96 protein-coding genes, 1 tRNA gene, 1 other RNA gene and 3 pseudogenes are annotated in these 113391 nt (G+C 69.5%); 44 read left to right on the forward strand and 57 right to left on the reverse strand.

The window, feature by feature from the left end; all coding sequences use genetic code 11:
* Positions 1 to 273: transposase (locus BLR05_RS12155; protein WP_143015907.1), on the reverse strand; the 273-nt coding region annotated here is incomplete at its 3' end.
* 261 nt (positions 274 to 534) lie between these two features.
* Here BLR05_RS12155 and BLR05_RS12160 point away from each other — a divergent pair.
* Positions 535 to 1425, forward strand: a complete 891-nt coding sequence (locus tag BLR05_RS12160) for a helix-turn-helix domain-containing protein (RefSeq protein ID WP_092834742.1) — start codon at positions 535 to 537, stop codon at positions 1423 to 1425.
* 19 nt (positions 1426 to 1444) lie between these two features.
* Here the strand turns inward: BLR05_RS12160 and BLR05_RS12165 are convergent, their stop codons facing one another.
* The 5 genes from BLR05_RS12165 to BLR05_RS12185 are packed head-to-tail and all read right to left on the reverse strand — an operon-like array spanning position 1445 to position 7763.
* Positions 1445 to 2401 carry a D-aminoacyl-tRNA deacylase gene (locus BLR05_RS12165; protein ID WP_092834853.1) on the reverse strand — a complete coding sequence of 319 codons (957 nt, stop codon included), beginning with the start codon at positions 2399 to 2401 and terminating at the stop codon, positions 1445 to 1447.
* Between the two features lie 58 nt (positions 2402 to 2459).
* On the reverse strand, positions 2460 to 3275 hold the full coding sequence (locus BLR05_RS12170; RefSeq protein ID WP_167361253.1) for a formyl transferase: 816 nt from the start codon (positions 3273 to 3275) through the stop codon (positions 2460 to 2462).
* The gene (locus tag BLR05_RS12175) at positions 3275 to 5848 is read right to left on the reverse strand and encodes a lyase family protein (RefSeq protein ID WP_092834744.1); all 2574 of its coding nucleotides are present in this window, start codon (positions 5846 to 5848) and stop codon (positions 3275 to 3277) included. Before BLR05_RS12175 ends, BLR05_RS12170 begins: the two co-directional genes overlap by 1 nt.
* A gap of 3 nt (positions 5849 to 5851) precedes the next feature.
* Complete coding sequence (locus BLR05_RS12180; protein ID WP_230681127.1) at positions 5852 to 6826, reverse strand: pyridoxal-phosphate dependent enzyme; 975 nt, start codon at positions 6824 to 6826, stop codon at positions 5852 to 5854.
* Between the two features lie 37 nt (positions 6827 to 6863).
* Positions 6864 to 7763: a GHMP family kinase ATP-binding protein gene (locus BLR05_RS12185; RefSeq protein WP_092834746.1), complete on the reverse strand. Its 900-nt coding sequence runs from the start codon at positions 7761 to 7763 to the stop codon at positions 6864 to 6866.
* A 277-nt stretch (positions 7764 to 8040) separates the two neighbouring features.
* Here BLR05_RS12185 and BLR05_RS12190 point away from each other — a divergent pair, with 277 nt between their 5' ends.
* Both BLR05_RS12190 and BLR05_RS12195 read left to right on the forward strand, forming a co-directional pair.
* Complete coding sequence (locus BLR05_RS12190) at positions 8041 to 10128, forward strand: sodium-translocating pyrophosphatase (protein WP_092834747.1); 2088 nt, start codon at positions 8041 to 8043, stop codon at positions 10126 to 10128.
* Between the two features lie 142 nt (positions 10129 to 10270).
* The gene (locus BLR05_RS12195; protein ID WP_092834748.1) at positions 10271 to 11656 is read left to right on the forward strand and encodes a M20/M25/M40 family metallo-hydrolase; all 1386 of its coding nucleotides are present in this window, start codon (positions 10271 to 10273) and stop codon (positions 11654 to 11656) included.
* Between the two features lie 15 nt (positions 11657 to 11671).
* Here BLR05_RS12195 and BLR05_RS12200 read toward each other — a convergent pair whose 3' ends face one another.
* The gene (locus BLR05_RS12200; protein WP_092834749.1) at positions 11672 to 12208 is read right to left on the reverse strand and encodes an Mpo1 family 2-hydroxy fatty acid dioxygenase; all 537 of its coding nucleotides are present in this window, start codon (positions 12206 to 12208) and stop codon (positions 11672 to 11674) included.
* Positions 12209 to 12338: 130 nt separating this feature from the next.
* On the opposite strand from BLR05_RS12200, the gene BLR05_RS12205 reads away from it, so the two are divergent.
* Positions 12339 to 13058, forward strand: a complete 720-nt coding sequence (locus tag BLR05_RS12205) for a Crp/Fnr family transcriptional regulator (RefSeq protein ID WP_092834750.1) — start codon at positions 12339 to 12341, stop codon at positions 13056 to 13058.
* A gap of 34 nt (positions 13059 to 13092) precedes the next feature.
* The gene (locus tag BLR05_RS12210; RefSeq protein ID WP_092834854.1) at positions 13093 to 14526 is read left to right on the forward strand and encodes an aldehyde dehydrogenase family protein; all 1434 of its coding nucleotides are present in this window, start codon (positions 13093 to 13095) and stop codon (positions 14524 to 14526) included.
* 4 nt (positions 14527 to 14530) lie between these two features.
* Here BLR05_RS12210 and BLR05_RS12215 read toward each other — a convergent pair whose 3' ends face one another.
* The 3 genes from BLR05_RS12215 to BLR05_RS12225 all read right to left on the reverse strand — a co-directional run bounded on the left by BLR05_RS12215 (position 14531) and on the right by BLR05_RS12225 (position 17773).
* The gene (locus tag BLR05_RS12215) at positions 14531 to 15433 is read right to left on the reverse strand and encodes a ZIP family metal transporter (RefSeq protein ID WP_092834751.1); all 903 of its coding nucleotides are present in this window, start codon (positions 15431 to 15433) and stop codon (positions 14531 to 14533) included.
* A 75-nt stretch (positions 15434 to 15508) separates the two neighbouring features.
* Positions 15509 to 16141, reverse strand: a complete 633-nt coding sequence (locus BLR05_RS12220; RefSeq protein ID WP_092834752.1) for a superoxide dismutase — start codon at positions 16139 to 16141, stop codon at positions 15509 to 15511.
* Between the two features lie 222 nt (positions 16142 to 16363).
* Positions 16364 to 17773 (reverse strand): GntP family permease, encoded by a 1410-nt coding sequence (locus tag BLR05_RS12225; RefSeq protein WP_092834855.1) that lies wholly within the window; start codon positions 17771 to 17773, stop codon positions 16364 to 16366.
* A gap of 200 nt (positions 17774 to 17973) precedes the next feature.
* On the opposite strand from BLR05_RS12225, the pseudogene BLR05_RS12230 reads away from it, so the two are divergent.
* A pseudogene (locus BLR05_RS12230) lies at positions 17974 to 19043 on the forward strand (LodA/GoxA family CTQ-dependent oxidase); the annotation flags it as partial.
* A 213-nt stretch (positions 19044 to 19256) separates the two neighbouring features.
* Positions 19257 to 20024 carry an SDR family oxidoreductase gene (locus BLR05_RS12235; RefSeq protein ID WP_092834856.1) on the forward strand — a complete coding sequence of 256 codons (768 nt, stop codon included), beginning with the start codon at positions 19257 to 19259 and terminating at the stop codon, positions 20022 to 20024.
* Positions 20025 to 20029: 5 nt separating this feature from the next.
* Here BLR05_RS12235 and BLR05_RS12240 read toward each other — a convergent pair whose 3' ends face one another.
* Positions 20030 to 20359, reverse strand: coding sequence for a hypothetical protein (locus BLR05_RS12240; protein ID WP_092834753.1), 330 nt, complete (start codon positions 20357 to 20359; stop codon positions 20030 to 20032).
* Between the two features lie 177 nt (positions 20360 to 20536).
* On the opposite strand from BLR05_RS12240, the gene moaA reads away from it, so the two are divergent.
* The 4 genes from moaA to BLR05_RS12260 are packed head-to-tail and all read left to right on the forward strand — an operon-like array spanning position 20537 to position 24110.
* Complete coding sequence (gene moaA / locus BLR05_RS12245) at positions 20537 to 21679, forward strand: GTP 3',8-cyclase MoaA (protein ID WP_167361254.1); 1143 nt, start codon at positions 20537 to 20539, stop codon at positions 21677 to 21679.
* Between the two features lie 17 nt (positions 21680 to 21696).
* A complete protein-coding gene (gene mobA / locus BLR05_RS12250) occupies positions 21697 to 22347 on the forward strand; it encodes a molybdenum cofactor guanylyltransferase MobA (RefSeq protein WP_244160091.1) in 651 nt (216 codons plus the stop codon).
* A complete protein-coding gene (gene moeA, locus BLR05_RS12255; RefSeq protein WP_092834756.1) occupies positions 22344 to 23696 on the forward strand; it encodes a molybdopterin molybdotransferase MoeA in 1353 nt (450 codons plus the stop codon). The genes mobA and moeA overlap by 4 nt, the downstream gene beginning before the upstream one ends.
* Positions 23697 to 23756: 60 nt before the next feature.
* The gene (locus tag BLR05_RS12260) at positions 23757 to 24110 is read left to right on the forward strand and encodes a thioredoxin family protein (protein WP_092834757.1); all 354 of its coding nucleotides are present in this window, start codon (positions 23757 to 23759) and stop codon (positions 24108 to 24110) included.
* Between the two features lie 27 nt (positions 24111 to 24137).
* Here the strand turns inward: BLR05_RS12260 and rnhA are convergent, their stop codons facing one another.
* Complete coding sequence (gene rnhA / locus BLR05_RS12265) at positions 24138 to 24587, reverse strand: ribonuclease HI (RefSeq protein WP_092834758.1); 450 nt, start codon at positions 24585 to 24587, stop codon at positions 24138 to 24140.
* 40 nt (positions 24588 to 24627) lie between these two features.
* Entirely contained in the window at positions 24628 to 25473 is an 846-nt protein-coding gene (locus BLR05_RS12270) for a class I SAM-dependent methyltransferase (protein WP_092834759.1), read from the reverse strand.
* Here BLR05_RS12270 and gloB point away from each other — a divergent pair.
* Together gloB and BLR05_RS12280 are read left to right on the forward strand one after the other, a co-directional pair.
* On the forward strand, positions 25472 to 26254 hold the full coding sequence (gene gloB / locus BLR05_RS12275) for a hydroxyacylglutathione hydrolase (RefSeq protein ID WP_167361255.1): 783 nt from the start codon (positions 25472 to 25474) through the stop codon (positions 26252 to 26254). The genes BLR05_RS12270 and gloB overlap by 2 nt on opposite strands.
* A gap of 4 nt (positions 26255 to 26258) precedes the next feature.
* On the forward strand, positions 26259 to 27800 hold the full coding sequence (locus BLR05_RS12280) for a transglycosylase SLT domain-containing protein (RefSeq protein WP_092834760.1): 1542 nt from the start codon (positions 26259 to 26261) through the stop codon (positions 27798 to 27800).
* 34 nt (positions 27801 to 27834) lie between these two features.
* Here the strand turns inward: BLR05_RS12280 and BLR05_RS12285 are convergent, their stop codons facing one another.
* The 6 genes from BLR05_RS12285 to dnaX all read right to left on the reverse strand — a co-directional run bounded on the left by BLR05_RS12285 (position 27835) and on the right by dnaX (position 32900).
* Complete coding sequence (locus tag BLR05_RS12285; protein WP_013594967.1) at positions 27835 to 27987, reverse strand: DUF3096 domain-containing protein; 153 nt, start codon at positions 27985 to 27987, stop codon at positions 27835 to 27837.
* Positions 27988 to 28150: 163 nt separating this feature from the next.
* The gene (locus BLR05_RS12290; protein ID WP_092834761.1) at positions 28151 to 29212 is read right to left on the reverse strand and encodes an ABC transporter substrate-binding protein; all 1062 of its coding nucleotides are present in this window, start codon (positions 29210 to 29212) and stop codon (positions 28151 to 28153) included.
* Between the two features lie 156 nt (positions 29213 to 29368).
* Positions 29369 to 29773: an MAPEG family protein gene (locus BLR05_RS12295; protein ID WP_092834762.1), complete on the reverse strand. Its 405-nt coding sequence runs from the start codon at positions 29771 to 29773 to the stop codon at positions 29369 to 29371.
* 33 nt (positions 29774 to 29806) lie between these two features.
* The gene (gene recR / locus BLR05_RS12300) at positions 29807 to 30406 is read right to left on the reverse strand and encodes a recombination mediator RecR (protein ID WP_092834858.1); all 600 of its coding nucleotides are present in this window, start codon (positions 30404 to 30406) and stop codon (positions 29807 to 29809) included.
* A gap of 14 nt (positions 30407 to 30420) precedes the next feature.
* On the reverse strand, positions 30421 to 30753 hold the full coding sequence (locus BLR05_RS12305) for a YbaB/EbfC family nucleoid-associated protein (protein WP_092834763.1): 333 nt from the start codon (positions 30751 to 30753) through the stop codon (positions 30421 to 30423).
* A 125-nt stretch (positions 30754 to 30878) separates the two neighbouring features.
* Positions 30879 to 32900: a DNA polymerase III subunit gamma/tau gene (gene dnaX / locus BLR05_RS12310; protein WP_092834764.1), complete on the reverse strand. Its 2022-nt coding sequence runs from the start codon at positions 32898 to 32900 to the stop codon at positions 30879 to 30881.
* Between the two features lie 118 nt (positions 32901 to 33018).
* Here dnaX and BLR05_RS12315 point away from each other — a divergent pair, with 118 nt between their 5' ends.
* Positions 33019 to 34644, forward strand: coding sequence for a methyl-accepting chemotaxis protein (locus BLR05_RS12315; protein WP_092834859.1), 1626 nt, complete (start codon positions 33019 to 33021; stop codon positions 34642 to 34644).
* An RNA gene (gene ffs / locus BLR05_RS12320) (signal recognition particle sRNA small type) lies at positions 34643 to 34739 on the forward strand. The genes BLR05_RS12315 and ffs overlap by 2 nt, the downstream gene beginning before the upstream one ends.
* Before the next feature lies 1 nt (position 34740).
* Here the strand turns inward: ffs and BLR05_RS12325 are convergent.
* The 3 genes from BLR05_RS12325 to BLR05_RS12335 all read right to left on the reverse strand — a co-directional run bounded on the left by BLR05_RS12325 (position 34741) and on the right by BLR05_RS12335 (position 42497).
* Positions 34741 to 36120 carry a TIGR03862 family flavoprotein gene (locus BLR05_RS12325; protein WP_092834765.1) on the reverse strand — a complete coding sequence of 460 codons (1380 nt, stop codon included), beginning with the start codon at positions 36118 to 36120 and terminating at the stop codon, positions 34741 to 34743.
* A 45-nt stretch (positions 36121 to 36165) separates the two neighbouring features.
* Positions 36166 to 39702, reverse strand: coding sequence for a UvrD-helicase domain-containing protein (locus BLR05_RS12330; RefSeq protein ID WP_092834766.1), 3537 nt, complete (start codon positions 39700 to 39702; stop codon positions 36166 to 36168).
* Between the two features lie 173 nt (positions 39703 to 39875).
* Positions 39876 to 42497 carry a PD-(D/E)XK nuclease family protein gene (locus BLR05_RS12335; RefSeq protein ID WP_092834767.1) on the reverse strand — a complete coding sequence of 874 codons (2622 nt, stop codon included), beginning with the start codon at positions 42495 to 42497 and terminating at the stop codon, positions 39876 to 39878.
* Positions 42498 to 42614: 117 nt separating this feature from the next.
* Here BLR05_RS12335 and trxA point away from each other — a divergent pair, with 117 nt between their 5' ends.
* Both trxA and rho read left to right on the forward strand, forming a co-directional pair.
* Positions 42615 to 42947, forward strand: a complete 333-nt coding sequence (gene trxA / locus BLR05_RS12340) for a thioredoxin TrxA (RefSeq protein WP_013594976.1) — start codon at positions 42615 to 42617, stop codon at positions 42945 to 42947.
* Between the two features lie 261 nt (positions 42948 to 43208).
* Positions 43209 to 44471 carry a transcription termination factor Rho gene (rho, locus tag BLR05_RS12345; RefSeq protein WP_013594977.1) on the forward strand — a complete coding sequence of 421 codons (1263 nt, stop codon included), beginning with the start codon at positions 43209 to 43211 and terminating at the stop codon, positions 44469 to 44471.
* A gap of 86 nt (positions 44472 to 44557) precedes the next feature.
* Here the strand turns inward: rho and BLR05_RS12350 are convergent, their stop codons facing one another.
* Complete coding sequence (locus BLR05_RS12350; protein ID WP_092834768.1) at positions 44558 to 48067, reverse strand: AAA family ATPase; 3510 nt, start codon at positions 48065 to 48067, stop codon at positions 44558 to 44560.
* The gene (gene sbcD / locus BLR05_RS12355) at positions 48064 to 49284 is read right to left on the reverse strand and encodes an exonuclease subunit SbcD (RefSeq protein ID WP_092834769.1); all 1221 of its coding nucleotides are present in this window, start codon (positions 49282 to 49284) and stop codon (positions 48064 to 48066) included. Before sbcD ends, BLR05_RS12350 begins: the two co-directional genes overlap by 4 nt.
* Before the next feature lie 149 nt (positions 49285 to 49433).
* On the opposite strand from sbcD, the gene BLR05_RS12360 reads away from it, so the two are divergent.
* The 3 genes from BLR05_RS12360 to BLR05_RS12370 all read left to right on the forward strand — a co-directional run bounded on the left by BLR05_RS12360 (position 49434) and on the right by BLR05_RS12370 (position 52990).
* Complete coding sequence (locus BLR05_RS12360) at positions 49434 to 49694, forward strand: type B 50S ribosomal protein L31 (RefSeq protein ID WP_013594980.1); 261 nt, start codon at positions 49434 to 49436, stop codon at positions 49692 to 49694.
* Between the two features lie 174 nt (positions 49695 to 49868).
* Positions 49869 to 51614, forward strand: a complete 1746-nt coding sequence (locus BLR05_RS12365; RefSeq protein ID WP_167361256.1) for a hypothetical protein — start codon at positions 49869 to 49871, stop codon at positions 51612 to 51614.
* Positions 51614 to 52990: an MATE family efflux transporter gene (locus BLR05_RS12370; RefSeq protein ID WP_192883772.1), complete on the forward strand. Its 1377-nt coding sequence runs from the start codon at positions 51614 to 51616 to the stop codon at positions 52988 to 52990. Before BLR05_RS12365 ends, BLR05_RS12370 begins: the two co-directional genes overlap by 1 nt.
* On the opposite strand, the gene phoR is transcribed toward BLR05_RS12370, so the two are convergent.
* The 7 genes from phoR to pstS form a co-directional block, all read right to left on the reverse strand.
* Positions 52914 to 54341 (reverse strand): phosphate regulon sensor histidine kinase PhoR, encoded by a 1428-nt coding sequence (gene phoR, locus BLR05_RS12375; RefSeq protein ID WP_092834771.1) that lies wholly within the window; start codon positions 54339 to 54341, stop codon positions 52914 to 52916. The two genes, BLR05_RS12370 and phoR, sit on opposite strands and share 77 nt — an antisense overlap.
* A gap of 105 nt (positions 54342 to 54446) precedes the next feature.
* A complete protein-coding gene (phoB, locus tag BLR05_RS12380) occupies positions 54447 to 55154 on the reverse strand; it encodes a phosphate regulon transcriptional regulator PhoB (protein WP_013594984.1) in 708 nt (235 codons plus the stop codon).
* Positions 55155 to 55169: 15 nt separating this feature from the next.
* On the reverse strand, positions 55170 to 55871 hold the full coding sequence (gene phoU, locus BLR05_RS12385) for a phosphate signaling complex protein PhoU (RefSeq protein ID WP_092834772.1): 702 nt from the start codon (positions 55869 to 55871) through the stop codon (positions 55170 to 55172).
* Between the two features lie 19 nt (positions 55872 to 55890).
* Positions 55891 to 56673: a phosphate ABC transporter ATP-binding protein PstB gene (gene pstB / locus BLR05_RS12390; RefSeq protein ID WP_092834773.1), complete on the reverse strand. Its 783-nt coding sequence runs from the start codon at positions 56671 to 56673 to the stop codon at positions 55891 to 55893.
* A 34-nt stretch (positions 56674 to 56707) separates the two neighbouring features.
* Positions 56708 to 57592 (reverse strand): phosphate ABC transporter permease PstA, encoded by an 885-nt coding sequence (pstA, locus tag BLR05_RS12395; protein WP_092834774.1) that lies wholly within the window; start codon positions 57590 to 57592, stop codon positions 56708 to 56710.
* Entirely contained in the window at positions 57589 to 58602 is a 1014-nt protein-coding gene (gene pstC, locus BLR05_RS12400) for a phosphate ABC transporter permease PstC (protein WP_092834775.1), read from the reverse strand. The genes pstA and pstC overlap by 4 nt, the downstream gene beginning before the upstream one ends.
* A gap of 78 nt (positions 58603 to 58680) precedes the next feature.
* A complete protein-coding gene (gene pstS, locus BLR05_RS12405) occupies positions 58681 to 59721 on the reverse strand; it encodes a phosphate ABC transporter substrate-binding protein PstS (RefSeq protein ID WP_092834776.1) in 1041 nt (346 codons plus the stop codon).
* Between the two features lie 350 nt (positions 59722 to 60071).
* Here pstS and BLR05_RS12410 point away from each other — a divergent pair, with 350 nt between their 5' ends.
* Both BLR05_RS12410 and BLR05_RS12415 read left to right on the forward strand, forming a co-directional pair.
* Positions 60072 to 61550: a Ppx/GppA phosphatase family protein gene (locus tag BLR05_RS12410; protein WP_092834861.1), complete on the forward strand. Its 1479-nt coding sequence runs from the start codon at positions 60072 to 60074 to the stop codon at positions 61548 to 61550.
* Between the two features lie 88 nt (positions 61551 to 61638).
* Positions 61639 to 62154, forward strand: coding sequence for a hypothetical protein (locus BLR05_RS12415; RefSeq protein ID WP_092834777.1), 516 nt, complete (start codon positions 61639 to 61641; stop codon positions 62152 to 62154).
* A gap of 50 nt (positions 62155 to 62204) precedes the next feature.
* On the opposite strand, the gene BLR05_RS12420 is transcribed toward BLR05_RS12415, so the two are convergent.
* The 3 genes from BLR05_RS12420 to BLR05_RS12430 form a co-directional block, all read right to left on the reverse strand.
* Entirely contained in the window at positions 62205 to 62669 is a 465-nt protein-coding gene (locus BLR05_RS12420; RefSeq protein ID WP_092834778.1) for a SixA phosphatase family protein, read from the reverse strand.
* On the reverse strand, positions 62666 to 64819 hold the full coding sequence (gene ppk1, locus BLR05_RS12425; RefSeq protein ID WP_092834779.1) for a polyphosphate kinase 1: 2154 nt from the start codon (positions 64817 to 64819) through the stop codon (positions 62666 to 62668). The genes BLR05_RS12420 and ppk1 overlap by 4 nt, the downstream gene beginning before the upstream one ends.
* A 122-nt stretch (positions 64820 to 64941) precedes the next feature.
* Positions 64942 to 65781, reverse strand: a complete 840-nt coding sequence (locus BLR05_RS12430; RefSeq protein ID WP_092834780.1) for a GNAT family N-acetyltransferase — start codon at positions 65779 to 65781, stop codon at positions 64942 to 64944.
* Between the two features lie 270 nt (positions 65782 to 66051).
* Between BLR05_RS12430 and BLR05_RS12435 the strand changes: the two genes are divergently transcribed.
* Positions 66052 to 68316, forward strand: coding sequence for a bifunctional diguanylate cyclase/phosphodiesterase (locus BLR05_RS12435; RefSeq protein WP_092834781.1), 2265 nt, complete (start codon positions 66052 to 66054; stop codon positions 68314 to 68316).
* A 59-nt stretch (positions 68317 to 68375) separates the two neighbouring features.
* Positions 68376 to 68475, forward strand: a tRNA-OTHER gene (locus tag BLR05_RS26550).
* Here the strand turns inward: BLR05_RS26550 and glmM are convergent.
* The 4 genes and pseudogenes from glmM to BLR05_RS12455 form a co-directional block, all read right to left on the reverse strand.
* Positions 68435 to 69703: pseudogene (gene glmM, locus BLR05_RS27610) on the reverse strand (phosphoglucosamine mutase); the annotation flags it as partial. The gene BLR05_RS26550 and the pseudogene glmM sit on opposite strands and share 41 nt — an antisense overlap.
* A 71-nt stretch (positions 69704 to 69774) precedes the next feature.
* Positions 69775 to 70653 (reverse strand): dihydropteroate synthase, encoded by an 879-nt coding sequence (folP, locus tag BLR05_RS12445; protein WP_092834782.1) that lies wholly within the window; start codon positions 70651 to 70653, stop codon positions 69775 to 69777.
* Between the two features lie 119 nt (positions 70654 to 70772).
* Positions 70773 to 72698 (reverse strand): ATP-dependent zinc metalloprotease FtsH, encoded by a 1926-nt coding sequence (ftsH, locus tag BLR05_RS12450; protein ID WP_092834783.1) that lies wholly within the window; start codon positions 72696 to 72698, stop codon positions 70773 to 70775.
* A gap of 207 nt (positions 72699 to 72905) precedes the next feature.
* Positions 72906 to 73562, reverse strand: a complete 657-nt coding sequence (locus BLR05_RS12455) for an RlmE family RNA methyltransferase (protein ID WP_092834784.1) — start codon at positions 73560 to 73562, stop codon at positions 72906 to 72908.
* Positions 73563 to 73583: 21 nt separating this feature from the next.
* On the opposite strand from BLR05_RS12455, the gene BLR05_RS12460 reads away from it, so the two are divergent.
* Together BLR05_RS12460 and BLR05_RS12465 are read left to right on the forward strand one after the other, a co-directional pair.
* On the forward strand, positions 73584 to 74060 hold the full coding sequence (locus BLR05_RS12460) for a YhbY family RNA-binding protein (protein ID WP_092834785.1): 477 nt from the start codon (positions 73584 to 73586) through the stop codon (positions 74058 to 74060).
* 18 nt (positions 74061 to 74078) lie between these two features.
* The gene (locus BLR05_RS12465) at positions 74079 to 74846 is read left to right on the forward strand and encodes a glycosyltransferase (RefSeq protein WP_092834786.1); all 768 of its coding nucleotides are present in this window, start codon (positions 74079 to 74081) and stop codon (positions 74844 to 74846) included.
* A 91-nt stretch (positions 74847 to 74937) separates the two neighbouring features.
* On the opposite strand, the gene BLR05_RS12470 is transcribed toward BLR05_RS12465, so the two are convergent.
* The 8 genes from BLR05_RS12470 to BLR05_RS12505 form a co-directional block, all read right to left on the reverse strand.
* Positions 74938 to 75348 (reverse strand): DUF4149 domain-containing protein, encoded by a 411-nt coding sequence (locus BLR05_RS12470; RefSeq protein ID WP_092834787.1) that lies wholly within the window; start codon positions 75346 to 75348, stop codon positions 74938 to 74940.
* 35 nt (positions 75349 to 75383) lie between these two features.
* The gene (gene greA / locus BLR05_RS12475; protein ID WP_013595003.1) at positions 75384 to 75860 is read right to left on the reverse strand and encodes a transcription elongation factor GreA; all 477 of its coding nucleotides are present in this window, start codon (positions 75858 to 75860) and stop codon (positions 75384 to 75386) included.
* A gap of 219 nt (positions 75861 to 76079) precedes the next feature.
* The gene (gene carB, locus BLR05_RS12480) at positions 76080 to 79340 is read right to left on the reverse strand and encodes a carbamoyl-phosphate synthase large subunit (RefSeq protein ID WP_092834788.1); all 3261 of its coding nucleotides are present in this window, start codon (positions 79338 to 79340) and stop codon (positions 76080 to 76082) included.
* Positions 79333 to 80517, reverse strand: a complete 1185-nt coding sequence (gene carA / locus BLR05_RS12485) for a glutamine-hydrolyzing carbamoyl-phosphate synthase small subunit (protein ID WP_092834789.1) — start codon at positions 80515 to 80517, stop codon at positions 79333 to 79335. Before carA ends, carB begins: the two co-directional genes overlap by 8 nt.
* Positions 80518 to 80687: 170 nt before the next feature.
* Positions 80688 to 81263, reverse strand: a complete 576-nt coding sequence (locus BLR05_RS12490) for an EF-hand domain-containing protein (protein ID WP_092834790.1) — start codon at positions 81261 to 81263, stop codon at positions 80688 to 80690.
* A 202-nt stretch (positions 81264 to 81465) separates the two neighbouring features.
* Positions 81466 to 82929 (reverse strand): D-serine/D-alanine/glycine transporter, encoded by a 1464-nt coding sequence (cycA, locus tag BLR05_RS12495; protein WP_092834791.1) that lies wholly within the window; start codon positions 82927 to 82929, stop codon positions 81466 to 81468.
* Between the two features lie 196 nt (positions 82930 to 83125).
* Entirely contained in the window at positions 83126 to 84439 is a 1314-nt protein-coding gene (locus BLR05_RS12500) for an ATP-grasp domain-containing protein (protein ID WP_092834792.1), read from the reverse strand.
* Between the two features lie 343 nt (positions 84440 to 84782).
* On the reverse strand, positions 84783 to 85670 hold the full coding sequence (locus tag BLR05_RS12505; RefSeq protein ID WP_092834793.1) for a LysR family transcriptional regulator: 888 nt from the start codon (positions 85668 to 85670) through the stop codon (positions 84783 to 84785).
* A 163-nt stretch (positions 85671 to 85833) separates the two neighbouring features.
* On the opposite strand from BLR05_RS12505, the gene BLR05_RS12510 reads away from it, so the two are divergent.
* From BLR05_RS12510 to BLR05_RS12545, 8 genes are all read left to right on the forward strand, one after another.
* Entirely contained in the window at positions 85834 to 87357 is a 1524-nt protein-coding gene (locus tag BLR05_RS12510) for a CoA-acylating methylmalonate-semialdehyde dehydrogenase (protein ID WP_092834794.1), read from the forward strand.
* A 147-nt stretch (positions 87358 to 87504) separates the two neighbouring features.
* Complete coding sequence (locus BLR05_RS12515) at positions 87505 to 87927, forward strand: lysozyme inhibitor LprI family protein (protein ID WP_092834795.1); 423 nt, start codon at positions 87505 to 87507, stop codon at positions 87925 to 87927.
* Positions 87928 to 88002: 75 nt separating this feature from the next.
* Complete coding sequence (locus BLR05_RS12520; protein ID WP_092834796.1) at positions 88003 to 89169, forward strand: acyl-CoA dehydrogenase family protein; 1167 nt, start codon at positions 88003 to 88005, stop codon at positions 89167 to 89169.
* Positions 89170 to 89204: 35 nt separating this feature from the next.
* Positions 89205 to 89777, forward strand: coding sequence for an MOSC domain-containing protein (locus tag BLR05_RS12525; RefSeq protein ID WP_092834797.1), 573 nt, complete (start codon positions 89205 to 89207; stop codon positions 89775 to 89777).
* Positions 89778 to 90236 carry a TfoX/Sxy family protein gene (locus BLR05_RS12530; RefSeq protein WP_092834798.1) on the forward strand — a complete coding sequence of 153 codons (459 nt, stop codon included), beginning with the start codon at positions 89778 to 89780 and terminating at the stop codon, positions 90234 to 90236.
* Positions 90237 to 90294: 58 nt separating this feature from the next.
* The gene (mmsB, locus tag BLR05_RS12535; RefSeq protein ID WP_092834799.1) at positions 90295 to 91194 is read left to right on the forward strand and encodes a 3-hydroxyisobutyrate dehydrogenase; all 900 of its coding nucleotides are present in this window, start codon (positions 90295 to 90297) and stop codon (positions 91192 to 91194) included.
* Between the two features lie 158 nt (positions 91195 to 91352).
* Positions 91353 to 92066: a superoxide dismutase family protein gene (locus BLR05_RS12540; protein ID WP_092834800.1), complete on the forward strand. Its 714-nt coding sequence runs from the start codon at positions 91353 to 91355 to the stop codon at positions 92064 to 92066.
* A gap of 5 nt (positions 92067 to 92071) precedes the next feature.
* A complete protein-coding gene (locus BLR05_RS12545; RefSeq protein ID WP_225978873.1) occupies positions 92072 to 94240 on the forward strand; it encodes a TonB-dependent receptor family protein in 2169 nt (722 codons plus the stop codon).
* A gap of 50 nt (positions 94241 to 94290) precedes the next feature.
* Here BLR05_RS12545 and BLR05_RS12550 read toward each other — a convergent pair whose 3' ends face one another.
* From BLR05_RS12550 to BLR05_RS12585, 8 genes and pseudogenes are all read right to left on the reverse strand, one after another.
* Positions 94291 to 95286 (reverse strand): Bug family tripartite tricarboxylate transporter substrate binding protein, encoded by a 996-nt coding sequence (locus BLR05_RS12550; protein ID WP_092834802.1) that lies wholly within the window; start codon positions 95284 to 95286, stop codon positions 94291 to 94293.
* A gap of 43 nt (positions 95287 to 95329) precedes the next feature.
* Positions 95330 to 96401, reverse strand: a pseudogene (locus tag BLR05_RS12555) (SMP-30/gluconolactonase/LRE family protein).
* A 56-nt stretch (positions 96402 to 96457) separates the two neighbouring features.
* On the reverse strand, positions 96458 to 98014 hold the full coding sequence (garD, locus tag BLR05_RS12560; RefSeq protein WP_092834803.1) for a galactarate dehydratase: 1557 nt from the start codon (positions 98012 to 98014) through the stop codon (positions 96458 to 96460).
* Between the two features lie 14 nt (positions 98015 to 98028).
* Positions 98029 to 99324 (reverse strand): TRAP transporter large permease, encoded by a 1296-nt coding sequence (locus tag BLR05_RS12565; RefSeq protein ID WP_092834804.1) that lies wholly within the window; start codon positions 99322 to 99324, stop codon positions 98029 to 98031.
* Positions 99325 to 99327: 3 nt separating this feature from the next.
* The gene (locus BLR05_RS12570; RefSeq protein WP_092834805.1) at positions 99328 to 99816 is read right to left on the reverse strand and encodes a TRAP transporter small permease; all 489 of its coding nucleotides are present in this window, start codon (positions 99814 to 99816) and stop codon (positions 99328 to 99330) included.
* A 60-nt stretch (positions 99817 to 99876) separates the two neighbouring features.
* Positions 99877 to 100845: a TRAP transporter substrate-binding protein gene (locus BLR05_RS12575; RefSeq protein WP_092834806.1), complete on the reverse strand. Its 969-nt coding sequence runs from the start codon at positions 100843 to 100845 to the stop codon at positions 99877 to 99879.
* A 41-nt stretch (positions 100846 to 100886) separates the two neighbouring features.
* Positions 100887 to 101825 carry an SMP-30/gluconolactonase/LRE family protein gene (locus tag BLR05_RS12580; RefSeq protein WP_092834863.1) on the reverse strand — a complete coding sequence of 313 codons (939 nt, stop codon included), beginning with the start codon at positions 101823 to 101825 and terminating at the stop codon, positions 100887 to 100889.
* 5 nt (positions 101826 to 101830) lie between these two features.
* On the reverse strand, positions 101831 to 102643 hold the full coding sequence (locus BLR05_RS12585) for an NAD-dependent epimerase/dehydratase family protein (protein ID WP_092834864.1): 813 nt from the start codon (positions 102641 to 102643) through the stop codon (positions 101831 to 101833).
* A gap of 65 nt (positions 102644 to 102708) precedes the next feature.
* Here BLR05_RS12585 and BLR05_RS12590 point away from each other — a divergent pair, with 65 nt between their 5' ends.
* The 9 genes from BLR05_RS12590 (at position 102709) to BLR05_RS12630 (ending at position 110405) form a co-directional block, all read left to right on the forward strand.
* Positions 102709 to 103521: a FadR/GntR family transcriptional regulator gene (locus BLR05_RS12590; protein WP_092834865.1), complete on the forward strand. Its 813-nt coding sequence runs from the start codon at positions 102709 to 102711 to the stop codon at positions 103519 to 103521.
* Between the two features lie 87 nt (positions 103522 to 103608).
* Positions 103609 to 104583, forward strand: coding sequence for a Bug family tripartite tricarboxylate transporter substrate binding protein (locus BLR05_RS12595; protein WP_092834807.1), 975 nt, complete (start codon positions 103609 to 103611; stop codon positions 104581 to 104583).
* 74 nt (positions 104584 to 104657) lie between these two features.
* A complete protein-coding gene (gene kdgD, locus BLR05_RS12600) occupies positions 104658 to 105569 on the forward strand; it encodes a 5-dehydro-4-deoxyglucarate dehydratase (RefSeq protein WP_092834808.1) in 912 nt (303 codons plus the stop codon).
* 57 nt (positions 105570 to 105626) lie between these two features.
* Positions 105627 to 106343: a TorF family putative porin gene (locus BLR05_RS12605; RefSeq protein WP_092834809.1), complete on the forward strand. Its 717-nt coding sequence runs from the start codon at positions 105627 to 105629 to the stop codon at positions 106341 to 106343.
* A 78-nt stretch (positions 106344 to 106421) separates the two neighbouring features.
* Positions 106422 to 107015 carry a sigma-70 family RNA polymerase sigma factor gene (locus tag BLR05_RS12610; protein ID WP_092834810.1) on the forward strand — a complete coding sequence of 198 codons (594 nt, stop codon included), beginning with the start codon at positions 106422 to 106424 and terminating at the stop codon, positions 107013 to 107015.
* Entirely contained in the window at positions 107012 to 107692 is a 681-nt protein-coding gene (locus tag BLR05_RS12615; RefSeq protein WP_092834811.1) for a hypothetical protein, read from the forward strand. Before BLR05_RS12610 ends, BLR05_RS12615 begins: the two co-directional genes overlap by 4 nt.
* Positions 107689 to 109059 carry a S8 family peptidase gene (locus BLR05_RS12620; protein ID WP_092834812.1) on the forward strand — a complete coding sequence of 457 codons (1371 nt, stop codon included), beginning with the start codon at positions 107689 to 107691 and terminating at the stop codon, positions 109057 to 109059. Before BLR05_RS12615 ends, BLR05_RS12620 begins: the two co-directional genes overlap by 4 nt.
* A gap of 308 nt (positions 109060 to 109367) precedes the next feature.
* Positions 109368 to 109625, forward strand: coding sequence for a hypothetical protein (locus BLR05_RS27165; RefSeq protein WP_225978874.1), 258 nt, complete (start codon positions 109368 to 109370; stop codon positions 109623 to 109625).
* Between the two features lie 63 nt (positions 109626 to 109688).
* Positions 109689 to 110405 carry a hypothetical protein gene (locus BLR05_RS12630; protein ID WP_092834813.1) on the forward strand — a complete coding sequence of 239 codons (717 nt, stop codon included), beginning with the start codon at positions 109689 to 109691 and terminating at the stop codon, positions 110403 to 110405.
* A gap of 174 nt (positions 110406 to 110579) precedes the next feature.
* Here the strand turns inward: BLR05_RS12630 and BLR05_RS26555 are convergent, their stop codons facing one another.
* The 3 genes from BLR05_RS26555 to BLR05_RS12645 form a co-directional block, all read right to left on the reverse strand.
* A complete protein-coding gene (locus tag BLR05_RS26555) occupies positions 110580 to 110732 on the reverse strand; it encodes a hypothetical protein (RefSeq protein ID WP_167361257.1) in 153 nt (50 codons plus the stop codon).
* A gap of 243 nt (positions 110733 to 110975) precedes the next feature.
* A complete protein-coding gene (locus BLR05_RS12640; RefSeq protein WP_092834814.1) occupies positions 110976 to 111176 on the reverse strand; it encodes a hypothetical protein in 201 nt (66 codons plus the stop codon).
* Between the two features lie 9 nt (positions 111177 to 111185).
* The gene (locus BLR05_RS12645; RefSeq protein ID WP_092834815.1) at positions 111186 to 112196 is read right to left on the reverse strand and encodes a zinc-dependent alcohol dehydrogenase family protein; all 1011 of its coding nucleotides are present in this window, start codon (positions 112194 to 112196) and stop codon (positions 111186 to 111188) included.
* 100 nt (positions 112197 to 112296) lie between these two features.
* Between BLR05_RS12645 and BLR05_RS12650 the strand changes: the two genes are divergently transcribed.
* Complete coding sequence (locus BLR05_RS12650) at positions 112297 to 113259, forward strand: LysR family transcriptional regulator (RefSeq protein ID WP_092834816.1); 963 nt, start codon at positions 112297 to 112299, stop codon at positions 113257 to 113259.
* The last annotated feature ends 132 nt before the right edge of the window (positions 113260 to 113391 follow it).

The raw sequence follows: 113391 nt of genomic DNA on the forward strand, positions 1-113391 counted from the left end.
CCGGATGATGGAGCGCAGGTCCGAGACCATTGCCTCGAAGCAACCCGCATCCAGCCAGCGACGGCTCTGCTGGTAGACCGCCTCCCAAGGCGGCAAATCGTTGGGCAGCATCCGCCAGGGCGCTCCCGCGCGCACCAGCCAGCGCAGGGCATTGAAGACCTCTCGCAGATCGTGTCCACGCTGAGGTGCGTGCGGGTCCATCAGGGTCAGGTATGGCGCAGCGAAGCTCCATTCTTCGTCGCTGACGTCTGTCGGGTAGGGCTTGCGGGGCATTTGCAAACTCTACCTCCCGCATCGCACTCATGAAGCAAAGTTCATAACACGCTCTAGGGCGAGTCGCCCGCCGCTCCCGTGGCGGCCGGCCGCGGACCGCCCGCCAAGGCCTCGGAACGGGATGCGTGAAACGGGCGGTTTCAATGCCCCGGAGAAACCCGCTTATGCTGGCGCGGCCTCCGAGATAATCCCCATGGCCATGGAACTTCGGCCCGGGAGGCGCTGTATAAAAAATTATTTCTGCGTCAGAAGATTATTTTCATGTTTGACTCGACCTTGAAACTTGCGGATCCGGAGGATGTCCCCGGCGCGCTGAAATCGGCGGGCGCCGAAATCATCCGTTCCGTCGCCCTTCCCTCGGGCATCGTGCTGTCCGAGTGGAGCTGCCACAACACCCTGACCGACTACAAGAGCGCTTCCGAGAACGTCCTCAGCATTTACCTCTCCGGCGGGGAAAACTGCAGCCAGATGCGCCAGCAGCAGATCGTGCGCAGCGGGTTCGAAAATGCCACCTGCCTTTTCCCCAAAGGCGGCGGTGAATCGCGGTGGCGGATCACGGGGCGGCTCAATTTCCTGCATATCTATTTCGATCCGGAAAGGTTCGGCCCCGCGATGCAGCAATCGCTGCGGCAGCCCCCCGAGGCCTGCCGGTTCCGCGAGGTCTTCCAGGAGGCCTCGCCCGTGATCGGCTCGGCGGCGCGCAGCATTGCGCTCACCGACTGGAACGACACCGGGCTGTCCACGGGCATCGAGGGGCTCACGAGCTGGATCATCCTGCATGCGATCCGCGACTACGCCGTGCCCGGCCTGGAGAAGACGGAGACCCGCGGCAGGTTCTCGGCGCGCCATGCCCGCCTGCTGCGGGATTACCTGGACGCGCACCTCGGCGCATCGGTGCAGCTCGACGACCTGGCCGGGCTGGTCAACCTGAGCCGCTACCACTTCCTGCGCAAGTTCAAGAGCACCTTCGGGCAATCGCCGCACGCCTTCCCGACCGAACTGCGCATGGCGCGCGCCCACGACATGCTGCAGAACACCACGCAGAAGATCGCGTCGGTGGCCTTTGAGTGCGGCTACAGCCAGCAAAGCCACTTCACCGCCGCCTTCCGGCGCTGCTATGGCTACCCACCCAGCGCGGTCCGGCGGCGTTGACGATCAGGGCCTGCTGGCGTTATGCCGCCGCCCGGATCGCCTCGGCAACGCCCGGCGCCCTGAGCTTGCGGTGCGACAGCGCCGGCACGCCGAGCTCGGAGGCGAGTGCGCGCACTTGTGCCTTGAAGCCGGCCTTGAGGTTGTCGTGGAAGACCACCGCATCCACCCCTCCGGCGATCGAGCGGGCGCAGGCCAGCATGTCCGGCAGGCGGCCGTCCGTGTCGTAGCCATGTGCCACCAGCCAGTGGTTGGGCAGCACGTGGGACAGCGCCAGGCCTTCCGTGGCCCCGAATTCACGCAGCGGCTGGGTGAATCCCGGCTCGAAATGCACGCCCCCCACGCACAGCAACGACACCGCGGCGGCCTCCCATCCGGATGCGCAGAGCGCCACCAGGGCGCGCGCGAGCACATCGGCCGCGGCAGGATCGGACCATGCCTCGGGCGTGCTGCCGATCTCCAGGTCGATGACCGAGGGCCTCAGCTCCGAGAGCAGCCTGCCCGGCTGGCCGCGGTAGAGCGGCCCGGACCAGTGCGTGGCCTCCATCCAGGTGGCATAGGCGTCCAGCCCGGCGCGCTGCCGTTCCGCCTCCACGCACAGGAACAGGGCCCGCGTGAGGGCGGGATCGACCGGGCTGAAGCACCCGCTGTCCATGTCCCCGGTCGTCTGCACGGTGAAGATGCGATCGGGCGCGTTCCGTCCCTCGTGCCAGTTGACCACGACCACCGCATCGGCGTCGCCGAACCGTTCGTTGACGAGGGGTGCATACCGCACGTAGTCGTGGCTCAACACCTCTTCGAGCTGCAGCAGGTGGCACCGCGTCTCTCCGATGGCGGCCGACAGCACGGGATGCCCATCGACGTGCCCTGCCCCGTCGTCCTGCCAGGGAATGCCGGACGACAGCAGGCGGCCGAGGACATGCGACGCGACCGGATCCTTGAGGGGATCGGTACAGAAGGCCAGCACGAGGTGTCTCATGCGTTTGCCTCCCATGCGGCCGCGGCCCATGGCATGGAGAGGATCCGGAAGCCTTTCCTCATCGGACGGGCTCCTTGCCGGCGCCACGCACCACCGGCCGGCGGCGCCATCCACGGCCCAGGCGGTGGGCCAGCTCGACGATCGGGCCGCGGTCCCGCATCCGGTAGAGCCGGCCCCGGGCCTCCTGTGGCGTGCTGTCCCAGGCGGACACATCGGGTGTGCGGCGCAGGCGGGCGACGAGGTGATCGATGGCCGCCTTCTCCGCCCGGGAGTACAGCGTCTCGGAGTTGTCGCCTTCGGCGGGCTGGACGCAGTGCCGGCTGACGATGTCACCGGCATCGAGGCCGGCGGAGACGCGGTGGATGGTGGTGCCGAGCCGGTCGTGCCGCCCTTCGTGGAGCGCGAAGAAGAAGCAGTGGTTGCCCTTGTAGTCCGGCAGGTAGCCGCCGTGGATGTTGAGGATGCGGCCTGCGGGAATGGCGGAGAGCACGGCATCCCCGATCTTCTTCGTGCCCATGACGATATAGGCGTCCGACACCCCGCCGCGCAGGATCTGCCCCACGAGGGGATCGTTGATGGACGGGGTGTCGTGGAACTCCGCGTCCGGCTCCTGGCTCAGCGCTGTCCAGCTGCGCGGCCCCTGCGTGCGGGCGAAAAACCGCTTCCGGTAGGCCTCATAGCCGAACAGCCTGCGGCGCAGGCCGTGGTAGAGCGTCCAGAGATAGGAGCGGTAGTGGCCGTTGCGGCGCAGCGAGGCGGCTTGGTCGTGTCCAGACTCCACAATGACCCGCAGGCTGCCGAACGCCTTCAGCAATTCGGCGGCCAGATAGAGGTGGTGCGGACCATCGGAACAGAGCAATGTGACGCGGGGCATCATCGGATCCTCCTGAAACGGGTGTCGAGTTCGCGGCGGGACGCTTCGAAGCGCGCTGCCGCGGCGAGTTGGCGAAGACCGCAGCGGCGCAGCCGGCCGTGCAGTCCGGCGATGGCCTCGCGCGTGGACGAGGCCGCGGGACCGCCGCCGGAGCCCAGGCGGTCGAACGGCTGCCCGTGCTCCAGTTCGATCCGCAGTTGCGCCAGCAGCCCGGAAGCCCGTGCCGCCAATGGGCCGGAGTCCTCCGCGGGAGCCTGCGCGAGAAGGTGGCCCACAGCCGTGTGTGCCTCCCGGAAGGAAGCACGCCCTTCCTGGACCAGGGCCTCGGCGGCGAGCGTGGCATGCGCGTCCCCGGCGCCGAGCGCGCGGCGTATGGCGGGTTCGTCGAAACGCATGCCGGCAATGGCATACGTGGCCACGGTGCACATGTCGCCCAGGCTTCCCGCGAGGTCCGCAATGGACTCCACGGCGCAGCGGCTGGCCTGGTAGGAATTGCCGGTGGGCAGGTGCGACAGCGAGGACAGCATGCCGGCGAACTGCCCGGCATGGCGGTCATGGTGCAGCCGCAGCCATTCCAGCAGGTAGGGGTTGCGCTTCTGCGGCATGTTCGACGAACCGCCGTACATGGCTTCCGGCAGCCGGACGAATCCCGTTTCCCGCATCGTCCAGAGCTGCAGGTCGATGGCGAGCCGGTTCAGGTGGCCGCTCAGTTCGATGAACAGGTAGGCGCAGCGCAATGCCGGCGTCTTGTCGCTGATCGCGGCCAGGGAATTGGACGGCCCGCGCACGCAACCCAGCAGGCGGGCCGTTTCATGGGTGATCGTGCGGAAGGTCGTGCCTGCGCCCGCGCATGCGCCGAGCGGCGAGGTGTCCAGGCCGTCCTGCAGCGACGACAGCGTCTCCATCGTTCCCAGCACGGCGGTGGCCTGGGCCGAGAGATAGTGTCCCGCTGTGCCGGGCATCGCCACCTGGTACTGGCTATGGATGGGCAATATGGTTTCCACCGTGGCTTCGGCGCGCTCCAGCAACGCCTTGCCGAGCCGCAGGGAACGGTCCAGGGTGCCCGCGATGGCCCGCCGGAGCGTCAGCAGCAGGTGCGTCGCATTGATGTCATTGCGCGAACGCGCGGCCTGGACCATACCGCCCGTGGCCTCCCCGCACCGGTCGATGACGTAGTGCTCGTAGTCGAAGTAGTCGCCGCGGCCGGAGGCATGGGCACGCAGGAGCTCCGGCTCCGCCTCCGCCGCCAGCACCGCATCCCGAAGCTGGCGGAATTGCCCGGCAGACAGGATGCCCTGGCTGCGCAGCATCAGCAGGTGGGCTTTCTCGATCAGGAAAAGGCTGCCCGCCAGGCTGCCGGGCCGGAATGCGCTGCGCTCGCCCAGCGCGATGCTGCGGACCGTGGCCGCGTCCGGCGGGGGAACCTCCGGTGGCGCGTAGAGCACCTGCGAACGGTTGCGCAGCATCAGCGCTGCGCGCAACGCCGACAACGCCGTGCGGCCGCCGGCGATCACGTAGCCGGCACGGTCCGAGAAATCGAAACGGCCCTGGTTGGTGCCGCCGTCCTGGAACGCGCCGGCATCGGCGGCGCCTTCCGGAAAATCGATGCCCAGGTAGCGGCGCCCGACATCGGGGACGATGAAGGCGACGGCGGCATGCAGGGCGGGCTCGGGCACGGCGAACTGGCTGCGCCCGGCCAGGTGACTGCGCACATACAGGTCGGCGACGGACCAGCCGAAGGCGTATTCCAGCAGCCGCGGGATCATGCCGCCCGCGAGCCGGGCATTGATCTCGATGACCGTGGCTGCATCGCCCTGGAGCTTCACCTCGGTGTGCGCGGGCCCGAAGGCGTAGCCGACCGCGTCGAGGGCACGGGTGACGGTCTCCACGATCCTGCGGTTCGCGTCCGGCCCGATGTCCGCCGGGAGCACGTGCGCAAGTTCGAGGAAGTACGGGGGCCGCGTCACGTATTTGCGCGTGACCGCCAGCACGTGGTGCCCGGCGCCATCGCTGAAGGTTTCCACCGAGAACTCGGTGCCTTCCACGAAGCGCTGGGCAATCCAGGGCCCATCCTGCGCATCGGGCATGCCACGGGCGTCGGTCACGAGCCGCACGCCGATGCTCCCCGTGCCCTGCCTCGGCTTGACGATCGCGGGAAACCCGATGCCCATGTCCATGTCCGCGGCGCGGCGGACCTCGCGTGTCGCCGGATACGGCACGCCGCGGGCCTGCAGCACCTCCCCGAGCCGCAGCTTGTCACGGCACAGCGCAATCGCGGCGGAAGGGTTGCAGGGCAGGCCCAGCCGCTCCGACAGGTGCGCGGCGATCTCGATGAAGCCGTCGCTCGTGGAGGCGACATAGCGGATGGCGCCGATGCCGGACACGGCCTGCGCCAGCGCATCGAGCGACCGCGTATCGCAGGCGATGGTGGCCAGCCCGGCCGGCAGCCGGCCGGCGAACCCATAGCGGGACGGGTCCCGGACCAGCCAGTAGACCGCGTCGTACCGGCATGAGGCTTCCAGCAGCCGGTGGCCGAAGCCGGTGGTGTTGGACTCGATATAGACGATCGCCATGGCTCAGCCGAACGCGTGGATCTCGGAACGGTTCCATGCCATGCAGGCCCAGTCGCTGCCCGCCTTTTCCGACCGGGGATGCCGGACCTGGACCGGCCGGACCCCGAAGCAGTCCGAACGCGGGGAATCGCCGGCATAGGTGGTGTCCACGTAGCGGGACCCGTCGTCCGGGCTCACGAAGACGATGGGCGTGGATGGGTACTGCGCCTGCAGGCTTCCGGCGACGGCATAGGCCGCCCCCGTGGTGGGCCCCCGGAAATGGCCCGTGGTCTGGTAGAGGTGGCGGGTGTAATGGTCGGCCAGGGGAGCGCTGATCCAGTGGACGTGGTCGAACATCGCGTGCTTCAGGTTGCCCGGCATCACGGTGTTGCCCAGCCCCCGCAGCGGGCGCGGGCCGTCGGGCTGGCCGAACAGGATGCTGTTGAACGTGTCCACCCCGACCAGCGTGCAGTCGGCACCGGCCGCGCGCAGCGCACCGGCGATGCCGCAGCTCGAGCCTCCGGAGCCCACCGGCGCCACGAGGACGACCGAGCTGCCGACCAGATCGCGCAGCTGGTGTCCGATGTCCTGGTAGGCGAGCGAGTTGTCCTCGTTGTCGTACTGCCGGCACCAGAACGACCCGGGTTCGGACTCCAGGATCTCGTGGAGCCTGTCCAGCCGGGCCTTCTGGTAGCCCTGGCAGCCTTTCTTGTCGGTGACGATCTCCACGCGCCCGCCCAGCATCTCGAGCTGGCGCCGGTAGCTGTCGTCGATCGCCGGGTCGCTGATCGCGATGAAGCGCGACTTCATGCGGTTGCAGACCATGGCCATGCCGAATGCGAAATTTCCGCTGGAGGTCTCGATGACGCTTCCGCCAGGCTTCAGGTCGCCTCGGGCGATCGCCTTGTGGATGATGAAGTGCGCGGGCACGATCTTCATCGCCTTGAACGCCAGCATGTGCATTCCCTCGTCCAGGGGAAAGACGACGGCGTCGCGCATGGCATCGAGGGGGGATTCGTAACGGAGCATCGGCGATCTAGGCGGTGGTGTAGAGGTGGGTGGAGATGTCGAGGGCCTGCAGCCGCTTCTGGGCGTGGAAGGCTTTCGCGGCGCACTCGGGATCGCGCGCGCCGTAGAGCAGGCCGATGTAGGTGCCCGAATGCGCGGCCACCATGCCCAGGGCATCGGTCTCTTCGCGCAGGGCGCGGAGCTGGCCGGTGTGCGGGTGGGGGTTGAAGGCCTGCGAGATCTCGCAGCTGCGCGTCGCGACCTCTCCGATCCTGCGCAGATCCGAGGAGCGGGCGGCGGCCTTCATGTCGTCGAGCAGCGCGTGGTACTCGGAGCACAGGGCGCTGGACACAGCGCATCGCGTCCGGTTGAATTCGATCGTGTCGCATTCGCCGCCGCGGTCGGTCCCCACGATCATGAGTTCGGGCGTCTCGCCCAGTTGCTCGTCGAGCTTCACCTCCCGGTGGTAGAAGGAGACGATGCCGTCGTACATCACCCCGTCGGTGGGCTCGATGCCACGGAGGATGGACTCGATGGTTTCGGTCCCCGGTTCGTGCCCGTGCGCGCGCGCCGTCGCCCGGATGACGGCCACCATGTCGGCGGAAGAGCTCGCGAGCCCCTTGCCTGCCGGAAAGACCGACTGGAAATGCAGACGGCCACCCGGCGGCAGGCCGTGCAGGCGCAGATAGTCCTGCGCGGCACGGCAGGCCTTGGTGCGGCAGGCGATGTTGCAGACCACCGCCGGCCCGTCCGTCACCTGGAACTCGACGATGGACATGAGATTGACCGGCAGGGTCACCAGGAAGTGCCGGCCGCCCGGCAACACCCCCTGCATGAGCTCGCCGAACGTGCCCCGGCACTGGCCGGTGGCCCGCAGCGGCGGCCATGCAGTGGACTGAAGCGCTTCTCCTCGTTCTTCCCGAACCATGTTGATCCTTGTCGTGCGGGCTCCCGGTCCCCTTGGCCAACAAGGCTAAACGCCGGGTGATGGTATTTTTTTCCAAAGATTGCTCAGTCATGTCGAGAAATTGCTGCGCTCCGGCGCTCTTGCGGCAGGCCCCCGCCCGGCGTACATTGGGGCCGTTGGCCAATCGTCTCCACCCGCCTTCGCGGGCCGATGGGCACGAGGAAGCAACGCAGCGGAAACACCCGCGATGCGTTGCGTGTTTCCTTTTCGTGCATCCCTTGGACAGGAGACGACGAGCATGGCTGCTTCCCCCCTCTTACCCCCCGCCCTCTGGCTGGCGTTCCTCTGCGGCGCGGCCGCCGTGGCCTACGGACTCTGGGCACGCCGCTGGATCCTCGCCCAGGACGCCGGCAGCGGGCGCATGCAGGCCATCGCCGCCGCGATCCAGGCCGGCGCGGCCGCCTACCTCGCACGGCAGTACCGCACCATCGCCGTGGCGGGCGCCGTGCTGGCCGTGCTCATCGGCTTCTTCCTGGACCTGCGCACGGCCGCCGGCTTCGTGCTGGGCGCGGCGCTCTCGGGCGCCTGCGGCTTCATCGGCATGAACATCTCGGTGCGCGCCAACGTACGCACCGCACAGGCGGCAGCACGGGGCATCGGTCCGGCACTCCAGGTGGCGTTCCGCGGCGGCGCCATCACGGGCATGCTGGTGGTGGGCCTCGGGCTGCTGGGCGTGGCCGGCTTCGGCGCCTTCCTGCTGCATGCGGGACCGGCGGCGCCGGCATCCGGCGCGGGCATGGCGGCGCACTTGCATCCGCTCATCGGCTTCGCCTTCGGCGCGTCGCTGATTTCCATCTTCGCCCGGCTGGGCGGCGGCATCTTCACCAAGGGTGCGGACGTGGGGGCGGACCTCGTCGGCAAGGTGGAGGCCGGCATTCCCGAGGACGATCCGCGCAACCCGGCCGTGATCGCCGACAACGTGGGCGACAACGTCGGCGACTGCGCCGGCATGGCGGCCGACCTGTTCGAGACCTACGCGGTGACCCTGATCGCCGCCATGGTGCTGGGCACGCTGCTGGGCCTGCCGCCGGCTCTGGCCGTGGCCTATCCGCTGGCGCTGGGCGGCGTGTCGATCCTGGCCTCGATCGCGGGCTGCGCCTTCGTCAAGGCGTCGCCGGGCATGGCCAACGTGATGCCCGCGCTCTACCGGGGCCTGGCGGTGGCCGGAGGGCTGTCGCTGGCGGCCTTCGCGCTGGTCACGTTCTGGCTGTTCCCCGATGCCGCGCTCTTTCCGCAGGCCAGCGCCTCGCGGCTCTTCGGCGCCTGCGCCACGGGCCTGGCACTCACCGCCGCGCTGGTCTGGATCACCGAGTACTACACGGGCACGCAGTACGCGCCCGTGCGCCACATCGCGCAGGCTTCCACCACGGGGCACGGCACGAACATCATCGCGGGACTGGGCGTGTCGATGCGCTCCACCGCCTGGCCGGTGGTGTTCGTGTGCGTGGCGATCCTGGTCTCCTACACCCTCGCAGGCATCTACGGCGTGGCGGTGGCCGCCACGTCGATGCTCAGCATGGCCGGCATCGTGGTGGCGCTGGACGCCTACGGCCCCATCACCGACAACGCCGGCGGCATCGCCGAGATGGCCGAGCTGCCGGCCGGCGTGCGCTCCGTGACCGATCCACTCGACGCCGTGGGCAACACCACCAAGGCCGTCACCAAGGGCTACGCCATCGGCTCGGCCGGCCTGGCCGCGCTGGTGCTGTTCGCCGACTACACGCACCAGCTCGGCGTGCAGGGGCAGGCGCTGCGCTTCGACCTGTCGGACCCGCTGGTGATCGTGGGCCTGTTCATCGGCGGCATGGTGCCCTATCTGTTCGGCGCCATGGCCATGGAAGCCGTGGGCCGCGCGGCGGGCGCCGTGGTGGTGGAAGTGCGGCGGCAGTTCTCCACCATCGCCGGCATCATGGAAGGCCGCGCCCAGCCCGAATACGGCCGCGCGGTGGACATGCTCACGGCCGCTGCGATCCGCGAGATGGTGGTGCCCAGCCTGCTGCCGGTGGCCGTGCCCGTCGCGGTGGGCCTGCTGCTCGGGCCGCGCGCGCTGGGCGGCCTGCTCATGGGCACCATCGTCACCGGCCTGTTCGTGGCCATCAGCATGTGCACCGGCGGGGGCGCATGGGACAACGCCAAGAAGTACATCGAGGACGGCCACCACGGCGGCAAGGGCAGCGAGGCGCACAAGGCCGCCGTCACCGGCGACACGGTGGGGGATCCCTACAAGGACACGGCCGGGCCGGCCGTGAACCCGCTCATCAAGATCATCAACATCGTGGCGCTGCTCATCGTGCCCCTGGTGGCCCGGCTGCACGGCGGAGGCTGAGCCGGCGGGCACGCCCGCCATGCACCGCGCGCCGATAGCAGCCGGCCGACCATAGGGATGGGCCACCCGCAGGCGACAAGCGGGCGGCCTGGCCTGGGGTAAGGTGGCAAGTTCCCGCTGTCCTCCCCGAAAAGGCTGTCCGATGCCGCTGCATGCATCCGCGCGATCCCTCCCCGTTTTCCGTCAGCCACCTTCCGGCTGGAAACCCGCCCTGGCGGCCGTGCTGGCGCTTGGCGCGCTGGCCGCCGGTCCGGCCTCCGCACAGGCCGCTGCACCGCAACCCGGCGCCGGCCCGGCCGTGCAAAGCACGCTGCAGGCCGTGCGCTCGGCCCCGGCCGTGCGGCAGGTGCTGGACGACCTGCGCACCGACCATGCCCGCGCCATCGAAGAGCTGCGCCATCTGGTGCAGATACCGGCGCCGCCCTTCAAGGAGCAGCGCCGCGCCGAATACGTGGTGAAGCGCTTCAGGGAACTGGGCCTGGCGGACGCTTCCGTCGACCAGGAGGGCAACGCCGTGGGCATCCGCAAGGGCACCGGCAACGGCCCCCGGCTGGTGGTGTCGGCCCACCTCGACACCGTGTTTCCCGAGGGCACCGACCTCACCGTCCGCGAGGAAGGCGGCCGGCTGTACGCCCCCGGCATCTCGGACGACACGCGCGGCGTCACGGTGCTGCTCTCCTGGCTCAAGGCGCTCAATGAACGCCAGCTGCAGACGGTGGGCGACATCGTCTTCGTGGCGAACGTGGGCGAGGAGGAACTGGGCAACCTGCGCGGCATGAAGGCGCTGTTCCGCGAGCATGCGGACATCGACGGCATGGTCGGCCTGGAGCCGGGGGATGGCGACGGCATCCTGAACCAGGGCACGGGCAGCCACCGCTACGAAGTGGCCTTCAAGGGACCGGGCGGCCACAGCTTCGCGGCCTTCGGGCAGGTGCCCAGCGCCATCCACGCGATGGGCCGCGCGATCGCGCACATCGGCGATGTGCAGGTGCCGTCCGATCCCAAGACCACCTTCACCGTGGGCAAGGTGGGCGGCGGCACCTCCGTGAATACCATCGCGGGCGATGCCACGATGGCCGTGGATATCCGCTCCAACGCCCTGCCCGCGCTGCTGCAGGCCGAGAAGGACATCATGGCCGCCATCCAGCGCGGCGTTCAGGAAGAGAACCGCCGCTGGAACACCGCCGCGAAGATCACGGCCGAGCCGAAGATGATCGGCGACCGACCGGCCGGCGCCACCGCCGCCGGCGAGCCCATCGTGCAGGCGGCCGTGGCCTCGGTCATCGCCTCGGGCGGCAAGCCCACGCTGCGCGCGGCCAGCACCGACGCCAACGTGCCCATGGGGCTGGGCATCCCCGCCATCATCCTGGGCAGCGGCGGCAGGACCGGCGGCTTCCACGCACTGGGCGAATGGTTCGAGCCCGCCGATGCCTGGAAGGGTGCGCAGACCGGGCTCGCCACGGTGCTCACGCTGGTGGGCGTCCAGGGCGTGAGCGAGCCGGCACTGGCCCGCCGCCCGCGCCGCTGAAGGAAAGGGCCCGGGTCAGGCGCGTGCCGGGCGGCCCGGCCGCGCGTTCAGGCGCACCGGGCCCGAGCGGGCCTCGACCGCCGCCTGCACCTCGCGACGCAGCCCGAGCGCGAAGCCGATCTCGGCTGCCACGAAAAGCGGCCCGACGATCAGGCCCACGAGGTCGTCCACGAAGGCGGGCTTGCGGCCCTCGTAGTAGTGGCCCACGAACTGGATCACCCATCCGACCACGAACAGGCCCACGCCCACGCCCAGCCACAGCGCAGTGCCCTGCGCCGCGAGCCACTGGCCCACGGCCAGCATGGCGGCCAGCACCGCGGCCATCGCGAGCCCGTAGCGTGCATCGAGCCGGAAATAGAACAGGCTGGCAGCCAGCGCCGCGGCCAGGGCGGGCGATACCGGCAGCAGGCCGCCGGCCAGCCACGCCGGACGCGACAGCAGCACCGTGACGGCCAGCATGATCATCGGCACGCCGACGAAATGGGTCTGGATATTACGCGGATCGCGGTGATAGTCCGCGTACTGCGACAGGTGGTCGATCAGGGTTTTCATGGAGCGTCTCCTGCGTGGCGGCCCTCTCGGTCGGGGTGCCTGGAGCGAATAATCCGCAGTGGACGCCGCGCCGTCTGTCGGCCAGCCGACACAACCAGGCAGGTGCCGGCCGCCACCCTTTCCCCCTCGCATGCCCGACACACTGACCTCCGCCGCGGACCATCTCGCCACGCTCGCCTCGGGCCGTTGGTTCGCCGCCCTGCCCCCCGAGCTGGCCGGCGCGCTCGCCGGCATGGCGCGCATGCGCGCGCTGCAGCCCGGGCAGGCGCTCTTCCTGCGGGGCGACCCGCCGTGCGGGCTGTATGCGGTCGTGCGCGGCGCGATCGACATCTCCGGCATGGGGGGCAGCGATCCGCAGACGCGCGCCGCCCTGCTCACGCGGCTGGAGCCACCCGCCTGGTTCGGCGAGATCGCCGTCTTCGACCGGGCCGCGCGCACGCACGACGCGCATGCAGCCGAGCCCGGAACACTGCTGCTGCATGTGCCGCAGGCGCCCCTGCTGGCCTGGCTGGCGCAGCATCCGGAGCACTGGCGCGCCCTGGGCATGCTGCTGGCCGACAAGCTGCGCACCGCCTTCGTCGCGCTGGAGGAACTCGCGCTGCTGCCTGCGCCCCGGCGCCTTGCCCGGCGGCTGGTGCTCATGGCCGAGGGCTACGGGCAGTGGGCCGGCGAGGGGCGCTCGCGCCGCTTGCTCTCGCTGTCGCAGGAGCAGCTGGCGCTGATGCTCGCGCTCTCGCGCCAGACCACCAACCAGATCCTGCGCGACCTGCAGGCCCGCGGCCTGCTGCGCATGCACCGCGGCGGCATCGAGATCCTGGACCTGGCCGGCCTGCGCTCGGCCTGCGGCTGACTGCCCGGGGCGTGCGTATCGCACAATGGCCCGCATGCAGTACCACCACATCGCCAACGCCGCCGTGCCCTCCACCGGCGGCCGCACCCTGCCGGTGATCGATCCCTCCGACGGCCAGCCCTACGACGAGATCCAGCGCGGCACGGCCGAGGACATCGACGCGGCCGTGCGCGCGGCGCGGCACTGCCACGACACCGTGTGGCGCACGCTCGCGCCGGCCGAACGGGGACGGCTGCTGATGCGTTTGTCGCAGGCCGTGGCGGCCCATGCGGAGGAGCTGGCGGACATCGAACGGCGCGACTGCGGCAAGCCCACCCGGCAGGCGCGCGCCGACGCCATCGCGCTGGCGCGCTATTTCGAGTTTTATGCCGGGGCCTGCGACAAGCTCCATGGCGACACCATCCCCTACACGGACGGCTACAGCGTGCTCACCTGGCGCGAGCCGCACGGCGTGACGGGGCACATCGTGCCCTGGAACTATCCCATGCAGATCTTCGGGCGCTGCGTGGGCGGCGCGCTGGCCGCCGGCAACGTGTGCGTGGTCAAGCCCTCGGAGGACGCCTGCCTCTCGCTGCTGCGGGTCGCGCAGCTGGCAGCCGAGGCGGGGTTTCCTCCGGGCGCGGTCAACATCGTGACGGGCTACGGGCACGAGGTGGGCGAGGCGCTGGCACGCCACCCCGGCATCGACCACATCAGCTTCACCGGCAGCCCGCGCATCGGCACGCTGATCCAGCAGGCCGCGGCCGAGCGGCACTGCCCGGTCACGCTGGAGCTGGGCGGCAAGAGTCCGCAGATCCTGTTCGCGGATGCCGACCTGGACGCCGCCCTGCCCGCGATCGTCAACGCCATCGTGCAGAACGCGGGCCAGACCTGCTCGGCCGGTTCGCGCGTGCTCATCGATGCGCTCATCTACGAGCGGGTGCTGGAGCGGCTGGCCGGCCTGTTCGAGGCACTGCGCGTCGGGCCCGCGGCCATGGACCTCGACCTGGGGCCGCTGATCCGCCAGAGCCAGCAGCAGCGCGTGTGGGATTTCCTCTCCGACGCGCAGGTGGCGGGCATCCCCGTCATGGCGCAGGGTACCGTGGTGGACGGCGCGCCGCAGACGGGCTTCTACCAGGCGCCCACGCTGCTGCGCGACGTACCGCCGGACCATCGCCTCGCGCAGGAGGAAATCTTCGGCCCCGTGCTCTCGGCCATGCCCTTCGAAGATGAGGACCATGCCGCGCGACTCGCCAACGCCACGCGTTTCGGCCTCGTGGCCGGCGTGTGGACGCGCGACGGCGGCCGCCAGTTCCGCATGGCCCGGCGCATCGCCAGCGGCCAGGTGTTCATCAACAACTACGGCGCCGCCGGCGGCGTGGAGCTGCCTTTCGGCGGGGTGAAATCCAGCGGCCATGGCCGCGAGAAGGGCCTCGAGGCGCTGCACGGTTTCACCACGCTCAAGACCGTGGCCATACGGCACGGGTGAATCGTCAACCCAGCGCGGTATCGAGCAGCATCATCAGCACGAAGCCGATCATGAGCCCCCCGGTGGCCCAGGCCTCGTGCCCCTTGCGGTGCGACTCGGGAATGATCTCGTGGCTGATGACGAACAGCATCGCCCCCGCGGCAAAGCCCAGCCCCCAGGGCAGCAGCCCGGCCGACAGCCCGATGACCGATGCGCCGAGCACCGCACCCAGCGGCTCCACCAGGCCCGAGGCCATGCCCAGCAGCACGGCCAGCCAGCGCCGGTAGCCTGCCGCGAGCAGCGCCACCGCCACCACCAGGCCTTCGGGCACGTCCTGGATGGCGATGCCGGCCGTGAGCGTGCCGGCCTGCAGCGGGCTGGTGCCGCCGTAGGCCACGCCGATCGCCAGCCCCTCGGGCAGGTTGTGCAGCGCGATCGCGAAGACGAACAGCCAGGTGCGCCGCAGCGTGCGCGGCGATGGGCCGCCCTCCACCCCCTTGATGAAATGCTCGTGCGGCAGCACGCGCTCCATGGCGAGCAGCGCCAGGCCGCCCAGCAGGATGGACGTGCCGATGATGCCGCCGGCCGCCCAGCCCCCCGCACCATTGGCTTTCGCGGCTTCCAGGCCCGGGATGATGAGCGAGAAGGAACTGGCTGCCAGCATCACGCCGGCCCCGAAGCCGAAGAGCGTGTCCTGCACGCGCTCCGACAGGCGCTGCGAAAACACCACCGGCAACGTGCCCAGCGCCGTCGCCAGCGCCGCGACGAGGCCGCCCTGCCAGGCCTGGGCCACGCGTGGATTCGCCTGGAGGAACTGCATGAACTGCAGCGCCAGGACCACGGTGCCCGCCACGGCGATGGCCAGGCCCAGCCAGCGGCGGAGGCTCCAGGCGGGACGGCGCAGGGAAAGCGTGTTCTGGGCGGGCATGGACGAAGGCTCCGGCTGGGTTTTCACGATGAAGATCCCGGGGGGTGTTGGGATAGGCGGCGCCGGGATGGGGGATCAGCCGCGTGCCTGCGCGTACCGGCGCGCGACCTCGTTCCAGCGGATCACACGATAGAACGCGGCGATGTATTCGGGGCGCCGGTTCTGGTACTGCAGGTAGTAGGCGTGCTCCCACACATCGAGTCCGAGGATCGGCGTGTGGCCGGACAGCAGCCCGGCCATGAGCGGGCTGTCCTGGTTGCCGCTGCTCTCCACCGCCAGCCGGCCGGCGCCATCGACCACGAGCCAGGCCCAGCCGCTGCCGAAGCGGGTGAGTGCCGCCTTGGTGAAGGCTTCCTTGAACGCGTCGAAACCGCCGAGGTCCCGGTCGATCGCCTCGCCGAGCGTGCCGCCCGGCTGCCCGCCCCCGCCCTGGCCCTCCGGCGCCATCACGGTCCAGAACAGGCTGTGGTTGGCATGGCCTCCGCCGTTGTTGCGCACCGCCGTCTGCAGCGATTCCGGCAGCGACTGCAGGGCCGCCACGAGCGCGTCCACCGGGGTGTCGGCATGCGGCGTGCCTTCCAGCGCCGCATTCAGGTTGTTGATGTAGGTCTGGTGGTGCCTGGTGTGGTGGATCTCCATGGTGCGCGCATCGATGTGCGGCTCCAGGGCGTCATAGGCATAGGGCAAGGCGGGCAGCGTGTGCGGCATGTGGCTCACTTTCGGGCAGGACGAATGGAAGAAGAAGGATCAATCACATTTGAATGATAATTATTCCCATTCTCACTGTTGTCAAGTAGGGCATTGCCCTGCCGTGACAGTTCTTCCACGGCCCCGTAGACCTTCGGCGGTGCGGGGCACGCCGGCCCGCGCCGCCCGTCACTGTCCTGCCGCCGGCACCGCAGACCGGCAGCAGCCCTCCTCCCCGCTGCGTCAGGCCAGGGGCGGCAGCAGGTTCATGAGCATCACCATGGCCAGCCCCACCAGGGCCACGATGGACTGCACCACCGAAATCGTCTTGGTGGCCTCGCCCATGTCCATGCCGAACGATTCCTTCACCAGCCAGAAGCCGGCATGGTTGGCATAGTTGAAGAAGAGCGATCCGCAGCCGATGGACAGTGCCAGCAGCGGCTGGTTCACCGCCGTGCCGGACGCGGCCAGCGGCGCCAGCAGGCCTGCCGCGCCCACGATGCCCACGGTCGCCGAGCCGGTGGAGACCGACAGCAGCATGGAAATCAGCCAGCCCAGCAGCAGCGGGGATACGGGCCACTGGTGGCTCAGGTGGACGATGGCGTCGCCCACGTGCGCGTCGGTCAGCACCTGCTGGAAGGCGCCCCCGCCCGCGATGATGAGCAGCACGTTGGCGATCGGCTTGATGCTGTCGCCCAGGGCCTTGCGCACCGCCTCGGGCCGGCCGGGCCGCAGCGCCAGCACGGCGAAGAGAGCGCCCAGCAGCATGGCGACGATCGGGTGGCCCACGAAGGCGGCGAAATGCAGCAGGGCGGAACCCTTGGGCAGCAGCACCTCGCCCAGCGCATGCAGCAGCATCAGCAGGGCGGGCGCCAGGGCGACCAGCACGCCCAGGCCGATGCCGGGCGGGTTCTGGCGCGCGGGCTGCGCCACAGGGCCGCCAGCGTCGGGTGCTTCGGCAGCATCCGGTGCGTACTGCGCGACCAGGGCATCGTCAGGGCGCACCTTCAGGCGCCGGGCGATGAAGGTGCCGTACACCGGGCCGGCCAGCACGATGGCCGGAATGGCGGCGATGAAGCCGTAGATCATGGTGGCGCCGACGCTGGTCTTCAGCGTGGCGATGGCCGTGAGCGGGCCGGGATGGGGCGGCACCATGCCATGCATGGCCGCCAGCGCGGCGATCACCGGTACCCCGACATACACGTAGGCCGAACCGCTGCCCTGGCGTTCGGCCTCCAGCTTGCGCGCCACACCGAAGATCAGCGGCAGCAGCACGACCAGCCCGACCTCGAAGAACATCGGGATGCCGATGACGAAGGCCACGCCGGCCATGGCCCACGGCAGCATCTTCGTGGAGGCGCGCTCCAGGATGGCGCTCGCCAGGCGGTCGGTGACGCCCGAGTCCGCCAGGATCTTGCCCAGCATGGCCCCCAGTGCCACGACCAGCCCGACCGCGCCCAGCGTCTTGCCTGCTCCTCCGGAGATGGCCGCCACCAGCTTGTCCAGCGGCATGCCCGTGAACAGGCCGGCGGCCACCGAAACGATCAGCAGCGCCAGCAGCGGGTGCAGCCGGGCCCGGGACACGATGAGTGCGACCAGCCCGAGCACGCTGGCCAGCGCCGTGACCAGCAGTTGAATGTCCTGAGAGTTCATGGTGCGCATCCTACCGGCCACGCCCATCCATCCGGCCTCGTGGATGGCGGCCCCGGTGGTGTCCGGTGAAACCCTGAGACTTCCGGCCAAGCACATCCGCACAACGGAACGGCCGCGCCCCGTCCATTCCGGCGGGTGCGCAGGCAACGACAGACCAACGACCGGCCGGCAGCCGGCACGGCCAGCAAGAGAGGGTTCCCATGAAAGACAGCACGTCTCCCGCCGTCGGCGCGGGCACGGATACGCGCGTCGTGCGCGCAGCCATCCACCCCGCCCTCGGCATCGCCCGCGTGGGCAACAGCCGTGAGGACTTCCACATCGGCCCGCAGGTCACCCACCCCGCCCCCAGGGAGCCCGGCTTCTACCGCGACGCGGCCGGTGCGCTCAAGCGCGAGGCGGCCTGCTACCAGTGGCAGATCGCCATGGACATCCCGGAGGCAGCCACGACCGTCCTGCCCCGCCGCAATGCCAAGGTCACGGTCGCCGCGCGGGACACGCTGGCCATCGATGCCGGCGCGCAGCGCATCCAGGGTCCGCATGCCGCCGCCGTCGCGTGCACGGGCCACTTCACCGGCATGGCGGTGCAGATCGGGGAACTGCGCACCGACGGGCAGGGCGGCTGCTGTTCCTGCCCGGCCACGGCGTCTCCGCATCGCCCAGGGGCAGCCCGATCTTCATCGAGGGGGATGGTGATTCCTTCATCAGTGCCGATGGCTGGTACGACGATACCTGCGACGGCCCCGTCTCCGCCATCGTGCGCATTGATGGGCAGCCGGTTCCGGTGGAGGGCGCCTGGGTGGTCAGCGCCCCGCCCAACCAGGCCCCTCCAGGTCAAGGCAGAACGCACGCTGTACGACCTGTTGCACAGTCTCTGCGTGCAGGCGTGCAGGTGGGCTGGCTGCCCTTCCCGAAGGAAATTTCGTTCACGCGCGACGTGTATCCCATCCCGCAGCGGCTCTCGGGACTGCAGTGGGTCAACCAGGGGTTCGCTACGCAGTTCGGCCACAACGGGGTGTTCGATTTCGAGAACCCGGCGTTGATCGAACGCCCCGCCGCCCTTCCCCCTGGCGGCGCCTACGACCCGAACGCGATGCGCCACCTCACCCTCTACAGCGCACCGTTCCGCATCCGGCGCCGGCCGGCCGGCGGGGTGGAGCAGGACTACGGCAGCACGCTCGATCAGGCGACCGCGCTCTCGGCGAACTACCCGCTGTATGCGCAAGGCCCCGGCGACCTCCATCGCTGGATGGGCCTGCCCTGGCAGGCCGACACGGCCTTTTGCCGCGCGGGCTACGACACGCATTACGACCCGTTCGCCCCCGCGTTCTGGCCCGCCCGCGTGACCAACCAGGTGCTCGCCGAGCAGGACTACGCCATCGTGGTGGATTCCGGCCGGCGCGGCTCCCCATCCGTTCACGGCCGCTACACTGGCCTGAGCGCGGTGCCGCCCCCCGGCTTTCCGCGTCCACAGGAGTCATCCGCCATGCGCGTTCCAGGCAAATCCATCATCGTCACCGGCGCCGGCGGCGGCATCGGCGAAGGCATCGCCCGGCGGCTCGCGGCCGAAGGCGGCCTCGTCACCGTGAACGACGTCCGGCCGGACGCCGCCGAACGCGTGGCGGCCGCCATCCGGGCCGACGGGGGCACGGCCCACGCCTTCGCGGCGGACGTCACGCGGTCGGACGAGGTGCGCGCCCTGGTGGCCGAGGCTGTCTCCCGCCACGGCGCGCTGGACGTGGTGGTCAACAACGCCGGCTGGACGCACCGCAACCGCCCCATGCTCGAAGTGACCGAGGAAGAATTCGACCGCGTGTACGCGGTCAACGTGAAAAGCATCTACCTCTCGGCGATGCATGCGGTGCCCGCGATGCGCGGCAACCCGCAACGGGGCGGCAGCATCATCAACATCGCATCCACCGCCGGGCTGCGGCCGCGGCCCGGGCTGACCTGGTACAACGGATCGAAGGGCGCGGTGATCGTGACCAGCAAGTCCATGGCGGCCGAGCTCGGCCCGGACAACATCCGGGTGAACTGCATCAACCCGGTGTTCAATCCCGATACCGGCCTGGCGGCAGAGTTCGCGGGTGGCGAACTCGACGACGCCCGGCGGGCGAAGTTCCTGGCCACGATTCCGCTCGGCCGCTTTTCCACGGCGCTGGACGTGGCGAACGCGGCGCTCTATTTGGCGAGCGACGAGGCCGCCTTCGTGAGCGGTACATGCATCGAAGTGGACGGAGCCCGCTGCGTCTGACGCAGTCAGGCGAAGGTGTTGAGGCGCGTGCCCAGCGTGCCGAACGTCTGCAGGGCCGGTTCAACGAACGGCAGCGATTGCAGCATGGTGGCCTCCAGCGTGCCCGCGGTGGCCAGCGTGGGGTCCAGGGAAGGCAGCGGGTTCAGCAGGCTGTCTTCCAGCGTCCCGAAGGGCACGAGGGAGGGGCCGGTGACGGACACGGGCTGCAGCAGGGCCGACACATCGGACTCCTGCACGGCGAGCGAATTCCGGAGGGCCCCCGCGGCGCTGCCGTTGCGGTCCTGGTAGGCAAAGCTGGCCGTGTTCACGATGGATTGGTAGATGGAGACGTCCATGTCAGCTCCCGTTGTCGCTGCTATCGCATTGTGCTCCCGCCGCCGTCCGGGAGCCAGTGCTTCTGGCACTTGGAGGTGCGGGCCGGCAATAGGTTCCGGGTGCCGGCGGAATTGACGGGCGTCCATATTCCGCCGGCCGTCCATACCCCTACTGCGGCCATGCGGCAGAATCCCGCCATGGCCGAACGTGTGATTCCGCTCGTGGACCAGCGCATCGCCGCGCTGCGGCCGCGCGTGCCCGGCGGCCCCTTCGCCGGGCCTGACGGGCAACTGGCCGATGCGCTGGGCCGCCCCCTGCGCGACCTGCGCATCAGTGTCACCGACCGCTGCAACTTCCGCTGCAGCTATTGCATGCCCAAGGAAGTCTTCGGCAAGGACTATCCCTACCTTTCCCACGGCGACCTGCTCAGCTTCGAGGAGATCACGCGACTGGCGAAGGTCTTCCTGGCCCATGGCGTGCGCAAGATCCGGCTCACGGGTGGGGAGCCGCTGCTGCGGCGCCATCTCGAGAACCTGGTGGAGCAGCTCGCCGGGCTGCGCACCGCGGAAGGCCGCGTACCCGACCTGACGCTGACCACCAACGGCTCGCTGCTCGCCCGCAAGGCCCGGGCCCTGCGCGACGCGGGGCTGGCTCGGCTCACCGTGAGCCTGGACAGCCTGCAGGACAGCGTCTTCCGCCGCATGAACGACGTGGACTTCCCCGTGGCCGAGGTGCTCTCCGGCATCGAGGCCGCCCGGGCGGCCGGTTTCGAGCGCATCAAGGTCAACATGGTGGTCAAGCGCGGCACCAACGACCACGAGATCGTGCCCATGGCCCGCCATTTCCGGGGCACCGGCATCACGCTGCGCTTCATCGAATACATGGACGTGGGCGCCACGAACGGGTGGCGCATGGACGAGGTGCTGCCGTCGGCGCAGGTGATCGACCGGATCCGGCAGGAATTCCCGCTGGTGCAGCTGCTGCCTGCGGCCCCCGGAGAAACCGCCGAGCGCTGGGGTTATGCCGATGCCCTGGGCCGGCACGATCCCGCCCTCGGAGAAGTGGGAACGATCAGCAGCGTCACCCGAGCGTTCTGCGGCGACTGCAGCCGCGCCCGGCTGTCGATGGAAGGCCGGCTCTACCTGTGCCTCTTCGCCACGCAGGGCTGGGACCTGCGCGCGCTGTTGCGCGGCAGCGCAGCCGCCCCCGATCTGGCCGCGGCCATCGCCGGCATCTGGCAGGGCCGCACCGACCGCTATTCCGAACTGCGCGGCAGCCTGGCGCCGGCCACCGGCGCACCGGCTGCGCGGCGCGTCGAGATGAGCTACATCGGCGGATGAGGCACGGGGGGCCCACGGTGATCGGCCGCGCGGACATCGCCGGCATGGTCCTGGCCGGCGGCCAGGGCTCGCGCATGGGCGGGCTGGACAAGGGGTTGCAGCCTTTTCGGGGCCGGCCGCTCGCTGCGGTCGCACTGGAGCGGCTGCGCTCGCAGGCCGCGCCGGGAAGGCTCTCCGTCAGCGCCAACCGCCACCTGGACCGTTACGCCGCGCTCGGCGTTCCCGTGCTGGGCGACGCCCTGCCCGGCCATCCCGGGCCCCTGGCCGGCCTCCTGGCGGGCCTGCAATGGTGCGGCACGCCCTGGCTGCTGGCCGTGCCTTGCGATACGCCCTGCTTCCCCCTCGACCTGGGCGCCCGGCTGGCCGAGGCCGCCATGGCGGCCGGCGCGGACATTGCTATCGCCGCCGCTCCCGAATCCCTGCCGCCCGGCCCCTCCGGCGCCGGGCCGGCGCCGCTGCGCCTGCATCCGGTAGTCTGCCTGCTGCGCGCAGACCTGCAGGGTGACCTGCGGGACTATCTGAATGGCGGCGGGCGCAAAGTGCTGGACTGGATGGGCCGCCATGCGCTGGCCACCGCCACCTTCGACCGCCCGGGGAACGATCCGAACGCCTTCCGCAACGCCAACACACTGGCCGAACTGCACCGCCTCGAAGCCGACACTGCATGAGCCACTCCCAGCCATCCCCCGCCGAGCCGCCCCCGTCGATTTCGCAGGCAACGCCTCCTGGCGCCCCGGTGGCGCACGACCTGCCCGTGGAGGCAGTGCATGCACGGCTCGCCGCGCTCGCCGAACCGGTGCAGGGGATCGAGCAGGTGGGCATCTTCGAGGCGCTCGACCGCGTGCTGGCCGAGGACGTCGTCTCGCCCATGGACGTGCCGCCACACGACAACTCCGCCATGGATGGCTTCGCTTTCGACGGTTCGCTCCTGCAGGAGGGGCATCCTCTGCACCTGCAGGTGGCTGGCACTGTGCTCGCCGGCCACTGCTGGCAGGGGCGCCTCGGCCCGGGCGAGTGCCTGCGCATCATGACCGGCGCGGTGATGCCGCACGGGGCGGATACCGTGGTCCCCCAGGAAGCCGCGCTCCTCGCCCCCTCTCCAGGTGGACTGGAGACCATTACCGTTCCCGCGGACGCGGTCCGCCAGGGCGACCACCGGCGGCGCGCGGGCGAAGACCTTGCAAGGGGCCGGACCGCCCTGGACAGGGGGACCCGGCTGGCACCGGCCGCGCTCGGTCTGCTCGCGAGCCTCGGGCAGTCCGCGGTGCTTGTCGTCCGCCGCCTGCGGGTGGCATTCTTCTCCACCGGGGACGAAATCCTCAGCCCGGGAACGCACTGGTGCGAGGGGGCCGTGTACGACAGCAACCGCTATACCCTGTTCGGGCTGCTGGCCCGCATGGGCGTGGAGGCCATCGACCTGGGTGCCGTACCGGACGAGCCGCAGGCCCTGGAGGCCGCCCTGCGCGCGGCCGCGGCGCGCGCCGATGCCATCATCACCAGCGGCGGTGTCAGCGCGGGCGCTGCCGACCACACACGCACGCTGCTGGACCGCCTGGGCCAGGTGGAGTTCTGGCGCATCGCCATGCGGCCGGGCCGCCCGATGGCCGCGGGCCGCATTCCGCGCCCGCAAGGGGCCGGCGGCGGCGAAGCCGGCACGGACGGTGCCGCGTTGCTGTTCGCGCTGCCCGGCAATCCGGTGGCGGCAATGGTGGCCTTTCTCGTGTTCGTACGGCCGGCCCTGTGGCGCATGATGGGCTGCGAGCCCAGGGTCCTGCCCGCACTGCGCGCCCTCGCGGCCCAGCCGCTGCACAAGCGCCCCGGACGCACCGAATACCAGCGCGGCGTTGTCTTCCAGGATGCGGACGGCACCCTGCGCGTGCGCACCACCGGGCCGCAGGGCTCCGGACTGCTGAGCTCCATGGTGCAGGCCGACGGTCTCATCCTGCTGCCGCATGCCCGCGGCCCTGTCGCCGTGGGCGAGCCGGTGGACGTGCTGCTGTTTGACGGCATGCTCTGACACGGGCAGGCCCGCGCCCGGCGTACGCTTGCAGCCATTGCCCACCGACCGGAAAGCCCCATGCCCTATACCGCCCAGCACCTCGCCGAAGCCCCCACGCGGGAGGACATCGACCGCCTGCAGGGGGCAGCCGTCCTGGAGTTCGGCACGCCCTGGTGCGGCTACTGCCAGCGCGCGCAGCCGCTGATCGAAGCCGCCCTCAAGGACCACGACAGCGTCCAGCACATCAAGGTCGAGGACGGCCCGGGCCGCCCGCTGGGCCGCAGCTTCGGCGTGAAGCTCTGGCCCACCCTGGTGTTCCTGCGCGACGGCAAGGAGATCGACCGCGTGGTCCGCCCGCAGGACGCGACAGCACTGCAGCCAGGCATGCAGGCCATCGCCCATGCACCGGCCATCAGCATCGGCCCGGCCTGAAGCGCGGCTGCCCGACGTGCAGTCGGCCTAGCCGCGGCCCAGGGCCTTGTCCACGCCCTTGTTGGCGAGAGCGTCGGCGCGCTCGTTGCCGGGATCACCCGCGTGGCCTTTCACCCACCGCCAGTCGATCACATGGCCGCCGCCGGCCACGAGGTCATCGAGCCGCTTCCACAGTTCCACGTTCTTCACCGGCTGGCCGGACGCCGTGCGCCAGCCTTTTTTCTTCCACCCCTGGATCCACTCCGTGATGCCCTTGCGCACGTACTGGCTGTCGAGGTACAGCGTGACCGCGCACGGGCGCTTGAGCGCGCCCAGGGCCTCGATCACGGCCAGCAGTTCCATGCGGTTGTTGGTGGTGCCCAGTTCCCCCCCGAACAACTCCTTTTCCAGCGCGCCCGAGCGAAGCACCACACCCCAGCCGCCGGGTCCCGGATTGCCCTTGCAGGCCCCGTCGGTATAGATCACAACCTGATTCAAAACTCGCTCTCTTCCTTTGTCGTCATTCATCGCTTCCGCCTCATCGACCGCCCCGCCGCCACGACGCGCCGCCGGCCCCCGGCCCGGCGCGTTGCGCCACGGGGACCGTCGCCGCGCGCGCCTGCGGGGCCTGGCCGGTGCGCCAGGAGGGCTCCAGCAGGCGCATTCCGTGCACGCGCTTGACGGCCACCACCATGTAGGCGGCCCCGAGTATCGGCCACCAGCGCGCGCCCACGGCATCCAGCCACTCGTATCGTTCGAGCCAGCGCGTGCTGCGCACCGCAGGGCGGTAGGCGCCGAAGCTGATGGTCTCGATCTCGAAGTTCAGCAGCCGCAGCCAGTCGCGCAGCCGCCAGTGGCCGATGAACTCGCCCACGTCGGGAAGGTAGAGCCGCCCGCCGGCCCCCAGGCGCTGGTACAGCCGCACGCGCCGCTGCCGCAGGCCCCAGAGGCTCACGGGATTGAGTCCGCTCACCACCAGCCGGCCTTCCGGCATCAGCACCCGGTGCACCTCGCGCAACGCCGCGTGCGGATCCACGCTGAGCTCCAGGGCATGCGGCAGCAGCACCAGGTCGAGGCTGTTCTCGGGAAATGGCAGCGCCACCGGGTCGGCCAGCAGCGCCGCGCGGGCGGTGTCGTCTGCCGTTCCGGTTTCGGCCTCTGCCGGCGGCGGCCACAGCAGCGCTTCGGCAGCGCCGAGCGCCAGCCAGCGGTGCGGCATGCGGTTGGCCCGCAGCCCCTGCAGGCCGGGCATGCCGAGCTGCAGCGCATGGAAGCCGAACACGTCGGCCACCATCTCGTCGTAGCGCTCCTGCTCCCACGCCAGCAGGTAGCGGCCGGGCGGTGAGTCGAACCAATGGTGCAAACCTATAATTTCGTCGCTCATGAACTTGCTGCCGCTGCCCGCTTTCACCGACAACTACATCTGGATGCTGCACGAAGGCCATTCGGCCGCCGTGGTCGATCCAGGGGAGGCCGGCCCGGTGCTGCAGACCCTGCAGCACCACGGCCTGGCATTGCAGGCGATTCTAGTCACGCACCACCACGGCGATCATGTCGGCGGCGTGGCAGCGCTGCGCGAGGCCACCGGCGCACCGGTGTACGGCCCGGCACGCGAGTCGATTCCGCAGCCGGCGCAGCCCCTGGCCGATGGCGACACGCTGCAGGTAGTGGGCCTGCAACTCTCAGTGATCGGTGTGCCCGGCCACACCGCGGGGCACATCGCCTACTATGCCGCGGACGCGGCGGGCGGCCCCCTGCTCTTCTGCGGCGACACGCTGTTTTCCGGCGGCTGCGGCCGGCTCTTCGAGGGCACGCCCGCCCAGATGCAGCACTCGCTCGACCGCCTCGGCGCGCTGGCACCGGAGACGCGGGTGTGCTGCGCCCATGAATACACACTTTCGAACCTCGCTTTCGCGCGGGCCGTGGAACCCGGCAACGCGGCGCTGCTCCAGTACAGCGCGCACTGCGAGGCGCTCCGAGCCGCTGGGCAGCCCACCCTGCCCTCCCGGCTCGGCACCGAGCATGCCGTGAACCCCTTCCTGCGGACGCGGGAGCCTGCCGTGGCGCACGCGGCGCAGGCCTTCGATCCGCGCACCGACGCTGCCGACCCGGCTTCGGTGCTGGCGGCACTGCGCCAGTGGAAAAACGAATTCCGACCGACCTGACCCCATGAAACTCCTGCACATCCTGGGCCTCGCGAGCGTGCTCTGGCTCACCGGCTGCGCGGCACCCGGCACCCCCGGCAAGGACGCCCCGGCCACCTCCTCCAGCACGGGCGGCACCGCGGCCACCCCGCCCGTGGCCGGTTCTCCCCCGCTGCGCCCCATCACCGCCGCGGACGCGAGCCACTTCGGCGTGACCTCGCTGGCCGCGCCCACCGACCTGTGGGACCGCATCCGCCGCGGCTTCGCCATGCCGGACCTCGACCAGGACCTGGTGCGCGACCGCGAGCTCTGGTATGCCAGCCGGCCCGATTACATGCAGCGCATGACCGAGCGCTCCAGCAAGTACATCTTCCACATCGTGGAAGAACTGGAGCTGCGCGGCATGCCCACCGAACTGGCGCTCCTGCCCTATATCGAGAGTGCCTTCAACCCCATGGCGATCTCCAGCGCCAAGGCCGTGGGCATGTGGCAGTTCATGCCCGCCACGGGCAGCGACTACCAGCTCAAGCAGAACGCCTTCCGCGACGACCGGCGCGACGTGCTCGCGTCCACGCGCGCGGCGCTGGACTACCTGCAGCGGCTCTACGGCATCTTCGGCGACTGGCACCTGGCCCTGGCTGCCTACAACTGGGGCGAAGGCAATGTGAGCCGCGCCATCGCCCGCAACCAGAAGATGGGCCTGGGCACCGGCTACACCGACCTGAACATGCCGGCGGAAACCCGCATGTACGTGCCCAAGCTGCAGGCGGTGAAGAACATCGTCGCGCACCCGGAGCGCTTCAACACCGAGCTGCCGCTGATCGAGAACCACCCCTACTTCCAGACGGTGGACATCACCCGCGACATCGACGTCTCGCTGGTCGCCAGCCTGGCGGGCGTGCGCGAGCAGGACTTCCGCGAGCTCAACCCCTCGCTGCACAAGCCCATCATCCTCGCGGCCGGCATGCCGCAGATCCTGCTGCCCTGGGACAACGCGCAGGTCTTCCGCAAGAACCTGGAGGCCTACACCGAGGGCCAGTACGCGAGCTGGACGGTCTGGAGCGTGCCGACCACGATGAGCGTCTCCGCGGCGGCGCAGCGCGTCGGCATGAGCGAGGCCGACCTGCGCAACGTGAACAAGATCCCGCCGCGCATGCTCATCAAGGCCGGATCGGCCCTGATGGTGCCCCGCGGCAACGCGACGCAGGCGGACGTGCCCGGGCAGCTGGCCGACAACGGCCAGGTCGCGTTCACCCCCGAGATCGTCACCCGCCGCACCACGGTGCGCGCCGGCAAGCGCGATTCTGTGGCCACCATCGCCCGGCGCTACAAGGTCACCACTGCAGACGTCTCGAACTGGAACGACGTCAAATCCACGGCCTCCTTCAGGGCCGGCGAGGCGGTGGTCGTGTATCTGCCGGTGCGCATGACGTCCGGCCCCTCGGCCACCAGCGGCAGCCGGAGCAGCCGGCAGTCGGCCGCGCCCTCCAGGGGCACGGCGAAGAAGGCTGCGGCGCCCGCGCCTTCCCGCAAGGGCGGTACGCCGTCGCGCGTGAAGAAGCGCTGACGGGAAAGCGCTGGCGGGGCGCCGCCCGCGCCCGTCAGATCCTCAGATTGTGCATTCCCACCAGCCCGAGCACGCCGATGAGGATGAGGTAGATCGCCACGATGAAGTTGAGCAGGCGCGGCATCACCAGAATGAGGATGCCGGCGATGAGGGCCACGAGCGGGCCGATGCTGAGGTTCAGTGTCATGGGAGAGGGTTCCTCGGGAACGGGTTGGAGGCTGCAAGCAGGCGTCCGCAGCGCGGCCGGCCGGTGCCCGGATGCCGTTTGCCGGGCAGTGGCCGGAATCTAACGCCGGGCCATGGCGCCGCCATGTCGGACCAGGGCGCCACTTCGGCGCCTGCCGCCAGACTCAGGCATTGAACTTCGCCTTGGCCCTGCGTGCATATTCGTTGGTATACGTGCGCCCGAGATCCACCTTCGAGGCGGCCCATTCCGGTCGCAGCCGCGCCAGCGCGCGCAGGGCCGTGGCAGGACCGTCGTCGGGCATCATGCCGTCCGGAGAGAAGGTGTCGCGCACCTTGTGGAACGCCGCCATGTAGGCGCCGCGGTCGCCGAGCAGGTCGTCCTGCGGCACCACGCGCATGAGGTCCGTGGCGCTGGCCGTCTGCAGCCACTTGAGCGCATGCACCATGGCATGCACGAGCGCCTGCGACACCGTGGCGTGCTGCTGCACGAAAGCCCTGGGCGCGTACAGGCTGGACGAAGGCATGGTGCCGCCGAAGAGCTCCTGCGATCCCTTGAGGGTGCGGGTATCGCACAGCAGCCGCACCTCACCGTGCTGCTCGAGCACGCTCACCACCGGGTCGGCATGGCAGAGCGCATGGATGCGGCCCTGGCGCAGCGCGGACATTGCGCCGCGGCCGGAGGCGCCCACGCCGACGAAGGAAATACCCTCCAGCGATGCGCCGTTCTGCGACAGCGCCAACTGCGCCAGCATGTGCGTGGATGAGCCCGGTGCCGTCACGCCCACCCGCAGGCCCTTGAAGCTCTGCACGCTCCGCATGGGCCAGCTGCGCGCGGAGGCGGCGAATGCCAGCTGCGGAGCCCGGCCCTGGAGCACGAGGGCGCAGTAGTCCAGCCCCTGCAGTTGCCGGCGCAGCGTATGGTCGTAGCCCCCGCAGCAGACATCCGCCGCGCCCTGCTCCACGGCCTGCAGCGCGAGCGCTCCACCGGCGTAATCCTGGATCGTCACGTCCAATCCTTCGGCGCGGAAGAAGCCCAATTGCCAGGCCACGGTGAGGGGCAGGTAGTACAGCAGGCCCGCTCCGCCCACGGCCACCCGCACCCGTCCCTGGGATGCCGCGCTGAACGACGGCACCAGCGCGTGCGCACCGGCACCTGCCAGGCCGGCCAGCGGCAGGGACAGGGCCATCGCGCCCAGGCGGCGGCGGCTGAAGGACGACGGGGTCATGGAACGGAGCGTGATTTATGCTGCACTGCAGCAATCGTGCCCGAAAACCTTCCCGCCGGCACCGGGGAAAATCCCTGTAAACCGCAAGGAAAAGCAGGGAACCGAAGCCGGACCGGCTTCGCCATGCGGCCATGCCCGAGGCGGGCTGCAGTCCCGTCAGCGGTAGCCCAGGAAGAAAATGGCCGCGTTGACCGCGAACGCGCCCAGCCAGACGGCGCTGCGGACGGTGGGCATGTCGGAGACGTACATCAGCACGTAGAACACCCGCAGCAGCACGAAGGTCAGCGCCAGCAGGTCCAGCAGGGTCTGCGCGGCCCCCAACTGGTGCGCGACGATCACCGCGCCGATGAAGAACGGCAGGCATTCGAAGGTATTGGCCTGCGCTGCGAGCGCGCGGGCGCGCCAGTCGGTCTGCCTCGCTGCCCAGCCACGCGGATCGCGGTTGTCCGCGGCCCTGAATCCGCCGCGCTTGGCCAGCACGGCGCAGGCCACGGGCATGAGCGCCATCGCGAAAACGCACCAGTACGCCACGGTGAAGCGGGCGATGTGCAGGGAATTCATGTCGATCTTCCGGAAAGTCTGGCGCCGCCCGGGCTATCGCCGGTCCACGAGGGCGTGGGCGATGGTGCCCAGGTCCACATACTCCAGTTCGCTGCCCACGGGCACGCCGCGCGCGAGCCGCGTCACGTGCATGCCGCTCGCCTTGAGCGTTTCGCTGAGGGCATGTGCGGTCGCCTCGCCCTCGGCCGTGAAGTTGGTGGCGAGGATGACTTCCTGGACCACGCCATCGCCCGCACGCTCCAGCAGCTTGCCGAAGCCGATGTCCTTCGGGCCGATGCCGTCGAGCGGAGACAGCTTGCCCATCAGGACGAAGTAGAGCCCCCGGAAGGCACCCGTGCGCTCCAGCGCGGCCTGGTCCGCGGGGGTTTCGACCACGGCCAGCCGGGAGCCGTCGCGCGAGGGATCGAGGCATGTCGAGCACACCTCGCCCTCGGTGAAGGTGTGGCAGCGCGCGCAGTGCCGCACCGACTGCGCGGCGTCGTGCAGTGCGCGGGACAGCAGCTCGGCGCCCTGCCGGTCGTGCTGCAGCAGGTGAAACGCCATGCGCTGGGCCGACTTCACACCCACGCCCGGCAGGCGCCGCAGTGCCTGCACGAGGGTGTCGAGGGAGTGCATGTCGGAGCCGGACGGCATGGCAGGCATGCCGGTCAGAAGGGGAACTTCATTCCGGGCGGCATGCCCGGCATGCCGGCGGCCAGCTTGCCCATCTTCTCCTGCGAGGTTTCCTCGGCCTTGCGCACCGCGGCATTGAAGGCGGCGGCCACCAGGTCTTCCAGCATGTCCTTGTCGTCCGACAGCAGGCTGGGGTCGATGGTGACGCGCTTCACGTCGTGCTTGCAGGTCATCAGCACCTTGACGAGACCGGCGCCGGATTCGCCCTCGACCTCGATCAGGGCGAGTTCGTCCTGGGCCTTCTTCAGGTTGTCCTGCATGGCCTGGGCCTGCTTCATGAGGCCGGCGAGTTGTCCTTTGTTGAACATGGGATTCCTTTTCTCTGGGGGGTCTAAGACACGAAAGCGAAAAAATCAGGCGGGGCCGGCAGGACGGTGCGCTGCGCAGCCACTCCGGACCGTTCCGCGCGCCGTGCGAGCGTTCATGCAGGCCTTCATGCGGGCTTGATGCTGCCAGGGACGATTCTCGCCCCGAAGTCCCGCACCAGCGCCTGGACGTAGGGGTCGTTTTCCACGATCTCCTGCGCACGCCGCTGCCGTTGCGCGGCCGCGTGCGCATTGCGCCGCGCGGGACTGTCGATGACGGCGCCCACCTCCACGCTGATCTGACGGGCGAAGCCGGCCGCCTCCAGCGCAGCGCGCAGGCGCTCGCGGGCGGTGGGCTGGTTGAGCGACTCGCGCTCCACGCGCAGCAGCCAGTGGTCGGCGTCGCGCGCCACCAGTTGGGACTGCAGCGCGAGTTCGCGTACCAGCGCATTGATGGCCTCGGCCGCGACCAGATGCATCACGGTGGCATGCCAGACATCGCCCTCTTCCGTCGGCGTGTAGCGGGCCGAGGCCGGCAGGGTGCCGGGCGCGGCGGCCGCAGGCTGCAGCCGCATGCCGGGCTCGGGTGCGACCCGCACGGGAATGGCCACGAAATCCGGGGCGCTTGCGGCAGGCGCCGGCGCTTCGGCGGGCCGGGGCGCGTGCAGGTCGGCGGGCGTCCTGACCGGCAGGCGCACGGCCGCCGCCACGGCAGTGCCGGACGAAGGCGCCTCTGCAGGAGCGGACGCGGCATCCACCGTCGCGGTCTCCGGGGGCGGTTCCGCCCAGGGCGCCCGGGCGTGCGGCGGCTCCTGCAGCGGGGAAGCGGACCGGGCGGACGGCACGTGGGTTTCGGTTTCGGCGGGAGTGGCCTCAGGCCTGCGCACAGGTGCCACGGGGGCAGGCCCGGCCGGCGCTGCGTCCGCCTCGGGCGCCGGAATCGAGGGCGCAGGCTCCGCAGCGGGCGCCGGCTCAGGCGCCGGGGGCTCCGCCGGGGAAGGTTTCAGTGTTTTTTTTTCCGCCGGGGGCGCTCCGCCCTCCGCTGCCGGCTTGAACGCCAGCAGCCGCAGCAGCGCCATGGTGAGGGCCGCGTACTCGTCGGGCGCGAGACCGAGCTCCGTGCGTCCGTGCAGGCAGATGCTGTAGAGCAGTTGCGTCTCGTCGGCGGGCAGCGTTCCGGCCAGCCGTGCCACCTCGGAGCCTTCCGGATCGGCCGGATCCACCGCTTCGGCCATCTGGGGGACGGCCTGGAACACGGCCATGCGCTGCAGCACGGCGCTCATTTCCTCGAGCGTGGAGGCAGCAGACAGCCCGTGCATGCGCAGGGACTCGGAGGTCTCCACCACCGTGCGCCCGTCGCCGCGCGCCAGCGCGTCGATCAGGCGGAACACATAGCTGCGGTCCACGCTGCCCAGCATCTGGCGCACGCCGGCTTCCTGGAGCTGGCCGCTGCCGAAGGCGATGGCCTGGTCGGTGAGCGACAGCGCATCGCGCATGGAGCCGCGCGCCGCGCGCGCCAGCAGCCGCAGCGCCTGCGGCTCGGCCGGTACGCTTTCCTGGGCGAGCACCCGGGTGAGGTGCTCCAGCACGGTCTCCGGCGCCATGGGCCGCAGGTTGAACTGCAGACACCGGCTGAGCACGGTGACCGGCACCTTCTGCGGATCGGTCGTTGCCAGCACGAACTTCAGGTATTCCGGCGGCTCCTCCAGCGTCTTGAGCATCGCGTTGAACGCGGTGTTCGTGAGCATGTGGACCTCATCGATCATGAAGACCTTGAATCGGCCCTGCACGGGCTTGTACACGGCCTGCTCCAGCAGGCCCTGCACCTCGTCCACGCCGCGGTTGGATGCGGCGTCGAGCTCGGTGTAATCGACAAAGCGGCCGGCATCGATGTCCCGGCATGCCTGGCATACGCCGCAGGGCGTGGCGGTGATGCCGCCCTGCCCGTCCTCGCCCTGGCAGTTGAGCGACTTGGCCAGGATGCGCGACACCGTGGTCTTGCCCACCCCCCGCGTGCCGGTGAAAAGGTACGCATGGTGCAGGCGCTGCTGGATGAGCGCATTGGAGAGCGCCTGCACCACATGTTCCTGCCCGACCATCTCCGAGAAGGTCTTGGGACGGTATTTGCGGGCGAGCACGAGATAGGACATCTGCGGGATTCTACGGGGGTCGCCAGCCCCCGCAGGCGCGTACAGGCCACTAACATTTGGTGACAGGCCGTCGCCGGTCATTTCCGCACCGGCCACCTGCACTGGAAAAGAGGTGATCATGGACAAAGACACGCCTTGGCTCGCCCGCATGGGCATCGCCCGCCGCCTGGGCCTGCTGATCGGCTGCGCCCTGCTGGGCATCGTGCTGATCACCGCCGTGCTGCTGGCCTCCGAGCGCAAGCTCATCATGGAAGAGCGCCAGGCCAGCGTGCGGCAGACGGTGGAAGTCGCCCACAGCCTGGTCACCTATTACCAGGCCCTTGCCGCCCAGGGAAAGCTCACCGATGCCCAGGCCCGGCAGATGTCCATGGACGCCCTGCGCGCCATGCGCTACAGCGGCAACGAATATCTCTGGATCAACGACATGGGGCCGGTCATGCTCGTGCACCCCATCCGCCCCGAGCTGGAAGGCAAGAACCTGGCGGAGACCAAGGACCCGACCGGCAAGTACCTGTTCATGGCTTTCGCTGACATGGTGCGGCAAAGCGGCGCGGGCTTCGTTCCCTACCTGTGGCCCAAGCCCGGCGCAACCGACCCTGTACCCAAGATCTCGTACGTCAAGGGTTTCGCCCCCTGGGGTTGGGTGATCGGATCGGGGGTGTACGTGGACACGGTGGCCGCCACGGTGAATGAACGCATCCTGCGCTTCGGACTGGGCGCGCTGGTGCTGGCGGGCCTGCTGCTCGCGCTGGGCCTGGCGATCGCCCGCGGCCTGGTGCGCGAACTGGGCGGCGAGCCCGGCGAAGCATTGCGCGTCAGCGACGCCATCGCGCAGGGCCACCTCGCCCATCCGATCGCCCTCAAGCAGGGCGACCGGTCCAGCGTGCTGCACGGGCTGGAGCGCATGCGCCAGAGCATCGCCCATATCGTGGCCGAGGTACGGTCCGGCACCCAGTCGATCAACACGGCCTCGGCCGAGATCGCGGCGGGCAACAACGACCTCTCCGCCCGCACCGAGCAGCAGGCCAGCGCCCTGCAACAGACGGCCGCCTCGATGGAGCAGCTCACCAGCACCGTGCGCCAGAACGCCGACAACGCCCGCCACGCGGCGCAGCTGGCAGGCTCCACGTCCGAGGTCGCGCAGCGCGGCGGCGCGATGGTCGGGCAGATGGTGAGCACCATGGGCGCGGTGACCGATTCGTCCCGGCGCATCGTGGACATCATCGGCGTGATCGACGGCATCGCGTTCCAGACCAACATCCTGGCGCTGAATGCCGCCGTGGAAGCGGCCCGGGCCGGCGAGCAGGGCCGCGGCTTCGCGGTGGTCGCCAGCGAGGTGCGCAGCCTCGCTCAGCGCTCGGCCTCGGCCGCTAAGGAGATCAAGCAGCTGATCGACACCTCGGTGCAGCAGGTGCGCGAAAGCTCCCGCCTGGTGAACCAGGCCGGCACGACCATGGGCGAGGTGGTGGACAGCGTGCAGCAGGTGGCGCGCCTGATCCAGGAGATCGCCTCCGCCAACCAGGAGCAGGCCGCCGGCATCGACCAGGTGAACCAGGCCGTGACCCACATGGACCAGGCCACCCAGCAGAACGCCGCGCTGGTGGAAGAGGCCACCGCCGCGGCCCAGTCCCTGACCAGCCAGGCCTCGCGGCTGGAGCAATTGGTGGGCGTTTTCCGGATCACGGCATCGGTGGACGGGAATTTGCCCGGAGGCCCCCCGGTGATTGGGTACAATCCGCAGTGACGGGCCTCCCCGCATGGGGAAGCGGCCAACCGGGTCAGGTGGGGAACCAAGCAGCCCTAACCGTGGAGCCAGTGCCGGGGGTAAGGCTCGTCAACTTCATTTCCCTTTCTGCAGCCACTGCAGCACGCCCTGCCCCGCCGCTGCGCCGGTGGCCATGCAGGCCGTGAGCAGGTAGCCCCCCGTAGGGGCTTCCCAGTCCAGCATCTCCCCGGCGCAAAACACGCCCGGCCAGGCCGCCAGCATGCCGTGGGCATCCGCCGCCTCGAATGCGACCCCCCCGGCCGCGCTGATGGCCTCGTCCAGCGGCCGGCAGGCCACCACGGTGACCGGCACCGCCTTGATCGCATGCGCCAGCGCCCGCGCATCCTGCATGCCCTCCCTGCCCAACTGTTCATACAGCACTGCGACCTTGATGCCGTCGAGCCCGAGGCGGCTCTTGAGGTGGCTGCTCAGGCTGCGCGAGCCGCGCGGATGCCGCACTTCCTTCTCCACGCGCTCGGGCGTATGGTCCGGCAGCAGGTCCAGGTGGAAGGTGGCGTGCCCATGGGCGGCGATCTCGTCGCGCAGCAGGGCGGAGGCCGCATACACGAGGCTGCCCTCGACGCCGGACGCCGTGGCCACGAACTCGCCGCGGCGGTGGAACGCCCGTCCCTGGCTGTCGGTGAAATGCAGGGCCACCGACTTGAACGGCTGGCCGGCAAAGCGCTCGGCGAAGTGCGGCGTCCATCCCACCGGCGGGGCACCGCGCCCCAGGAGCGCCTGCAGGAACTCGCGCCGGCTGGCGTCGGCCGGAGCGCCGGGGCCCAGCACATCGAAGCCGCAGTTCGCCGGCCGCAGCGGCGCCACCGCCACGCCCCGGGCCTCCAGCCACGGTACCCAGGCCCCGTCGGAGCCCAGGCGCTGCCAGCTTGCGCCGCCCAGGGCCAGCACGGCAGCGCGCGCCTGTACCTGCACCTCGCCCGCCGGGGCGGCGAAGCGCAGCGCGACCGCCCCCGGCGTGGAGCCAGCCCCGGGCGCAGCCTCCCCCTCGGAGCCGAGCCAGCGGTGCCGCATGTGGAACTGCACGCCCATGCCGCGCAGCCGGTGCAGCCAGGCCCGCAGCAGCGGCGCGGCCTTCATGTCCACCGGGAAGACACGGCCGGAGGTGCCGACGAAGGTCTCCACGCCCAGCGCCCGCGCCCAGTCGCGCAGGGCATCGGGGCCGAAGGCGTGCAGGACGGGCTCCAGGGCACCGGCACGGTCGCCGTAGCGCTCCAGGAAAGGGCCGAACGGCTCGGAGTGCGTGAGGTTGAGTCCGCCCTTGCCCGCCAGCAGGAACTTGCGTCCCACCGAGGGCATCGCGTCGAACACCTGCACGGACAGGCCGCGCGCGGCCATCACCTCGGCTGCCATCAGGCCCGACGGCCCGCCGCCGACCACGGCCACATCACAGGTCGGAAGGCCGGCGGCCGGCAGGGAAGCGGAAGAAGACGACATGGCGGTGCGAACAGTGGGCGTGGGGAGGAAGGGAACGGGCGGGTATCAATCGAACAGCGAGCCCTGCACGGGCAGCGGCCCCGATGGAGGGGCCGCGACGGCCGCGGGCGATGGACCGGCCGCCGGGGTGGGCGATGGTAAGGGCTGCGCGGGCTCCGGGAGGCTCCGGGAGGAAGAATCCACCTCCACCATGCGGCCATCGCCGGTCAGGAACGCGGCACGCACGGGCTCTCCGGGGAGCTGGGCCTGCACGGCCTGGCGGTAGCGCCGCATCTGCTCCACCAGCTCCGCCTGCCGCTCGGGGTCCGCCGCGCTCTTGTAGTCCAGCACCCACCACTCCCTGCGACCGTCGATGGAGCGCCGCACGAGCCGGTCGATGCGCAGGGTCTGCCCGCGGTGAACGATAGGGGCCTCGTCCATGGCCAGTTCGATGTCGGCGCTGTTCCAGGCCCAGGCCCCCTCGCCCTGCAGAATGCGCGAGGCCATGGCTGCAGCGCGCTCGGCCAGTTCGGCGGGCAATTCGAAATCCCGCGCCAGCTGCTGCAGGCGCGCACGCGTCCAGCGGGCGGAGCCTCCTGCGGCGGCGCCGGGCAGTCTGCCAGCCAGTCCCGCCTGCTCCAGCAACTGGTGCATCGCCTCGCCCTGCCGGGACACCGGTGTGGACGGCGCACGGCGTTCCCGGGGAAGTCCGGCAGCGGGCACGTCTGTTCCTGCTCCTGCCTCCAGCCCGGCTCCGGGCGGCGGCCCCATGGGCAGCGGCGCGGCGTCCCGCCATCCGGGCAGTTCCGGCAGTTGCGCGTCCACCGCGGCGTCCTGCCCGTCCCGCACGCCGCCGGCCGGGCCGGAGGTATCCTGCGGCACGTCGGCCGCCAGGGGCGCGACCCGGTTCCACCAACTGCCCGGTGCGGACTGCGACGCGCGCACGCACGACAGCGCCAGGCAGTGGCGCGCGCGCGTCATGGCCACGTACAGGGTATTGATCTCCTCGCGCTGGCGCTCCGCCTGCTCGGCGGCCAGTGCATCGGCAGCGCTGGGCGGGGGCGACGCCTCGCTCGCCAGGAAGACGAAGCGGCGCGGGGCCGGCAGTTCGCCGGGCCAGTCCACCAGCACCCCCATGGTCTCGGCCTTCCGGGCACGGCCGTCGGTGTCCAGCAGCAGCACGGCGTCCGCCTCCAGCCCCTTCGCTCCGTGGATGGTCAGAAGGCGCACGGCATCCGCGTCCACGCGGCCGGGGGCGCGCTGCCCCGGCCGCTTCAGGGCGCGCACGAAAGCGTAGGGCGTCAGGTAGCGGCCACCATCCTGCTGCAGTGCCGCCGACAACAGCGCGCGCAGGTTCGCCAGCACGCCGGGCCGCAGCGGCGCCGGCGCCGCCGCCGCATACCGGGCGAGCACGTCGCGGTGCCGGTAGATCGCGTCCAGTGCATCGTGGGGCGGCCACTGGTCCACCCACTGGCGGTAGAGCTGCAAATCATGCGACAGCGCGGGCAACTCGGTGTCCAGCAGCGCCCGGTCCGCCAGCAGTTCCAGCCAGCCCGGCACGCCGCCCTCCTGCGGCCCGGGCACGGCGGCGCGCTCCGCTTCCCTGCGGGCAGCCGCCACGCGCACCAGCAGCGCGTCGTCCACGCCGAACAAGGGGGAGCGCAAGGCGCGGGCCAGGGACAGATCGTGCCCCGGAGAGACCAGCACATCCAGCAGGGCCACCACGTCCTGCACTTCCGGGGCCTCGCACAGTTCCACCTTCTCGGGCTGCACGCACGGCAGGTGCAGGTCGCGCAAGGCATCCTGCAGGGCCGACAGGCGGTCGCGCTTGCGCGCCAGCACCATGATCTGCCGCGCCGGCACGCCGGCTGCGATCCGGTCGGCCACCCAGCGGGCGGCCTGCTGGCATTCGCGCATGCGCAGGGTCTCTTCCGCCTCATGCCGCGGCTGGACCAGGCTGTCGCGCCAGACAAGGGGGTCGGGCCGGGCCTGCGGTTGCCCATCCTCGGCATCGTCCGCGGCGTCTTCGATGGGCGGCAGGCGCAGCAGCACGCCCGCGTCCCGAGATTCGGTCGTATGGTCGCGGAATCCCGCATAGTCGGCCCGGGCCTGCGCGGCGCCCATGACGGCATTGACCGCGGCGATCACTTCCGGGGCATTGCGGCGCGTGTGGTCGCAGGCGAGCAGGTCGCCGCCCAGGCCCTGGCGCACGAAGGCCTGCGCGGCGCGGAACACCTGGGGCTCGGCGCGGCGAAAGCGGTAGATGCTCTGCTTGGGGTCGCCCACGATGAACACGCTGGGCGGCTGCTGCCCTCCCCCCGTGCCGACATACCCGGCGAGCCAGGCATGCAGCGCCTGCCACTGCAGCGGGTTGGTGTCCTGGAACTCGTCGATCAGCAGATGGCGCACGCGCGCGTCCAGGCGCTCCTGCACCCAGCCGCTGAGCACGGGATCGGACAGCATCACCAGCGCGGTGCGCTCCACGTCGTTCATGTCCACCCAGCCCCGGTCGCGCTTGAGCGCACCGAAGGCCGCCACCAGCGCCCGGGTCAGCCGCGCCATGCGCTGCTGGTGCAGCCAGGCCTCGTGCTGGCGCCGCGCGACGCACAGGGCCTGCAGTTCGCGCTCCGCCTCCTGCGCCGCGGCGAATTTCTCGAGATGGCGGGTGAGCCGGTCCTCATCGGCGACAAAGAGCGCCCCCCGCAGCGCCTCCAGCCGCTCCTGCAGGTCCGCGATGTCGCAGAACGCCGTGACGATGGCATCCCCGGCCTTCTGCGGCGTCTTGCCGGACTCCGAGCCCAGCGCCGCGGCCCAGGCCAGCCAGCGTGCGCGGCAGTCCTCCGCCGCGAGCGCCTGCGCGGGGTGGTCCAGGCCCGCCCATTGCGGCGACTGCGCATGGAACGGCGGGACCGAGGCATCGACCACGCCGCCCTCTTCCGCCAGCTCGAACTCCACGCGCTTCGCCAGGGCCGACTCCAGCGCCTTGCGGGTCTGGGAACGGCCGTGCAGGGCCACGGAATCGGCGAAATCCGCCCCCAGGCCGGCATCGGCCGCCACCTGCTGCAGGAACAGCGGCCACACCCGGCGCACGGCCTCGGCATCGTCTTCCAGCAGTTCGTAATGCAGCGGCAGCCCGCGCGACTGCAGCACCGCCAGTGGCGCGGTTCCGAGCAATGCGGCGAACCAGCTGTGGAAGGTGCGGATCTGCACCGGGCGGCCCGCACCCAGCACCTGCAGGAACAGGCCCTGCAGGCGCGCGCAGGCGTCTTCCGTGGCCTGCTCCGCCGGCACGCCCCGGGCTTCCAGCTCCGTGCGCAGCGCGGGCAGCGGCAGGTGCGAAAAAACCTCCAGCCATTCCAGCAGGCGCTGCCGCATCTCGCCCGCGGCCTTCTTGGTGAACGTGATCGCCAGGATCTCGTGCGGCCTGCAGCCTTCCAGTAGCGCGCGCAGGATGCGGGACACCAGCATCCAGGTCTTGCCAGCGCCCGCGCAGGCCTCTACCGCCACGCTGCGGGCGGGGTCGCAGGCGATGGCGTAGAAAGCCTCGCGCTCCACGGGCCGGCCGTTGTGTTCATAGGCAGCCTGCACACGCATCTCCATCATGGGTGTTCATCACGGCGGCAATCGCCAAGGCCAGCGGCGCTTGAGACCGGCGGGCCCCAGGCCAGCAGACGCCGCGCAAGGGCCGCCCCGCCGCGCTGGCGTCGTCCTCCTGCCCGCGAAGCGCAGCGTAGCGAGAGCGGGGGGAAGGCGCGTAGCGCCTCAGGGGAGTGGTTTCAATCACTCCAGAAATCCTTGCGGCACAGCCCGCGGGCAGAGCAGTAGTCGCACACCGCCCCTTCGCCGAGCGCCGGCAGCGGGTCACCTTCCGCGATGCGGGCGAAGTCGTGCAGCAGGCCCTCGACCAGCTGGTCGCGCAGTGCCACGACGTCTTCCTGCTCGAAGCTGCGGGTTTCGCCGCGCTCGCCGACGTTCACGTAGAGGGCGCGCAGTGTGTCGTCGCCCAGCAGCGCGGCATAGAAAGCCAGTTGCGTGTCCTCGGTGCCGGCGGCAATGCGGCGCCAGGTCGCGGATTCGCCCTCGGTCTTGTAGTCGATCACCATCACCGTGGGCGGCTCGCCGGGCACGGAAGCGCGCACCGCGTCCACGCGGTCCAGGGTGCCGATCAGCTCCAGGGGCCCGAGCGGCTGCACGCAGCGCCGCTCCGCCTCGCGGAAGCGAGCGCCGCCAGCCTCGTGCCCTGCCAGCCAGCGCAGGTAGCCTTCGCGCAGGGCCGGCCAGCCAGCCGAGAACGGCAGGAACTCGCCCACCGACAGCCGCTGGGCGCGGGTCGTGGCCTCGGCCGCGGCATCCAGCAACTGGCGGCGCGCTGCGGCGTCCTCCACCGGTGCATCGCGCAAGCCCTCGTGGAAACGCTGCAGCACGGCGTGCAGCCAGTTGCCGAAATCGCGCTTGTCCACCTCCGTGCCCAGTTCGTCCGACTCCTGCAGGCCCAGCAGCCGCAGGGCGAAGAAACGGTAAGGGCAGTGCCGCAGGTCCGAATAGGCCGACGACGATACCCTCGCGAGCGGCAACGCATCGCCGCGCGGCAGCGGCCTGGGCACCGGCGAAGGCGCCACCGCGCGCAACTCGCGCGGGTCGGTTCCCGCGCGGGGGGCCCCTTCGGCCTGCAGGGCCAGCACCAGCGGGCTGGCCAGCAGCGGTTCGCCCCCCTCGTCGCCAATGCGCCACAGCACGTCCACGTGACCCACCGACAGCGCGTGCGCCCATGCGGCACGCTGCGCGGCCTCCAGGTCTTCCCGCCGGGGCAGCCCCAGTTCCTTGCGCTGCTCCTTGGTCCAGGCGCCGGGAGGTTCCGGCGCGGCCTGCAGGCGCTTTTCATCGCATCCGGCGGCGACCAGGGCCGCGAAGGGCCGCGCCAGCATCTGCGGCAGGGGCACCACGACGGCGTCCGGGGCCCCGTCGCCGCCGAATTCGGGACGGAAGCGCCCCGCCTCCAGTACCTCGTCCGCCCAATGCACGAACTCGGCCAGTGACAGCGGCCGGCCGGAGGCATCCAGCCCGCGCCACTCGCCTTCCTGGGCCAGGTCGAGCCGCAATTCCGCCAGCACGCGCAGTCCGGCGGCGTCCGCCTGCAGCCGCTCCCACTGACCCGTGGACTGCAGCAGCGCCCGCAGCGCGGCGAGCCAGCCTGGCAGATCGCGCGGGGCCTGCAGCAATGCGCGCCATGCTTCCGCACGCCGCACCAGCGCCCGCCAGCCCTCCGCCGTGGAGGAGCCTTGCGCTTCGGGAACGTCCGCCTCGGACGCGTCCTGCGCTGCCCCGGCCGCCAGCCCGGTGCTGCGCACGGCCGCCGCCCAGTCACCCATGCCGGCGCGCCGCAGCCAGCGCTCGGCCTGCCGCAGCGCCTCGGCATCGGCCGTGGGAACGTGCTTGAGCCAGTCGAGCACCGCATCGCCGGAGGCATGCGCCATGCAGGCGCGCAGGGCCGCCATCACCTGCGCCCCCGCCCGGGTGGTGGACAGCGTCCAGCCGTTCTCGTCGTGCACGCCCACGCCCCGCCCTGCCAGCAGCGCGCTGATGCGCCGCGTCAGTGCCCGGTCGATGGCCGCCAGGGCCACCGGCGTGCGGCCTTCGGCCACATGCCGCAGCACGCAGGCGGCCGCCCTCTGGGCCTCGTCCTCCGCGTCCGCAGCTGCCTGCAGCGCCACGTCGCCGGCGGCGGGGGCAGAAGGAGGACACAGCGGCAGCACGCAGGCGCGCTCCGCCCCCCAGAGGGCGCAGAGCGCATGTGCCAGCGGATCGGGCTGGAATCCGTCCAGCACCACCAGGACGGGGGCGGCGGCACGCACGCGCGGCTCGAACAGCACGTCGGTGACGTGGCGCGTGGCCAGGGCCCATTCCAGCGCGATGCGGGCGACCGCCGCTTCGTAGCGCAGGGCCGCGCCATCGGCCGCGGGGGGCAGCCACGACCGCATCCTCTCCGCCCAGGCCTCGCGGCCTGCAGGGGGCACGGCGGCGACCGCCGGCGCGAGCTGGCATGCGGCATCGAGCAGCGGCCCCGCCAGCACGTCGCGCTGCCCGCCCAGTCCCGCCCGGTCCAGCAGGGAGCGGGCGGTGAGCGTGTCCCGCGCCGTATCGCGCGCCAGGTCGTCGCCTTCGGGCACGAAAGTCGCCAGGCGCGCGGCCCAGTTGCGGGTGGTCTCGAAGCGCGGCGCGAAGCCGTCCGGAAAGGCGCTCGCCCAGCGGCGCTGGGCCTCCCCCATGAGCTGGGCGTAGGGAACGAGCACCACCGCCGCGCCCGCAGGCTGCCCGGTACTGCGCACGAAGCGGTCCAGATGGTCGAGCAGCACCTTCCAGGCATCGTTCCGCGATTCGGTTTTCGCTATGACTGTCATAGCGCCTGAGTCGCTATCCACCACATCGAGCAGGGAATGTCTTTCTGTCACAATCCCAGGACTGTATCCGCACCTTTCCCCACAATCCATTTACTTCGCCTCCACAAGGAACGCGCCATGGCCAGCGAACTGATCAAACACATCTCCGACGCCAGCTTCGAAGCCGACGTGCTGCAACCCGGCACCACGGTACTGGTGGACTACTGGGCCGAGTGGTGCGGCCCGTGCAAGATGATCGCCCCCATCCTCGACGAAGTCGCCGATTCCTACCAGGGCAAGCTCACCGTGGCCAAGATGAACGTGGACGAGAACCGCGAAGTGCCCGCCAAGTTCGGCATCCGCGGCATCCCCACGCTCATGCTGTTCAAGGACGGCCAGCTCGCCGCCACGAAGGTCGGCGCGATGAGCAAGGCGCAGCTGACGTCCTTCATCGACCAGCAGCTCGCCTGAGTCTCCCGGCACTCCCGGTGCGCCAGGCCTGCATGCCCCTTGCGCACCGGCCCTCCCCCTTCCGGCACCCACTTGCCGGCACCCGTGCAAAGCCCCTGATGAGCGGGCGCCTTTTCCTGTCATAATCCGCATCGATCACCGGGCCAGCCCAGCATCGGCCCCCGTCGCAGATCCTCCAGACCCGCCTGGACGCCATGAGCAGTCCCCCCGGCATGCGGTCTCCCCCTGAATTCCTATTTACTCCGTTTCGGAGTCACCCCCATGCATCTAAACGAACTCAAGGCACTGCACGTGTCCGAAGTGCTGAAGCAGGCCGAAGAGCTGGAGATCGAGAACACCGGGCGCATGCGCAAGCAGGAGCTGATGTTCGCGATCATCAAGAAGCGCGCGAAGGCGGGCGAGCAGGTCTTCGCCGACGGCGTGCTGGAGATCCTGCCCGACGGCTTCGGCTTCCTGCGCAGCCCGGACACGAGCTACACCGCAAGCACGGACGACATCTACATCTCCCCCAGCCAGGTGCGCCGCTTCAACCTGCACACGGGCGACATGATCGAGGGCGAGGTCCGCACGCCGAAGGACGGCGAGCGCTACTTCGCGCTGACCAAGCTCGACGCCGTGAACGGCGGCCCGCCGGAGCAGAACAAGCACAAGGTCATGTTCGAGAACCTGACCCCTCTGTTCCCCAAGGAGCAGATGAAGCTCGAGCGCGACATGAAGGGCGACGAGAACATCACGGGCCGGATCATCGACATCATCGCCCCGATCGGCCGCGGCCAGCGCGCGCTGATCGTCGCGCCGCCCAAAAGCGGCAAGACGATGATGATGCAGCACATCGCCCACGCCATCACGGCCAACAACCCCGACGTGCACCTGATGGTGCTGCTGGTGGACGAGCGCCCTGAAGAAGTGACCGAAATGCAGCGCACGGTCAAGGGCGAGATCATCGCCTCCACCTTCGACGAGCCCGCCGCCCGCCACGTGCACGTGGCCGAGATGGTGATCGAGCGCGCCAAGCGACTGGTCGAGCTCAAGAAGGACGTGGTGATCCTGCTGGACTCCATCACCCGCCTGGCCCGCGCCTACAACAACGTCGTGCCCTCTTCCGGCAAGGTGCTGTCGGGCGGCGTGGATGCCGCTGCTCTGCAGCGCCCCAAGCGCTTCTTCGGAGCCGCTCGCAAGGTCGAAGAAGGCGGCTCGCTCACCATCATCGCCACGGCGCTGGTGGACACCGGCAGCCGCATGGACGAAGTGATCTTCGAAGAGTTCAAGGGCACCGGCAACAGCGAAATCCACCTGAACCGCCGCCTCTACGAGAAGCGCGTGTTCCCGGCGATCGAGCTCAACAAGAGCGGCACGCGCCGCGAAGAGCTGCTGCTGCCCCCGGAAATCCTGCAGAAGACCCGGATCCTGCGCCAGTTCCTCTACAACATGGACGAGATCGAAAGCATGGAGCTGATGATCAAGAACATGAAGGCCACCAAGACCAACGTCGACTTCTTCGACATGATGCGCCGCGGCGGCTGATCCGCGACACGCATCCCTGCGAAGGGCCAGAGGCCCCGCCACGGCAACGCAGCGGGGCCTTTTCGCATTTCGCCCCCGGCGTGGGGTCAACTGCCGCTGCCGCTATGGCTCCCGGGGGTTACGGCGAAGCGGCGCTCCAGCGCGCTGTAACCCAGGCCCACGCCCTTGCGCACGCGGATCTGCACGGGAATGCGGTCCTTCACCGCCTCCACGTGGCTGATGATGCCGATCGCCTTGCCGCCGGACTGCAGGCTGTCCAGCGCATCGAGCGCGATCTCCAGCGTGTCCGGGTCGAGCGTGCCGAAGCCTTCGTCGAGGAACAGCGAATCGATGCGGGTCTTGTGGCTCACGAGGTCGGAGAGCGCCAGGGCCAGCGCCAGGCTCACGAGGAAGCTCTCGCCCCCCGACAGCGTGCGCGTGTCGCGCACCACGTCGGCCTGCCAGGTGTCGACCACCTCCATCTCGAGTTCGCCCCCGGCGCGGCGGGCTAGCTGGTAGCGGCCGTGCAGCCGCTGCAGCCGCAGATTGGCCAGGTGCACGAGGTGGTCCAGCGTGAGTCCCTGGGCGAACTTGCGGTACTTGGCGCCGTCGGCCGAGCCGATCAGGCCGTTCAGGTGCTGCCATGCGTCGGCATCGGCCTCCAGCGCCGCGATTTCCGCGAGCAGCGCCTGCAGGCCCTCGCGCCGGCGCGCGTCCTCCCGCAGCCGGCCGGCGATCTCGCCCTGGCGCTGCGCGGCCTGCGTGCCCTGCGCTTCCAGATCGGCCAGTTCGGTTTCCACCTCGGGCAATGGGCGGTCCGACAACGGCGTGGACAGCAGCGCGTCCAGGGCCTGTGCGGCTTCGCGGTGCAGCGCCTGCGCGGCGGTGAGCGACTGCCGGGCGCTTTCCACGCCATCCTGCAGGGCCTGCCGCTCGGCGGGCTCCAGACGCGCTGCGAGGAAATCTTCGACATCCGTGAAAGGACTTTCCGCCAGGGCGGTTTCCCAGGCGGCTGCCCTGCGCGCCACCTCTTCGGCCGCCACGGCATGGGCCTGCTGCTGTGCATCGCGCGTGCCACCCAGAGTGGCCAGGGCCGCTGCGTGTGTCTGCACGGCCTGCGCCGCTTGCTGCAGCAGCTCCTCCAGCCGATTAGGCGCCAGCGCTTCTTCGCTCACACCCAGGAAGTCCTTTTCTTGCAAGGCATGGCGTTGCGAGGTGTCCGCCAGCGCATCCCGGCGCTGCGCCCACTGTTGCGCCACGGCCTCTGCATCCTTCGCCCTCTGCTGCTGCAGCGGCAGCTGCGCCAACAGGGTCTGGCGGCGGGCGCAGTCGGCCTGCCATGCCTCCAGTTCGCGCGTGCGATCCTGCAGCCAGCGCCCCGGCTGCGCAGGCAGGTCGTACCCGTGGTCGGCGAGCTCCTGTGCCAGTTCGCTCTCCATGCCCTTCAAGTCCGCCGCCACCCGATCGAGCGCCTCCACCAGCGACTGCAGTTGCTGCCTCTGGGCCTGAAGATCCCGCTCCGCCAGCGCCCGTGCCTGCTGCGCCGCGCCGGCATCGCGCTCGGCCTGCTGCAGCGCGCGTTGCGCCGATTCGCCGCGCTCGCGCGCCCGGGCGAGTTCAGCGCCATGGGCCTGCACATCGCCCACGGTCTGGGCATGCCGGCGCTGCGCGTCTTCCAGCAACGCGCTGTCGGTGCGATCGGCGGGCCACTCCAGGGCTGCGCACAGCGTTTGCCAGCGGCCCTCCAGCTCTGCCACCGCGCGCTCGCTGGCCGCCGCATCTTCGTGGGCGCGGGCTTGCTGCGCGTGCAGTGCGGCCAACGTGGCTTCGGACTGCCGCCGCTCGTCGGCGATGGCGTCCAGCGCGCGCCTTGCGCTCTCCAGCGCCGATTCGGTGGCGGATACGTCCAGGGCTTCGTAGGCCGCCAGGGCCGGGTGTTCGGTGGCACCGCAGAGCGGGCAGGATTCGCCGGGCCGCAGTTGCTGCCGGTGGGCTTCCAGCGACTGGATGCGCCGCTCCTGCGCAAGCAGGCGTTCCTGGTCGCGCACGCGCTGTTGGCCGTCGGCATGCCGCATGGCGAGCTGCTGCAGCGATGCCTCCAGTGCAACTGCCCGCCCTTGCCGCTCCGATTGTTCCGCCCATCGCCGCGCCTGTTCCAGCCGCTGTGTGGCGATGCGCTCCCGGCACTCCCGCGCCTGCGCCCAGAGATGCCCCTGCCTGGCGAGCCGCAGCGGCTCTTCGCGCCAGTAGGCCTCATCCCGGCCCGCCAGGCGCTCCACATAGGCGCCACGGGCCTGCTCCGTGGCCGCCTGTGCATCGGCCTGCACGGCGTCGGCATGCCGCGCAGCCTCGCCCGCGGCCTGCAGCAGCGGTTCCTGCCCGGCACACCGGTCGGCCATCTCCTGCCGCTGTGCCTGCGTCCGGCCGATCTCCTCCTGCAGCCGGGCCCGGGCCTGGAAACGGCTGCGCCAGTCGCCCAGCCGGTCGGCGAGCGCCGCATGGCGCGGATCGTCGATGCCCCCGGCTTCCAGCGCCGCCAGGGCCTCGCGGCCCGCCTGCCTCTCGCCGAGCCGCAGCACCGCGAGATGCCTGCTCACCACGGCCGCACGGTCCAGCGCCAGGGCATGCGCCGTGGCGGCTTCGGCCAGCCGGGCGGTGCTTTCCCGCAGCCGCAGCGCGCAGGCAGCCTCCGCCTGCTGCGCCGACTGCCACGCCGCGTGGACGGGTGACAGGCGCATGGCCGGCTCCGCGCGCCGCAGGCGCTGCACGTCGGCATCCCGCGCGGCCCAGGCACCGTCCGCCGCGATGGCATCGGCCTGTGCGGCGGCGCTGCGCTGCTGCGCCCGCTCCAGTGCACTGAACCATTCGCGCTCCTTCCCGGCCTCGGCGCGCCGGGCCCGAAGAGAGCGCAACTGCGCCTCCAGGCCCGCCGCCTCCTGCTCCAGCGCGTCGCGGTCCGGCGCGTCCAGCAGATCGACGCCTCCGGCCCGGGCCCGCGCCGCCTCCAGTGCGGTCCTCGCGTCGCGCGCGCGCTCGTGCACGCGCTGCGAGATGCGTCCGTAGATGTCCGTGCCCGTCAGCTCTTCGAGCAATTCCGCGCGCTTGCCGGCCGGCGCCTCCAGGAAGGCCGCAAAGCCCCCCTGGGCGAGCAGCATCGACTTGGTGAAGCGCCCGAAATCCAGCCCCGTCAGCGTTTCGACGTGCTTCAATTTTTCCTGCACCTTGGTCGTGACCGGGCGGGCCGTGCCATCGGCCGCGAGGATCTCCGCCAGCTCCACCTGCGCGGGCTGCAGCGCGCCGTCGGGCCGGTCCCGGGCACGCCGCTGGCTCCAGAAAGCCCGATAGCGCCCCCCGGGCACGGCGAACTCCACCTCGGCGAGGCATTCGGCGGTGTGCCGCGTCATCAGTTCGTTGCCACCCTGCGAGACGCCACCGATGCGTGGCGTCTGGTGGTAGAGCGCCAGGCAGATCGCGTCGAGCAGCGTGGTCTTGCCCGCGCCCGTGGGTCCGGTGATGGCGAACAGCCCGCCGTCCGAGAACGGCACCTGCGTGAAATCGATGCGCCACTCACCCTTCAGCGAATTGAGGTTCTTCAACCGCAGCGACAGGATCCTCATGCCGCCCCCTCTTCCTGCAGGTCGGACAGCACACCCCGGTGCATGGCCGAGAGCCGCTCCCGCAGTGCCTCGTCCAGCGACTCCTCCCGCAGGCGGCGCTCGAACACGTCGCCGGGGGCCAGTTCGTCAAGGGTCTCGCGGGCGGTGGGCACGAGGGCCGGAGCCGCACCGCCCCTCGCACGCCGCACCCGCAGCACCTCCACGGGCAGGCCGTCGGCCATCGCCGCGACGCGCGCCTGCAGGTCGGGCAGGTAGTCGTCGCCGGCCACCTCCACGTCGAGCCAGGCGGGCGTTTCCGGCGTGCCGGCCCGCGCCGCGGCGGTGAGCGCCGCAGGCAGGGTGGCGAGGCTGCCGCGCAGCGAAGCCATCGGCTGGAAACACGGCACCGGCAGCGGAGTGACCGACTGCAGGCCCGCCAGGTCGAAATCCACCTGCAGCACCTCCTTGCGCTGCGCGGCCTCGTCGAAGCCCAGCGGTATCGGCGATCCGCAGTAGCGGATGTGCTCGTGCCCGCCCACCTTCATCGGCTGGTGGATGTGCCCGAGGGCGATGTAGTCCGCCGGGGGAAATGCATCGGTCGGGAAGGCCTCCAGCGTGCCGACGTAGATGTCCCGCACGGCGTCGCCGCCCGTGGCGCCCACGGTGGCGAGGTGGCCGGTGGCCACGATCGGCAGGCCGCCCAGCGATGCGCTGCGGTCCCGCGCGATCTCGAAGAGTGCTCCATAGTGCACGCGGATCGCCTGCTGCAGCGCCATCCGCTTGTCTGCGGCGCTCTCGCCGGGCAGGCTGAGCAGCAGCTCGCGCGCGCGCAGGTACGGCACCGCGCACAGCACGGCGCCCGGCCCGCCGCTGCGCCGCTGCAGCACCAGCACCTGCTCCGCGGGCGTGGCGGCCGCGCAGGGCACCACGCGGGCGCCCAGCTCGGCCAGCAGCGCACGGCTCTCGCCCAGCACCGCGGCAGAGTCGTGATTGCCGCCCAGCACCACCAGTGCGGTCCCGGCGTCGCGCAGCGACAGCACGGCGTGGTGGTAGAGCTCGCGGGCATGGCTGGGCGGGGCCGATGTGTCGAACACATCGCCGGCCAGCAGCACGGCATCCGCCTGGCAGGCTGCCGCCTGCGCGGCCAGCCAGTCGATGAACGCACGGTGCTCGGTCTGGCGGGTCTTGCCCATGAAATGCTGGCCCAGGTGCCAGTCGGAGGTGTGCAGCAGACGCAAGATGGAGGGATTCCCATGGAAGGCCCCGTTGCCGGGGCTGGCGCTTCATTGCGCGGTTGTGCGATAATGGTAGGCTTTTTCGAAGCGGAAAGTGCGTCGCAATGGGTGCGGCGTGGCTCCCGCAGCAGCCCCCCAGAAAGGACCATGCCATGAAAGAAGGCATTCACCCCAACTACCGCGAAGTGCTCTTCGTGGACCTGTCCAACGGCTTCAAGTTCGTCACCCGCTCCTGCGTGAACACCAAGGAAACCGGCAAGACCGACGACGGCCGCGAACTGCCGCTCTTCAAGCTGGACACCTCCAGCGAATCGCATCCTTTCTACACCGGCACGCAGAAGTCGGTGGACAACATGGGCGGCCGCGTCGAGCGCTTCCGCAACCGTTTCGGCAAGACTGCCGCCGCGAAGTAATCCAGCGGTCCTCCGGACCTGGAGCGGCACGGATGGCCGCACGGCACTCCGCCCCCGCATCCCGCCAAAGGCAGCCCGGCACGTCCGCGCTGCCTTTTTTACTGCCCGGCCCGCCGGGTGGCTCCGCGCAGGCTTTTGCCTTTATTCTCGATCGATTTTTTCGGCACTGAACGCGTGAATCCTCCGACCCCCGCCATCGTGACCCAGGACGCCGTGCGGCCGCTGCCGCGCTGGGCGCTGCTGCTGCTGTGCCTGGCCTATGTCGTGCCCGGCTTCGTGGCCCGCTCGCCCTGGAAGAACGCGGACGTCACCGCCTTCGGCTACATGATGGAGCTGGCCCGTGGGAACACGCCCTGGATGTCCCCGACCCTGGGCGGCATGGCTCCCGATACCGACGGGCTGCTGCCCTACTGGCTCGGCGCGCTCGCCGTGCGGGCTGCGCCCGGCTGGCTCTCCGCGGAAATGGCCACCCGGCTGCCGTTCGTCGCGCTGCTGGTGCTCACGCTCGTCGCCACGTGGTGGGGCATGTACCACCTCGCGCGCAGCCCTGGCGCGCAGCCGGTGGCCTTCGCCTTCGGCGGAGAGGCCTCGCCCTCCGATTACGCGCGGGCCATGGCCGACGGCGCGCTGCTCGCCCTGCTCGCCTGCCTCGGACTCGCCCAGCTCTCCCACGAGGTCACCAGCTACCTCTCGCAACTGGCCTGCACGGCGCTGCTGTTCTTCGCTGCCGCCTGCCTGCCGCGCCGCCCGCTCATCGCCCTGGCGGCTGCCACCCTCGGCCTGCTCGGGCTGGCGCTGAGCGGCGCACCGACCATGGCGGCCCTGCTCGGCGGCGGTGGCGCGCTGCTGGTGGCCTGCACGGCCCGCGATCCCGGCGAGAGGGACCGGCAGGCCCCCTCCCGCCGCGGATGGCTGTGGGGGCTGGCCCTGGCCGTGCCGGTGCTGCTCGTGGCGGCACTGTCCACTGCGCTGGACCTGTGGCGCTGGCGCATCGTCCAGGAGGGCGAGGCCAAGGAATGGGCGAGCCTCGTGCGCCTGCTGATCTGGTTCTCGTGGCCCGCCTGGCCCCTGGCCCTGTGGACGATCTGGCGCTGGCGCCGGCAGATCCTGAGCCGCACGCTCCACCGCCACCTGCTGCTGCCCCTGTGGTTCGTCGGCGTCACCGTGGCGGGCGCGCTGACCACGAGCCCCGCCGACCGCGCCCTGCTGCTCGGCCTGCCCGCCCTGGCCACGCTGGCCGCGTTCGCCCTGCCCACGCTGCGCCGCGCCATCGCCTCGCTGATCGACTGGTTCACCCTGCTGTTCTTCAGTGTGTCGGCCATCACCATCTGGGTGATCTGGATTTCCCTGCAGACGGGCGTGCCGGCCAAGCCCGCCGCCAACGTGGCCCGGCTGGCTCCGGGCTTCGTCGTCGAATTCTCCCCGGTCGCGTTCGCCCTCGCGCTGGCGGCCACCGCCGCATGGTGCGCGCTGGCATGGTGGCGGGCCTCGCGCAACCGCGCCGAGATCTGGAAGAGCCTGGTTCTTCCGGCCAGTGGCGCCACCCTGGGCTGGCTGCTGCTCATGACACTCTTCCTTCCGTTGCTCGACTATGGACGCAGCTACCGGCCGCAGATGGAGAACCTGGCCCGGGTACTGGGCCCCGAGCCGGGGTGCCTGCTCGCCTATGGGCTGAGCCGTGCGCAGATCGCCGGTCTGCAATCCCACGGTGGCTGGAGCATCCAGCCGGTGGCACTTCCCTCGGAAGTGCGCAGCAGCCGTTGCGAGTGGCTGGTGGCGGACGCCGCCGTGCAGGCCACGGTCCGCGAACTGACCCGCGGCAGCGGCTGGCACCGTACGGCCGTGCTGCCGCGCCCGACCGACAAGAACGACCAGCTCCTGGTGCTGCGGCGCGAGCCCACCGCGGCCGGGCAGCCCTGATGCTGTCCGAGCGCGCCCAGGTCGCGCGCCATGCGGCCACCGTCCTGGCGGGACAGCTCGCCGTGATGGCCTTCGGCGTGACCGACACCATCGTCGCCGGCCGCCATGCGCCCTCCTCCCTGGCCGCGCTCTCGATCGGCTCGGCCGTCTATGTGAGCGTCTATGTCGCCCTCATGGGCGTGCTGCAGGCGCTGCTGCCCATCTGGGCGGAGCAGCGCGGCGCGGGCCACACGGCAGAGATCGGCCGCACGGTGCGCCAGGCCCTGTACCTCTGCGCCCTCGCGAGCCTGCTGGGCATCGCCGTGCTGCTGTCGCCCGGCGCCATCCTGCGCTGGACGGAGGTGCCCGCCGGTCTGCGCGAGGAGGTCGGCCGCTACCTCACGGTGCTGGCCGCGGCCCTGCCGCCCGCCCTGGCCTTCCGGCTCTACACCACGCTCAACCAGGCCCTGGGACGTCCCCAGCTGGTCACCTGGCTGCAGCTGGGTTCGCTGGCCGTGAAGATTCCGCTGTCCATCGGTTTCACCTTCGGTTTCGCCGGCCTGCCCGCCCAGGGCGCCGTCGGGTGCGCCTGGGCCACGCTGGCCGTGAACTATCTGCTGCTGGGTATCGCACTGTGGCTGGTCCGCTCGTCGCCGATGTATGCGCCGCTGGCGCTCTGGAAGCGCATGGAGCGGCCCGACCCATCGCAGATCGGGCGCTTCGCGCGGCTGGGCGTTCCCGCGGGGCTGGCCGTGATGGTGGAGGTCACCTCGTTCACGCTGATGGCGCTGTTCATCGCCCGGCAGGGCACGGTCGCCGCCGCAGCGCACCAGATCGCCTCGAACCTCACTGCCGTGCTCTACATGGTCCCGCTCTCGCTGGCCATCGCCACCAGTGCCCGGGTCAGTTACTGGCGCGGCCGTGCGAACGAGACCATCGCCCGGCAGGTGGCGTGGATGGGCCTGCGCATGGCGGGCACCATCGCCCTCGTCCTGTCGGGCCTGGTCTTCGTGGCGCGCGATGGGCTGGCGGGCCTCTACACGTCCTCTCCCGACGTGCTGGCCATGGCCCGCGGACTGCTGGCCTGGGTGGCGGCCTACCACGTCGCCGATGCGCTGCAGACCTTCTGCGCGTTCGCCCTGCGCTGCTACCGGATCACCATCGCTCCGCTGGCCACCTACGGGGTGCTGCTCTGGGGCGCCGGGCTGCCGGTGGGCTATGTCCTGGCCTATGCGGGCTTTGCCGGGCACCCGCCGCAACAGTCGCCCGCCGCCTTCTGGATCGGCGGGGCGCTGGCGCTGGCCATGACGGCCGCAGTGTTCATTGCGATGCTGGCGAGGGCACTGCGGAAGGCCTGCTCACCGGGCCTGCGCCCGGCTTCGGCAGCGCAGGCTTAGCCGATGTACCGCGCACTGCCGCACTGCGCTGGATGCGGTGCGGCGGGAAGGTGACGGAAAAGACGGAGCCCTTGCCCACGGCGCTCTCGATGCCCAGCGACGCCGAATTGCGCTGCACCACGTGCTTGACGATGGCAAGGCCCAGGCCGGTGCCACCGGTGTCGCGCGAGCGGCTGCGGTCCACGCGGTAGAAGCGTTCGGTCAGCCGCGGAATGTGCACGGCCTCGATGCCGGGGCCCGTGTCCCGCACCGAAAAGCGGGCGCTGCCGTCGGCCAGCGTATCCCAGGCCACGGTGATGCGGCCGCCGGCAGGCGTGTAGCGCACCGCATTGCCGATCAGGTTGGCGAGCGCGCTCTGCAATTCGGCCGCCACCCCGATCAACTGCCCGGCGCCGCGCAGCGACTCTGCCGGCGGGAACTCCAGCACGTGGCCCGCCGACTGGCTGCGGGTGAGCAGCGCGGACAGGCCGCGGGCCTCGTCTTCGCAGCGGCGCAGCAGCGCATCCACCGGCGTGCATTCGGTCAGGCCCGGCGGCGGGCTGCCTTCCAGGCGCGACAGGGTCAGCAGGTCCTGTACCACGCTCTGCATCCGGCCGGCCTGCTGCGACATCATGTTCAGGTAGCGCGCACGCTCCTCCGAAGACAGCGGCAGCGTCTGCAGGGTCTCCACGAAGCCCATGAGGACGGTGAGGGGCGTGCGGATCTCGTGCGACACGTTGGCCACGAAATCGCGGCGCATGGCCTCCGCCTGCTCCAGCGCCGTCACGTCCCGCGACAGCAGCAGCTTGCGGCCGTCGCCGTACGGATGCAGGTGCACGGAAATGCGCACCGGCCGGGACGACGTGCTCTCGCGCCCCTGCAGCACGACATCCCTGGAGAAATCCTGCGCGGCGTAGTAGGCGCTGAACTCGGGGTCGCGCAGCAGGTTGCCGATCGACTGGCCCATGTCGCGCGCGGCATCCAGGCCGAACTGCGTGACCGCGATCTGGTTGCACCACTCGATGTGGCCCTCGGCATCGAGCAGCACCACGCCATTGGGCGTCGCCTGCAGGGCCGCGAGGATCTCCTGCAGGCGCGCGTCGCTGGCGGCGATGTCGGCCTGGTTCTGGCGCAGCAGGCGGCGGGTCCTGTCGGCGGCCTCTCCCCAGATGCCCTTGAGCGAGGGGGAGCGGGACAGGTCGCCGTCACGCAGCCAGCGCAGCACGCGGGCGCCGCGCCAGAGATCCCAGAGGAACCAGAGCCAGACGCCCGCGAAAACGGTCGCCACCGCGCCGTGGAAGCCGCCCCACAGCCAGCCGAGCAGGAGACCGGCGATCTGGAAGGACAGGAAGAAGATGCAACGCCAAACCATGGAATCCGGGAGGGCCCCGCGGGGCCCTCCCCCGTCCGCACTCCGCTGCCTTGTTGTCTGTGATAACGAAAAGAGGGGCCGTCGAGGGGCGGCCCCGGGCGGCGGTCAGGCCCGCATCAGGGCGGCAGGCTGGGCCGTAAGCCGGTAGCCGGCGCCGCGCACGGTCTCCACCATGGCGCCCGCGACGCCCAGGGCCTCGCGCAGGCGCTTGACGTGCACATCCACCGTGCGCTCCTCTATGAAGACATGGTCGCCCCATACCTTGTCGAGCAACTGCGCCCGGCTGTGGACGCGTTCGGGATGCTTCATGAGGTAGTGCAGGAGCTTGAACTCGGTCGGGCCGATCTTGAGCTGCTGGCCCTGGTAGGTCACGCGGTAGGTACCGGCGTCAAGGATCAGGTCGGAGATGGCCACGGTATCGGTGGCCTGCTCGGGCGCCCTGCGCCGCAGCACGGCGCGGATGCGCGCCAGCAGTTCCTGGGTGGAGAACGGCTTGGTGATGTAGTCGTCCGCCCCCGCATCGAGCCCGGCCACCTTGTCCGGCTCGTCGCCGCGCGCCGTGAGCATGAGGATGGGAATCGGCTTGGTGCGCGCGTCCGCGCGCCACTTGCGCGCCAGCTGCAGGCCGCTCTGGCCGGGCAGCATCCAGTCGAGCAGGATGACATCGGGCAGGACCGCGTCCAGCTCGCGCTGGGCGGACTCACCGTCCTCGGACCAGATGGGCTGGAAACCGTTGTGGCGCAGGTTGACGGCGATCAGCTCGGCGATGGCGGATTCGTCTTCGACGATGAGTACGCGGGGAAGTCTCTTCATGGAGAGGCAAACCTTTCAGAGCACGGCCGATTCGATCTCCTCGAGGGCCGTGTGGCGCACGTCCTTGCCCTTGACGAGGTAGATGATGAGTTCGGCGACGTTTTTGGAGTGATCACCGATACGTTCGATGGCCTTGGCCAGGAACAGCAGGTCCAGGCTCGCGGAAATCGTGCGGGGGTCTTCCATCATGTAGGTGATGAGCTTGCGCACGAAGCCGTCGAACTCGCGATCGATGAGGTCGTCTTCCTTCAGGATGGCCACGGCCGCCCTGGTGTCGAGGCGGGCGAAGGCATCCAGGGCCTTGCGCAGCAGGCCCGACGCCAGGTCGGCCGCGACGCGCAGGTCGGTGGTGGGCAGGGATCGGGCGGAGCCGCTCTCGATGATGGACTTGACCATGCGGGCCATCTTGTTGGCCTCGTCGCCCATGCGCTCGAGGTTCGCCGTCGCCTTGGAGAAGGCGATCAGCAGGCGCAGGTCGCGGGCCGTGGGCTGGCGGCGCGCGATGATGGACGAGAGCTCATGGTCGATCTCGACCTCCATCGCGTTCACGCGGTGCTCGGTGGCGGAGACCTGGTCGGCGGCCTCCACGCTGAACTGCGACAGGGCATAGATGGCCTGGCGGATCTGGGATTCGACCAGTCCGCCGAGCTCCATCACGCGGGCGGAAATGCTGTTGAGTTCGCTGTCGAACTGCGAGGAAAGGTGTTTTTCGGGCATGCGGAGTCTCCTGGTCCGGTCAGCCGAAACGGCCGGTGATGTAGTCTTCGGTTTCCTTGCGCTGGGGCTTGAAGAACATCTGCTCGGTCTCGCCGAACTCCATCAGATCCCCCAGGTACATGTAGGCCGTGTAATCGCTGCAGCGGGCCGCCTGCTGCATGTTGTGCGTGACGATCACCACGGTGTATTCGTTCTTCAGCTCGGCGATCAGTTCCTCGACCTTGGCCGTGGAGATCGGGTCCAGCGCCGAGCAAGGCTCGTCGAGCAGGAGCACCTCGGGCTTGATGGCGATGCCGCGCGCGATGCACAGGCGCTGCTGCTGCCCGCCGGACAGGCCCGAGCCGCTCTGGTGCAGCTTGTCCTTGACCTCGCTCCAGAGAGCCGCCTTGCGCAGCGCCCACTCCACGCGGTCGTCCATGTCGGTGGCGTTGAGGCTCTCGAACAGCTTCACGCCGAAGGCGATGTTGTCGTAGATCGACATCGGGAACGGCGTCGGCTTCTGGAACACCATGCCGACCTTGGCGCGGATCAGAGCCACGTCCTGCTTGCTGGTCAGCAGGTTCTCGCCGTCCAGCATGATCTGCCCTTCCGCGCGCTGCTCGGGGTAGAGCTCGTACATGCGGTTGAAGGTGCGCAGCAGCGTGGACTTGCCGCAGCCCGACGGGCCGATGAATGCCGTGACCTTCTTCTCGGGAATGTCCAGGTTGATGCCCTTCAGGGCATGGAACTTCCCGTAGTAGAAGTTCAGGTCGCGAACCGTGATCTTGGAGGCGCCTGCGGTGCCGGTGTTTTTTGTGGACATGGGAATGGGTCCGATCTGTGGCGGATGGTTTGTCTCAGGACTTCTGGCGCGTCAGCACGCGAGCCAGGATGTTGAGGCCGAGCACGGCAAGGGTGATCAGGAACACGCCGGCCCACGCCAGTTCCTGCCAGTTCTCGTAGGGGCTCATCGCGAACTTGAAGATGGTCACCGGCAGGCTGGCCATCGGCTTGGACAGGTCGGCGTTCCAGAACTGGTTGTTGAGCGAGGTGAACAGCAGCGGAGCGGTCTCGCCCGCGATGCGGGCCACGGCGAGCAGCACGCCGGTGATGACACCGGCGCGGGCGGCGCGCAGCGTGACCAGCGTGATCACTTTCCACTTGGGCGTGCCCAGGGCATAGGCGGCCTCCCGCAGGCTGGCGGGCACCAGCATCAGCATGTTCTCGGTCGTGCGGATCACCACCGGGATGACGATGAGCGCCAGGGCCATGATGCCGGCATAGGCGGAAAAGCTCCTGAAGCGCGCCACCACCACGGCATACACGAACAGGCCGATCACGATGCTGGGTGCCGACAGCAGGATGTCGTTCACGAAGCGGGTGGCCGACGCGAGCCAGCTGCGCTTGTCGTATTCGGCGAGGTACACGCCGGCCATGATGCCGATGGGCGTGCCCACGAAGGTGGCCAGCAGCACCATCACGAACGAGCCGAAGATCGCGTTGGAGATGCCGCCGGCCTCGTTGGGTGGCGGCGTCATCTGCGTGAACAGCGTGGCGCTGAGCCCGCCCACGCCCAGGCGGACGGTTTCCCAGAGGATCCAGATCAGCCAGAACACCCCGAACGCCATGGCCGCGAGCGACAGGGCCAGAGCGATGGTGTTCACGCGCTTGCGGCGGGCATAGCGCGCCTGGCGGCGGCTGGCCAGCTCGGCCGCGGAAATGAGTTGCTGCGAGGTGCTCACGAGCGGGCTCCTTCGTTCTTCTGCAGGCGCGACAGCAGCACCTTGGACAGCGACAGCACCACGAAGGTGATGAAGAACAGCACCAGGCCGAGATAGATCAGCGACGCCTGGTGCAGGCCTTCGCCGGCTTCCGCGAATTCATTGGCCAGCGCCGAGGTGATGCTGTTGGCGGCCTGGAAGACCGACAGCGAGTCGAGCTGGTTCATGTTGCCGATCACGAAGGTGACCGCCATCGTCTCGCCCAGGGCACGGCCCAGGCCCAGCATGATGCCGCCCAGCACACCGGTCTTCGTATAGGGCAGGACCACCTTCCACACCACCTCCCAGGTCGTCGAGCCCAGGCCGTAGGCGGATTCCTTGAGCAGCGCGGGGGTGACCTCGAACACGTCGCGCATCACCGAGGCGATGAACGGGATGATCATGATGGCCAGGATGATCCCGGCCGAAAGAATGCCGATGCCCACGGGCGGGCCGGACACCAGGGCGCCCAGGTAGGGAACGCCCGACAGGAGCGACTGCAGGGGCTGCTGCACCCACGTGGCGAGGATGGGGCCGAACACCATCAGGCCCCACATGCCATACACGATGGAGGGCACGGCGGCCAGCAACTCGATGGCGGTGCCCAGGGGCCGCTTGAGCCAGGCAGGGGACAGCTCCGTGAGGAAGAGCGCGATGCCGAAGCTCACGGGCACGGCGATGAGCAACGCGATGACCGACGTGGCCAGCGTGCCGTAGATCATGACCAGGCCGCCGTAGTCGTTCTGCACCGGATCCCAGACGCTGCGGCCGAGGAAGCTCACGCCGTATTTCTGGATGGACGGCCAGGCGCCGATCACGAGCGAGACCAGGATGCCGATCAGCAGTGCCAGGGTCAGCATGGCAGCGCCCCGGGCGAGCAACGCAAAAATGCGGTCCGCCACGGCTCCGGAGAGCAGTGGCGCGCGGGAAGGTGGAGTGGTTCGGGGGGCGCTGGCGCTGCGCTGCAGCGGCGTCGCGGGAGGTGCGGACATGGTGCTGGACACGGGAGGTGGCCTTTTCGGGTTGGCGGCCGCCTCTTCCCGTGCGGGGGAAGAGGCGGTCCGGGGCACTTACTTCAGCGGGATGGCCTTGCCGGAAGCGTCCTTGATCTCATCCCAGGACTTGAGCACGACGGCCTTCACGCTGTCGGGCATGGGCACGTAATCGAGATCGGCAGCGGTCTTGTCGCCGTTCTTGTAGGCCCAGTCGAAGAACTTCAGCGACGTGGCGGCCTGGGCCGACTTGTCCTGCACCTTGTGCATCAGGATGAAGGTGGCGCCGGTGATGGGCCACGATTCCTTGCCCTTCTGGTTCGTCAGGATCTGGTAGAAGCTCCTGGACCAGTCGGCGCCGGCGGCGGCGGCCTTGAAGGCCGAGTCGTCGGGCGAGACGAAGGCACCGTCGGCGTTCTGCAGCTGCACGTAGGTCATCTTGTTCTGCTTGACGTAGGCGTACTCGACGTAGCCGATGGAGTTCGGCAGGCGGCCGACGAAGGCTGCGACGCCTTCGTTGCCCTTGCCGCCGGCACCGGTGGGCCAGTTCACGGCCGTGCCTTCGCCCACCTTGGTCTTCCATTCATCGTTCACCTTCGACAGGTAGTTCGTGAAGATGAAGCTGGTGCCGGAGCCGTCGGCACGGCGCACCGGGGCGATCTGCGCGTCCGGCAGGTTCACGCCGGGGTTGAGGGACTTGATGGCCGGGTCGGACCAACTGGTCACCTTGCCCAGGTAGATGTCACCGAGCACCTGGCCGCTCAGCTTGATCTGGCCGGGGGCGATGCCCTTGATGTTGACGACCGGAACCACGCCGCCGATCACGGTGGGGAACTGCACGAGGCCCTTCTTGGCCAGTTCCTCGTCCTTCAGGGGCGCGTCGGATGCGCCGAAGTCCACCGTCTTCGCCTCGATCTGGCGCAGGCCGGCACCGGAACCGACGGACTGGTAGTTGATCTTGACACCGGTTGCCTTGTTGTAATCGGCCGCCCACTTGGAATACAGGGGGGCGGGGAAACTGGCACCGGCGCCCGTGGCCTCCTGCTGGGCCCACGCGGCGGAGAACGCACCCGCCGAGACGACACCCGACACCAGAATCCGAATCACAGACAGTTTCATGAGGGAACCTCTTGGTTGAAAAGAATCAGTGGTGCGGACTGTAGGAGCGCTTTATGACAGGACTGTGACGCGCCGTCCAGCATGTCACGGACGCGTTTCCCAGGGAAGCCGGCGCTTTGGCAGCTCCGGATGTCATGCGAATGTCATGATTCCGCCTTACGCTGGACATCCGCGACAAGGCTGCATGCCGGTGTTGGCCGGCCTGCCCTGCCCGCCTGTCCGTCCGTGCGGCACCGACCGATCCTCTCAGGCAGACCTAGCCTGCGGGTGCGCGCCCGCTTTGCGCGGGCGCCGACAAAGGGAGTGCTATGCTGCGCCGCCAGAAAAACCAGCGCGCAAGGCGCGACAACATGCACGACGGAACATTGCTCGCCGCGGTGGATCTCGGATCCAACAGCTTTCGCCTCGAAATCGGACGCTTCGAGCACGGGCTGATACGCAGGATCGAATACCTGAAGGAAACCGTCCGCCAGGGCAACGGCCTGGACGAGGAACGCAACCTCACCCCCGATGCCATGCAGCGCGGCTGGGACTGCCTCGCGCGCTTCGCCGAACGCCTCAAGGGCTTTCCGGCCGAGAGGGTGCGCGCCGTCGCCACCCAGACGCTGCGCGAGGCGCGCAACCGCGACGCCTTCCTGCAGCGCGGCAGCGCCCTGCTGGGGCACCCCATCGATGTCATATCCGGGCCCGAGGAGGCCCGCCTGATCTACCAGGGCGTGGCGCACCTGCTGCCCCAGTCCGACGAGCGCCGGCTCGTGGTGGACATCGGCGGCCGCTCCACGGAGCTGATCCTGGGCCATGGCTTCTCGGCCGATACGGTGGCCTCGTTCCGCGTCGGCAGCGTGGCTTGGTCCACGCGCTACTTCCCGCACGGTGCCTTCACCCCCGAGTCCTTTCGCTCTGCGGAGATCGCGGCCAAGGCCGTGCTGGACGAAGCGCTCAACACCTACCGGCCCCAGGCCTGGGACGTGGCCTACGGCTCCTCCGGCACCGCCGGCGCGATCGGCGACATCCTGGCCGTGCTGGGCGGCCCGCCCGGCCTCATCACCCGGTCCGGGCTGGACTGGCTGCAGGAGCAATTGCTGCGCGCCCGCACGGTGGACAAGGTGCGCCTGGAGGGCCTGAAGGAAGACCGCCGGGCGGTGATCGGCGGCGGCCTCAGCGTGCTGCGCGCCGTGTTCGACCTGCTGGAAATCCGCGAGATGCAGGTGGCGCAGGGTGCCTTGCGCCAGGGTGCCCTGTACGACCTGCTCGACCGCGAACTGCATGCCGACGACCTGCGCTCCTCCACGGTGCTCGGGCTGATGGAGCGGTTCCGCGTGGACATGCGGCATGCCGAACGCGTGGCCCGCACGGCCGCCCTGCTCCACCAGCAGGCCTGCCCCGACGGCGCGGAACAGGTCAGCCGCGAACTCGTATGGGCAGCGCAGCTGCACGAAATCGGCTGCATCGTCTCCCATGGCGACCACCACCACCATGGCGCCTATCTCCTGGACCACACCGACGCGGCAGGTTTCTCCGTCTCGGAGCTGCGCCACCTCGGCCGGCTCGTGCAGGGCCACCGGGGCAAGGTGCGCAAACTCGAGGCGGACATCGACGATCCGCGCCTGGCGCACCAGCTCGCCTGCCTGCGCATGGCCGTCGCCCTGTGCCATGCCCGCCGCGATCCGGACCTGGAAGGCGTCGCGCTGGTCCGCGACGGCCACCGCTTCGTCGCGTCGGCCCGCCCCGGCTGGGCTGCGGCCTATCCGCAGTCGGCCCACCTGCTGCGCGAGGAAGGCATCGCCTGGCATAGAACCCCCTGGGAATTCGTGGCCGAATTGCCCTGACGGCATGGCGGCGCACAATCCGCAAAACGTGCAGGCCCATCCATAACGGTATAAACTGTTTATATCGTTTTACTCTGGATAGCCTGCCATGTCCGACACCACCTCTTCCGCTCCCGTCCCTGCTGCCGCCGAAGCGACCTCCACGCCAGCAGCCGCACCGGCATCCGCCGCAAAGCCAGTCAAGCCGGTCAAGCCGGTCAAGCACGAGAAGTCTGCCAAGGCCCCCCGTGCGGCAGGCAAGCGCAGCAGCGCGCCCGCGGCGGCCAAGAGCAAGCCCGCCGCCAGGCAGGCACCCGCCGCGCGCGAGACCAAGGCGAAGAAACCCAAGCTGGTGCGCGACAGCTTCACGATCCCGAAGGAAGAGTACGCCGCGATCGAAGGACTGAAGCAACGCCTGGCCCTGCAGGGCAGGCCCGCGAAGAAAAGCGAGCTGCTGCGTGCGGGCCTCGTGCTGCTGGCCAGCCTGTCGGATGCCGCGCTGGCTAAGGCCATGCAGGCCATCCCGTCCATCAAGACGGGCCGCCCGAAGGCCGAGCCCACCGAGACCACGGCCGCCGCCAAGCCTGCCAAGGCCCCCAAGGTGCGCGCCGCCGGCAAGGCCTGAGAGAGCCGCCCGGGGCAGCTCCGGGAGACCGCGGGTCGCCGGTGCCCGGACTACAGGAAATCCGGCGCCTGCACGGCCATGAGGATGGTTTCGGCCACCTCGGCGCGCGCGCGGTGGCGCAGCCACCACACCGAGCCCTTGCGGATGGCGCAATCCGGGGAATTCAGGCCCAGGAGTTGGGCCGCGGCCTGCCCCAGCATGGGCTGGTGCCCCACGACCAGCACCGCGCCACGCGCGTGCGGCCACTGGGCCAGTTCCAGCAGGTCCGCCGCGGTGCCTCCGGGCAGCAGTTCCGCGCGCAGCTTGTATTTGCGCCCCAGCGCTTTGGCAGTGGCCTCGGTCCGCGCGGCCGGGCTCACCAGCACCCGCAGGCCGTCCGGCAACTGGCGGTCCAGCCAGGCTGCCATGCGCGCGGCCTGCTTCTCGCCCCGGGGCGTCAACGGTCGCTGCAGGTCTTCATCGCCTTCGCGGGGTTCCTCCGCCTCCGCATGCCGCCACAGGATCAGATCCATCATGCCCGGGCCGCCGAGGGCACGGCGCCGGACGGGCCGTAGCGCAGCATCAGCGCCTGCTGGGCGCCGTGGCCGGTCACGGGATGCGGTGCCCGCGCGTAGGAGCCGTCGGGCTGCAGCGTCCAGGCGTCCTTGTCGTCGTGCAGGTAGGCGACCAGGCACTCGTCGATGATCCGCTGGCGCAGTTCGGGATCGTCCACCGGCCAGGCGAGCTCCACGCGCCGCAGCATGTTCCGGTTCATCCAGTCGGCGCTGGACAGCAGCAGTTGCTCCCTGTCCCCCGACCGGAAATAGAACACCCGCGTGTGCTCCAGGAAGCGCCCGATGACGGAGCGCACGCGGATGTTGTCGGCCACGCCCTCGCGCTGCGCGGGCAGCATGCAGGCGCCGCGCACGATCAGGTCGATGCGAGCGCCTTTCTGCCCGGCAGCGACGAGAGCGTTCATGAGCGCCTCGTCGGTCAGGGCATTCATCTTCGCCACGATGCGCGCGTCTTCACCGCGCGCGGCGGCATCGCCCACCTCCGCGATCATTTCCTGCAATTGCCGGTGCAGGTGGAAAGGCGCCATCACCAGGCGCTTGAGCCGGGGCAGCTTGTTCTGGCTGGCCAGGTGGTTGAACACGGCGTCCATGTCGGCCGTCGTGTCCGCATCGGCCGTGAAATAGCTCAGGTCGGTGTAGAGCCGTGCCGTGCGGGGGTTGTAGTTGCCCGTGGAGAGATGCCCGTAGCGGCGCAGCTGCTTGCCCTCGCGGCGGGTCACCAGCAGCATCTTGCCGTGCGTCTTGAGGCCCACCACCCCATACACCACCTGGGCTCCTATGGACTCCAGCGCCTCCGCCCAGTTGATGTTCGCCTCTTCGTCGAACCGGGCCTTCAGCTCCACGACGGCCATCACTTCCTTGCCGCGGCGCACGGCCTCGCGCAGCAGCTCCATCATCTCGGAATCCGCGCCCGTGCGGTAGATGGTCTGCTTGATGGCCAGCACCTGGGGATCGTTCACGGCCTCGCGCAGGAACTGCAGCACGGAGTCGAAACTCTCGAACGGCTGGTGCACCAGGATGTCCCGGCGCCGGATCTGCTCCATGAGCGGCGCGCCGGCCTGCACCTGCCGGGGCCAGGACGCGCGCCAGGGCGGAAACAGCAGCGCGGGCTCGTTGACCAGGTCCACCAGCTGCGTGAGCCGCACCAGGTTCACGGGACCATGGACGCGGAACAGCGCCGCATCGGGCAGCGCGAACTGCGACTGCAGGAAATCGGACAGAAAGCGCGAGCAACTGGCCGACACCTCCAGGCGCACCGCCTGCCCGTAATGGCGGTGCTGCAGACCCTGGCGCAACGCCGTGCGCAGGTTGCGCACGTCGTCCTCGTCCACGGCCAGGTCGGAATGGCGCGTCACCCGGAACTGGGAGAACTCCGTCACCTCGCGCCCGGGGAACAGCTCGCTCAGGTGTGCCCGCACAATGCTGGACAGACTGACGCACTGCGCCCCCTGCGGCGCCACCTTGACGGGCAGCCGCACCAGCCGCGGCAGCACGCGCGGCACCTTGACGATGGCGATCTCGTTCTCGCGCCCGAAGGCGTCGTTGCCCTTGAGCCGCACGATGAAATTCAGCGACTTGTTCGCCACCTGCGGGAAGGGGTGGGCCGGATCCAGGCCCACGGGCACCAGCAGCGGGCGCACCTCGCGCTCGAAATAGTCGCGCACCCAGCGGCGCTGCTCGGGCGAGCGCTCGCCATGGGAGACGATGTGGATGCCCTGCTCCGCGAAGGCGGGCATCAGCGACTCGTTGTAGAGCGCGTACTGGCGGGCCACGAGGTCGTGCGCCTTGGCCGACAGCGCCTCGAAGGACGCGACCGTGTAGGGCCCCTTGGTCTCCCCGCTCTGCGCCGCCGTGATGTGGGGGGCGGCACGCACCTCGAAGAACTCGTCGAGGTTGGACGACACGATGCACAGGTAGCGCAGCCGCTCCATCAGGGGCACGTCGGTGCGCGCCGCCCAGTCGAACACCCGCTCGTTGAACGCCAGGATGCTGTGGTCGCGATTGAGGAACGCGATGCCGGACGCATCGGACAGGGGTTCGGAGGTCGTCAGGAGGTCCTGCGCGCCTGCGGAGGAGGCCGGCTCTGGCGAGGACGTGGGCGAAGAGTGCATGGGTGGCAAATTGTCAGTACCGGAATCAGTTTCAGTATTGGGCTCGACCATGACATTTTCATGACATGTCATCGACGCTGTCACGGACAGATTTGCAACGATCATTCCGGCTCCGGGAAGCGTCACCCGAGGAAGTGCTTGCGGTAGCGGGAAGGAAGGTCCTCGATGCGCATGAGCATCGGCAGGTCGGCGGTGTTGAAGTCGGGGTCCCAGGCCGGCGCGCCGAGCACCCGGGTGCCCAGCCGCAGATAGCCCTTGATCAGCGCCGGGGGTTCCACCGGCAGGGAGCGGTCGAGCTGGTCCACCGGCAGCGGCAGGCGGGGCTGCACCTCGAACTCGGGGGGCGCCATGTAGTTTGCCCTGAGCTGGTTCCAGATGCTGGCGGCGGCATTGCCGCTGAGCACGCCGTTGTGCAGCATGGGAATGCTCGCGCAGCCGATCATCATGTCCAGCCCGTTGCGCACCATGAAGTCCGCCAGCGCGCCCCACAGGGTCATGATGACGCCGCCGTGGCGGTAGTCGGGATGCACGCAGCTGCGGCCGAGCTCCACCATGCGCCCGCGCAGGTGGTTCAGGCGCGACAGGTCGAACTCCGTGTCGCTGTACAGGCCACCGGCACGCTGTGCCTGGGCGGGCGTGAGCACGCGGTAGGTGCCGATGACGGCCCGGGTTTCCACGTCGCGCACGAGCAGATGCTCGCAGTACGCGTCGAACGCATCCACGTCGTGGCCCTGGACGGAGGTGCTCAGCCGAGCACCCATCTCCCCGGCGAACACGAGGTATCTCAGCCGTTGGGCTTCCCGGACTTCGGCCGCGTCGCGGGCCCAGGAGGCCTCGATGGGCGCCAGCGCGCCCTGGCCTTGCCGTGGCGCTGGAATCGCCCCAGGACCCGGTCGATGAAGCGACCTCCGGAAAGGCATGTCTGGGGACAGAGACAGGGTGGGGACAGGAAGGTCGCTCACGAATTACTCCCGGTGAACCGTTGAACCATCGCAGCCCTGCCCGGCAAGGCCGCGCTGGACAATGTCGCAGTGCTGCGTGACATGTCGGTGTCGCTGCGATGGCGCGTTCATGACAGCCACCCGCCGCCGCCGGCCCGCCTGGATGGTGCCGGAGTGATCCCGCGCACGGCATGGCCCTGTGCTCTACTGGATTGCCCTGCCCGCCTGGCAGTGGCCCGCTGCTACACTTTGTAGCCTCTGCCTGCCGCCCGAGGCCGGCTGCCCCTCGTCATGCCCTTCACCAAAGTCCGGTCCCTGCCTGTCCTGGGAACATCTGACGGCCCTGCCGTGGAACGACTCCTGCGCGAGCAGCAGACGCTACTGGACAGTGCCGGCGTGGGCATCGTGTTCATCCGGCAGCGGCAGGTGGTCCGCTGCAATCCCCGCTACGCAGAGATATTCGGCTACGCCTCCATCCGCGAGGCGATCGGGCTGAGCAGCCAGAGCCTCTATCCCAGTTCCGCGGCCTTCCGCACCCTCGGCCGGGCGGCCTACCCCACCCTGTCCCTCGGGCTGCCATACCGCTGCGAATGCCAGATGCGGCGCAAGAACGGCCGCCTCTTCTGGGCCAGCCTCACCGGCCGCCTCATCAACCCCCTGGACACCTCCGAAGGATCGATCTGGATCGTCGATGACATCGACGAGCAGCGCCATGCGCAGATCCGGCTGCATGCGGCCATCCGTGAGAAGCAGGCGCTGTTCGACCACGCGATGGTGGGCATCGCGTTCGTGCGCAACAACCGACTCACCCGCTGCAACCGGCACTTCGAGCAGATGCTGGGCTACGGGCCGGGCGAACTGTCCGAAGGCTCGGCCCGCCAGCGGCATTTCAGCGACGACGACTGGGAAGCCATGCAGCGCCACGGCCACGGCGGGCCTGAGGGAGCAGGCACGGGCTTCACCGGCGAGATGGAACTGCGCGCCAAGGATGGCAGTACCGTCACCTGCGAAGTGCGCAGCCAGCCGCTGGATCCCGTGTTCCCCGAGCAGGGCTGCATCTGCATAGCCATGGATGTGAGCGAGCAGCGCAAGACGCAGGCGGAACTCGCGCGCATGCATGCCGAACTGGAGCACCAGGTCCAGGAGCGCACGCGCCAGCTCAGCGAAACCGTCGAGAGTCTGCACCGGGAGATCAACGACCGCAAGCACGACCAGGAACGCATCTACTGGCTCGCGCACTACGACCCGCTCACCGGCCTGCCCAACCGCACGCTGCTGGCCGAGCGGGCCCAGCATGCGATCCGGGTCGCCCAGGAGAACGGCACGCCGCTGGCGGTGGTCTTCCTCGACCTGGACCATTTCAAGCACGTGAACGACTCGCTGGGCCACCGGGTGGGCGACGCGCTGCTGGTGGAGATCGCCAAGCGCCTGCGCGCCGTGGTGCGCGACCGCGACACGGTCTCCCGCCTGGGCGGCGACGAATTCATCCTGCTGCTGCCCGGCGCCAACGCCCACGGCGCGGCGCGCGTGGCCACCAAGCTGCAGGCAGCCTCGCGCCAGCCCTACCAGATCGGCCATCACGAGCTCACCATGGCGCCCTCGATGGGCATCGCCCTCTTCCCCGACGACGGCAGCGACTTCGACACGCTGACGCAGTCCGCGGACGTGGCCATGTACCGCGCCAAGCTCGACGGGCGCAACACCTACCGTTTCTTCACGCCGGAGATGCAGGCGCAGTCCGTGCGCGCCCTGCTGCTGGAAAACGCGCTGCGCAGGGCCCTGGAGCGCGACCAGCTCCGCCTGCACTACCAGCCGCAGATCACGATCGCCAGCGGCGAGATCCGCAGCGTGGAGGCCCTGCTGCGCTGGAGCCACCCCGAGCTGGGGCCCGTTACCCCGGCCGAGTTCATCCCCATCGCCGAGGACAGCGGCCAGATCCTGCAGATCGGCGAATGGGTGATGCGCACGGCCCTGGCCCAGTTGCAGGCATGGCATGCCATGGGCCTGGAGTGGCTGTCCATGGCCGTCAACCTGTCGGCCCTGCAGTTCCGGCAGCCCCTGCTGCCCGAACTGGTCAGCCGCATCCTGGACGAAACCCGCCTGCATCCCCAGCGCCTGGAGCTGGAGCTGACCGAAGGCGTCGCCGTGGACGATCCGCGGTCGGCCATCGCCACCATGGACCAGCTCCATGCCCGCGGCGTGCGGATGTCGATGGACGATTTCGGCACCGGCTACTCGTCCCTGAGCCAGCTCAAGCGCTTCCAGATCTACAAGCTGAAGATCGACCAGTCCTTCGTCCGCGACCTGGGCGTGGACAGCAATGACCGGGCCATCGTGAGCGCCATCATCCGCATGGCGCAGGCCCTGGGCATGCGCACCACCGCCGAGGGCGTGGAAACGGCCGAACAGCTGGAGTACCTCCGGCAGCAGGGTTGCGACGAGGCGCAGGGCTACTATTTCAGCCGGCCGCAGACCGCGGAGGCCATCACGCCGCTGCTGCGGCAGCGCAAGATACGGCCTGCGGATCCCGCCGGTCCAGTGCAGCCCGCGCACTGAAGCCACGGGCGTGGCGGGCCCACCCGCCTGTGCCGGAAGAGCGTTTTCAGCCCGCCCGGGCGGCGTCGGCCAGTTGGTGGGCGAAATGGCTGGCGCGGTCTGCTTCCGAGGTCTCGACCATCACGCGCAGCAGCGGTTCGGTTCCGCTCGCCCGCACCAGCACGCGCCCCTGCGCGCCCAGTTCGGCTTCCACCGACTTCAAGGCATCCTGCAGCACGGCATTGGCCTTCCAGTCCTGGCCGGGAAGCAGCCGGACGTTGACCAGCACCTGCGGGAACAGGCGCACGTGCTCCAGCGCGCGCGCCAGGCTGCGGCCACCGCGCACGCAGGCCTGCAGCACCTGCAGCGCGCTGATCAGGCCGTCGCCGGTGGTGTGCCGGTCCAGCGCCAGCAGGTGGCCGGAACTTTCGCCGCCCAGCAGCCAGCGGCGGCGGGCCAGTTCCTCCAGCACATGGCGGTCGCCCACCTTGGCCCGGACCAGCTCCACGCCGTCGGCCTTGAGCGCGAGTTCCACGGCCATGTTGGTCATCAGCGTGCCCACCACGCCGGGGACGGCCTCGCCCCGCGACAGGCGGTCCGCCGCCAGGAGGTAGAGCAGTTCGTCGCCGTTGTAGAGCCGGCCGGCAGTATCCACCATCTGCAGGCGGTCCGCATCGCCGTCCAGCGCCACGCCATAGTCGGCATGGTTGGCGCGCACCGCGCGCACCAGCGCGTCGGGATGGGTGGCACCCACCTGGTGGTTGATGTTGAGCCCGTCGGGCGAGCAGCCGATGGCCAGCACCTCGGCACCCAGCTCGTGGAACACCTTGGGCGCGATGTGGTAGGCCGCGCCATGCGCAGCATCCACCACGATCTTCGTCCCCTTGAGCGTGAGGTCCTGGGAAAAGGTGCTCTTGCAGAACTCGATGTAGCGGCCGGCCGCGTCCTCCAGCCGACGGGCCTTGCCCAGGGAGGCCGAATCCGCCCAGGCCGGGGCCTCGTCGAGGGCGGCTTCCACCGCCAGCTCCCAGTCGTCGGGCAGCTTGGTGCCCTGGGCGCTGAAGAACTTGATGCCGTTGTCGGGATAGGCGTTGTGGCTGGCGCTGATCACCACGCCCAGGCTGGCCCGCTGCGCGCGCGTGAGGTAGGCGACGCCCGGCGTGGGCAGCGGCCCCAGCAGCACGACATCGACGCCGGCCGAATTGAAGCCGGACTCCAGTGCGCTCTCCAGCATGTAGCCGGAAATGCGCGTGTCCTTGCCAATCAGCACCGTCGGCCGCTCCTCCGTGCGCCGCAGCACCCGGCCCACCGCATGCGCCAGCCTCAGGACGAAATCCGGTGTGATGGGGGCCTGCCCCACGGTTCCGCGGATGCCGTCCGTTCCGAAATATTTGCGAGCCATGGTCATGTTCCTGCTGGTTTCTTCTTGCTTTGCCGGCCTGTCCCCGTGCCTTCCGCCGGGTCGCGCCGCCCGGGCAGCTATGGCTGCGGCCGCGCGGGCCCGGGCGCACGGCTTGCGCCGGAATCCTCCGATGGTAGCCGGGCCGCGCACCAGATCCTGAGCGCCGCGGACGTTTCCGCGACATCGTGCACGCGCACGATGCGGGCGCCCCGCTCCACCGACAGCAGCGCCGCGGCGACGCTGGGCACGAGCCGGTCCTGCACCGGCAGCCCGGTCACCGCCCCCAGCGACGACTTGCGCGACCACCCTGCCAGCCAGGCATGGCCGTCCGCGGCCAGCTGCGCCTGGTGCGCCAGCAGCGCGAAATTCTGCTCCACTGTCTTGCCGAACCCGATGCCGGGATCCAGCGCGATGCGCTCCCTGGCCACGCCCTGGCCGCGCAGGGCGTCGGCCCGGCTGCGCAGGAAGTCCTGCACCGGCGCCACCACATCGCCCTCCATGGGAGTCAACTGCATGGTCCGTGGCTCGCCGTGCATGTGCATGAGGCAGAGACCGCACGTACCGTGGCGCACCACCGCCTCCTCCGCTCCCGTCTGCCGCAGGGCCCAGATGTCGTTGACGATGTCCGCCCCCAGGTCCAGCACCGCCTGCATCACGGCGGGCTTGTAGGTGTCCACCGAAATGGGCACGCCCCAGGCCACCGCCTCCTTCACCACCGGCACCACACGCGCCAGCTCCTCCTCCAGGGGCACCGCCGGGCTGCCCGGACGGGTGGACTCGCCGCCGATGTCCAGGATGTCCGCTCCGTCCCGCAGCAAGGCCTCGCCGCGGTCCAGGGCACCGCGCAGCGAGGCATGGCGGCCTCCGTCGGAAAACGAATCCGGCGTCACATTCAGGATGCCCATCACCCGGGGGATGGAGAGGTCGATGCGGAAACGCGATGTCTGCCAGTGCATGGAAGGAAGGGGGAAGTGAGCCGACGTGTGGGGTCCGGGGGAACGGAGGGCTGCAAACGCAAAAACGGGGCCGAGGCCCCGTTTCCGTGCCCTGCCCCGGCGGGACAGGCTGCTGCGCCTTACGCCACGGTGGGCGCAGGATCGCTGGACACCGGTGCGGGCGTTCCGCCGCCGGAAGAGTTGTCACCGCCGGACGACGGCGTGCGGGGCGTCCAGTCCTTCGGAGGACGCGGCGGCTTGCCCGCCATGATGTCATCCAGCTGCTCGGTGTCGATGGTTTCCCATTCCAGCAGCGCGTTCGCCATGGAGTGCATCTTGTCCTGGTTGTCCTCGATGAGCTTGCGCGCCAGCGCGTACTGCTCGTCGATGATGCGGCGGACTTCGCCGTCCACCTTCTCCATCGTCTGCTCGCTCATGTTGTTGGTCTTGGTGACGGAGCGGCCGAGGAACACTTCGCCCTCGTTCTCGGCATAGACCATCGGGCCCAGCGCCTCGGTCATGCCGTAGCGCGTCACCATGTCGCGGGCGATCGAGGTCGCGCGCTCGAAGTCGTTGCTGGCGCCTGTCGTCATCTGGTTCATGAAGACCTCTTCCGCGATCCGCCCGCCGAACAGCATGCTGATCTGGTTGAGCATGTACTCGCGGTCGTAGCTGTAGCGGTCCTTCTCGGGCAGGCTCATCGTCACGCCCAGGGCGCGGCCGCGCGGAATGATGGTGACCTTGTGCACGGGGTCGCACTTGGGCAGCAGCTTGCCGATCAGGGCGTGGCCGGCCTCGTGGTAGGCCGTATTGCGGCGCTCTTCCTCGGGCATCACCATGCTCTTGCGCTCGGGGCCCATGATGATCTTGTCCTTGGCCTTCTCGAAGTCCTGCATCTCGACCGTGCGCGCATTGCGGCGGGCGGCCATCAGCGCAGCCTCGTTGCAGAGGTTGGCGAGGTCGGCGCCGGACATGCCCGGTGTGCCGCGGGCGATCACGCCGGCGTTCACGTCCTGGCCCACGGGCACCTTGCGCATGTGGACGTTCAGGATCTGCTCGCGGCCGCGGATGTCCGGCAGCGTGACGTACACCTGGCGGTCGAAGCGACCGGGGCGCAGCAGCGCGGCATCCAGGATGTCCGGGCGGTTGGTCGCGGCGACCACGATGACGCCCAGGTTGGTTTCGAAGCCGTCCATCTCGACCAGCATCTGGTTGAGGGTCTGCTCGCGCTCGTCGTTGCCGCCGCCCAGGCCGGCGCCACGCTGGCGGCCCACGGCGTCGATTTCATCGATGAAGATGATGCAGGGGGCGTTCTTCTTGGCGTTCTCGAACATGTCGCGCACGCGGGCCGCGCCCACGCCGACGAACATCTCGACGAAGTCAGAGCCGGAGATGCTGAAGAACGGCACCTTGGCCTCGCCGGCGATGGACTTGGCCAGCAGTGTCTTGCCGGTGCCCGGAGGGCCGACCAGCAGCAGACCGCGCGGAATGCGGCCACCCAGTTTCTGGAACTTCTGCGGGTCCTTCAGGAAGTCCACGACCTCCTTGACCTCCTCCTTGGCCTCGTCGCACCCGGCCACGTCGGCGAAGGTCACGGTGTTGTTGTTCTCGTCGAGCATGCGCGCCTTGCTCTTGCCGAAGCTGAAGGCACCGCCCTTGCCGCCGCCCTGCATCTGCCGCATGAAGTACACCCACACGCCGATCAGCAGCAGCATGGGGCCCCAGCTGACCAGCAGGGTCATGAGCAGGGAGCCTTCCTCGCGGGGCTTGACGTCGAACTTGACGTTGTTGTTGATGAGGTCGCCGACCAGGCCGCGATCCAGGTAGGTGGCGGTGGTGCGGACCTTGCGGTCGTCATTGGTGGTGGCCACGATCTCCGTGCCGCCCTGGCCTTCCTGGATGGTGGCGTTCTTGACGCGGCCGCCACGCACTTCCTCCAGGAACTCCGAATACCCGATGGTGCCGGCGCCGGCGCCTGCACGGGTGTCGAATTGCTTGAACACCGTGAACAGCACCATGGCGATCACCAGCCACACGGCAATTTTCGAAAACCATTGATTGTTCAAAGCGGGGCTCCAGAATCGAGGGGGAGAACAATGGCCGGCTCACCGGGGGCATGTTCCAGCGCATTTAGGGCGCATTTTAGGCCTTTCAAGGTGGGCGCCACGGTGCGCTTACCCCAGCCGCGGCTATGGTCACCATAGCGCGGGCATCCGGCCGGCCCGTCCGCGGCATGATCGCCTGCGCCCGGGCAGGACGGATTCCCGCCGCGCTTATTTGCGCAAACCCATTCCGACGAGAAAGGTTTCCGACGATTTGTCGCGTGACGCCTTGGGCTTGAGCGGCTTGACGGTGCGGAAGTTTTCCTTGAAAAGCTGCACCAGTTGGGTATAACCGCTGCCGTGAAACAGTTTCACCACCAGTGCGCCGTCCGGCTTGAGGTGGTGCTGCGCGAAATCCACGGCCAGCTCGATCAGGTGGGCGATGCGCACGGCATCGACCGACTCCACGCCTGACAGGTTGGGCGCCATGTCCGATACCACCACGTCCACCGGCCGGCCCTGCACGGCATCCTGCAGCCGCGCGAGCACGTCTTCCTCGCGGAAGTCCCCCTGCAGGAAGGTGACGCCCTCGATCGGCTCCATGGGCAGGATGTCGAGCGCGATCAGCGTGCCGTTGAGCTGGCCGGTGGCCGCGCCGGCAGGCGCCATGCGCCTGCGCAGGTACTGGCTCCAGGCGCCGGGCGCGGAGCCGAGATCGACCACCACCTGCCCCGGGCGAATGAGCCCGAGGGTCTCGTCGATTTCCTTGAGCTTGTAGGCGGCGCGTGCGCGGTAGCCCTCTTTCTGGGCGAGCTTGACGTAGGTGTCGTTGACGTGGTCATGCAGCCACGCCTTGTTCACCTTCTTGCTTTTCGTATTGGCTTTCATCCTGCCTCGATAATACGGCCCATGCCCCAAATCCAATTGACCCCCGCGGAGCGCCGGGAACACCGCGCCAACGCCCACCACCTGGACCCCGTGGTGATGATCGGCGGCGACGGCCTCACCGCAGCGGTCCAGAAAGAGGTCGATGCCGCGCTGTCGGCCCACGGCCTCATCAAGGTGCGCATTCTCGGCGACGACCGGGCCGCACGCGACCAGATATACCAGCAGCTGGCCGACGAACTGAATGCCGCGCCGATCCAGCACATCGGCAAGCTCATCGTGCTCTGGCGGCCGCCGGCGAGGAAGGCCAAGGCGATCGACGAAGACCGCATGCCCGGCCCGCGCGACGTGAAAGTCCTCAAGTTCAGCAAGCGCGGCGGCCAGCGGCCGGAAGTGAAGCAGCTGCGCGTGCTCGGCAACCAGCGCCTGACGCCTGGCGGCCAGATCAAGCGGGCCAAGAAACCGAAGCAGACCTCGGTGAAGAAGCGGCAGGCGGATTGATGCAGGGGAACTGACGCGATGGGCACGGACATCGGCGCCGCGCAGGTGCAGGCGCATGCTCCCCAGCGCCACATCCTCTGCATGAAGTGGGGCACGAAGTACGGGCCGGAGTACGTGAACCGGCTGTACGCCATGGTGCGCCGGCATCTGACAGGCCCGTTCCGCTTCATCTGCCTGACGGACGATTCCCAGGGCATACGGCAGGAGGTGGAGTGCTTTCCCATTCCCGCGCTCGAACTGCCCGCGGGCATCCCGGAGCGCGGCTGGACCAAGCTGGCCACCTTCCACCCCGAGCTGTACGGGCTGCGCGGTACGGCGCTGTTCCTCGACGTGGACGTGGTAGTGGTCGGCCCGCTGGACGATTTCTTCACCCAGCCGGGCGAATTCGTCATCATCCACGACTACAAGCGCCCCTGGCGGATCACCGGCAATTCTTCGGTGTACCGGTTCGAGATCGGAGCGCACCCGGGCGTGCTGGAGTATTTTCGCGAGAACTTCGAGTCGATCCGTGCGCAATTCCGCAACGAACAGGCCTACCTGTCGGACTTCCTGCACCGCCAGGGCAAGCTCAGCTACTGGCCGGCGGCCTGGTGCCCGAGCTTCAAGTACCACAGCATTCCGCGCTGGCCCGCCAATTATTGGCGGCCGCCGGCGATTCCACCGGGCGCGCGCGTGGTGATCTTCCACGGGGAGTGCAATCCGCCGGACGCTCTTGCCGGCCGGCGCAACCGCCGCTTCCGCCACATCGAGCCCACGCCCTGGGTGGCGGAGCACTGGCGAGAGTGACGCCACGGCAGGGCGCGTCCACAGGCCGCCCTGCCCTCTGTGCGAGACCCGGCAGGCACCGGGTACGGTGCCGACCCTGACCGGGTTCGTTCTATCGCGGCGCGGAAGCGCGCCACAGCACCCGCAGGGCGCACAGCCACTGCAGGGCGTACATCACCGTCCCCACGCTGTGCCAGAGCTTGAGCTGGGTGCGCGCCACGATGCGTGGCGCCACGCCGTACTGCACGAGCAGGGCCAGCAGCAGGCCGCCGATGATCCAGGGCATCGCCTCCTTCGCCCAGGCTTCCTGGGGCGCGTCGCCCCTGCGCTGCGAGGCCAGCAGCAGGCCCATGCCGCAGGCGGCCGAGACGAAGGTCTGCGCCTCGAACAGCCGGGCCGCCATGTTCCCGGCCATCACCGGCGTCGGCAGGTGCGCGAACAGCATGGGCACGGCCAGGAAGCCGATCGCGGAAAGGCTGCCCCACCACAGGGCGGCCAGCAGGATGGGCAGGCGGAGGCGCATGGCGTGCTCGGCGTCGCAGGGAACTGAGTTGTTGCTTACTGGTAGCGAACGGCCACGACCTCGTAGCGGCGCAGGCCGCCGGGCGCCTGCACTTCGGCCGTATCGCCCTCTTCCTTGCCGATGAGCGCGCGCGCGATCGGGCTGGACACGTTGATCAGGCCCTGCTTGAGGTCCGCCTCGTCCTCGCCCACGATCTGGTAGGTCACCGGGTCACCGGACTCCTCGTCCTCCAGGTCCACCGTGGCGCCGAACACCACTTTGCCGCCCGCGTCCAGCTGCGCGGGATCGATCACCTGCGCGGCGGACAGCTTGCCCTCCACCTCCTGGATGCGGCCCTCGATGAAGCCCTGGCGGTCCTTGGCGGCCTCGTACTCGGCGTTCTCGCTCAGGTCGCCCTGCGCGCGGGCTTCCGCGATGGCGTTGATGACGGCAGGCCGCTCGACGGTCTTCAGGCGGTGCAACTCCTCCTTGAGCTTCTCGGCGCCGCGCTTGGTGATGGGAATGGTGGCCATTGAATCAGTCTCCGCGTTCAACTCATGCCGCGCGCACGCGCGGCCTACCGGCGCAGCGGCCCGCGAGGGGGGGGTTGGCTGCGCCCCAAAAGCAAACCGCCGCGCGTTGCCGCGCGGCGGTCTTGAATAGGTCACCGGCAAATTATGCCGGTTTTTCACGCCCGTCCGCACCTGGGGCTGCACGGTGCAGGCCCGGGTAGGACAGGCGTGCGGGCGCCATCACGCGGCGGTCAGCTGCGCATGCAGTTCCTGCACCGAATACACGTCCAGGTTCTGCAGGTGCTTCATGCCTTCCACGGCCGCTTCCGCACCGAAGATGGTCGTGAACGTGGTCACGCGCGCCAGCAGCGAACTGGTGCGGATCGCTCGGGAATCGGCGATCGCATTGCGGCGCTCCTCCACCGTGTTGATGACCATCACGATCTCGTCGTTCTTGATCATGTCCACGATGTGGGGGCGGCCTTCCGTGACCTTGTTGACCACCTTCACCGGAACGCCCGCATCGGAAATCGCCGCGGCGGTGCCCTTGGTGGCCACGAGGTCGAAGCCCATGGACGCGAGTTCGCGCGCGATCGCCACGGCGCGCGGCTTGTCGCTGTTCTTCACCGTCAGGAACACCTTGCCCGAAGTGGGCAGCTTGGTGCCGGCGCCGAGCTGGCTCTTGACGAAGGCTTCGCCGAAGGTCTTGCCTACGCCCATTACCTCGCCGGTGGACTTCATCTCGGGGCCGAGGATGGTGTCCACGCCCGGGAACTTCACGAACGGGAACACCGCTTCCTTCACGCTGAAGTACGGCGGCGTCACTTCCTCGGTGATGCCCTGGGACGCGAGCGACTGGCCGGCCATGCAGCGCGCAGCCACCTTCGCCAGCTGGATGCCCGTGGCCTTGGAGACGAACGGCACCGTGCGCGAGGCGCGGGGGTTCACTTCCAGCACGTAGATCACGTCCTGCCGCGCGCCATTTTCTTCGCGCTCCTGGATGGCGAACTGCACGTTCATCAGGCCCACCACGCTCAGGCCCTCGGCCATGGCGGCGGTCTGGCGCTTGAGCTCGTCCACCGTCGCCTTGGAGAGGTAGTACGGCGGCAGCGAGCAGGCGGAATCGCCCGAGTGCACGCCGGCCTGCTCGATGTGCTCCATCACGCCGCCGATGAACACCTTGCCTTCGGGGTCGCGCAGGCAGTCCACGTCGCACTCGATGGCATCGTTCAGGAAGCGGTCCAGCAGCACCGGGGAATCGTTGCTCACCTTGACGGCCTCGCGCATGTAGCGCTCGAGGTCGCGCTGCTCGTGCACGATTTCCATCGCGCGGCCGCCCAGCACGTAGCTGGGGCGCACCACCAGCGGGTAGCCCAGGGCGGCGGCCTTCTCCAGGGCCTCGGCCTCGGTGCGGGCCGTGGCGTTGGGCGGCTGGCGCAGGCCCAGCTCATGCAGCAGCTTCTGGAAGCGCTCGCGGTCTTCCGCGGCATCGATCATGTCCGGGCTGGTGCCGATGATCGGCACGCCTTCGGCCTCCAGGCCCAGCGCGAGCTTCAGCGGCGTCTGGCCGCCGTACTGCACGATCACGCCGGTGGGCTTTTCCTTGTCCACGATCTCGAGCACGTCTTCGAGCGTGAGCGGCTCGAAGTACAGGCGGTCGGAGGTGTCGTAGTCAGTGGAGACCGTCTCGGGGTTGCAGTTGACCATGATGGTCTCGTAGCCGTCCTCGCGCATGGCGAGCGCTGCATGCACGCAGCAGTAGTCGAACTCGATGCCCTGCCCGATGCGGTTCGGCCCGCCACCCAGCACCATGATCTTCTTCTTCGAAGACGGCTCGGCCTCGCACTCTTCCTCGTAGGTGGAGTACATGTAGGCAGTGTTGGTGGGGAATTCGGCGGCGCAGGTGTCCACGCGCTTGTACACGGGGCGCACGTTCAGCGCGCGGCGCGCCTCGCGCACGGCCTTCTCGTTGGTCTTGAGCAGCTTGGCCAGGCGGCGGTCGGAGAAGCCCTTCTTCTTGAGCACGCGCAGCGTGTCGGCATCGATCGCGGCCAGCGCGCCCTCGCCCTTCTCGTCGTAGAGCCGGTCGAGGTCGAGCTCGATCTTCACGATCTCCTCGATCTGCACCAGGAACCACTTGTCGATCTTGGTGAGGTCGTGCACCTCGTCCACCGACAGGCCCATGGCGAAGGCATCGCCCACGTACCAGATGCGCTCGGGGCCGGGTTCGCCCAGCTCCTTTTCGAGCAGTTCGCGGTCCTGGGTCTTCTCGTTCATGCCGTCCACGCCGACCTCCAGGCCGCGCAGGGCCTTCTGGAACGACTCCTGGAAGGTGCGGCCCATGGCCATCACCTCGCCCACGGACTTCATCTGCGTGGTCAGGCGGCTGTCGGCCGCGGGGAACTTCTCGAACGCGAAGCGCGGGATCTTGGTCACCACGTAGTCGATCGAGGGCTCGAACGAGGCCGGCGTCGCGCCGCCCGTGATGTCGTTGCGCAGCTCGTCGAGCGTGTAGCCCACGGCCAGCTTGGCAGCCACCTTGGCGATGGGGAACCCCGTGGCCTTGGAGGCCAGCGCCGAGGAGCGCGACACGCGCGGGTTCATCTCGATGACGACCATGCGGCCGTCCTTCGGGTTGATGGAGAACTGCACGTTGGAGCCGCCCGTGTCCACGCCGATCTCGCGCAGCACGGCCAGCGAGGCGTTGCGCAGGACCTGGTACTCCTTGTCGGACAGGGTCTGGGCGGGTGCCACGGTGATCGAGTCGCCCGTGTGCACGCCCATCGGGTCCAGGTTCTCGATGGAGCAGACGATGATGCAGTTGTCCTTCTTGTCGCGGACCACCTCCATCTCATACTCCTTCCAGCCGAGCAGCGATTCCTCGATCAGCAGCTCGTTGGTGGGCGAGGCTTCCAGGCCGCGCTTGCAGATGGTCTCGAACTCTTCCGGGTTGTAGGCAATGCCGCCGCCGGTGCCGCCCAGCGTGAAGCTGGGGCGGATCACCGTGGGGAAGCCCACGCTGCGCTGCACGGCCCAGGCCTCGTCCATCGAGTGGGCGATGCCGGAGCGGGCGGAGCCCAGGCCGATGCGGGTCATCGCATCCTTGAACTTCAGGCGGTCCTCGGCCTTGTCGATGGCCTCGGGCGTGGCACCGATCAGCTCCACCTTGTACTTGTGCAGCACGCCGTTGCGCCACAGGTCGAGCGCGCAGTTCAGCGCGGTCTGGCCGCCCATGGTGGGCAGGATGGCGTCCGGGCGCTCCTTGGCGATGATCTTCTCGACCGTCTGCCAGGTGATGGGCTCGATGTAGGTGACGTCGGCCGTGGCCGGGTCGGTCATGATCGTGGCAGGGTTGCTGTTGATCAGGATGACCTTGTAGCCCTCCTCGCGCAGCGCCTTGCAGGCCTGCACGCCGGAGTAGTCGAACTCGCAGGCCTGACCGATGATGATCGGGCCGGCGCCGATGATGAGGATCGATTTGAGGTCGCTGCGCTTAGGCATTCTTGTTCTCCGTCTTGTGCTTTTCCATCAGCGCGGTGAAGCGGTCGAACAGATAGGCGATGTCGTGCGGGCCGGGCGAGGCTTCCGGGTGGCCCTGGAAGCAGAACGCCGGCTGGTCGGTGCGCTCCAGGCCCTGCAGTGTGCCGTCGAACAGGCTGACGTGGGTGGCGCGCAGGTTCGCAGGCAGCGAGTCGGCCTCCACGGCGAAACCGTGGTTCTGGCTGGTGATGCTCACACGGCCGTCGTCCAGGTCCTTCACGGGATGGTTGGCACCGTGGTGGCTGTTGTCCATCTTGAAGGTCTTCGCACCGCTGGCCAGGGCCATGATCTGGTGGCCAAGGCAGATGCCGAAGGTGGGCACGCCGGCATCGACGACCTGGCGCGTGGCCTCGATGGCGTAGTCGCAGGGCGCCGGATCACCGGGCCCGTTGGACAGGAACACGCCGTCCGGGCGCATCGCGAGCACTTCGGCGGCCGGGGTCTTCGCCGGGACCACGGTGAGCTTGCAGCCACGCTCGGCCAGCATGCGCAGAATGTTCTTCTTCACGCCGTAGTCGTACGCCACCACGTGGAAGCGGGGCGACTCTTGCCGGCCGTAGCCTTCGCCGAGCTTCCACTCGGTCTGCTCCCAGACGTAGGAAGCCGGGGTGCTCACCACCTGGGCGAGGTCCAGCCCCTTCATGCTGGGCGCCGCCTTGGCGGCCGCCAGGGCTTCGTCGATGCGCGCCTGCGTCACCGCCTCGCCGGCCGCGAGGCCCAGGATCGAGCCGTTCTGCGCGCCCTTGTCGCGCAGCAGGCGGGTGAGCTTGCGGGTGTCGATGTCGGCGATGGCCACCGTGCTCCCGCGCACAAGGTATTGCGACAGCGTTTCGGTGCTGCGGAAATTGCTGGCCAGCAGGGGCAGGTCCTTGATGATGAGACCTGCGGCATGGATCTTGTCGGCCTCGACGTCCTCCGTGTTGACACCGTAGTTGCCGATGTGCGGATACGTCAGCGTGACGATCTGCTGGCAATAGCTGGGGTCGGTGAGGATTTCCTGGTAGCCGGTGATGGCGGTGTTGAACACCACTTCACCGACCGTGGTGCCGGTGGCACCGATCGAGCGACCAATAAAGACCGTGCCGTCTGCGAGCGCCAGGATGGCGGGAGGGAAGGTTCCCTTGAGAGACAAAAGCACTGGGTTCTCCGGATGGTTACGGGTCGCCCGGAGCCCTCGGGATGGACCTGAGGACTGCTCTTTATGGAAGGATTGCTTTGGTTGCGGCCGGGCGACGTTTTTGCGGGAAAGCCTCCAATTGTAGCCTTACCCGGGTGCCACGGGCGGCCGCGGGCCATTCCCCACAGCCTTCAGAGGATGTTGCGCGGGCGCCGGGACATGTCCGCGAACGCCGTGGTCAGCGCGCTGAACTCGTTGGCGCCCACCGAGCCGTCGGCATTGCCGGCGGCGCCGCGGTCGAGCAGCGTCAGGAGGGACTGCGCGAACTCCCCCGAACCCTGCGGGCCTGCCGTCTGCGCGAGGCCCTGCAGGAATTCGTCGCGCGTGATGGTACCGTCCTTGTCGGTGTCGAAGCCTGTCGTGAGCTGCTCCTTCTGCGCGTCCGTGGCGCCGAAGCGCGTGAGCAGCGCCTGGAAGTCTTCTTTCGGCACGGCGCGGTTGGACGACAGCGCCTGCAGCGCACCGCCTGCCGATCCGCCCGTGGCCAGCAGACCGGCCTGCGCCTGTGCCGTGGATGCCATCACGCCCTGGCCGGCCAGGCGGGCGAGGCCACCCGCATCCTGGCTCAGCGTCACGACCGCCGAAGGGTCGGGCAGCGAAGAGGTCTCGGCACCCTTCCCTGCCGGGCCGGAGGACGCCCTGGACGAGGAGGCCGCGTTGTACAGCATGGACGCGACGGACGCGAGACCGGAAATGATGGGGGACATGGCCGCAGACTCCTCTGGAATGGCGCCCGCCGCTCCTGGCACCCTGCCCGGAGCGAAACCGCATGCGCTCCACCGGAAGGTTACGCAGCCTGCGGCGCGCCGGTCCCCGGAAGAAGGCAGCAAGCGCCCGGCTTTTCGGGCAGTGCGGCGAGCGGCCGCGCAGCGCATGCACGAGGCGCCCTTCCGGAGGCGCCTCACGGGGTCAGCGACCGGAAGCCGGTCCGGGCACCGAGCCCGGAGCCATCGCCGCTTCGGCAGCCAGCGCGGCCGCCCGGCGGGACCCGGGGCGCAGCAGGCTGTAGGCCGCGCCCAGCAGCACGAACCACAGCGGGGTCGCGATGAGCGCCTTGCGCGTATCCGATTCCAGCGCCAGCAGACCCAGGATGAACACGAAGAACGCCAGGCAGGCCATGCTCATGGCCGATCCGCCCGGCATCTTGTAGATGGACGCGGCATGCCGTTCCGGGCGGTTGCGCCGGTAAGCGATGTAGGACAGCAGGATCAGCGACCAGGTGAACATGAACAGGATGGCCGACACGGTGGTCACCAGGGTGAATGCCTCCACGAGGTCCGGGATCACCCACATCAGCAGGGCTCCCGCGAGCAGGCAGGTGCACGAGAACAGCAGGCCGCGCGAGGGTACGCTCTGCTTCGACAGGTGGCGGAAGGCCCGGGGCGCGTCCTCCTTCAGCGCCAGGCCGTAGAGCATGCGGCTGGTGGAGAACACGCCGCTGTTGGCGGACGAGGCGGCCGAGGTCAACACGACGAAGTTGATGATGCCTGCCGCGGCCGGCAGCCCGGCGAGCACGAACAGTTCCACGAACGGGCTCTTGCCCGGCACGACTTCGCGCCATGGCGTGACCGCCATGATGGCAACGAGCGCCAGCACGTAGAAGACGATGATGCGCACGGGAATGGAGTTGATGGCCCGCGGCAGGCTGCGCTCCGGATCCTGGGCCTCCGCCGCGGTGGTGCCGACCAGCTCGATGCCCGAGAAGGCGAACACCGCGATCTGGAAGCCCGCGAAGAATCCCATCAGGCCATGCGGGAACATGCCGCCGTCGTTCCACAGGTTGCGCAGGCTGGCCTCGTGCCCCGAAGGGGCGACGAAGCCCGTGCCCACCATGTACAGGCCGGTGGCCACCAGCGCCACGATGGCGACGATCTTGACCATAGCGAACCAGAACTCGATCTCGCCGAAGAGCTTGACGGTGAGCAGGTTCAGCGACAGCAGCAGCCCGACGCAGGCCAGGGCCGGTGCCCATTGCGGCACATGCGGAAACCAGAACTGGGTGTATGCCGATATCGCGATCACATCGGCAATGCCGGTGACGATCCAGCAGAACCAGTAGGTCCAGCCGGTGAAGAACCCGGCCCAGGGGCCGAGCAGGTCGGCGGAGAAATCGATGAAGGATTTGTAGCGCAGGTCGGAAAGCAGCAGCTCCCCCATGGCGCGCATCACGAAGAACAGCACGAAGCCGATCACCATGTACACGAACACGATGGACGGGCCCGCGAGGCTGATCGTCTTGCCGGACCCCATGAAAAGCCCCGTGCCGATCGCGCCCCCGATGGCGATGAGCTGGATGTGCCGGTTGGTGAGGTTGCGCTGCAGATGGTCGTGCCCCGCGGGGTCGTGCCCTGAGGGCGTGGCCTGAGGTGTCATTCAGGGAACTCCAAAAAAAGAAACAGGGAAGCCGGCCCGCGCATGGCGCAGCGCAAGGCCGGACGAAGCCGGACAAGGGCCGGAAGGAGATCACCTGCCGCACCGTGCGGCAGGCGATTCCGTTGGACGGAAATCGCGGATCCTAGACCCAAGTCATGCCAACCTCCCGGCGGCGGGATCAACGACGTCGGACAGCTCATGCGGTGGCCGGCAGCGCGGCCGCGGCGGTAGGTTCCGGCACGGCATGCGGCGCGGTGGGCCGCCATTGCACCGCCGCGAACAGCGACTCCATCCACGCCTGGGTTTGCGGCGGCGCCGCGGTGGCGACGATGCCCGCCAGGGGCAGCGCATCGGTCCGGTAGGTGACCCTTCCGGGCAGCGGGGCACCTGCCGGCAGTTCGCTCCAGCCGACCACTGCCTCGCTGCGCCGGAACGCGGCGATGCCTTCCAGGCCGGGATGGGTGCGGCAGCCCAGATGGTGTCCGGGGACCGCGAACCAGCCGTGCCAGCACCGCCCCGCATCGGCGGAGCCCGCCTCACGGCCCAGGGGTGGCGCTTCGTTCTCTCCGGCTTCGCCGAGCAGCCGGTGCAGTTCCACCGAAGGCAGATGGATGCCCGTGGCCCGCTCGAACGTGGCGATGCCGTGGGGGACATCGACAGGATGGTCGATCTCCAGGAAAACCAGGTCGCCGCCATGCTCGATCGCCTCCAGGTGGAAGCAGCCGTCGCGCATGCCGAGTCCCTCCAGGACGCGCGCGACCCAGTGGCGCATGCGATCGTCCAGCGGGATGTGGATGGAGCCCAGCGGCGAGCCACGGGCATAGTCCAGGCAGGTGTTCAGGTAGCGGCTGGCGGCGAGTGCGAAGACTGTCCCGCCGGAGACCACGCCATCGAAGTGGACGACGGGGCCTTCCACGTACTCCTCCACCTCGAAGTCGCCGCAGGCGTCCACGGCCTGCAGGGCGTCCAGCCGGGGAATGCCGGAACAGAATCCCAGCACGGCGGCGCGCGCCGCCGCAGCCGACGCGAACACGGCCACATCCTCGCTGGCCGCGCCGCTGTGGGGCTTGAGGACGGTCCGTCCCTGCCAGGACAGGCCGTCCCGGCGGGCAAGGAAGGCCGGAAGGGAGGCGAAGCGCGGCACCCGCAATCCTGCGGCAGCGACCGCCTGCTTCATCCAGAGCTTGTTGCGCAGGGCCGCGACCTTCTCGGACCGGTCGCCCGGCAGGCCCAGCCACTCGCGCAGGCGGGCCGCCTCAAGGCGCTCGCCCTCGGACAGGGCGATGACCCGGTCGAACACGGCCGAAGGATGGGCCGCCATCCAGGCCCGGGCTTCCTCGCAGGCCCCGGCGGCGCAGGGGCGCACGACCTTGCGGCAGCACAGCCCCTCGGGCACCGTGTCCAGCGACTCCGCGGGGCCGAAGTAGGTCACGTCGTGCCGGGAGTGGTCGATTCCGCGGTGGTACTCCACGTGCGGGTAGGGAATGGAGTGGAAGATGAGAATGTTCATGGGACCGCGATCTCGACAGCCAGGGCCTGCGGGCAGCGGCTCCGCGGCCGGGGAGATGGGGACTTGCCGCGCATGCATGCCTCACGGCGGCCTGCGCAAGCGCGCGGATCCGGGCGCCGCCGCGGAACGGCCGCACGCCGGCGCAATGCACGCAGCAGGATCCGTCAGGAAAGCGCCGCGCCGCCAGCCTTCAGCCGTCGATCGGAGTGCTGCACCCCTGCCCCTCCCACCCTCGAAATCTTATGGACTGCAATGCGGTGATGATTGCACGCCTCCGCGCCCGGACCTTGATCTGACAGGTCATGCACGCCATTAATGTTTCTTTGAATTGAAACACCGGGTATCAGGCCGGCATGAGCCTTCCGGACTCCTGGAGGCCCACCTCCTTCAGGAAATCCCACACGGCCTGGGTACGGGCCTGGTACTTCGCCTCCGCCGGCATGCTCATCCAGAACGTGCGGGTGAAACGCGCCTCGTCGGGCAGCACGCGCTCCAGCAGCGGGTCGCCGTCGGCCAGGAAGGCCGGCAGCACGCCCAGCCCCGCCCCGGCGCGCACGGCCTCGTACTGCGCCGCGACGCTGGTGCTGCGGAACGCGAAGCGCTCCGGCGGCACGAGCTGGTCGAGGAACTGCAGTTCCTTGGTGAACAGCAGGTCATCGACATAGCTGACGAACGCGTGGTGGCGCAAGTCCTCCCGCCGGGCGATGGGCGCGCGCCCGGCAAGGTAGTCCCGCTGGCCATACAGGCGCAGGGTGTAGTCCGCCAGCCTGGAGACGATCACCGCGCCCCGCGTCGGCCGCTCCAGCGAAATGACGATGTCCGCCTCCCGGCGGGACAGGTGCAGCATGCGGGGCAAGGCCAGCAGGTCCACGCTGAGGTGCGGATACTGCAGCGTCAGCCGCGCCAGGTGCGGCGCGAGCACCTGCGTGCCGAAGCCCTCGGTGGCGCCCACGCGCACGAGGCCGACCGGACCGATGCCGGTGGGCCGCACCCGCTCGACGCCGAGCACGGCCGTTTCCATCGCCTCGACGGCCGGCAGCAGGTGCCGGCCCGCCTCGGTGAGCCGGTGCCCGCCGGCCTCTCGGGCGAACAGGGACTCGCCCATCTGTTTCTCCAGGGCCTGGATGCGGCGCGCGACGGTGGTGTGCTCCACGCCGGTGCGGCGTGCCGCGGCGGCCAGCGTGCCCGTGCGGGCCAGTTCCAGGAAATAGCGCAGGTTCTCCCAATCCATAAGGCGGTGGTGTGGTGTTCGATGCGGAGATTGTGTTGTGCAATTTCGCAAAGCACTCGTGCGATTTTCCTCTATTGATCTTGCAATTTCGCACGGATAGCATGTGCCGGCGTACCGGTCCGGAGCCGGCACCCCGATTCCAACCCAGACAGGAGACAAGCGCATGAATGCTCCCCAATCCACGGCCGTCCTGGCGCCCACGGTCAAGCTGCTCATCGGTGGCCAGTTCGTCGAATCGAAGACCACCCGATGGCGCAACGTCGTGAACCCCGCCACGCAGGAAGTGCTCGCGCGCGTGCCCTTCGCCACGCCGGAAGAGATCGACGCCGCCGTGGCCTCCGGCAAGGAAGCCTTCAAGACCTGGAAGAAGGCCGCCATCGGCGCCCGGGCGCGCATCTTCCTGAAATACCAGCAGCTCATCCGCGAGAACATGGCCGAACTGGCCGCGCTGCTGACGGCCGAACAGGGCAAGACCCTGCCCGATGCCGAGGGCGACGTGTTCCGTGGCCTGGAGGTGGTGGAGCACGCCAGCACCATCGGCAATCTGCAACTGGGCGAACTGGCCAACAACGTGGCCGGGGGCGTGGATACCTACACGCTGATGCAGCCGCTGGGCGTGTGTGCTGGCATCACGCCGTTCAACTTCCCGGCCATGATTCCGCTCTGGATGTTCCCCATGGCCATTGCCACCGGCAACACCTTCGTGCTCAAGCCCAGCGAGCAGGACCCGATGGTGACCATGCGCCTGTGCGAACTGGCGCTGGAGGCCGGCATCCCGCCCGGGGTGCTGAACGTGGTGCACGGTGGCGAGGACGCCGTGAACGCCATCTGCGACCATCCCGACATCCAGGCCATCAGCTTCGTGGGCTCCACCAGGGTGGGCACCCACGTGTACCACCGCGCCAGCCTGAATGGCAAGCGCGTGCAATGCATGATGGGCGCGAAGAACCACGCCATTGTGCTGCCCGACGCCAACAAGGAGCAGACACTCAACGCCCTGGCCGGCGCGGCCTTCGGCGCCGCGGGCCAGCGCTGCATGGCGCTGTCGGTGGTGGTGCTGGTGGGCGAGGCGCAGCAGTGGATTCCCGACCTGGTCGCCAAGGCCAGGACACTCAAGGTGAATGCCGGCACCGAAAAGGGCACGGACGTGGGGCCGCTGGTCTCCTGCGCCGCCCGGGACCGCGTGGAGGGCCTGATCGAGCGCGGCATCGCCGATGGCGCGACGCTGGAGCTGGACGGCCGCAAGCCCCAGGTGGCGGGCTTCGAGAAGGGCAACTTCGTCGGCCCGACCATCTTCAGCGGCGTGAAGCCCGGCATGTCCATCTACGACCAGGAAGTCTTCGGCCCCGTGCTGTGCCTGGCGGCGGCGGAGGACATCGACGAGGCGATCGAATTCATCAACGCCAACCCGAACGGCAACGGCACCGCCATCTTCACGCAGTCGGGCGCCGCGGCCCGCAAGTTCCAGGAAGAGATCGACGTGGGCCAGGTGGGCATCAACGTGCCGATCCCCGTGCCGGTGCCACTGTTCTCCTTCTCGGGCTCGCGCGCTTCCAAGCTGGGCGACCTGGGGCCTTATGGCAAGCAGGTGGTGCTGTTCTATACGCAGACCAAGACGGTGACGGCGCGGTGGTTCGACGACAGCACGATCGGCCATGGTGTGAACACGACGATTAGCCTGAAATAACCCCCTGAGCCGCTGCGCGTCTTCCCCCTTTCTCTGCGTCGCTGCGCGATGCGGAAGGGGGACGCAGCCAGCGCGGCGGGGCGGCCCTTGCGCGGCTGCCGCTGGCCTGGGCCGCGCCGGTATCTGGCGCAGTGGTACAAGCGAAGGATGGACATTCTCAAGATTTGGCGACGACCGACCGAGGTATCCAGAGCCGCTGGAGCCCTCGCCGTTTTGATGTGCAGTGCCGGCGCCCATGCCCAGGCGGGTGCGGCCTGCAAGCCCGGCGGCACGGTAGCCGAAACGAATGCCTGTGCGGTGCAGGCCTGGCAGCAGGCGGACACGGCCATCGCGATCCTGTACGGCGACGTGATGCGGGCGCTGTCGGCGCACGAGCGGCCGCAGCTGCGGCAGGAACAGACCGCGTGGCAGCGCGAGCGCATCACGCGGTGCAAGCAGGCGACGCGGGCGACCGAGGCGCAGCCCGAGGGGCCGCGCCTCTACCACGAGTGCCTGACGGCCGAAACCGAAGCGCGGCGGCGGGGCCTGATGCGCTGGCTGACGCTGGAGCACCCTGCCACGAAACCCTGACGGGCGCGGCCCATCCACGGTGCCCGCCAGAACGAAGACAAGACAAGAACGACGAGCAGGAACGAGACACGTACCATGGATTTCGAGCTGACCGAAGAGCAATGCGCCTTTGCCGATACCGCCCGGGAATTCGCCCGGGCCGAGCTGGCGCCCCACGCCGCGCAGTGGGATGCGGAAAACATTTTCCCGCGCGAAGCCATTCGCAGCGCGGGCGCCCTGGGCTTCTGCGGGCTCTACGCACCCGAGAACGCGGGCGGCCTCGCCCTGCCCCGGCTGGACGCCACGCTGGTGTTCGAAGAGATGGCGGCCGTCGATCCCTCGACCACCGCCTTCATCACCATCCACAACATGGCGACGTGGATGCTGGGCACCTGGGCCACCGATGCGGTGAGGGACCGCTGGGGCCCGCTGCTCACGAGCGGCGAGAAACTCGCCAGCTACTGCCTGACGGAACCCGGCGCGGGCTCGGATGCGGCGTCTCTCAAGACGCGGGCCGAACGCGTGGGTGATGAGTATGTGATCAACGGCGCCAAGGCCTTCATCAGCGGCGCCGGCAGCACCGACGTGCTGGTGCTCATGGCCCGCACGGGCACACCCGATTCCGGCGCGGGCGGCATCAGCGCCTTCGCCGTGCCGGCGGATGCGGCAGGCATCCACTACGGCAAGAAGGAAGCAAAGATGGGCTGGAACAGCCAGCCCACGCGCACCGTCAGCTTCGACAACGTGCGCATCCCGGCCGACCACCTGCTGGGCGCCGAGGGCGAGGGCTTCAAGATCGCCATGAAGGGCCTGGACGGCGGCCGCATCAACATCGCCACCTGTTCGGTGGGCGCGGCACAGGGCGCGCTGGCCGCCGCGCAACAGTACATGCAGGACCGCAGGCAGTTCGGCAAGGCCATCGCCAGCTTCCAGGCACTGCAGTTCAAGCTGGCCGACATGGCGACCCAGTTGGTCGCCGCGCGGCAGATGGTGCGGCTGGCCGCCAGCAAACTCGATGCCGGTGCGCGCGACGCCTCCACCTACTGCGCCATGGCCAAGCGCTTCGCCACCGATGCGGGCTTCGACGTGGTGAACGAGGCATTGCAGTTGCACGGCGGCTACGGCTACATCCGCGAGTATCCGCTGGAGCGCCTGCTGCGCGATGCGCGCGTGCACCAGATCCTGGAAGGCACGAACGAAATCATGCGCGTCATCATTGCCCGGCGCATGCTGGACGGCGACGCACCGGAGGCCATCCGCTGACGCCCCGGCCATCGCAGCCCTCTTCCGCCCACGCCATGTCCACACCGCTGCGCACCACCGTCCTGGCCGTCCACCGCGATGCCGAGCACCGGTTCTCCAAGGAGCCCGTGCCGTCCATCGTGCTGGAGGCCGGCCTGGGCGTGGCGGGGGATGCCCACCATGGGCGCACGGTGCAGCACCGCTCGCGCGCCAGGAAGTACCCTCACCTGTCCAACCTGCGGCAGGTGCACCTGATCAGCGCGTCGCTGCTGGACCATCTGCTGGAGCGGGACTTCGTCGTGGCGGCCGGCGAACTGGGTGAGAACATCACGCTGCAGTCCGCCCCCGGCCTGCAATGGCCCGACCTGATCGCCCTGCCCGCCGGCACGCGGCTGCACTTCTCGCAGGGCGCCGTGGTCGAGCTGACCGGCCTGCGCAACCCCTGCAGCCAGATGGACCGCTTCCAGCGCGGCCTCATGGCCGCCATGCTGGACAAGGACGCGTCCGGAAACCTGGTCCGCAAGACCGGGGTGATGGGCATCGTGCTGGCGGGCGGCACCATCGCCGGCGGCGACACGGTGCAGGTGCAGGTACCGCTGCCGCCCCACCGGTCCATGGAGTGCGTCTAGATGCCCGCCCGCCCCCTTTCCGACGGGATGCTGCACCTCATCGACGCCGTGCGCGATGCACTGGCGCAGCGGTGCGGCGCAGCCGCCCTGGAGGAGCGGTCGATGTTCGGCGGCCGTGCGTTCCTGGTGGACGGCAAGCTGTGCGTCGGCGTGAAGGGGGAGGAACTGCTGGTGCGCCTGCCGCCGGAGCGCCATGGCGAATTCCAGGAAATGCAGAACACGCGCGAACTCTCCCCCGGAGGCGGCATGCAGGGCTACTTCTGGATCGAGCCGCACGGCTATGCGCGTGCCGCGCAGTGGGCGTTCTGGCTGGACGAAGCCCTGGCCTACAACCCGCGCGCCAAGGCGAGCCCGAAGCGCCGGACGGCCGCCCGAAAAGCTCCGCAGGCCCCCACCGCCCCGGCCGCAAAGGCCCCGGCAACGCCGCGGCGCCACAGCATCTTCGAAGCCGATGACTGAACGGCCCCACCTCATCCGCGGCCCTGCGCACTGATTCACCAACCGAAGGAGACAACACATGAAGATCGCATTCATCGGCCTGGGCAACATGGGCGGCCCCATGGCCCTGAACCTGCACAAGGCCGGCCATGACGTGAGCGCGTTCGATCTGTCCCGGCCCGCCTGCGACAGGCTGGCGGCCGACGGGGTGCGCATCGCCACCGACGCCGGCGCCTGTGTGGCAGGTGCGGAGGTGGTCATCAGCATGCTGCCGGCCAGCCCGCACGTGGAGGCGCTCTTCCTGGGCAGCGACGGGCAGCCCGGCCTGCTGCCCCGGCTGGCCGCCGGCACGCTGGTGATCGACTGCTCGACCATCGCGGCAGCCACCTCGCGCAAGGTGGCGGACGCTGCACGGGGGCACGGCATCGCCTTCATCGACGCGCCCGTCTCGGGCGGCACGGGCGGCGCCGTCGCCGGCACCCTGACCTTCATGGTGGGCGGCGATGCGGCGGACCTGGAACGTGCGCGTCCGGTACTGGAGAAGATGGGTGCCAACATCTTCCACGCGGGCGGCGTGGGAGCGGGCCAGACCGCCAAGATCTGCAACAACATGCTGCTGGGCATCCTGATGGCCGGCACCGGCGAGGCCCTGGCCCTGGGCGTGGCCAACGGCCTGGACCCGGCAGTGCTCAGCGAGATCATGCGCCGCAGCTCGGGCGGCAACTGGGCCCTGGAAAAGTACAACCCCTGGCCCGGCGTCATGCCACAGGCCCCGGCGAGCAAGGAATACGCGGGAGGCTTCGGCACCGACCTGATGCTCAAGGACCTGGGGCTCGCGCAGGAGAACGCCACCGCCGTGAAGGCGGCCACGCCCCTGGGCGGGCTCGCGCGCAGCCTTTATGCGGCGCATAGCCTGGCAGGCCATGGCAGGCTGGATTTTTCCAGTATCCTGCGGCTGGTCCGCAAACCCGGCACCTGAGCCCCCTTTTCCCGGGGGCGGCCTGCAGCCGTCGCCGGGGCTCCAGAAAGGTCCCCGGGCGGTTGTCCTACGCGGCATGCAGGCATCGCGCCGCATGCTGCCGGGTATCGCTGCCCTGCATCGCAGGGCCTTCGTCCTTCACATACCGACCGCCGACCATGATCCTGCACCTGTTCCGCCAGACCGCCCCCTCCTCCCGTCCCTTGCGCCCGGCCGCAGCGCTGGCGGCTGCGGGCGCCGCGCTCGCCCTCGCGGGCTGCGGCACCCAGGGCGCAGCGCAGGGCACGCCCTCCCCCCACGCCGTGGAAGCCGCCGGCAACGCCACGAAAGTGCCGGTGCCCGGCCCGGAGCGCGCCACGGCGTCCGCCCGCCTGTTGACCACGGACGGCCAGCCCGCCGGCACGGCCGTGCTGACCGAGACGCCCAGCGGCGTGGAGATCGTCGCGCAGGTGCAGGGGCTGTCCAGCGGCCTGCACGGCTTCCACATCCACGCCAATGGCCAGTGCGCGCCCGGGCCGGATGCCGCCACCGGCAAGACCATTCCCTTCGGCGCGGCGGGCGGGCATTTCGATCCCGGCATGTCCCACCAGCACGGCCACCCCGGAACGCCCATCGACAAGGCGCATGCCGGCGAATTGCCCAACATCAGCGTCGGCGCGGACGGCCGCGGCACGGTGCGCTACCTGAACAGCAACGTCACGCTCACCCCGGGCAAGGCCTCCATCATGGGCCGCGCCCTCGTGGTGCACGAGAAGGAAGACGACTACAAGAGCAATCCGGCCGGCAACTCCGGCGGCCGCGTCCTGTGCGGCGTGATCGAGCCGGCGCAGCCCAGCAGCGTGGTCGGCCAGGCCACGGCGCCGCGCAACTGATGCGCATGCGCAGCAAGCCCCTGCCCCCGAACCACCCTGCCCCTGCCCTTCAGCCCTCCGCCCCAGCCTGCCCCACCGCCGCCCGCGCTTCGGCGCCGGTCTGGGCGGTGCTGGCCGGCTATGCGCTATGGGCTGGCGTTCCGCAGCAAGCCCTGGCACAGGCCGCCGGGCCCGACCCGGCGCTGCCGGCCGTCGAGGTGTCCGGCCAGGCGGCCGCCCAGCGCCGCTTCGATGCCGCCGCCAGCCATACCGCCATCGCGGTGGATCCTTTCACGGCCGCCACGCCGCTCGTGAACCTGTCCGAGCTGCTGGCCGGCCAGCCCGGCGTGGCGGTGTCCGACCGCCAGAACTACGCGCAGGATCTCCAGATCGCGGTGCGCGGCTTCGGATCGCGCTCCACCTTCGGCGTGCGCGGCGTGCGCATCCTCGTGGACGGCATCCCGGCCACGATGCCGGACGGCCAGGGCCAGGCGGCCACGGCCCAGCTGCCGTCCGCATCGCAGGTGGAAGTGCTGCGCGGCCCGCTCGCCCAGCAGTACGGCAACTCGGCGGGCGGCGTGCTGCAGGTCACCACGCGCGATCCGCGGGAAGGCGGCGGGGCTTCGGCCTCGGTGGCCGCCGGATCCTACGGGCAGCGGATGGCCGAGGCATCGTTCGATGCGGGCGACCGCACCCTGGGCGGGCTGGTGGACATCTCCCGCTTCGAGACCGACGGATGGCGGGACCACGGCGCCGCCCGCCGCACGCACCTGAACGCCAAGGTCGTGGCACGGCCCTCCGGCGACACCCGCGTCATGGTGCTGATGAACCTGTTCGACCAGCCGCTGTCGCAGGACCCGCTGGGCCTGACGCGCGAGCAGTGGCGGGCCGATCCCCGCCAGGCCCCGGCGGGGGCGTACAGCTTCGACACCCGCAAGACCGTGCGGCAGAACCAGCTCGGCCTGGTGGTGGAGCACGCGCTGAGCGCAACGGACAGCGTGCGCGCAAGGCTCTACGGCGGCACCCGCAGCCTGTTCCAGACCCTGTCCTTTTCCGGCTCGGCCGCCAACAGCGCCGGTGGCGTGGTGGACCTGGACCGCGACTACTACGGCCTCGGGGCCGCCTGGACGCACAGCGACCGCACTGCCGCCGGCCTGCCCTGGTCCTGGACGGTGGGGCTGGACGCCGACCGGCTCTCCGAGCATCGCCAGGGCTTCGTCAACGATGCGGGCGTGCCCGGCGCGCTGCGGCGCGACGAGCAGGACCGCGCGGGCAATACCGAACTCTTCGCCCAGGTGGATGCATGGATCGCCCCCACCGTGCGCGCGATCGCGGGACTGCGCGCGACGCGGGTCCGGCTGGCCGTGGACGACCGCTTTCCCGCCAGCGCCGCCAACCCCGACGACAGCGGCGAACGCACCTGGCACCGCACCAGCCCGGCGGTGGGCCTGGTCTGGGCCGCATCCGAACACCTGAACCTGTACGCCAATGCCGGCGGAGGCATCGAGACACCCACGCTGGCCGAGATGGCCTACAGCCGCACCAACAGCGGACCGAACTACGGCCTGGAAGCCGCACGCAACCGCCAGTTCGAGGTGGGCGCCAAGTGGCAGGACGGGGTGCACCGCCTGGAGGCCGCCTGGTTCGACGCTCGCACGCGCGGGGAGATCGTTCCCGCGGCGACGGTCAATGGCCGCACGGTGTACCAGAATGCCGACCGCGTGCGCCGCCGCGGCATGGAACTGGGCTGGAGCGCGCGCATGGGCGCCTTCGTCCCGCGGGCCGCCTACACCTACCTGGACGCCTTCTTCGCCAGTCCCTACACCGGCGCGGGCGGCGTGGCGGTGCCCTCCGGCAACCGCCTGCCGGGCACGGCGCGCCACACGGTCCGCCTGTCGCTGGATTACGCGCCCGACGCACGATGGACGCTGGGCGGCGCGGTGGACTTTTCCTCCCGGGTGCAGGCCAACGACGCCAACACCGAGGCGGCCCCCGGCTATGCCGTCGCCGGTCTGCAGGCAGGCTATGGGTGGAAAACCGGAGGCTCCGTGCGCTGGCAGGCCTGGGCGCGGCTGGACAACCTGTTCGACCGCCGCTACGCAGGATCGCTGATCGTCAACGATGGCAACGGACGCTTCTTCGAGCCCGCGGCCGGCCGGCGCATCATGGTGGGACTGCGCGCGCAGCTGCTTTGAATAGGTGGCGCCGCCCGCACGGCTGGCGCCCCCTGCCCCGCGCCCTGGTCTCAATCGACCTTCACGTTCGCGGCCTTGATGACCTGGGCCCATTTCTCGACCTCGGCCTTCTGGAAGGCCGCGATCTGGGTGGTGGTCAGGTCTGCCGGCTCCATGCCGAAACCCTTGAGTTTGGCCTGCATGTCGGGCTGGGCGAGTATCTTGCGGATCTCGTCGTGCAGGCGGTTGACGATGGGTGCGGGCGTTCCCGCGGGCACGAAGATCGCCTGCCAGGACACCACCTCGAAGTCCTTCAGGCTGGCCACGCCCGATTCGGCCACCGTGGGCACGTCGGGCATGGACGCCAGCCGTTTCGCCGAGGTGACGGCGATCGCCCGCAGCTTGCCGCTCTGGATGTGCGGGGCCGCGACCACGGTGGTGTCGAACATCATGTCCACCTGGCCGCCGATCACGTCCTGGATCGCCGGCCCGCTGCCTTTGTAGGGCACATGGGTGAATTTCACGCCCGACCTGTAGGCCAGCAGTTCCAGGGCCAGGTGCTGCGAGGTACCCGTGCCGGCCGAGGCCGACGAGAGCCCGCCGGGCTTGGCCTTCGCCGCCGCGAGTACGTCCTGCAGCGTCTTGCAGGGGCTGCCGGCGGCCACCACCAGCACCACCGGGTTGGTGCCGATCAGCGTCACGGGCGCGAAGGATTTGACCGGGTCGTAGCCCAGCTTCGGGTAGAGGCCCACGTTGATCGCATGCGAGCTGATCGTGCCCCCCAGCAGCGTGTAGCCGTCCGGGGCGGCCCGCGCCGCGATCTCGGACCCCACGCTGCCGCCCGCCCCACCCTTGTTGTCCACCACCACCGTGGTGCCCAGGGCCGTGCCCAGTTGCTGGCTGATCAGCCGGCCCAGCGTGTCGGTCGTGCCGCCCGCCGCGAACGGCACCAGGTAGGTGATGGTCTTGCCCGTGGGCCAGGGCGCCTGGGCGAAGGCCGGCACGGTGCCCAGGGCGGCGCCCGCACCGAGGGCCAGGGCATGGAGGGCGAAGGTTCTGCGCTGCATGGTGGTTGTCTCCTTGTTATGAAAAGGTCCCGGCCGCGGCGGCTCAGGCCGCGCCGCGCGTCTCGACGTAGAGCGCGTAGATCGAATGGCTGGCGGCCATGAAGAGGCGGTTGCGCTTGGCGCCGCCGAACACGAGATTGGCGCAGCGCTCGGGCAGCCGGATATGTCCGATCGGCTGGCCCTGCGGGTTGAACACCATCACGCCGTCCAGGTCGGCGGCATTGGCCCCGGCCGACCCGTTGCTGCCCCAGCCGCACCAGAGGTTGCCATCCTCGTCGCACTTGATGCCGTCCAGTGCGCCGGGCCCCGCCGCGTCGATGTGCACGCGCCGGTTGGCAAGCCGCCGGCCACCCGCGGCAACATCGAATGCCCACACTACGCGATGCGGCTGCGCGCGATTCGACGATGTAGAGCCGCTGCTCGTCCGGTGAAAAGCACAGGCCGTTCGGTCCGGAGAGGTCGTCCAGCACCAGTTCGGTCCTGCCGCTCTGCGGATCGATGCGATAGACCGAATGCGGCAGCTCGGGCGTCGCCCTGTCGCCTTCCCAGTGGCCCGCGATGCCGAAGGGCGGGTCGGTGAACCAGATGGAGCCATCGCTCCTGCAGACGATGTCATTCGGTGAATTGAAACGCTTTCCGCCATAGCTTTCCGCCAGCACCGTGATGCTGCCGTCGTACTCCGTGCGCGTGATGCGGCGCGTGAGGTGTTCGCAGGCGAGCAGCCGGCCCTGGCGGTCCCGGGCGAGGCCGTTGGAGAAGTTGGAGGGCTGGCGGAACACACCCATCTGTCCCGTGGCCTCGTCCCAGCGCACGATGCGGTTGTTGGGAATGTTCGAGACCAGCAGGTAGCGTCCGTCGCCGAACCAGACGGGGCCCTCGGCCCAGCGCAGCCCGGTCGCGACCTGCTCCACGCTGCTGCTGTAGATGCGGTATTTGCCGAACGAGGGATCCAGCACCTGCACGGCCGGATCGGGATAGCGCTGGTTCGGCTTGAAATCGAAGGATTGCGCGCCCGCGGCGCCAGGCCAGGCGGCGGCGCCGCCAGCCGCCAGGGCGCTGCCGAGAAAGGCCCTGCGACCGTTGCCGGAAGGGAAATGGGTGTCCGGTGCCGCCATATTCGTCTCTCTCCTCGTACTGTTCCGGTGGTGGATGAAAGCCGCCCGGCGGGCCGTCAGGTCACGGGTGCGGGATTGAACAGCACCAGGGCGTTGGCGAGCTTCCAGTGCTCGGCCCAGGTCTTCCTGCGGCCGCTGGCCACGTCCAGCATCAGGCGGAACATCTCCCAGCCGGTCTCCTCGATGGTGGCCTCGCCGTCGGCGATGCGCCCGGCGTTCACGTCCATCAGGTCGTGCCAGCGCCGCGCCAGGTCGCTGCGCGTGGCCACCTTGATGACCGGCACTTCGGCCAGGCCATAGGGCGTGCCCCGGCCGGTGGTGAACACGTGCAGGTTCATGCCCGCGGCCAGCTGCAGCGTGCCGCAGATGAAGTCGCTCGCCGGCGTGGCTGCATACAGCAGGCCCCTCTGCCGCGCCTTCTCGCCAGGCGACACCACGCCGCTGATGGGCGCGCTGCCGCTCTTGACGATGGAGCCCATCGCCTTCTCGACGATGTTGGACAGCCCCCCCTTCTTGTTGCCCGGCGTGGTGTTGGCGCTGCGGTCCACGCGGCCCTGGCTCAGGTAGGCGTCGTACCAGGCCATCTCGCGGATCATGGCTTCGGCCACCTCGGGCGATGCCGCGCGGGAGGTGAGCTGGTCGATGCCGTCGCGCACCTCGGTCACCTCGCTGAACATCACCGTGGCCCCGGCGCGCACCAGCAGGTCGGTGCAGAACCCCACGGCCGGGTTGGCGGTGACGCCGCTGAAGGCGTCGCTGCCGCCGCACTGCACGCCCACCACCAGCTCGCTGGCGGGCACGGTCTCGCGGCGGCGGCGGTTCAGGCGTTCCAGATGAACTTCTGCTTGGCGCATCACCGAATCGACCATGGACATGAAACCCACATGCGCCTCGTCCTGCAGGCAGACCACGTCCAGCGGGGCCTCCTGCAGCGTGCGCTCGTCCACCAGCGGGATGGCGCCGGGCGGCAGCAGGCGCTCGGGCTGCAGCTTCTCGCAGCCCAGGCTGACCACCATCACCTCGCCGCCGAAATTCGGGTTGAGGCTGATGTTGCGCAGCGTGCGGATGGGGATTACCGCGTCGGGCGCATCGATGGCCACGCCGCAGCCATAGGTATGGGCCAGGGCCACCACGCCATCGACGTGCGGGTACCTCGGCAGCAGTTCCGCCTTGATGCGCCGCACCGCGAATTCGGTCACGCCGGCCACGCACTGCACGGTCTCGGTGATGGCCAGGATGTTGCGCGTGCCCACCGAGCCGTCCGCGTTGCGGTAGCCTTCGAAGGTGTAGCCCTCCAGCGGCGGCAGCGCCGGCGGCTTGGCCGTGGCGATGGGCAGGCCTTCGAGCGAGCGCGCCTCGGGCATGTGCAGCAGCTTCTCGTGCACCCAGTTGCCGGCCGCGATCGGCCGTATGGCATAGCCGATGGGCACGTTGTAGCGGCGTACCACGCCGCCTTCGGGGATGTCCTGCAGCGCCACCTTGTGGGCCTGGGGCACGTGCTCACGCAGCGTGGTGCCGGAAGGGAGCACGGTGCCGGCCGGCAGGCCGCCGTCGTTGGCCACGATGGCGACGTTGTCGGCCTCGTGCATGCGGATGGTCAGGGGCGTCGCCATGGCGTGTCCGTCCCTCAGCGCACGACCATGAACATGCTGGGCAGCCAGGTCGAGAACGACGGCACGAAGGTGACCAGCGCGAGCGCGAAGATCAGCGCGCCGTAGAACGGCCAGATCGTGCGCATCACCGTGCCCACCGACACCCCGCCGATCGCGCAGCCCACGAACTGGGTCGTGCCCACGGGCGGCGTGTTCAGGCCCAGCGCGCAGTTGATCAGCATCACGATGCCGAACTGCACCGAACTCATGCCGTAGTGCTGCGCGATCGGCAGGAAGATGGGCGTGCACAGCAGGATGGTCGCCGCCATGTCCAGGAAGGTGCCCAGCACGAACAGGATGACGTTGATGAGCAGGAAGATCACCCAGGGCGTGCTGGTTACCTGCGACAGCATCTCTCCCGTCAGTTCCGCCACGCCGTAGAGGCTGATGAGGTAGCCGAAGGTGCTGGAGATGCCGATCAGCAGCAGGATCACGCCCGTGGTGCGAACGGCCTTGGATGCGGCCTTGATGAAGTGCTCCCGCGTCAAAGTGCGGTAGAGGAAGATGGTGAGCGCCAGCGCGTAGAGCACCGCCACCGCCGCCGATTCGGTCGCCGTGAAGATGCCCGAGAGGATGCCCCCGAGGATCAGCACGACGATGAAGAGGCCCGGCAGGGCCGACGCGAACGAGCGCGCCACGATGTCCCAGCCGGGGAAGGTGCCCTTCGGGTAGCCGCGCTTCACGGCCACGAGGTAGGCGGCCGCCAGATTGCTGATCGTGAGCACCAGGGCGGGAATCAGCGCCGCCAGGATCAGCGCCGCGATCGACACCTTGCCGCCCGCGGCGAGCGAATAGATGATGAGGTTGTGGCTCGTGGGCATCAGCGCGCCCACCAGCGCCGCGTGCGTCGTCACGTTCACGGCGTAGTCGGCGTGGTAGCCCTCCTTCTTCATCATGGGGATCATCACCGCGCCCATGGCGGACACGTCGGCCACCGGCGAGCCCGAGACCCCGCCGAACAGCGTGCAGGCCACCACGTTGGACATGCCCAGGCCACCCCGCACGTGGCCCACCAGGGCCCGCGCGAAGTTGACGATACGGTCCGCGATGCCGCCATACAGCATCAGCTCGCCCGCGAAGATGAAGAACGGGATCGCCAGGAACGAGAAGATCCCCATGCCGGAGGTCATCTGCTGGAAGCCCACTTCGAGCGGCAGGCCTTCGTAGGCCAGGGTGGCCAGGGCCGACAGGCCGATGGAGAACGCCACCGGCACGCCCAGCAGCAGGAACAGCGTGAACGTCACGCACAGGATCAGGAGTGGCACGGTCATGGATCAGCCCCAGGCGGGTTCGACTTCGCGGCCCTGGGCCAGCGCGATGATGTGCTCGATCGAGAACAGCACGATGAGCACGCCGGCGATGCTGGCCGGCACGTATTTCCAGCCTTCGGAGATGAAGAGCGTGGGCAGGCGGTATTCCCACACCGACCGGGCGAGCGATGCGCAGTTCCAGGCCATGGCGGCGCCGAACACCAGGATGAGCACGTGGATCAGGTACTCCATCTTCAGGCGCAGCCAGTCGGGCGCCAGCACCAGGAAGGACTCGAGCCCGATGTGCCCGGCGTCGCGCACGCCCACGGCCACGCCGAACATGGTCACGTAGAGCACCAGCAGCAGGGCCAGGCTTTCCGCCCAGGTGGGCGTGTTGTTGAGGACATAGCGGCCGAACACCTGCCAGCTCACGGCGCAGATCACCGCCACGAGCCCGAGGATGCCCAGCCACATGCAGGCACGCGCGAGCGTGCGGCAGATTTGGGTGTACATGTTGATGGGGGATGGAAAAAATCCCCGGGCTTCCGTCGGGACGGCCCGGGGATGGGGGGATCACTGCGTGTCCTGCACGCGCTTGACCAGGTCCTTCAGCTTCGCGTCGGTGATGAACTTGTCATACACGGGCTTCATCGCGGCCTGGAACGGGGCCTTGTCGATCTCGATGATCTCCGCGCCGCCGGCCTTCACGGTGGCGAGCGATTTCACCTCCCGCTCGGCCCACTGCTTGCGCATGTAGGGCACGGACTCCTTCGCGGCCTGGCGGATCCAGCCCTGCTCCTGCGGGGAGAGGCGGTCCCAGGCGCGCTTGGAAAAGAGCAGCATCTCCGGAGCCATCGAATGCTCGGTCTTGGTGTAGTACTTGGCGACCTCGAAGGAACGCGAACTTTCGTAGGTGGGGTAGTTGTTCTCGGCGGCGTCGATCAGGCCGGTCTTGAGGCCCGTGTACACCTCGCCCATCGGCATCGGCGTGGCGTTGGCGCCCATGGCTTCCAGCATCGACACCCACAGGTCCGACTGCTGCACGCGCACCTTCATGCCCTTCATGTCCTCGAACTTGCGCACCGGCTTCTTGGCCGTGAACATGGAGCGCGCGCCGCTGTCGTAGTAGGCCAGGCCGACGAAGCCCTGGCGTTCGCAGGCCTTCAGGATTTCCTCGCCCACCGGGCCGTCCAGCACCTTGTGCAGGTGATCCACCGAGCGGAACAGGAACGGCATGGTCGGCACCACGGTCTCGGGGCAGATGTTGTTCATCGCGCCGATGTTGATGCGCACCATCTGCAGCGCGCCGATCTTGGCCTGCTCGATGGCGTCCTTCTCGTTGCCCAGGGCGCCGCTGCTGTACACCTTGATGGAATGCTTGCCGCCCGACAGCGCCTTCAGGCGCTCGCCCATGAACTTCACCGCGGTCACGGTGGGGTAGTCGTCGGGATGGATGTCGGCGGAGCGGAACTCCGTCGCCTGTGCCGCAAAGGCCGTCAGGCAGGCCGCCACGGCGGCCAGGGTGGTCTGGATGAACTTCATGCTTTCTACCTCTTGGAGACGTTTGTCAGCTGAAAAAGGGATCACTCCGCCGCGGGGTCGAACTCGGGCTCCGGCAGGCCCTGCGTGCCCGGATGCAGTGCGAACACGCCGCCGGCCAGCGGCTGGTCCGCCAGGTCCGCCTCTGCGCCCGGACGGATCGAGGTGACGAAAAGCGTGTCCAGCCGCGGCCCGCCGAACGCACACATCGCCGGCTTTTTGACCGGCACCGCCAGCGAGCGATCCAGGCGGCCGTCCGGTGTGAAGCGGTGCACCAGGCCGGCATCGTTGCCGCAGATCCAGTAGCCGCCGTCCACGTCGATCGCCGCGCCGTCCGGGCGCCCCGGCAGGGGCGACATGTCCACGAAAAGACGGCGACCGTGCGGGGTCCCCGTGGCGGTGTCGTAATCGAACGCCCAGATCTTCTGCACCTGCGGATGCGAGTCCGACAGGTACATCGTCCGCCCGTCCGGGCTGAAGGCAATGCCGTTGGGCACGATCAGCAGGCCGAGCCCCAGGTCCGTGGCACTGCCCGCAGCCAGCTCCCTGCCGCCGAAGCGGAAGACGGCGCCCACCGGGGACGCCGCCGACATGTCCAGCAGCATGGTGCCGGCGATGAAGCGACCCTGACGGTCGCAACGGCCATCGTTGAAACGCATTCCGGGCGACGCATGCGCCACGCCGGCCAGCCGCTCGGCCGCCAGCGTGCCGCCGTCCTTCGGCGCATCCAATGCGAACAGCCCGGTCTCCAGGCCGGCGATCCAGCGGCCCGGCCTGCCGGCCCAGGCGGCCATGCAGGCCACCATCTCGGGGGCCGACCATTGCGTCCTCGTTCCCGTGCGCGCCGACCAGCGGTGCAGGACGGCGCGGGGAATGTCGGTCCAGTACAGCGATTCCTCCACCGTCCGCCATACCGGGCTCTCGCCCGTGGCGCAGCGCGCATCCAGCACCAGCTCGGCCCGGCTCGAAGGCGTGGGATGCATGCCGCTCATCCCTCGAACGGCCCCTGGGCCGTGAAGGCGCCGCCCTGGTAGACGGCCACGGGATCGTCCTGCGCAGGGGCGGGCTGCGCCTCCACCTTCGGGCGGAACGGCTCGGAACTGTCCTTGGGCGCATACCCGAGGTGCGAAGCCGCGTGGTTGTCCCACCACAGGTCGCGGTTGGCCGAAGCCCCGTACACCACCGTGTGGCCCACGTCCGGCGTGAACAGCGCCTTCTGCACCAGTTGCGTCAGGTCGTCGTAGCTCAGCCAGGTGCTCATCATGCGCCGGTCTCGGGGCTCGGGGAACGAGGACCCGATGCGCAGGCTCACCGTCTCGATGCCATAGCGGTCGTAATAGAAACTCGCCATGTCCTCCCCGAACGATTTCGAGAGGCCGTAGTAGCCATCGGGCCGGCGGCGTGACAGGGCATCGATGCGCTCGTCCTGCCGGTAGAAGCCGATCACGTGGTTGGAACTGGCGAACACCACCCGCTTCACCCCGTGGCGGCGGGCCCCTTCGTAGATGTGGAAGACACCCTTGATGTTGGCCTCGAGGATCTGCTCGAACGGCCGTTCCACCGAAACGCCGCCCAGGTGCACGATGGCGTCGCAGCCGGCCACCAGCGCGTCCACGGCCGCCTTGTCGGCCAGGTCGCAGGCCACCACCTCTTCACAGCCGTCCCGCGCCGGTTCCATCCCGGCGATATCGGAGAGCCGCACGATCCCGGCGAAAGGCCGGACGCGCTCCCGCAGGACGTGCCCCAGGCCGCCGGCAGCACCGGTCAGCAACAGTCGTTGGAATCGGCAAGGCTGGCTCATGGCGTTTTCTGTGCAGGTATTTGTCATATGTTGTCGTACAACGCGACGGGATTATGATCATGGCCATGGCCGCCTCGACAAAGGGATTACCCTCACCCACCGCCCCCGCCGACCGGCCTGTGCCAGCTGCCCCGCCCGTGCGTCGCGTGCGGGGCCTGGCCCATGCGGTGGTCGAGGACTTCTCGGGAAGGATCCGCGACCGGATCCTCGTGCCGGGCGACAAGCTGCCCACGGAATCCGAGATCATGCGCGCGCATGATGTCAGCCGTACGGTGGTGCGCGAGGCGATCTCGCGCCTGCAGGCCGCGGGCCTCGTGGAGACCCGCCACGGCATCGGGACCTTCGTGCTGCCGCCGCGCGCCGGCGGGGTTTTCCGCCTCGATCCTTCCGAGCTCAGCACCTCGGCCGACGTGCTCGCCGTGCTGGAACTGCGCATCAGCCTGGAAACCGAATCCGCGGGCCTGGCCGCCATGCGGCGCAGCGACGCGCACCTGCAGGCCATGGCCCGGGCACTGGACGATTTCGAGCGCAACGTCCGCAGCGGAGGAGATACCGTGGCGCACGATTTCCGCTTCCACCTGCAGATCGCGGAAGCCACGGGCAACCCGTATTTCGCGGACATCATGAACCACCTCGGCACCACGCTGATACCGCGCACCCGCATCGCGGCCCTGCGCGTGCAGCGCAGCACCGAGTACCTGGACCGGGTGAACCGCGAGCACGAGGAAATCTACTCCGCCATCGCGCGGCAGGACCCAGACTCCGCGCGCGCGGCCATGCGCATCCACCTCACCAACAGCCGCGAGCGCCTGCGCCTCGCACAGGAAGCGGCCAAGACCCAGGCAGATACCGAGACTGCGCCGCCGCCTTCCACTTGATGAGACCGCGGCAGGGCAGCCTCCCCCTTGTCTTCACCGAAAATCAAGTTGTATGATGACGTACAACAAAACCCAGGAGACAGAGACATGCCCTTTTCCCGCCGCGCCCTGCTGCACGCCACCGCACTGGCCCTTGCCTGTTCGTCCGCCGCCGCACAGACGGCAGCGCCCTGGCCCGCCAAGCCGCTGCGCATCGTCGTTCCCTACCCGCCGGGCGGTAGCTCGGACATCATCGCCCGCGCCATCAGCCAGCCTCTCTCCGAGGCACTGAAGCAGCCGGTGGTGGTCGAGAACAAGCCCGGCGCCAACGGCAACCTGGGCGCGGACTTCGTGGCCAAGGCCACCCCGGACGGCTACACGCTGCTGCTGTGCGACGTAGGCGCCCTGGCGATCAGCCCGTCCGTCTATACCAAGTTGCCCTTCGATCCCTCCAGGGATCTGCGCGGCACGACGATGCTCGCGTACTCGCCACACATGCTGGTGGTGCATCCCTCCGTGCCGGCCCGGAACCTGAAGGAGCTGATCGCGCTGTCCCGCACGAGCGATCTGAACTTCGCCGTGACGGCCACCGGCAGTGCGCCGCACCTGGCCGGCGTGGCCCTTGCAGCCGCCAGCGGCGCGCGCTGGCAATACGTGCCCTACAAAGGCGGCGTGACGGCCATCCAGGACACCATGGCCGGCCAGACCCAGGTTCTCATGAACGGCATGCTGGCTACACTGCCCCACGTGCAGAGCGGCAAGCTGAAAGTGCTCGGACTCTCCAAGGGCACCCGCATGCCGCTGCTGCCCGACGTGCCCACCATCGCCGAGCAGGGCGTAACGGGCTTCGAGTCGGGCACCTGGCAAGGCGTGCTGGTGCCCCGCGGCACGCCCGAGGCGGTGGTCCAGCGCATCCATGCCGCACTCATTTCCGTCATCCGCACCCCCGACATCCGCTCGCGCCTGACCGGCCAGGGCGCCGAGGTGGTCACGATGACGCCCGCAGAGCAGGACCGGTTCTTCGACAAGGAACGCGCCCGCTGGGCCGGCGTCGTGTCCGCGGCGCAGATCGGGCTGGACTGACGCCCGCCCACCCTGCAGGAATTTCCCGTCCCCACCACCCACTCCACCTTTCCCTCCGCTTTCCGGGCTTCGCCATGCAACCTCAAGAACTCAAGACCATCATGGGCTCCGGCCTGCTGTCCTTTCCGCTGACCGATTTCGACAGCGAAGGCCATTTCAACGCGCGCGGCTACGCCGAGCGCCTCGAATGGCTCGCCCCCTACGGCGCCAGCGCGCTCTTCGCCGCCGGCGGCACGGGCGAGTTCTTCTCCCTCACCGCCGACGAGTACCCCGCCATCATCGAGACCGCAGTGCAGACATGCCGCGGCAAGGTGCCGATCATCGCGGGCGCCGGCGGCCCGACGCGCTTCGCCATCCAGTGCGCCCAGGCGGCCGAGAAGGCCGGCGCCCACGGCATCCTGCTGCTGCCCCACTACCTCACCGAAGCCGGCCAGGAGGGCCTGGCCGCGCACGTCGAGGCCGTCTGCAAGAGCGTGAAGTTCGGCGTGATCGTCTACAACCGCGGCCAGAGCCGCTTCACGCCCGAGACGCTCGCACGCCTGGCCGAGCGCAACGCCAACCTCGTGGGCTTCAAGGACGGCGTGGGCGACATCGAGCTGATGAACTCCATCTACATGAAGATGGGCGACCGCTTCGCCTACCTGGGCGGCCTGCCCACGGCCGAGGTGTACGCGGCCGCGTACAAGGCGCTGGGCACGCCCGTGTACTCGTCGGCGGTGTTCAACTTCATTCCGAAGACCGCGATGGACTTCTACCATGCAGTGGCCAGCGACGACCAGGCCACGCAGCACCGCCTGCTGCGCGAATTCTTCATGCCCTACCTCGAGCTGCGCAACCGCATGCCGGGCTATGCGGTGAGCATCGTGAAGGCCGGAGCGAAGATCGTCGGCCACGATGCAGGCCCGGTGCGCGCGCCGCTCACCGACCTCAAGGCCGACGAAGTGGCGGCCCTCAAGGCCCTCATCGACAAGCTCGGCCCGCAATAACCCGGGCCACCGGGGCAGGGCCCGCCGGGGCCGGCCCGGCCGCTCTAAACTGCGCGCATGCTTTGCCCCGCGCGCACCCGCCAGCCACCTCACCCCGCCTGCAGTTTCTGCCTGCTACTGGCCTGCGCGCTCCCGTCAGCCGGCATCGCCCAGACCCGCGACGTCACCGGCGAACTGGCCGTCAGCAGCGACCTGGTCGAGCGGGGGATTTTCGTGGGCCGGCCCCGCCCCATCGTCCAGGGCCTTCTCAGCTTCTACGATGCCCGCGGCTGGTCGGCCACCACCGCGCTCGGCATGCAGACCTACGGTTCGCGGTCCACGCGCGCCATCGTGCGGGGCGCCTACGACGGCGTGATCGACAACGACTGGCAATACCAGGCATCTCTGCAGTACTACGCCTATCCCGGGGATGCGTTTTTCCGCCTGTTCGACCGCGCCGAGGGCACGCTGAGCGCCAGCTTCCGGGACGTCTTCACCGTCGGCCTGTCTGCTTTCCACTACGTACACACCCGCGACGAGATATCCCCCATGCGCTGGGCGCTCGACGCGGGCGCACGATGGCCCCTGACACCCCAGATATCCCTGGTCGGCTCCCTCGGCGTCTCGGCCGTGCGCCCCCGCGGCCAGTACCTGTATGGCGGCGTGGGAGCCGCCTGGACCACCGGCCCCTGGCGCGCCGAGCTGAACTACCTCGCGTCGGACCGCTGGGCGCAGCGCCACATCATGGGCGCCAGCGCAGGCCACTGGACCGTGACCGTCATCCGCAGCTTCTGAAGCGGACCGGCCTGCAACCTTTCCGCCGCGCAGACGCACCCACCGCAACCAGGACGGCACGTTTCCCTTCGGTGGCCCATGACTGCTCACTATCCAGACAACTCACACGACCTCGCACTGCTGCACGCAATCGCGGCCGGCGACCGCGACGCGCTGGCCACCCTCTATCGCGGCTACCATCGGCGCCTGGGCCAGTTCCTCACCCGCCTCACGCGCCGCACCGACCTGATCGAGGAGATCATCAACGACTGCTTCTGGGTCGTCTGGCAGAAGGCCGGCACCTTCCGCGGGGATTCCCGCGTGTCCACCTGGATCATGGGCATCTCCTACCGCTGCGGGCTCAAGGTACTGCGGCAGAGCGGCTGCCTGGATGCGAGCGACTATGTGGACGACGAGGCGGCCACGGAGCGGAACCACCCCGGCATCAACCCCGGCGATGACCGCGAGCTCAGGGACTGGCTGTCCAAGGGCCTCGCCCGGCTGTCGGCGGACCAGCGCCTCGTCCTCGAGCTGGCCTACACCCACGGACATTCGATCGAGGAGATCGCCGTCATCACGCAGGCCCCCGTCGGCACCGTCAAGGCCCGCATGTTCCACGCGCGCGTGAAGCTGCGCAATCTGCTGCCCGGACTTGCGGTGGGCAGCACCGGCACCCAGGATATCCAACCATGACGACCTTCCCTCCCGCATCCACCCATGGCCCGGACCAGGACCGGTCCCATCTGTTCACGCAGGAATTGCTGCCGTGGATCGTGAACGGCACGGCCACCGACGAGCAGCGCGCCGCAGCGGCCGGGCACCTTGCGGCCTGCGCCGACTGTCAGGCTGAACTGGTGTTGCAGGAGCGCATCCAGGCAGGCCTGCGGCTCCAGCGGGCGCCCGCGCTCCCCGACAGCGAAGAGGGCCTGCAGCGGCTCATGCAGCGCATCGACCTGGACGCCCTGTGCGATCAGCCCGCCCCGCAGGCACCGCAGCCCGTGCCTCAGCCGCGCCGCCGTGGATGGTCCACCTATGCGCTGGCCGCCGTGGCGGTGCTCCAGACCGCCGCCCTGGCACTCATCGGCTGGCGCATGGCGGACCCTGAGCCTGCGCAGTACCACTTGTTCAGCAGCCCGCAGCCCTCGGATGGCGCGCAAGGCACGATCCGGGCCGTTCCCGACGAGCGGCTCACGCTGGCTGCCTGGAACGCGGCGCTGGCCGGCTCGGGCCTGCAGGTGGTGGCCGGCCCCAACGCCATGGGTGCCTACATGCTGGCGCCCCTGCCCGGAGCTTCCGGCACGCAGGCGCTCGCACAGCTGCGGGCCACCTCGGGCATGCGGCTGGTCGAGCCCATCGGGGATGCCCCGTGAAGCGTGCCGTGACGCGCGCGGCCGCGAGCCTGTGCCGGCCCGCACTGTTGCCGGCGCTGGCCCTGCTGGCGGCCTGCGCAGGGCCGGTACCCGGGACGGTCGATACGCCATCCAGCCCCACTGCGGCCACCGCCGCGCAGGCAGCGGACCGCGCCATGCGGGAAGACAGCAGCCGCTACGTCATTGTCGCGCTCGCCAACCCGCTGCAGCGGGTGCCCGTTCGGGCCGCCACCAGCCTGGCCGGCTACGGGGCACCGCCGAGGTACACCACCGGCATGCATGCCGCCACGCTCGTGGAGCAGATCGCCCGGGAACACGGGCTCGCCCAGGCCGAAGCCTGGCCGATCCCCTCGCTGAACGTGCACTGCATCGTGTTCCGGATCCTGGGCAGCCGTCCGCGCGAGGAGGTGCTCGCAGCCCTGGCGAAGGATGCCCGCATCGCCCTCGCACAGCCGCTGCAGGACTTTTCCGTCCAGGCACAACCGGCGGCGGACGCCTCCGCCGTGGCCTACAACGATCCCTATGCCCCGCTGCAGCGCGGCTTCATCGGCATGTCGGCCGCGCAGGCCCACCGCACCACCACGGGCCTCGGTACGCACATCGCGGTCATCGATACCGGCGCGCAGACCGGCCACCCGGACCTGCAGGGCCGCATCCTCGAAACCCACAACGTCGTGGACGACGATGCCGGCGCGTTCCAGAAGGACCGCCACGGCACCGAGGTGCTGGGCATCATGGCGGCCACCGGCAACAACCTGCAGGGCATCGTCGGCATGGCCCCCGGCGCCCGGTTCAGCCTCTACAAGGCCTGCTGGTACCCCGCACAGCCGCCGGGCGGCGGCGCGCGGTGCAACTCCTTCACGCTCGCCAAGGCGCTCGTCGCCGTGATGTCGTCGGATGCGCGGATCGTCAACATGAGCCTCGGCGGACCAAGCGACCCGCTCCTCGGGCAACTGCTTGCCCAACTGATCGGTCAGGGCCGGATCATCGTCGCCGCGGTGCCCTCGGGCGGCCAGCGCAGCGGCTTTCCCGCCGGCGTGCCCGGCGTGCTGGCCGTGGATTCCGCCGATGCCGCCCCGCATGCCTCCTCCACGGACGGCGTGCTGCTCGCCCCTGGCAGGGACATCCTCACCCTCCAGCCGCAGGGCCGCTACGACTTCGCCACGGGCTCCTCCATGGCCGCGGCCCACGTCAGCGGCATGGTGGCGCTGCTGCAGTCCGTAGAGCCCCGCCTGGACCGGGACACCATCGAACGGCTGCTGCTGCGCAGCGAAGTCCAGGACGGCACGCAGCCCCTCATGGTGAATGCGGAGCGTGCCCTGGCCAGCCTCTCATCGTCCTCCACCGCGCGCTTCGCCGCCCGCTGAGGCTCGGGGCGCGGCTTCCGGCAGGCGGCCTGGAATGACGCCGCCCGTAATCCCCGTGCCACCGTCACGGCATTGAGCGGGCCAATCGATGCGATCGATGCAACCGATCGGCCATCCCGCGCGCCCACGGACGCCCTGTTCGTCTATACCGGCTACGCACAGGATCCCGCCTATGTGATGAACAAAAAGCTCTGGATGAAGATCCTGGCGGTGAGCGTGCCCACGCTGAATGGCATGCTCATGCACCGCTTCGCGTTTCCGCTCATGACGCAGGGCGGCATCTTCCTGGAGTTCCCGCCCGCAAGAATATGCTCGGCCTCACCTTGTTCGCCACGGTCTCCTCCGCCTCGTGGCTCTACGCATCGTTCCTGGGCATCGCGCGCTTGTGGAACCACGTCATGCCCTTCCAGCATGCGCTGGCCATCTACCCCGGCCTGCTGCTGGTGGCCGGGTGCGGCTCTGTGGCCCTGATGGCCACCCTGCGCCCCCTCTACCGGCGCGCCCCGGAAGCGTTCCCCCTGCCGGTGGACGCCTGGAAGAAGGGGGCATCCTCCAGCACCACCTGATGACCCGGTCCCGCCGCCAGACCGGTCGCCGGGTCCGCCGCAGGGCCGGGTATTCTTGCCGCCATGTCCATGCGGGAAGACTATTTCGACCTCCAGTGGCGATTCGCGCGGCACTACGCGGAAGCCGCCCACCTTCCGCTGGACCAGGCCATCGCCCGATGCACCAACCTGCGCCGGCGCATGAACCTTTGGGGGCCGGCGGGAGCCTCCCGCTGGGAGGCATTCCTGTCGGCCATCCGGGCATCCGGGCCGGACCACCCGCCCCGGTTCCACCTGTACATGGCATTCCAGGAGGGTGAACCACCGCCCCCGCGACCCCGGACCTTCGGCTGCTTTTCGCACGACAGCCCCGATCCGTTGGGCGTGCTGCGCATCCACTTCATGCCGCCCCCCGACATCGACCGCAGCCCGCTGGCCTTGGCCAGCATGGCCGAACGCATGGACGAACTGCGGGCCCTCTTCCGGCAGGTGCGGCAGGAGCATCCCCACGCGCGGTCGGTACGGGGCATCTCGTGGCTCTACCATCTTGCGGCCTACCGGCGGCTGTTTCCGCCGCAGTACGGAGATTCCGCGCGCCCCGCGGACTTTCCGCTGCACCTGACCGGCAGTTCCACCTGGGGGCAGGTGCTGGATTGGCGTCAGCAGGTCAAGCCGGCCATGCGCGAAGCGGTGCTCTCCCGCATTGGAGAACTGGACCCGCAGGCACCCTGGAAGATCTTCCCCTGCCAGCCACTGGTCGCTTCGTGTGGCATCGCGCGCTTCCATGACTGGTTCGCATGAACCAGCGCTTGCGGCCAATCATGTGGATGCTGCAGCAGACCATGGAGTCGCAGGTGCATGCTGCGGCCATTGACCCGCCGGCGGTCCGTGTCAGCGCCCCAGCCGGAAGCGCGAGGCCATGTCTGCCAACTGCTGCGCCTGGTCTCTCATGCTCCGGGCCGCGGCCGCCGATTGCTAGACCAGGGCGGCATTCTGCTGGATCATCTGGTCCAGTTGCCCCAATGCAACGCTGACCTGCCCGATGCCCTGGCTCTGCTCGTTGGCCGCGGTGCTGACTTCAGCGATCAGGTGGCCGACCTTCCGCACACCGTCCATCAATTCAGCCATCGTCGTACCGGCAGTCTCCACCAGTCGCGTACCGCTTCCGAGCCAGGATGGCGGCAAAGGTCACTGCCTGGCGGCCGCGGGCCTGCGCCTCGGCATGGGCCTCCCGGGCAGTCGCCCGCGCCTTCTCGCGCTGCTCGACGAGTTCGGCGCGCAACTTCCGCCACGCTGTCTTGGCAAACGGCGTATCGACCGCAGCCTTCCCAGTCTCCTCGAGCGTCTTGCGGAAAGCGTCCTTGGCAGCCTTCAGGTTCTCGTAGGCACGGCATTGCGCAGCGCCTGCCCCGACTGGAGGCCCTGCGCATACATCTCCGACAGGCCGTCCGACAGCTTCTGGTCCGTGACCATGTATCTGTCGAATTCGCTCTGCGTCCGCGTGGAACCCCGCACACTCGCGCCGATCGCCGCGGCGAACTGCGCTGCAGGTGCGACGAAGCAGATTTCCATTTTCCCGTCTCACATCCGCACCACCACCTTGCCGAATGCGCCACGCGCGAGATGCGCGAAGGCGGCAGGCGCTTCATCGAAACCGTATTCGGCAGCGATCACCGGCACAATGCGGTTGACATCGACGGCACGCACCATGCGGTCCAGCGCCGCCCGGTGGCCCACGCTGATGCCCTGGATCGTGGCCCGGCGGCCGATCGCGTCGAAGGTGAAATCCGCCATCTCGCCGCCTTCGAGCACACCGATCACCGATATGCGCCCGCCACGCGCCAGCGCCTGCAGCGACCGGCCGATGTTCGGGCCGCCCACGGTTTCCAGCACCTGTTCCGCCCCGCGTCCGCCGGTCAGCCGGACCACCTCGGCCGGCCAGTCGGAGTCGCGCGCCAGCACTTCGTGGGCGCCCAGGGCGAGGGCCTGCGCCCGCTTCTCCGCGCTGCCCGAGACCACCACCGCCCGGGCGCCATGCAGCCGCGCGAACTGCAGGCCGAACAGGGCCACGCCGCCCGTGCCGTGGATCAGCACGGTCTGCCCCGCATGCAGGCCGCCCTCCTCCACCAGTGCGAACCAGGCCGTGAGCGCGGCGCAGGGCAGCGTGCTGGCCTGTGCCGCATCGAGCGTATCGGGTGCCGCCGTGGCCCAGTCGGCTTCCAGCACGACGTGGGAAGCCAGCACCCCCGGTCCCGGCACGCCCAGCGTCAGGCTCGACGCCGGGGCGGAACCATCCGGCCAGCCCGCGACGAAGGTGCTGATCACGCGCTCGCCGCCACGCCAGCGCTGAACGCCGTCGCCCACCGCCAGCACCGTGCCGGCCATGTCGGACGCCGGCACGAAAGGCAATGGCGCCGCCCAGCGGTAAGTATTGCGGGCGATGAGCAGGTCGCGGTAATTGAGCGAGGCCGCTTCCACGCGCACGAGGATCTGGCCCGGTCCGGGCGTGGGCAGTGGGGCCTCGGACCGGGCCAGGTGCTCCAGGCCGTAGCCGGTGAACTGCCAGCGCTGCAGGGTGGATGGGTGGGCCATGGTGACAACTCCGTTTGAATGACGATGCCGCCATGCTATTGAAGTGCCACAATCTCCAGTGGAGCATTTCAATCTACTGAATAAATAGAAAAATTCACCAATGAGCGAGCGACTGTCAGGTATCGAGGCTTTCGTGGCCGCAGTGGAAGCTGGCAGCTTCGCGGCGGCGGCCCTGCGCCTGCAGCGCACGCGCTCTGCTGTCGCCAAGAGCGTGGCACGTCTGGAAACGCGCCTCGGCACCCGCCTGTTCCAGCGCAGCACACGCAGCCAGAGCCTGACCGAAGACGGCCAGGCCTACTACGAGCGATGCCGGCGCGCGCTGGCGGAGCTGGATGCCGCCGATGCCGCCGTGGAAGCCGGCCGTACCGCGCCGCGCGGCACACTGCGCGTGACGGCGCCCATCCTCCTGGGACGCGAGCTGGTGGCGCCGCTGCTGCTGGAGCTGACGGCTGCCCATCCGGGCCTGGTGCTGGAGATGGTGTTCAGCGACAGCGTGGTCCCCCTGGTGGACGAACGCATCGACCTGGCCGTCCGCAGCGGTCCGCTGCCGGACAGCAGCGTGCTGGCCGCACGGGCCATGGGCCGGCAATGGATGGGCGTCTATGCCGCACCGGCGTACCTGGAGAGGCATCCGGCGCCCGCCGGTCTGGACGCCCTGTTCGCGCATGCCGATCGCCACCGCTTCGTCGGCTACGCGCGCGACACCGGCCCGCACCCGTGGCAGTTCCGCGGCGCGGACGGGCGGGTGCGGGCCTTCGACCCGTCCGCGTCCATCGCCTTCGGCAGCAACAGCCTCGAAGCCAACAAGCTGGCTGCCATCGCCGGGATGGGGCTCGCCCGCCTGCCGGCCTGGCTGGTGGCCGATGCGCTCGCCGCGGGCACGCTGGTGCAGGTCTTCGCCGAACCCCAGCCCTATGGCTATGCGCTGCAAGCCGTGTGGCCCCAGGCCCGGGCGCTGCCGCTGAAAACGCGCGCGGCCATCGACCTGCTGGCCCACCGCCTGCCGGGCCTGCTGGCGGCGGGCCGCCCTGCCGGCCCATCGCCCTCCGAGGCCGGCGACTGATGTCCAGGATTCGGGAAGCCAGCGTTCGCGATAGCAAAGGCCCTTCGTTTGGCAAGGCATCGCCATGCATGCATCGCATGCCGGACCGCATTGGCACCGCTGGCATCCGGCCCCTTTTCCATGCGATGCTTT

It is taken from the genome of Paracidovorax cattleyae (assembly GCF_900104515.1).
Lineage (GTDB): Bacteria > Pseudomonadota > Gammaproteobacteria > Burkholderiales > Burkholderiaceae_C > Paracidovorax > Paracidovorax cattleyae.

What these genes read in the sequence shown, in the direction of transcription:
- BLR05_RS12160 (WP_092834742.1), top strand. Translation starts at nt 535, where the DNA reads ATGTTTGACTCGACCTTGAAACTTGCGGATCCGGAGGATGTCCCCGGC.
- BLR05_RS12165 (WP_092834853.1), bottom strand. Translation starts at nt 2,401, where the DNA reads ATGAGACACCTCGTGCTGGCCTTCTGTACCGATCCCCTCAAGGATCCG.
- BLR05_RS12170 (WP_167361253.1), bottom strand. Translation starts at nt 3,275, where the DNA reads ATGCCCCGCGTCACATTGCTCTGTTCCGATGGTCCGCACCACCTCTAT.
- BLR05_RS12175 (WP_092834744.1), bottom strand. Translation starts at nt 5,848, where the DNA reads ATGGCGATCGTCTATATCGAGTCCAACACCACCGGCTTCGGCCACCGG.
- BLR05_RS12180 (WP_230681127.1), bottom strand. Translation starts at nt 6,826, where the DNA reads ATGCGCGACGCCGTCGTCTTTCCCCTGGACGAGGGAATGCACATGCTG.
- BLR05_RS12185 (WP_092834746.1), bottom strand. Translation starts at nt 7,763, where the DNA reads ATGGTTCGGGAAGAACGAGGAGAAGCGCTTCAGTCCACTGCATGGCCG.
- BLR05_RS12190 (WP_092834747.1), top strand. Translation starts at nt 8,041, where the DNA reads ATGGCTGCTTCCCCCCTCTTACCCCCCGCCCTCTGGCTGGCGTTCCTC.
- BLR05_RS12195 (WP_092834748.1), top strand. Translation starts at nt 10,271, where the DNA reads ATGCCGCTGCATGCATCCGCGCGATCCCTCCCCGTTTTCCGTCAGCCA.
- BLR05_RS12200 (WP_092834749.1), bottom strand. Translation starts at nt 12,208, where the DNA reads ATGAAAACCCTGATCGACCACCTGTCGCAGTACGCGGACTATCACCGC.
- BLR05_RS12205 (WP_092834750.1), top strand. Translation starts at nt 12,339, where the DNA reads ATGCCCGACACACTGACCTCCGCCGCGGACCATCTCGCCACGCTCGCC.
- BLR05_RS12210 (WP_092834854.1), top strand. Translation starts at nt 13,093, where the DNA reads ATGCAGTACCACCACATCGCCAACGCCGCCGTGCCCTCCACCGGCGGC.
- BLR05_RS12215 (WP_092834751.1), bottom strand. Translation starts at nt 15,433, where the DNA reads ATGCCCGCCCAGAACACGCTTTCCCTGCGCCGTCCCGCCTGGAGCCTC.
- BLR05_RS12220 (WP_092834752.1), bottom strand. Translation starts at nt 16,141, where the DNA reads ATGCCGCACACGCTGCCCGCCTTGCCCTATGCCTATGACGCCCTGGAG.
- BLR05_RS12225 (WP_092834855.1), bottom strand. Translation starts at nt 17,773, where the DNA reads ATGAACTCTCAGGACATTCAACTGCTGGTCACGGCGCTGGCCAGCGTG.
- BLR05_RS12235 (WP_092834856.1), top strand. Translation starts at nt 19,257, where the DNA reads ATGCGCGTTCCAGGCAAATCCATCATCGTCACCGGCGCCGGCGGCGGC.
- BLR05_RS12240 (WP_092834753.1), bottom strand. Translation starts at nt 20,359, where the DNA reads ATGGACGTCTCCATCTACCAATCCATCGTGAACACGGCCAGCTTTGCC.
- moaA (WP_167361254.1), top strand. Translation starts at nt 20,537, where the DNA reads ATGGCCGAACGTGTGATTCCGCTCGTGGACCAGCGCATCGCCGCGCTG.
- moeA (WP_092834756.1), top strand. Translation starts at nt 22,344, where the DNA reads ATGAGCCACTCCCAGCCATCCCCCGCCGAGCCGCCCCCGTCGATTTCG.
- BLR05_RS12260 (WP_092834757.1), top strand. Translation starts at nt 23,757, where the DNA reads ATGCCCTATACCGCCCAGCACCTCGCCGAAGCCCCCACGCGGGAGGAC.
- gloB (WP_167361255.1), top strand. Translation starts at nt 25,472, where the DNA reads ATGAACTTGCTGCCGCTGCCCGCTTTCACCGACAACTACATCTGGATG.
- BLR05_RS12270 (WP_092834759.1), bottom strand. Translation starts at nt 25,473, where the DNA reads ATGAGCGACGAAATTATAGGTTTGCACCATTGGTTCGACTCACCGCCC.
- BLR05_RS12280 (WP_092834760.1), top strand. Translation starts at nt 26,259, where the DNA reads ATGAAACTCCTGCACATCCTGGGCCTCGCGAGCGTGCTCTGGCTCACC.
- BLR05_RS12285 (WP_013594967.1), bottom strand. Translation starts at nt 27,987, where the DNA reads ATGACACTGAACCTCAGCATCGGCCCGCTCGTGGCCCTCATCGCCGGC.
- BLR05_RS12290 (WP_092834761.1), bottom strand. Translation starts at nt 29,212, where the DNA reads ATGACCCCGTCGTCCTTCAGCCGCCGCCGCCTGGGCGCGATGGCCCTG.
- BLR05_RS12295 (WP_092834762.1), bottom strand. Translation starts at nt 29,773, where the DNA reads ATGAATTCCCTGCACATCGCCCGCTTCACCGTGGCGTACTGGTGCGTT.
- recR (WP_092834858.1), bottom strand. Translation starts at nt 30,406, where the DNA reads ATGCCGTCCGGCTCCGACATGCACTCCCTCGACACCCTCGTGCAGGCA.
- BLR05_RS12305 (WP_092834763.1), bottom strand. Translation starts at nt 30,753, where the DNA reads ATGTTCAACAAAGGACAACTCGCCGGCCTCATGAAGCAGGCCCAGGCC.
- dnaX (WP_092834764.1), bottom strand. Translation starts at nt 32,900, where the DNA reads ATGTCCTATCTCGTGCTCGCCCGCAAATACCGTCCCAAGACCTTCTCG.
- BLR05_RS12315 (WP_092834859.1), top strand. Translation starts at nt 33,019, where the DNA reads ATGGACAAAGACACGCCTTGGCTCGCCCGCATGGGCATCGCCCGCCGC.
- BLR05_RS12325 (WP_092834765.1), bottom strand. Translation starts at nt 36,120, where the DNA reads ATGTCGTCTTCTTCCGCTTCCCTGCCGGCCGCCGGCCTTCCGACCTGT.
- BLR05_RS12330 (WP_092834766.1), bottom strand. Translation starts at nt 39,702, where the DNA reads ATGATGGAGATGCGTGTGCAGGCTGCCTATGAACACAACGGCCGGCCC.
- BLR05_RS12335 (WP_092834767.1), bottom strand. Translation starts at nt 42,497, where the DNA reads ATGACAGTCATAGCGAAAACCGAATCGCGGAACGATGCCTGGAAGGTG.
- trxA (WP_013594976.1), top strand. Translation starts at nt 42,615, where the DNA reads ATGGCCAGCGAACTGATCAAACACATCTCCGACGCCAGCTTCGAAGCC.
- rho (WP_013594977.1), top strand. Translation starts at nt 43,209, where the DNA reads ATGCATCTAAACGAACTCAAGGCACTGCACGTGTCCGAAGTGCTGAAG.
- BLR05_RS12350 (WP_092834768.1), bottom strand. Translation starts at nt 48,067, where the DNA reads ATGAGGATCCTGTCGCTGCGGTTGAAGAACCTCAATTCGCTGAAGGGT.
- BLR05_RS12360 (WP_013594980.1), top strand. Translation starts at nt 49,434, where the DNA reads ATGAAAGAAGGCATTCACCCCAACTACCGCGAAGTGCTCTTCGTGGAC.
- BLR05_RS12370 (WP_192883772.1), top strand. Translation starts at nt 51,614, where the DNA reads ATGCTGTCCGAGCGCGCCCAGGTCGCGCGCCATGCGGCCACCGTCCTG.
- phoR (WP_092834771.1), bottom strand. Translation starts at nt 54,341, where the DNA reads ATGGTTTGGCGTTGCATCTTCTTCCTGTCCTTCCAGATCGCCGGTCTC.
- phoB (WP_013594984.1), bottom strand. Translation starts at nt 55,154, where the DNA reads ATGAAGAGACTTCCCCGCGTACTCATCGTCGAAGACGAATCCGCCATC.
- phoU (WP_092834772.1), bottom strand. Translation starts at nt 55,871, where the DNA reads ATGCCCGAAAAACACCTTTCCTCGCAGTTCGACAGCGAACTCAACAGC.
- pstB (WP_092834773.1), bottom strand. Translation starts at nt 56,673, where the DNA reads ATGTCCACAAAAAACACCGGCACCGCAGGCGCCTCCAAGATCACGGTT.
- pstC (WP_092834775.1), bottom strand. Translation starts at nt 58,602, where the DNA reads ATGTCCGCACCTCCCGCGACGCCGCTGCAGCGCAGCGCCAGCGCCCCC.
- pstS (WP_092834776.1), bottom strand. Translation starts at nt 59,721, where the DNA reads ATGAAACTGTCTGTGATTCGGATTCTGGTGTCGGGTGTCGTCTCGGCG.
- BLR05_RS12410 (WP_092834861.1), top strand. Translation starts at nt 60,072, where the DNA reads ATGCACGACGGAACATTGCTCGCCGCGGTGGATCTCGGATCCAACAGC.
- BLR05_RS12415 (WP_092834777.1), top strand. Translation starts at nt 61,639, where the DNA reads ATGTCCGACACCACCTCTTCCGCTCCCGTCCCTGCTGCCGCCGAAGCG.
- BLR05_RS12420 (WP_092834778.1), bottom strand. Translation starts at nt 62,669, where the DNA reads ATGATGGATCTGATCCTGTGGCGGCATGCGGAGGCGGAGGAACCCCGC.
- ppk1 (WP_092834779.1), bottom strand. Translation starts at nt 64,819, where the DNA reads ATGCACTCTTCGCCCACGTCCTCGCCAGAGCCGGCCTCCTCCGCAGGC.
- BLR05_RS12435 (WP_092834781.1), top strand. Translation starts at nt 66,052, where the DNA reads ATGCCCTTCACCAAAGTCCGGTCCCTGCCTGTCCTGGGAACATCTGAC.
- folP (WP_092834782.1), bottom strand. Translation starts at nt 70,653, where the DNA reads ATGCACTGGCAGACATCGCGTTTCCGCATCGACCTCTCCATCCCCCGG.
- BLR05_RS12455 (WP_092834784.1), bottom strand. Translation starts at nt 73,562, where the DNA reads ATGAAAGCCAATACGAAAAGCAAGAAGGTGAACAAGGCGTGGCTGCAT.
- BLR05_RS12460 (WP_092834785.1), top strand. Translation starts at nt 73,584, where the DNA reads ATGCCCCAAATCCAATTGACCCCCGCGGAGCGCCGGGAACACCGCGCC.
- BLR05_RS12465 (WP_092834786.1), top strand. Translation starts at nt 74,079, where the DNA reads ATGGGCACGGACATCGGCGCCGCGCAGGTGCAGGCGCATGCTCCCCAG.
- BLR05_RS12470 (WP_092834787.1), bottom strand. Translation starts at nt 75,348, where the DNA reads ATGCGCCTCCGCCTGCCCATCCTGCTGGCCGCCCTGTGGTGGGGCAGC.
- greA (WP_013595003.1), bottom strand. Translation starts at nt 75,860, where the DNA reads ATGGCCACCATTCCCATCACCAAGCGCGGCGCCGAGAAGCTCAAGGAG.
- carB (WP_092834788.1), bottom strand. Translation starts at nt 79,340, where the DNA reads ATGCCTAAGCGCAGCGACCTCAAATCGATCCTCATCATCGGCGCCGGC.
- BLR05_RS12490 (WP_092834790.1), bottom strand. Translation starts at nt 81,263, where the DNA reads ATGTCCCCCATCATTTCCGGTCTCGCGTCCGTCGCGTCCATGCTGTAC.
- cycA (WP_092834791.1), bottom strand. Translation starts at nt 82,929, where the DNA reads ATGACACCTCAGGCCACGCCCTCAGGGCACGACCCCGCGGGGCACGAC.
- BLR05_RS12500 (WP_092834792.1), bottom strand. Translation starts at nt 84,439, where the DNA reads ATGAACATTCTCATCTTCCACTCCATTCCCTACCCGCACGTGGAGTAC.
- BLR05_RS12505 (WP_092834793.1), bottom strand. Translation starts at nt 85,670, where the DNA reads ATGGATTGGGAGAACCTGCGCTATTTCCTGGAACTGGCCCGCACGGGC.
- BLR05_RS12510 (WP_092834794.1), top strand. Translation starts at nt 85,834, where the DNA reads ATGAATGCTCCCCAATCCACGGCCGTCCTGGCGCCCACGGTCAAGCTG.
- BLR05_RS12515 (WP_092834795.1), top strand. Translation starts at nt 87,505, where the DNA reads ATGGACATTCTCAAGATTTGGCGACGACCGACCGAGGTATCCAGAGCC.
- BLR05_RS12520 (WP_092834796.1), top strand. Translation starts at nt 88,003, where the DNA reads ATGGATTTCGAGCTGACCGAAGAGCAATGCGCCTTTGCCGATACCGCC.
- BLR05_RS12525 (WP_092834797.1), top strand. Translation starts at nt 89,205, where the DNA reads ATGTCCACACCGCTGCGCACCACCGTCCTGGCCGTCCACCGCGATGCC.
- BLR05_RS12530 (WP_092834798.1), top strand. Translation starts at nt 89,778, where the DNA reads ATGCCCGCCCGCCCCCTTTCCGACGGGATGCTGCACCTCATCGACGCC.
- mmsB (WP_092834799.1), top strand. Translation starts at nt 90,295, where the DNA reads ATGAAGATCGCATTCATCGGCCTGGGCAACATGGGCGGCCCCATGGCC.
- BLR05_RS12540 (WP_092834800.1), top strand. Translation starts at nt 91,353, where the DNA reads ATGATCCTGCACCTGTTCCGCCAGACCGCCCCCTCCTCCCGTCCCTTG.
- BLR05_RS12545 (WP_225978873.1), top strand. Translation starts at nt 92,072, where the DNA reads ATGCGCAGCAAGCCCCTGCCCCCGAACCACCCTGCCCCTGCCCTTCAG.
- BLR05_RS12550 (WP_092834802.1), bottom strand. Translation starts at nt 95,286, where the DNA reads ATGCAGCGCAGAACCTTCGCCCTCCATGCCCTGGCCCTCGGTGCGGGC.
- garD (WP_092834803.1), bottom strand. Translation starts at nt 98,014, where the DNA reads ATGGCGACGCCCCTGACCATCCGCATGCACGAGGCCGACAACGTCGCC.
- BLR05_RS12565 (WP_092834804.1), bottom strand. Translation starts at nt 99,324, where the DNA reads ATGACCGTGCCACTCCTGATCCTGTGCGTGACGTTCACGCTGTTCCTG.
- BLR05_RS12570 (WP_092834805.1), bottom strand. Translation starts at nt 99,816, where the DNA reads ATGTACACCCAAATCTGCCGCACGCTCGCGCGTGCCTGCATGTGGCTG.
- BLR05_RS12575 (WP_092834806.1), bottom strand. Translation starts at nt 100,845, where the DNA reads ATGAAGTTCATCCAGACCACCCTGGCCGCCGTGGCGGCCTGCCTGACG.
- BLR05_RS12580 (WP_092834863.1), bottom strand. Translation starts at nt 101,825, where the DNA reads ATGCATCCCACGCCTTCGAGCCGGGCCGAGCTGGTGCTGGATGCGCGC.
- BLR05_RS12585 (WP_092834864.1), bottom strand. Translation starts at nt 102,643, where the DNA reads ATGAGCCAGCCTTGCCGATTCCAACGACTGTTGCTGACCGGTGCTGCC.
- BLR05_RS12590 (WP_092834865.1), top strand. Translation starts at nt 102,709, where the DNA reads ATGGCCGCCTCGACAAAGGGATTACCCTCACCCACCGCCCCCGCCGAC.
- BLR05_RS12595 (WP_092834807.1), top strand. Translation starts at nt 103,609, where the DNA reads ATGCCCTTTTCCCGCCGCGCCCTGCTGCACGCCACCGCACTGGCCCTT.
- kdgD (WP_092834808.1), top strand. Translation starts at nt 104,658, where the DNA reads ATGCAACCTCAAGAACTCAAGACCATCATGGGCTCCGGCCTGCTGTCC.
- BLR05_RS12605 (WP_092834809.1), top strand. Translation starts at nt 105,627, where the DNA reads ATGCTTTGCCCCGCGCGCACCCGCCAGCCACCTCACCCCGCCTGCAGT.
- BLR05_RS12610 (WP_092834810.1), top strand. Translation starts at nt 106,422, where the DNA reads ATGACTGCTCACTATCCAGACAACTCACACGACCTCGCACTGCTGCAC.
- BLR05_RS12615 (WP_092834811.1), top strand. Translation starts at nt 107,012, where the DNA reads ATGACGACCTTCCCTCCCGCATCCACCCATGGCCCGGACCAGGACCGG.
- BLR05_RS27165 (WP_225978874.1), top strand. Translation starts at nt 109,368, where the DNA reads ATGCTCGGCCTCACCTTGTTCGCCACGGTCTCCTCCGCCTCGTGGCTC.
- BLR05_RS12630 (WP_092834813.1), top strand. Translation starts at nt 109,689, where the DNA reads ATGTCCATGCGGGAAGACTATTTCGACCTCCAGTGGCGATTCGCGCGG.
- BLR05_RS26555 (WP_167361257.1), bottom strand. Translation starts at nt 110,732, where the DNA reads ATGGCTGAATTGATGGACGGTGTGCGGAAGGTCGGCCACCTGATCGCT.
- BLR05_RS12640 (WP_092834814.1), bottom strand. Translation starts at nt 111,176, where the DNA reads ATGGAAATCTGCTTCGTCGCACCTGCAGCGCAGTTCGCCGCGGCGATC.
- BLR05_RS12645 (WP_092834815.1), bottom strand. Translation starts at nt 112,196, where the DNA reads ATGGCCCACCCATCCACCCTGCAGCGCTGGCAGTTCACCGGCTACGGC.
- BLR05_RS12650 (WP_092834816.1), top strand. Translation starts at nt 112,297, where the DNA reads ATGAGCGAGCGACTGTCAGGTATCGAGGCTTTCGTGGCCGCAGTGGAA.